109 protein-coding genes and 2 pseudogenes (2 of these 111 only partly in view) are annotated in these 115,343 nt (G+C 69.8%); 55 read left to right on the forward strand and 56 right to left on the reverse strand.

Features of this window, described 5'->3' with window-relative positions; translation table 11 throughout:
- The 4 genes from VFI59_07025 to VFI59_07040 all read left to right on the forward strand — a co-directional run.
- A protein-coding gene (locus tag VFI59_07025; GenBank protein HET6713444.1) for a glycosyltransferase crosses the window boundary here: on the forward strand, positions 1-386 show its 3' portion. 1,135 nt of this gene lie to the left of the window's left edge; 386 of the gene's 1,521 nt are visible here — the last part of the coding sequence; its start codon lies beyond the left edge, outside the window; its stop codon occupies positions 384-386.
- An 87-nt stretch (positions 387-473) separates the two neighbouring features.
- Complete coding sequence (locus VFI59_07030; protein HET6713445.1) at positions 474-2,639, forward strand: SulP family inorganic anion transporter; 2,166 nt, start codon at positions 474-476, stop codon at positions 2,637-2,639.
- Positions 2,640-2,682: 43 nt separating this feature from the next.
- The gene (locus VFI59_07035; GenBank protein ID HET6713446.1) at positions 2,683-4,755 is read left to right on the forward strand and encodes a RecQ family ATP-dependent DNA helicase; all 2,073 of its coding nucleotides are present in this window, start codon (positions 2,683-2,685) and stop codon (positions 4,753-4,755) included.
- A 52-nt stretch (positions 4,756-4,807) separates the two neighbouring features.
- Positions 4,808-7,444: an adenylate/guanylate cyclase domain-containing protein gene (locus tag VFI59_07040; protein ID HET6713447.1), complete on the forward strand. Its 2,637-nt coding sequence runs from the start codon at positions 4,808-4,810 to the stop codon at positions 7,442-7,444.
- 42 nt (positions 7,445-7,486) lie between these two features.
- On the opposite strand, the gene VFI59_07045 is transcribed toward VFI59_07040, so the two are convergent.
- On the reverse strand, positions 7,487-9,583 hold the full coding sequence (locus VFI59_07045) for a S8 family serine peptidase (protein HET6713448.1): 2,097 nt from the start codon (positions 9,581-9,583) through the stop codon (positions 7,487-7,489).
- 141 nt (positions 9,584-9,724) lie between these two features.
- Between VFI59_07045 and VFI59_07050 the strand changes: the two genes are divergently transcribed.
- Together VFI59_07050 and VFI59_07055 are read left to right on the forward strand one after the other, a co-directional pair.
- Entirely contained in the window at positions 9,725-10,717 is a 993-nt protein-coding gene (locus VFI59_07050; protein ID HET6713449.1) for a homocysteine S-methyltransferase family protein, read from the forward strand.
- A 43-nt stretch (positions 10,718-10,760) separates the two neighbouring features.
- On the forward strand, positions 10,761-12,161 hold the full coding sequence (locus VFI59_07055) for an SGNH/GDSL hydrolase family protein (protein ID HET6713450.1): 1,401 nt from the start codon (positions 10,761-10,763) through the stop codon (positions 12,159-12,161).
- Positions 12,162-12,181: 20 nt separating this feature from the next.
- On the opposite strand, the gene VFI59_07060 is transcribed toward VFI59_07055, so the two are convergent.
- Positions 12,182-12,448, reverse strand: coding sequence for a GlsB/YeaQ/YmgE family stress response membrane protein (locus tag VFI59_07060; GenBank protein ID HET6713451.1), 267 nt, complete (start codon positions 12,446-12,448; stop codon positions 12,182-12,184).
- Positions 12,449-12,597: 149 nt separating this feature from the next.
- Between VFI59_07060 and VFI59_07065 the strand changes: the two genes are divergently transcribed.
- Entirely contained in the window at positions 12,598-13,743 is a 1,146-nt protein-coding gene (locus tag VFI59_07065) for a glycine cleavage T C-terminal barrel domain-containing protein (protein HET6713452.1), read from the forward strand.
- Here VFI59_07065 and VFI59_07070 read toward each other — a convergent pair.
- Positions 13,709-16,531: a cation-translocating P-type ATPase gene (locus tag VFI59_07070; GenBank protein ID HET6713453.1), complete on the reverse strand. Its 2,823-nt coding sequence runs from the start codon at positions 16,529-16,531 to the stop codon at positions 13,709-13,711. The two genes, VFI59_07065 and VFI59_07070, sit on opposite strands and share 35 nt — an antisense overlap.
- A gap of 137 nt (positions 16,532-16,668) precedes the next feature.
- Here VFI59_07070 and VFI59_07075 point away from each other — a divergent pair, with 137 nt between their 5' ends.
- On the forward strand, positions 16,669-16,884 hold the full coding sequence (locus VFI59_07075) for a dodecin family protein (GenBank protein ID HET6713454.1): 216 nt from the start codon (positions 16,669-16,671) through the stop codon (positions 16,882-16,884).
- A 55-nt stretch (positions 16,885-16,939) separates the two neighbouring features.
- Here VFI59_07075 and VFI59_07080 read toward each other — a convergent pair whose 3' ends face one another.
- From VFI59_07080 to amrS, 4 genes are all read right to left on the reverse strand, one after another.
- A complete protein-coding gene (locus tag VFI59_07080) occupies positions 16,940-17,074 on the reverse strand; it encodes a hypothetical protein (GenBank protein ID HET6713455.1) in 135 nt (44 codons plus the stop codon).
- An 87-nt stretch (positions 17,075-17,161) separates the two neighbouring features.
- On the reverse strand, positions 17,162-17,830 hold the full coding sequence (locus tag VFI59_07085; GenBank protein HET6713456.1) for a membrane protein: 669 nt from the start codon (positions 17,828-17,830) through the stop codon (positions 17,162-17,164).
- Between the two features lie 57 nt (positions 17,831-17,887).
- Positions 17,888-18,691, reverse strand: coding sequence for an AmmeMemoRadiSam system protein B (amrB, locus tag VFI59_07090; GenBank protein HET6713457.1), 804 nt, complete (start codon positions 18,689-18,691; stop codon positions 17,888-17,890).
- A complete protein-coding gene (gene amrS, locus VFI59_07095) occupies positions 18,688-19,770 on the reverse strand; it encodes an AmmeMemoRadiSam system radical SAM enzyme (GenBank protein HET6713458.1) in 1,083 nt (360 codons plus the stop codon). Before amrS ends, amrB begins: the two co-directional genes overlap by 4 nt.
- Positions 19,771-19,927: 157 nt before the next feature.
- Between amrS and VFI59_07100 the strand changes: the two genes are divergently transcribed.
- Positions 19,928-20,173, forward strand: coding sequence for a hypothetical protein (locus VFI59_07100; protein ID HET6713459.1), 246 nt, complete (start codon positions 19,928-19,930; stop codon positions 20,171-20,173).
- Positions 20,174-20,327: 154 nt separating this feature from the next.
- Complete coding sequence (locus tag VFI59_07105) at positions 20,328-21,038, forward strand: endonuclease V (GenBank protein HET6713460.1); 711 nt, start codon at positions 20,328-20,330, stop codon at positions 21,036-21,038.
- 47 nt (positions 21,039-21,085) lie between these two features.
- Here VFI59_07105 and VFI59_07110 read toward each other — a convergent pair whose 3' ends face one another.
- The 3 genes from VFI59_07110 to VFI59_07120 all read right to left on the reverse strand — a co-directional run bounded on the left by VFI59_07110 (position 21,086) and on the right by VFI59_07120 (position 23,858).
- Complete coding sequence (locus VFI59_07110) at positions 21,086-22,285, reverse strand: hypothetical protein (GenBank protein ID HET6713461.1); 1,200 nt, start codon at positions 22,283-22,285, stop codon at positions 21,086-21,088.
- On the reverse strand, positions 22,275-23,318 hold the full coding sequence (locus VFI59_07115; protein ID HET6713462.1) for a glycosyltransferase family 4 protein: 1,044 nt from the start codon (positions 23,316-23,318) through the stop codon (positions 22,275-22,277). The genes VFI59_07110 and VFI59_07115 overlap by 11 nt, the downstream gene beginning before the upstream one ends.
- A gap of 105 nt (positions 23,319-23,423) precedes the next feature.
- Complete coding sequence (locus VFI59_07120) at positions 23,424-23,858, reverse strand: hypothetical protein (GenBank protein HET6713463.1); 435 nt, start codon at positions 23,856-23,858, stop codon at positions 23,424-23,426.
- A gap of 19 nt (positions 23,859-23,877) precedes the next feature.
- Between VFI59_07120 and maeA the strand changes: the two are divergent.
- The 3 genes and pseudogenes from maeA (at position 23,878) to VFI59_07135 (ending at position 26,664) form a co-directional block, all read left to right on the forward strand.
- Positions 23,878-25,279 (forward strand): annotated as a pseudogene (gene maeA, locus VFI59_07125) (oxaloacetate-decarboxylating malate dehydrogenase).
- 29 nt (positions 25,280-25,308) lie between these two features.
- Complete coding sequence (locus VFI59_07130) at positions 25,309-25,989, forward strand: SagB/ThcOx family dehydrogenase (protein ID HET6713464.1); 681 nt, start codon at positions 25,309-25,311, stop codon at positions 25,987-25,989.
- 9 nt (positions 25,990-25,998) lie between these two features.
- On the forward strand, positions 25,999-26,664 hold the full coding sequence (locus VFI59_07135) for a class I SAM-dependent methyltransferase (GenBank protein HET6713465.1): 666 nt from the start codon (positions 25,999-26,001) through the stop codon (positions 26,662-26,664).
- Here the strand turns inward: VFI59_07135 and VFI59_07140 are convergent.
- Positions 26,610-26,762, reverse strand: a complete 153-nt coding sequence (locus tag VFI59_07140; protein ID HET6713466.1) for a hypothetical protein — start codon at positions 26,760-26,762, stop codon at positions 26,610-26,612. The genes VFI59_07135 and VFI59_07140 overlap by 55 nt on opposite strands.
- A complete protein-coding gene (locus VFI59_07145; protein ID HET6713467.1) occupies positions 26,759-26,944 on the reverse strand; it encodes a hypothetical protein in 186 nt (61 codons plus the stop codon). The genes VFI59_07140 and VFI59_07145 overlap by 4 nt, the downstream gene beginning before the upstream one ends.
- 132 nt (positions 26,945-27,076) lie before the next feature.
- Between VFI59_07145 and VFI59_07150 the strand changes: the two genes are divergently transcribed.
- From VFI59_07150 to VFI59_07170, 5 genes are all read left to right on the forward strand, one after another.
- Complete coding sequence (locus tag VFI59_07150; GenBank protein HET6713468.1) at positions 27,077-27,454, forward strand: SRPBCC family protein; 378 nt, start codon at positions 27,077-27,079, stop codon at positions 27,452-27,454.
- Between the two features lie 187 nt (positions 27,455-27,641).
- On the forward strand, positions 27,642-28,916 hold the full coding sequence (locus VFI59_07155; protein HET6713469.1) for a DEAD/DEAH box helicase: 1,275 nt from the start codon (positions 27,642-27,644) through the stop codon (positions 28,914-28,916).
- Between the two features lie 25 nt (positions 28,917-28,941).
- On the forward strand, positions 28,942-29,109 hold the full coding sequence (locus VFI59_07160) for a hypothetical protein (protein ID HET6713470.1): 168 nt from the start codon (positions 28,942-28,944) through the stop codon (positions 29,107-29,109).
- 118 nt (positions 29,110-29,227) lie between these two features.
- Complete coding sequence (locus tag VFI59_07165) at positions 29,228-29,443, forward strand: hypothetical protein (protein ID HET6713471.1); 216 nt, start codon at positions 29,228-29,230, stop codon at positions 29,441-29,443.
- 89 nt (positions 29,444-29,532) lie between these two features.
- Entirely contained in the window at positions 29,533-30,222 is a 690-nt protein-coding gene (locus VFI59_07170) for a hypothetical protein (protein ID HET6713472.1), read from the forward strand.
- Positions 30,223-30,243: 21 nt separating this feature from the next.
- On the opposite strand, the gene VFI59_07175 is transcribed toward VFI59_07170, so the two are convergent.
- A complete protein-coding gene (locus VFI59_07175; protein HET6713473.1) occupies positions 30,244-30,807 on the reverse strand; it encodes a fasciclin domain-containing protein in 564 nt (187 codons plus the stop codon).
- Positions 30,808-30,974: 167 nt separating this feature from the next.
- Between VFI59_07175 and VFI59_07180 the strand changes: the two genes are divergently transcribed.
- Genes VFI59_07180 through VFI59_07190 form a run of 3 tightly spaced genes read left to right on the forward strand, consistent with a single transcriptional unit; the run spans position 30,975 to position 34,669 of the window.
- On the forward strand, positions 30,975-32,681 hold the full coding sequence (locus VFI59_07180) for a Mur ligase family protein (protein HET6713474.1): 1,707 nt from the start codon (positions 30,975-30,977) through the stop codon (positions 32,679-32,681).
- Positions 32,682-32,726: 45 nt separating this feature from the next.
- Positions 32,727-33,620, forward strand: coding sequence for a non-homologous end-joining DNA ligase (gene ligD, locus VFI59_07185; protein ID HET6713475.1), 894 nt, complete (start codon positions 32,727-32,729; stop codon positions 33,618-33,620).
- Positions 33,621-33,625: 5 nt separating this feature from the next.
- Positions 33,626-34,669: a hypothetical protein gene (locus tag VFI59_07190; protein HET6713476.1), complete on the forward strand. Its 1,044-nt coding sequence runs from the start codon at positions 33,626-33,628 to the stop codon at positions 34,667-34,669.
- Between the two features lie 6 nt (positions 34,670-34,675).
- Here VFI59_07190 and cphA read toward each other — a convergent pair whose 3' ends face one another.
- The 4 genes from cphA to VFI59_07210 all read right to left on the reverse strand — a co-directional run bounded on the left by cphA (position 34,676) and on the right by VFI59_07210 (position 39,339).
- Positions 34,676-37,345, reverse strand: coding sequence for a cyanophycin synthetase (gene cphA / locus VFI59_07195; protein HET6713477.1), 2,670 nt, complete (start codon positions 37,343-37,345; stop codon positions 34,676-34,678).
- Between the two features lie 92 nt (positions 37,346-37,437).
- The gene (locus VFI59_07200) at positions 37,438-38,307 is read right to left on the reverse strand and encodes a cyanophycinase (GenBank protein ID HET6713478.1); all 870 of its coding nucleotides are present in this window, start codon (positions 38,305-38,307) and stop codon (positions 37,438-37,440) included.
- Between the two features lie 140 nt (positions 38,308-38,447).
- Positions 38,448-38,843: a hypothetical protein gene (locus VFI59_07205; protein ID HET6713479.1), complete on the reverse strand. Its 396-nt coding sequence runs from the start codon at positions 38,841-38,843 to the stop codon at positions 38,448-38,450.
- Between the two features lie 43 nt (positions 38,844-38,886).
- Positions 38,887-39,339, reverse strand: a complete 453-nt coding sequence (locus VFI59_07210; protein ID HET6713480.1) for a redoxin domain-containing protein — start codon at positions 39,337-39,339, stop codon at positions 38,887-38,889.
- Positions 39,340-39,430: 91 nt separating this feature from the next.
- Between VFI59_07210 and VFI59_07215 the strand changes: the two genes are divergently transcribed.
- The 13 genes from VFI59_07215 to VFI59_07275 all read left to right on the forward strand — a co-directional run bounded on the left by VFI59_07215 (position 39,431) and on the right by VFI59_07275 (position 50,272).
- A complete protein-coding gene (locus VFI59_07215) occupies positions 39,431-39,955 on the forward strand; it encodes a histidine phosphatase family protein (GenBank protein HET6713481.1) in 525 nt (174 codons plus the stop codon).
- Between the two features lie 75 nt (positions 39,956-40,030).
- Entirely contained in the window at positions 40,031-40,666 is a 636-nt protein-coding gene (locus VFI59_07220; GenBank protein ID HET6713482.1) for a YbhB/YbcL family Raf kinase inhibitor-like protein, read from the forward strand.
- 1 nt (position 40,667) lies between these two features.
- Complete coding sequence (locus VFI59_07225) at positions 40,668-41,108, forward strand: DUF4234 domain-containing protein (GenBank protein HET6713483.1); 441 nt, start codon at positions 40,668-40,670, stop codon at positions 41,106-41,108.
- A 192-nt stretch (positions 41,109-41,300) separates the two neighbouring features.
- Positions 41,301-41,987 (forward strand): hypothetical protein, encoded by a 687-nt coding sequence (locus VFI59_07230; protein ID HET6713484.1) that lies wholly within the window; start codon positions 41,301-41,303, stop codon positions 41,985-41,987.
- A gap of 44 nt (positions 41,988-42,031) precedes the next feature.
- Positions 42,032-42,985 (forward strand): ABC transporter ATP-binding protein, encoded by a 954-nt coding sequence (locus VFI59_07235; protein HET6713485.1) that lies wholly within the window; start codon positions 42,032-42,034, stop codon positions 42,983-42,985.
- 4 nt (positions 42,986-42,989) lie between these two features.
- Positions 42,990-44,147 (forward strand): ABC transporter permease, encoded by a 1,158-nt coding sequence (locus VFI59_07240; GenBank protein HET6713486.1) that lies wholly within the window; start codon positions 42,990-42,992, stop codon positions 44,145-44,147.
- On the forward strand, positions 44,144-45,310 hold the full coding sequence (locus tag VFI59_07245) for an ABC transporter permease (GenBank protein ID HET6713487.1): 1,167 nt from the start codon (positions 44,144-44,146) through the stop codon (positions 45,308-45,310). The genes VFI59_07240 and VFI59_07245 overlap by 4 nt, the downstream gene beginning before the upstream one ends.
- Before the next feature lie 124 nt (positions 45,311-45,434).
- Positions 45,435-46,274: a nitrilase-related carbon-nitrogen hydrolase gene (locus VFI59_07250; protein ID HET6713488.1), complete on the forward strand. Its 840-nt coding sequence runs from the start codon at positions 45,435-45,437 to the stop codon at positions 46,272-46,274.
- A gap of 10 nt (positions 46,275-46,284) precedes the next feature.
- Positions 46,285-47,709: a dihydropyrimidinase gene (gene hydA / locus VFI59_07255; protein ID HET6713489.1), complete on the forward strand. Its 1,425-nt coding sequence runs from the start codon at positions 46,285-46,287 to the stop codon at positions 47,707-47,709.
- 14 nt (positions 47,710-47,723) lie between these two features.
- Positions 47,724-48,740: a TIGR03842 family LLM class F420-dependent oxidoreductase gene (locus tag VFI59_07260; GenBank protein HET6713490.1), complete on the forward strand. Its 1,017-nt coding sequence runs from the start codon at positions 47,724-47,726 to the stop codon at positions 48,738-48,740.
- 53 nt (positions 48,741-48,793) lie between these two features.
- On the forward strand, positions 48,794-49,048 hold the full coding sequence (locus tag VFI59_07265) for a hypothetical protein (protein ID HET6713491.1): 255 nt from the start codon (positions 48,794-48,796) through the stop codon (positions 49,046-49,048).
- 68 nt (positions 49,049-49,116) lie between these two features.
- Complete coding sequence (locus VFI59_07270; GenBank protein ID HET6713492.1) at positions 49,117-49,929, forward strand: prolipoprotein diacylglyceryl transferase family protein; 813 nt, start codon at positions 49,117-49,119, stop codon at positions 49,927-49,929.
- Positions 49,930-50,017: 88 nt separating this feature from the next.
- A complete protein-coding gene (locus VFI59_07275) occupies positions 50,018-50,272 on the forward strand; it encodes a hypothetical protein (GenBank protein HET6713493.1) in 255 nt (84 codons plus the stop codon).
- 3 nt (positions 50,273-50,275) lie between these two features.
- Here the strand turns inward: VFI59_07275 and VFI59_07280 are convergent, their stop codons facing one another.
- From VFI59_07280 to VFI59_07290, 3 genes are all read right to left on the reverse strand, one after another.
- The gene (locus VFI59_07280; GenBank protein ID HET6713494.1) at positions 50,276-51,442 is read right to left on the reverse strand and encodes a Xaa-Pro peptidase family protein; all 1,167 of its coding nucleotides are present in this window, start codon (positions 51,440-51,442) and stop codon (positions 50,276-50,278) included.
- Positions 51,439-52,392: an ornithine cyclodeaminase family protein gene (locus tag VFI59_07285; GenBank protein ID HET6713495.1), complete on the reverse strand. Its 954-nt coding sequence runs from the start codon at positions 52,390-52,392 to the stop codon at positions 51,439-51,441. The genes VFI59_07280 and VFI59_07285 overlap by 4 nt, the downstream gene beginning before the upstream one ends.
- Before the next feature lie 200 nt (positions 52,393-52,592).
- Complete coding sequence (locus tag VFI59_07290) at positions 52,593-54,017, reverse strand: amidase (protein ID HET6713496.1); 1,425 nt, start codon at positions 54,015-54,017, stop codon at positions 52,593-52,595.
- A 142-nt stretch (positions 54,018-54,159) separates the two neighbouring features.
- Here VFI59_07290 and VFI59_07295 point away from each other — a divergent pair, with 142 nt between their 5' ends.
- Positions 54,160-54,645, forward strand: coding sequence for a nitroreductase/quinone reductase family protein (locus VFI59_07295; GenBank protein ID HET6713497.1), 486 nt, complete (start codon positions 54,160-54,162; stop codon positions 54,643-54,645).
- A gap of 77 nt (positions 54,646-54,722) precedes the next feature.
- On the opposite strand, the gene VFI59_07300 is transcribed toward VFI59_07295, so the two are convergent.
- The 4 genes from VFI59_07300 to VFI59_07315 all read right to left on the reverse strand — a co-directional run bounded on the left by VFI59_07300 (position 54,723) and on the right by VFI59_07315 (position 60,357).
- Positions 54,723-55,034, reverse strand: a complete 312-nt coding sequence (locus VFI59_07300; GenBank protein HET6713498.1) for a GlsB/YeaQ/YmgE family stress response membrane protein — start codon at positions 55,032-55,034, stop codon at positions 54,723-54,725.
- Between the two features lie 276 nt (positions 55,035-55,310).
- A complete protein-coding gene (locus VFI59_07305) occupies positions 55,311-56,330 on the reverse strand; it encodes a hypothetical protein (protein HET6713499.1) in 1,020 nt (339 codons plus the stop codon).
- Positions 56,331-56,610: 280 nt separating this feature from the next.
- Positions 56,611-58,737 carry an acetate--CoA ligase family protein gene (locus VFI59_07310; protein HET6713500.1) on the reverse strand — a complete coding sequence of 709 codons (2,127 nt, stop codon included), beginning with the start codon at positions 58,735-58,737 and terminating at the stop codon, positions 56,611-56,613.
- Complete coding sequence (locus VFI59_07315; protein ID HET6713501.1) at positions 58,738-60,357, reverse strand: NAD(P)/FAD-dependent oxidoreductase; 1,620 nt, start codon at positions 60,355-60,357, stop codon at positions 58,738-58,740.
- A gap of 194 nt (positions 60,358-60,551) precedes the next feature.
- On the opposite strand from VFI59_07315, the gene VFI59_07320 reads away from it, so the two are divergent.
- Positions 60,552-61,187 (forward strand): TetR/AcrR family transcriptional regulator, encoded by a 636-nt coding sequence (locus tag VFI59_07320; protein HET6713502.1) that lies wholly within the window; start codon positions 60,552-60,554, stop codon positions 61,185-61,187.
- On the opposite strand, the gene VFI59_07325 is transcribed toward VFI59_07320, so the two are convergent.
- The 3 genes and pseudogenes from VFI59_07325 to VFI59_07335 all read right to left on the reverse strand — a co-directional run bounded on the left by VFI59_07325 (position 61,184) and on the right by VFI59_07335 (position 62,187).
- Positions 61,184-61,798, reverse strand: a complete 615-nt coding sequence (locus tag VFI59_07325; GenBank protein HET6713503.1) for an arginase family protein — start codon at positions 61,796-61,798, stop codon at positions 61,184-61,186. The two genes, VFI59_07320 and VFI59_07325, sit on opposite strands and share 4 nt — an antisense overlap.
- Before the next feature lie 68 nt (positions 61,799-61,866).
- Positions 61,867-61,965 (reverse strand): annotated as a pseudogene (locus VFI59_07330) (hypothetical protein).
- A gap of 63 nt (positions 61,966-62,028) precedes the next feature.
- Entirely contained in the window at positions 62,029-62,187 is a 159-nt protein-coding gene (locus tag VFI59_07335) for a hypothetical protein (protein HET6713504.1), read from the reverse strand.
- A gap of 76 nt (positions 62,188-62,263) precedes the next feature.
- Here VFI59_07335 and VFI59_07340 point away from each other — a divergent pair, with 76 nt between their 5' ends.
- Positions 62,264-63,274 (forward strand): nucleoside hydrolase, encoded by a 1,011-nt coding sequence (locus tag VFI59_07340; protein ID HET6713505.1) that lies wholly within the window; start codon positions 62,264-62,266, stop codon positions 63,272-63,274.
- Positions 63,271-64,224 carry a ribokinase gene (locus VFI59_07345; protein ID HET6713506.1) on the forward strand — a complete coding sequence of 318 codons (954 nt, stop codon included), beginning with the start codon at positions 63,271-63,273 and terminating at the stop codon, positions 64,222-64,224. Before VFI59_07340 ends, VFI59_07345 begins: the two co-directional genes overlap by 4 nt.
- On the opposite strand, the gene VFI59_07350 is transcribed toward VFI59_07345, so the two are convergent.
- Positions 64,221-64,571 (reverse strand): arginase family protein, encoded by a 351-nt coding sequence (locus VFI59_07350; protein ID HET6713507.1) that lies wholly within the window; start codon positions 64,569-64,571, stop codon positions 64,221-64,223. The two genes, VFI59_07345 and VFI59_07350, sit on opposite strands and share 4 nt — an antisense overlap.
- A gap of 69 nt (positions 64,572-64,640) precedes the next feature.
- Positions 64,641-67,109, reverse strand: a complete 2,469-nt coding sequence (locus tag VFI59_07355; protein HET6713508.1) for an FAD-dependent oxidoreductase — start codon at positions 67,107-67,109, stop codon at positions 64,641-64,643.
- Between the two features lie 59 nt (positions 67,110-67,168).
- Between VFI59_07355 and VFI59_07360 the strand changes: the two genes are divergently transcribed.
- Complete coding sequence (locus VFI59_07360; protein HET6713509.1) at positions 67,169-68,068, forward strand: VWA domain-containing protein; 900 nt, start codon at positions 67,169-67,171, stop codon at positions 68,066-68,068.
- 48 nt (positions 68,069-68,116) lie between these two features.
- On the opposite strand, the gene VFI59_07365 is transcribed toward VFI59_07360, so the two are convergent.
- Positions 68,117-69,283 (reverse strand): aromatic ring-hydroxylating dioxygenase subunit alpha, encoded by a 1,167-nt coding sequence (locus VFI59_07365; GenBank protein HET6713510.1) that lies wholly within the window; start codon positions 69,281-69,283, stop codon positions 68,117-68,119.
- A gap of 139 nt (positions 69,284-69,422) precedes the next feature.
- On the opposite strand from VFI59_07365, the gene VFI59_07370 reads away from it, so the two are divergent.
- The 3 genes from VFI59_07370 to VFI59_07380 all read left to right on the forward strand — a co-directional run bounded on the left by VFI59_07370 (position 69,423) and on the right by VFI59_07380 (position 71,041).
- Entirely contained in the window at positions 69,423-69,905 is a 483-nt protein-coding gene (locus VFI59_07370) for an Lrp/AsnC family transcriptional regulator (protein HET6713511.1), read from the forward strand.
- Positions 69,902-70,492 (forward strand): GNAT family N-acetyltransferase, encoded by a 591-nt coding sequence (locus VFI59_07375; GenBank protein ID HET6713512.1) that lies wholly within the window; start codon positions 69,902-69,904, stop codon positions 70,490-70,492. The genes VFI59_07370 and VFI59_07375 overlap by 4 nt, the downstream gene beginning before the upstream one ends.
- Before the next feature lie 138 nt (positions 70,493-70,630).
- Positions 70,631-71,041, forward strand: a complete 411-nt coding sequence (locus tag VFI59_07380) for a GNAT family N-acetyltransferase (GenBank protein ID HET6713513.1) — start codon at positions 70,631-70,633, stop codon at positions 71,039-71,041.
- 10 nt (positions 71,042-71,051) lie between these two features.
- On the opposite strand, the gene VFI59_07385 is transcribed toward VFI59_07380, so the two are convergent.
- Together VFI59_07385 and VFI59_07390 are read right to left on the reverse strand one after the other, a co-directional pair.
- Entirely contained in the window at positions 71,052-71,507 is a 456-nt protein-coding gene (locus VFI59_07385; GenBank protein HET6713514.1) for a hypothetical protein, read from the reverse strand.
- Entirely contained in the window at positions 71,504-72,997 is a 1,494-nt protein-coding gene (locus VFI59_07390) for a CoA-acylating methylmalonate-semialdehyde dehydrogenase (GenBank protein HET6713515.1), read from the reverse strand. Before VFI59_07390 ends, VFI59_07385 begins: the two co-directional genes overlap by 4 nt.
- A 199-nt stretch (positions 72,998-73,196) precedes the next feature.
- Here VFI59_07390 and VFI59_07395 point away from each other — a divergent pair, with 199 nt between their 5' ends.
- From VFI59_07395 to VFI59_07415, 5 genes are all read left to right on the forward strand, one after another.
- The gene (locus VFI59_07395) at positions 73,197-73,676 is read left to right on the forward strand and encodes an Hsp20/alpha crystallin family protein (GenBank protein ID HET6713516.1); all 480 of its coding nucleotides are present in this window, start codon (positions 73,197-73,199) and stop codon (positions 73,674-73,676) included.
- 148 nt (positions 73,677-73,824) lie between these two features.
- Complete coding sequence (locus tag VFI59_07400) at positions 73,825-74,967, forward strand: extracellular solute-binding protein (protein ID HET6713517.1); 1,143 nt, start codon at positions 73,825-73,827, stop codon at positions 74,965-74,967.
- Positions 74,968-74,990: 23 nt separating this feature from the next.
- Entirely contained in the window at positions 74,991-75,899 is a 909-nt protein-coding gene (locus VFI59_07405; GenBank protein HET6713518.1) for an ABC transporter permease, read from the forward strand.
- Positions 75,896-76,744, forward strand: coding sequence for an ABC transporter permease (locus VFI59_07410; protein HET6713519.1), 849 nt, complete (start codon positions 75,896-75,898; stop codon positions 76,742-76,744). The genes VFI59_07405 and VFI59_07410 overlap by 4 nt, the downstream gene beginning before the upstream one ends.
- Positions 76,741-77,841 (forward strand): ABC transporter ATP-binding protein, encoded by a 1,101-nt coding sequence (locus tag VFI59_07415; protein HET6713520.1) that lies wholly within the window; start codon positions 76,741-76,743, stop codon positions 77,839-77,841. Before VFI59_07410 ends, VFI59_07415 begins: the two co-directional genes overlap by 4 nt.
- 3 nt (positions 77,842-77,844) lie before the next feature.
- On the opposite strand, the gene VFI59_07420 is transcribed toward VFI59_07415, so the two are convergent.
- The 3 genes from VFI59_07420 to VFI59_07430 all read right to left on the reverse strand — a co-directional run bounded on the left by VFI59_07420 (position 77,845) and on the right by VFI59_07430 (position 81,638).
- A complete protein-coding gene (locus VFI59_07420; protein ID HET6713521.1) occupies positions 77,845-79,023 on the reverse strand; it encodes an acyl-CoA dehydrogenase family protein in 1,179 nt (392 codons plus the stop codon).
- 90 nt (positions 79,024-79,113) lie between these two features.
- A complete protein-coding gene (locus VFI59_07425) occupies positions 79,114-80,217 on the reverse strand; it encodes a serine hydrolase domain-containing protein (protein ID HET6713522.1) in 1,104 nt (367 codons plus the stop codon).
- Complete coding sequence (locus VFI59_07430) at positions 80,214-81,638, reverse strand: amidase (GenBank protein HET6713523.1); 1,425 nt, start codon at positions 81,636-81,638, stop codon at positions 80,214-80,216. Before VFI59_07430 ends, VFI59_07425 begins: the two co-directional genes overlap by 4 nt.
- An 84-nt stretch (positions 81,639-81,722) precedes the next feature.
- Here VFI59_07430 and VFI59_07435 point away from each other — a divergent pair, with 84 nt between their 5' ends.
- Positions 81,723-82,652 carry a neutral zinc metallopeptidase gene (locus VFI59_07435; protein ID HET6713524.1) on the forward strand — a complete coding sequence of 310 codons (930 nt, stop codon included), beginning with the start codon at positions 81,723-81,725 and terminating at the stop codon, positions 82,650-82,652.
- A gap of 8 nt (positions 82,653-82,660) precedes the next feature.
- Here VFI59_07435 and VFI59_07440 read toward each other — a convergent pair whose 3' ends face one another.
- The 3 genes from VFI59_07440 to VFI59_07450 form a co-directional block, all read right to left on the reverse strand.
- Positions 82,661-83,701 (reverse strand): cysteine synthase family protein, encoded by a 1,041-nt coding sequence (locus VFI59_07440; protein ID HET6713525.1) that lies wholly within the window; start codon positions 83,699-83,701, stop codon positions 82,661-82,663.
- Between the two features lie 36 nt (positions 83,702-83,737).
- Entirely contained in the window at positions 83,738-84,532 is a 795-nt protein-coding gene (locus VFI59_07445; GenBank protein ID HET6713526.1) for an IclR family transcriptional regulator, read from the reverse strand.
- 63 nt (positions 84,533-84,595) lie between these two features.
- The gene (locus tag VFI59_07450; GenBank protein HET6713527.1) at positions 84,596-85,243 is read right to left on the reverse strand and encodes a hypothetical protein; all 648 of its coding nucleotides are present in this window, start codon (positions 85,241-85,243) and stop codon (positions 84,596-84,598) included.
- Positions 85,244-85,457: 214 nt separating this feature from the next.
- Between VFI59_07450 and VFI59_07455 the strand changes: the two genes are divergently transcribed.
- From VFI59_07455 to VFI59_07485, 7 genes are all read left to right on the forward strand, one after another.
- Positions 85,458-86,657, forward strand: a complete 1,200-nt coding sequence (locus VFI59_07455) for a sarcosine oxidase subunit beta family protein (protein HET6713528.1) — start codon at positions 85,458-85,460, stop codon at positions 86,655-86,657.
- Positions 86,658-86,666: 9 nt separating this feature from the next.
- Positions 86,667-87,014, forward strand: a complete 348-nt coding sequence (locus VFI59_07460; GenBank protein HET6713529.1) for an MmcQ/YjbR family DNA-binding protein — start codon at positions 86,667-86,669, stop codon at positions 87,012-87,014.
- A gap of 4 nt (positions 87,015-87,018) precedes the next feature.
- A complete protein-coding gene (locus VFI59_07465; GenBank protein ID HET6713530.1) occupies positions 87,019-87,306 on the forward strand; it encodes a sarcosine oxidase subunit delta in 288 nt (95 codons plus the stop codon).
- Positions 87,307-87,409: 103 nt separating this feature from the next.
- On the forward strand, positions 87,410-90,106 hold the full coding sequence (locus VFI59_07470; GenBank protein HET6713531.1) for a 2Fe-2S iron-sulfur cluster-binding protein: 2,697 nt from the start codon (positions 87,410-87,412) through the stop codon (positions 90,104-90,106).
- Complete coding sequence (locus VFI59_07475) at positions 90,096-90,653, forward strand: sarcosine oxidase subunit gamma family protein (protein HET6713532.1); 558 nt, start codon at positions 90,096-90,098, stop codon at positions 90,651-90,653. The genes VFI59_07470 and VFI59_07475 overlap by 11 nt, the downstream gene beginning before the upstream one ends.
- A 35-nt stretch (positions 90,654-90,688) precedes the next feature.
- Entirely contained in the window at positions 90,689-92,326 is a 1,638-nt protein-coding gene (locus VFI59_07480; GenBank protein ID HET6713533.1) for an MFS transporter, read from the forward strand.
- A 151-nt stretch (positions 92,327-92,477) separates the two neighbouring features.
- Positions 92,478-92,900: a hypothetical protein gene (locus tag VFI59_07485; protein ID HET6713534.1), complete on the forward strand. Its 423-nt coding sequence runs from the start codon at positions 92,478-92,480 to the stop codon at positions 92,898-92,900.
- A 92-nt stretch (positions 92,901-92,992) separates the two neighbouring features.
- Here VFI59_07485 and VFI59_07490 read toward each other — a convergent pair whose 3' ends face one another.
- From VFI59_07490 to VFI59_07575, 18 genes are all read right to left on the reverse strand, one after another.
- Positions 92,993-94,204: an FAD-dependent oxidoreductase gene (locus tag VFI59_07490; protein HET6713535.1), complete on the reverse strand. Its 1,212-nt coding sequence runs from the start codon at positions 94,202-94,204 to the stop codon at positions 92,993-92,995.
- Positions 94,201-94,623, reverse strand: coding sequence for a hypothetical protein (locus tag VFI59_07495; protein ID HET6713536.1), 423 nt, complete (start codon positions 94,621-94,623; stop codon positions 94,201-94,203). Before VFI59_07495 ends, VFI59_07490 begins: the two co-directional genes overlap by 4 nt.
- Entirely contained in the window at positions 94,616-97,213 is a 2,598-nt protein-coding gene (locus VFI59_07500; protein ID HET6713537.1) for a 2Fe-2S iron-sulfur cluster-binding protein, read from the reverse strand. The genes VFI59_07495 and VFI59_07500 overlap by 8 nt, the downstream gene beginning before the upstream one ends.
- 1 nt (position 97,214) lies before the next feature.
- Positions 97,215-97,448 (reverse strand): sarcosine oxidase subunit delta, encoded by a 234-nt coding sequence (locus VFI59_07505; protein HET6713538.1) that lies wholly within the window; start codon positions 97,446-97,448, stop codon positions 97,215-97,217.
- A 9-nt stretch (positions 97,449-97,457) separates the two neighbouring features.
- Complete coding sequence (locus tag VFI59_07510; protein HET6713539.1) at positions 97,458-99,071, reverse strand: NAD(P)/FAD-dependent oxidoreductase; 1,614 nt, start codon at positions 99,069-99,071, stop codon at positions 97,458-97,460.
- Between the two features lie 100 nt (positions 99,072-99,171).
- Complete coding sequence (locus tag VFI59_07515) at positions 99,172-100,200, reverse strand: hypothetical protein (GenBank protein ID HET6713540.1); 1,029 nt, start codon at positions 100,198-100,200, stop codon at positions 99,172-99,174.
- A 165-nt stretch (positions 100,201-100,365) separates the two neighbouring features.
- Positions 100,366-101,241 (reverse strand): methylenetetrahydrofolate reductase, encoded by an 876-nt coding sequence (locus VFI59_07520; GenBank protein ID HET6713541.1) that lies wholly within the window; start codon positions 101,239-101,241, stop codon positions 100,366-100,368.
- Positions 101,242-101,329: 88 nt separating this feature from the next.
- Positions 101,330-102,895, reverse strand: a complete 1,566-nt coding sequence (locus tag VFI59_07525; GenBank protein ID HET6713542.1) for a trimethylamine methyltransferase family protein — start codon at positions 102,893-102,895, stop codon at positions 101,330-101,332.
- Positions 102,892-104,916, reverse strand: a complete 2,025-nt coding sequence (locus VFI59_07530; protein HET6713543.1) for an ASKHA domain-containing protein — start codon at positions 104,914-104,916, stop codon at positions 102,892-102,894. The genes VFI59_07525 and VFI59_07530 overlap by 4 nt, the downstream gene beginning before the upstream one ends.
- A complete protein-coding gene (locus VFI59_07535) occupies positions 104,913-105,857 on the reverse strand; it encodes a dihydropteroate synthase (GenBank protein HET6713544.1) in 945 nt (314 codons plus the stop codon). Before VFI59_07535 ends, VFI59_07530 begins: the two co-directional genes overlap by 4 nt.
- 2 nt (positions 105,858-105,859) lie before the next feature.
- Positions 105,860-106,213 (reverse strand): virulence factor, encoded by a 354-nt coding sequence (locus VFI59_07540; protein HET6713545.1) that lies wholly within the window; start codon positions 106,211-106,213, stop codon positions 105,860-105,862.
- A gap of 42 nt (positions 106,214-106,255) precedes the next feature.
- Positions 106,256-106,957 (reverse strand): B12-binding domain-containing protein, encoded by a 702-nt coding sequence (locus VFI59_07545; protein HET6713546.1) that lies wholly within the window; start codon positions 106,955-106,957, stop codon positions 106,256-106,258.
- Between the two features lie 21 nt (positions 106,958-106,978).
- A complete protein-coding gene (locus VFI59_07550) occupies positions 106,979-109,456 on the reverse strand; it encodes an FAD-dependent oxidoreductase (GenBank protein HET6713547.1) in 2,478 nt (825 codons plus the stop codon).
- Between the two features lie 103 nt (positions 109,457-109,559).
- Positions 109,560-110,558: a pirin family protein gene (locus VFI59_07555; GenBank protein ID HET6713548.1), complete on the reverse strand. Its 999-nt coding sequence runs from the start codon at positions 110,556-110,558 to the stop codon at positions 109,560-109,562.
- A 125-nt stretch (positions 110,559-110,683) separates the two neighbouring features.
- Positions 110,684-111,703, reverse strand: coding sequence for an ABC transporter substrate-binding protein (locus VFI59_07560; protein HET6713549.1), 1,020 nt, complete (start codon positions 111,701-111,703; stop codon positions 110,684-110,686).
- Positions 111,700-113,766: an ABC transporter permease subunit gene (locus VFI59_07565; GenBank protein HET6713550.1), complete on the reverse strand. Its 2,067-nt coding sequence runs from the start codon at positions 113,764-113,766 to the stop codon at positions 111,700-111,702. Before VFI59_07565 ends, VFI59_07560 begins: the two co-directional genes overlap by 4 nt.
- Position 113,767: 1 nt before the next feature.
- Positions 113,768-114,799 (reverse strand): glycine betaine/L-proline ABC transporter ATP-binding protein, encoded by a 1,032-nt coding sequence (locus VFI59_07570; GenBank protein ID HET6713551.1) that lies wholly within the window; start codon positions 114,797-114,799, stop codon positions 113,768-113,770.
- 130 nt (positions 114,800-114,929) lie between these two features.
- Positions 114,930-115,343: the final stretch of an EamA family transporter gene (locus VFI59_07575; GenBank protein HET6713552.1), read on the reverse strand. Its footprint extends 435 nt past the window's final position; only the last 414 of its 849 coding nucleotides appear in the window; its start codon lies off the right edge, out of view; it ends in the stop codon at positions 114,930-114,932.

The raw sequence follows: 115,343 nt of genomic DNA on the forward strand, positions 1-115,343 counted from the left end.
GAGCGGTGACCTTCACCGGGCGGCTCGATCATCGGTACGCCCCCGATGCTCTCGCCGCGATGGACGTGATGGTGGTGCCGTCGATCCTGCACGAGGCGTTCGGCATGGTGGCCGCCGAGGCGGCCGCGGCGGGCGCCCTCCCGATCGTCGCCCGACACTCCGGCCTCGCCGAGGTAGCCGGGGCACTCGAGTCCGCGGTCGGGCGTCCGGGGATGTTCTCGTTCGATCCGGACGAGGACGCGGTCGACATGCTCGCGACGAGCATCGATGGGATCCTGGCGTTGCCTTCCGAGGAACGAGACGAGCTGCGCCGAGACGTGAGCGCGTTCGTCAGGCGCGAGTGGACGTGGCAGCAGACCGCCGACAGGATCCTCGCCGCCTGGTGAGTCCCGCCCTTTGCCCTCTAGCGCAACCGACCCCGGCGGCGTTAGGGTCGTTCCGGCAGGCGTGCGCACGCCGCGGCGGGGGTGCCGGTGGCCGAAGAACGACGAACGGTGGAGATGCTTGCCACGCTCGCCGGCGGTCTCGTGATCGGGGCCGTCGAGGTCGTCCTGGCGATCTCGTTCGCCGCCCTCGTGTACGGCGGGTATCTTTCCTACTACCTGTCCCGAGGCATCGGCCTCTACCTCGTCGCGGCGGCGGTGACGCTCGCGATCCTCGCCTGGCGAGCGGGACAGCGCGGCGTCGTCGGCAGTGTGCAGGACGCGGCAGCGGCGGTGCTCGCGGTCGTCGCCACCACCACGGCCCTCGACGCGTTCGGGAGCCTCGACCGTGCCTTCCTCACCGTTGTCGCCGCCACCCTGGTCGTGACGCTCGCGACGGGCATCACGTTCGCGCTGCTCGGCGTGTTCCGTCTCGGCAACCTCGTGCGGTACGTGCCCTACCCGGTCGTGGGCGGCTTCCTCGCCGGCACCGGCTGGCTGCTCTTCAAGGGCGGCATCGGTGTCGCGGCGAGCGTGCAGCCGTACATGCGCACGATCAAGGACCTCACGCGGCAGGAGGACCTGACCCGGTGGATACCCGCGCTCGTCTTCGGCATCGTGCTCCTCGTCGTGACGAGGGTCGTGAACCGGCCGCTCGTGATCCCGGCGGTGATCGGCCTCGGGCTCGCGTTGTTCGCGGTCGGCGTCGTCGTGACGGGCTCCTCGATCGAGGAGCTGGAGGAGGGGCTCTGGCTCCTCGGACCGTTCCCCGCGGGTGAGCTGTGGGAACCGGGCACCGTGCAGGAAGCCTTGACGGAGGCCGACTGGTCGGCGGTGCTCGGACAGATCGCCGGCATCGCCACCGCGATCTTCGTCGCCGTGATCGCCTGTCTGTTCAACGTGAGCGGCATCGAGCTGATCCGGCACACCGACCTCGACACGAACAGGGAGCTCCGCGACGCCGGCATCGTGAACGTCGCTTCGGGCGCGTTCGGCGGCATCCCGGGGTACCACGCGTTGAGCCTGACGGCGCTCGCGGAGCAGATGGGCGTCAACGCGCGGCTCGCCGGCTTGGTGGCGGCGCTCCTGCCGCTGTCCGCGGTGATCTTCGGGGCGGCGCTGATCGAGCTGATCCCACGCCTGATCGTGGGTGGCGTGCTCGTGTTCGTCGGGCTCGCCTTCATCGTCGAGTGGGTCTGGGACAAGCGACGGTCCCTGCCGATCACCGAGTACCTGGTCGTGCTCATCATCCTCGCGACGATCATCGTCCGGGGCCTGCTGCCCGGGGTCGCAGTCGGCCTCGTGCTCGCGGTCGTGCTGTTCGCGGTGAACTACAGCCGGCTCGAGCAGGTGACGGAGGTGGAGTTCGGCGAGACGTACCGCAGCAACGTGGACCGTCCGCTCGGCGAGCGGGAGGCGCTTCGGTCGCTCAGTGACCGCGTGCAGATCCTGCGGGTCCACGGGTTCGTGTTCTTCGGCACATCGAGCGGCCTGCTCGAACGCATCCGCAAGCGGGTGGAAGCCGGAGGGCTGCGATTCCTGCTGATCGATCTGCGGAGCGTGACCGGCATGGATTCGTCGGCGGTCATGTCGTTCCGCAAGGTCGCGCAGCTCGCCGAGGCGAACGGGTTCGAGCTGGTGCTGACCGGGGGACCGCAGGAGGTGGCGGGTCGGCCGGAGCGCGGTGGGGTCGTCGCCGCCGAGGGGGTCGTCCGCTTCGAGCCGGATCTCGATCGTGGACTCCAGCGATGCGAGGACGTCCTGCTCAGGGAGGCCGAAGGGCAGGCCGGGGGCGCGGCCGAGCGGGCCGAGGCCCTCGCCCGCCTCCCGCAGGGATTGAGCACGTACCTCGAACGCATGCCACTCCCCGAGGGCACCACGTTGATCCGGCAGGCCGACCCACCCGACGACGTGTTCGTGCTGGAGTCGGGACGACTGAGCGTCGAGATGGTGACGCCAGAAGGCACACGCCTGCGTCTGCGCGCAGTCCGTCCGGGCGTCGTGGTCGGGGAGATCGCGATGTACACAGGCGTGCCGCGAACGGCCGACGTGCTCGCCGAGACGCCGAGCGTGGTCCTGCGCCTCAGCAAGACGTCGATCGAGCGACTGGAGGCCGAGGAACCGGAGCTGGCCGCGGCGCTGCACCGGTGGCTCGCGACGACGCTGGCGGAACGCCTGAGCGATACGTTGCGCTCCTTCGACGCCCTGCTCGACTGACGGGTCCGACCTCGATGTCCGCGGGGCTGGGTACCGTTCGTGGATGACCGCGACCTCCACGCCGCTCGATCACCTACACCACATGCTCGGCCCCGACGCGTCGTTCCGGCCGGGTCAGCTCGAGACGATCGACGCGGTCGCGCGCGACCGGGGGCGGGTGCTGCTCGTGCAGCGCACCGGGGGGGGGACGTCGGCCGTCTACTTCATCGCGACGAAGCTGCTACGCGAGCAGGGTGCCGGTCCGACGCTGCTCGTCTCCCCCCTGCTCGCGTTGATGCGCAACCAGATCGAGATGGCCGGACGCATCGGGGTCCGCGCAGAGTCGATCAACTCCACGAACCCCGAGGAGTTCGAGCCGATCGCCGAGCGCCTCGTGAACGACGAGATCGACCTGCTGCTCGTCTCGCCCGAGCGCTTCGCGAACGAGCGGTTCCGCGACCGCATGCTCAGCGTGATCGCGCGCACGGTCGGCCTGCTCGTGGTCGACGAGGCGCACTGCATCAGCGACTGGGGCCACGACTTCCGGCCGGACTACCGGCGCATCGTGCGCGTGCTCGAAGCGCTGCCGCCCGACGTGCCGGTGCTCTGCACCACCGCGACCGCGAACGATCGCGTGATCTCCGACATAACGGATCAGCTCGGCGACCGCCTCCAGACGTTCCGAGGCTCACTCGATCGAGAGAGCCTCGCGCTCGCCGTCGCCGACGTACCGAGCCAGGCCGAGCGCCTCGCGTGGTTGGCGGAGGCGCTTCCCACGCTGGAGGGGTCGGGCATCGTCTACGTGCTGACGATCGCCGACGGTGAGCGGGTGGCCGCGTTCCTGCGCCGGCAGGGCGTCGAGGCAGAGGCCTACAGCGGCGCCACCGAGAACGACGACCGGGTGCGGCTCGAGCAAGCGCTGCTCGCGAACGAGCTGAAGGCGCTCGTCGCCACGAGCGCGCTCGGCATGGGGTTCGACAAGCCCGACCTCGGCTTCGTGATCCACTACCAGAGCCCCGGATCCCCGATCGCCTACTACCAGCAGGTGGGGCGCGCCGGGCGCGCGCTCGATCACGCGCCGGCGGTGCTGCTCTGCGGAATCGAGGACCGCGAGATCCAGGACTACTTCATCGAGACGGCGTTCCCCCCGCGCGATCAGGCCGAGCGCATCGTCGAGCTGCTCGCCGACGCCGTGGAGCCGATGTCGCTCAACGACCTCATGGCGACCGTCAACGTCCGCCGGGGGCGGTTGGAGTCGATGCTGAAGGTGCTCGAGGTGGAGGGAGCCGTGGCGCGCGAGCGCGGCGGGTACGTGCGCACTTCTGAGACCTGGACCTACCCGGGCGAGCGCGTCGAGCACATCACCGAGCTGCGCCGTCACGAGCAGGAGGCGATGCGCCGGTACGCCCACCACGACGGATGCCTGATGGAGTTCTTGCGCCACGAGCTCGACGACCCGGGCGCGGAACCATGCGGAAGGTGCATGTGGTGCACGTCGGCGCCCCTGGTGGTCGATCCCTCGCCCGACGCGCGAGCGGCCGCCCGTGAGCACCTGCGCGGCTTCGACCTGTTCGTGGAACCGCGGAAGCAGTGGCCGTCGGGGCTCATGGCGGTCGGGCTGCCGAAGGGACGGATCGCCGAGGATGATCGGCCCCTCGTCGGCCGGGCGCTCTCGGTCGTGGGCGACGGCGGCTGGGGCCGGCTCGTGGCCGCCGGGCGCGGCGAGGACGAGCGCTTCGCCGACGAGCTGGTGGCCGCGAGCGCGGCGTTGATCGCCGACCGCTGGCGGCCCGAGCCCGCCCCCACCTGGGTGACGTGCGTGCCGTCGATGACCCATCCCGACCTCGTGGCGGACTTCGCGAAGCGGCTGGCCGAGGCGCTCGGGCTCCCGCCGCACCAGGTAGTGCGCAAGGTCGCAGAGAACCAGCCACAGGCGGCGATGCGCAACAGCGCACAGCAGGTGCGCAACGTTTGGGATGCGTTCGAGGTGGACGGCGACGTTCCGCAGGGTCCGGTGCTGCTCGTCGACGATCTCGCCGACTCCAAGTGGACGCTCACGGTGATCGCGCGTGCCCTGCGCCTGGCCGGAAGCGGCCCGGTGCACCCGTTCGTGCTCGCATCGGCGATCGCCGGCTGACCCAACGGCCCTCCGGAGCATCGAGTCTCGGGACTGGCGTACTGTTCCGATGATGCGCGACCTGCCCACCGGCACGGTGACGTTCCTGTTCACCGATATCGAGGGCTCGACCCGACTGCTGCAGGACCTCGGGCGCGACGGCTTCGTACGCGTGCTGGATCAGCATGCCGAGATCGTGCGAACGGCGATCGCCGCGCACGGTGGGGTCGAGATCCGCACCGAGGGCGACTCGTTCTTCGTGACGTTCTCGTCCGTGGAAGCCGCTGTCCGTGCGGCCGTCGCCGCCCAGCGCGGGCTCGCGGCGCATCCGTGGGACGACGGATCCGTCATCCGGGTCCGGATCGGCGTGCACACAGGCGAGGGCACGCTGGGTGGTGACGACTACGTCGGGATCGACGTGCACAAGGCTGCCCGCATCGCCGCCAGCGGGCACGGAGGGCAGATCGTACTGTCGGAGGCCACGCGGACGCTCCTGGCCGACCGGTTGCCCGAAGGGGTCGCGGTCCGCGACCTGGGACCGCATCGGCTGAAGGACTTCGATCGCGAGGAGCCACTGCACGACCTCGTGATCGAGGGTCTCGAGGTCGACTTCCCGCCGCTCACGACGGCACGTGGGCGCCGGACGAACCTGCCCGCCCCCAGGACCTCGTTCGTGGGACGCGGCTCCGCGATCTCGGAGGTCGGCGCGATGCTCGACGAGGCGCGACTCGTGACCTTGACAGGCCCCGGCGGCACCGGGAAGACCCGGCTCGCGCTCGAGGTCGCGGCGACACGCCTCGATCAGCATGAGGAGGTCACGTTCGTCGACCTCAGCGCCGTCGACGACCCTGCACGCGTCGTGCCGGCGATCGCTGCGGCACTCCGCCTGCGGGCGACGCCGGGTGTCGACCCCCTCCAGGCGTTGCACGAACGGCTCGGCCGGGGGAACCCGCTTCTCGTGCTCGACAACCTGGAGCAGCTCGCATCCGAGGGAGCCTCGTTCGTCGGAGACCTCCTCGACGACGTGCTCGCACTCACGGTGCTCGCCACCAGCCGCATCACGCTGCACGTGGTGGGTGAGCAGGAGTATCAGGTGCCGCCGCTCGCGCTCCCCCGCGACTTGGACGACCTCGACGTGTCCGACATCGCATCGTCGGAGGCGGTGCACCTCTTCGTGGAGCGCGCCGGGGCATCCCGGCGGGGATTCCAGGTGACCGACGGGAACGCTGCCGCCGTGGCCGAGATCGTCGCCCGGCTCGACGGCCTGCCGCTCGCCCTCGAGCTGGCGGCGAGCCGCATGCGCGTGCTCGACCCTGCGTCGTTGGCCGGGCGACTCGAGCGAAGGCTGCCGCTGCTCACGGACGGACCGCGCGACGCACCCGAGCGCCAGCGCACCCTCGAGGACACGATCCGATGGAGCGAGGAGGCGCTGCCCGACGATGCCCGCCGCATGTTCGCACGCCTCGCCGTGTTCCCCGGAGGATGCACGGTCGATGCCACGGAAGCCGTCTGCGGCGACGACCTCGACGTGCTGGACGCGCTCGGAACGCTCGTGGATCACAGCCTGATCCGACGCTCTGACGCGTCGGACGGATCGGTCAGGTTCTCGATGCTCGAGACGATCCGTGAGTACGCCCAGACACGGCTCTCGGCGCTCGATGCCGGCGAGCGGTCCTCGATCGAGCGGCGGCAGGCCGAGTATGTGCGGGAGCTCGCCGAGCGCGCCGAGCCCCACCTCACGGGGCAGCAACAGCTTCGGTGGTTCGAGACGCTCGACCTCGAGCTCCAGAACATCCGGGCCGCGCTCGACCGAGCGGAACGCTCCACGGAGCCGGAGGACGTCGCGACCGGACTGCGCACGGCCGCCGCGCTCTGGCGCTACTGGCAGCGGCGGGGCCACTTCGCCGAAGGACGGGCGAGGCTCGAACGGTTGCTCTCGCTGCCGCCCGCGCAGGCGCGAAATGCCCCGCGTGCGCTCGCGCTCGGGGCGATCGGCAGCATCGACTACTGGCTCAAGAACTACGACACGATGCGAGCCGCGTACGAGGAGGCCGCCGACATCGCTCGGGGCCTGGAGGACCGTCGGCTCCTCACCCGAGCCTTGGTCAACCTGACGTTCGTGCCTGTGGTCTCGGGGCACCCCGAGGAAGGGTTGCAGCTGCTGGAGGACTGCTTCGAGGTCGCCGAGCCGGACGACCTGCCGATGCAGGCAGAGCTGTGGGCCGGCGTCGGGTTCGGTCAGCTTTTCGCAGGCAACGCGGCAGGCGCGATCGAACCGATCGAGCGGAGCATCTCGCTCTACCGCGAGGTCGGCGAGCAGTTGTTGCTGTGCGAGGCCTTGATCACGCTCGCAGGGACCTACGTGTTCCTCGACCACATCGACCAGGGCGTTGCGTACCTCGCCGAGGCGACGGCGATCGCGTCCGCTTCGGGGAACCCGATCCTGCTGGTGACCGTCCTCGGGCCTCACGCCCTGCTGGCGAACCTCACGGGACGGCCCGAGCGAGCCGCGACCCTGGCCGGCGCGTCGAGCCGGCTCGAACGCGAATACGACGTGAACTTCCCCGAGGTGGGGCTCGCGTTCTTCGGCGACCCCGCAGAGGTGGCGCGCGCCGCCCTCGGCGAGGAGGGGTTCGAACGCGCATGGTCCGCCGGGCAGACGATGACGCTCACCCAGATGATCGAACTGCTCGAGAACGAGACCGCCTGATTCCCTCGGGACGAGCGCCGGCATCCCGCCGGGCCTCGCGTCCTAGGGACGCAGGACCACGATCGACGTGCCGTTGGAGTCCCCGTCGGCATCGTGGTTCGCCGACCCGTCGTACGGAAGCTGCCCCACCAGCCCGAGCACGGTGGCCGTGACCTTCGCCTTGCTCGTCTGGTAACGCTTCGAGACCGAGCACCGACCGAGGTCGTTCGTGGTGCACGTGAGTGACGCGTTCGCGCCGAAACGCACCGCCACCTGCACCCCGGCGTTCGGCACCTCGAGGTCGTCGTGCACCACGACGACGACGCGTGCCCGCCACTTGCTCGACGACAGTCGCTCACCGGCCCCGTCGAGGTCCCCGACGTGCACCGTGGTCGGCGTCGGCGTCGGAGAAGGGCTCGGCGACGGTCCGGTCGACGTGCCGTGTGACAGGTCGACCGAGAACGACCCTCCCGCTGCGCCGTACGGGAACACCTCGAGCTGGTAAGTGCCCGCCACGGTCGGCATCGCATGCAGCGTCTCCTGACGCCCTTGGCCGCAACCGTCACCCAGGGCGCACGTGCTCTCGTCGAGCACCGAACCGTCGGGTGCACGGAGGCGTGCGTCGAGATCCGGCGACCACTCGAGCGGCAGGCATCCGAAGCCCGGCAGGGACAGGCATTCTCCGCCGATCACGATCGTGGCTGCGATCGGCACGTCCAGTCCATCCGGTCCGACCTCGAACGTCCGCGTCCAGGTGCCGCCCGACGAGACCGAGCCGTCGTACTGCTCGTCGGCCGGGAACGTGGTGGCAGCGGTGCCCCCCGCCGCCTGCGCGACGAGCGCTCGCACGTCGAGCAGTCCGGCACCCCAGTCGGGGTCCGCGCCGGTGGGCCCACGATCCTGCGCCGTCCGCCGCATCGCCTGCTTCACGTCGGTCGGGCTCATGCCGGCGTCGATCGCCAGCGCGGCCGCTCCGGCGGCGTAGGGCGTCGCCATCGATGTGCCGGAGTACGTTGCGTAGCCACCGGTCGTGTCGTACTCGGCGGCCGTGATCGTCGTCCCCGGCCCGACCACGTCGGGCTTGATCCGTCCGTCGAGGGTCGGGCCACGGCTCGAGAAGTACGCGAGGGAGACCCCATCGTCGTGGTTGGGCGCACCCGTCGGTGCCGACCAGTCGGATCCGGCTCCCACGGTGATCGCCTTCGCCGACGCTCCGGGCGCGCCGACCGACATCGGCAGATCCCCGCTGTTGCCGGCTGCGACCGTCACGACCTTGCCGGCGTCGACGGCGGCATCGACGGCGAGGCTGAGCGCGTCCTGTCCGTCCGAGCCGACCGACGTGCCGAGGCTCATCGTGATGACGTCGACGCTCGGCAGGCCGGCGCACCACTCGATGCCGCCGACGATCTGCTGCGTCGTGCCCGAGCCGTTCGCCGCCAGCACCTTCCCGACGACCAGCGCGGCACCCGGCGCCACACCGACGTTCGCGGCGGCGTCGGGTCCGCCCGTCCCGTCGCCGGCGGCGATCGACGCGACATGGGTGCCGTGCCCGTGGTCGTCGTAGGGGGTCGTGCCGGTGCCGATGAAGTCCTCGAACGCCACGATCCTGTTGGCGAGCTGCTCGTGGTCGGGGTCGGCGCCGGTGTCGAGCACACAGATCCGCGTGCCGGAACCGTCGACCCCGAAGGACCCCCTCGCGCCCGTCGCCCCGTAGTCGGGACCCGACGAGGCGTCGGTCACGTGAGCGACGGCGTCGCTCTGCACCCGCTCCACGCCCGGCACCTGCGCGAGGGTCCGCACCTGGCCTGCGGTCAGTCTCGCGGCGAAGCCATCGATGATCTCGAAGCGTTCCGTCGAACGGATGCGGCCGACGGCCCGAGCGGCGTCCGCCGCAGACACGGTGCCGTCGTGGAGCACGATCACATCGGTCCGTCCGCCGCGGTCGACACGTTCCAGGCGAGCATCCAGCTCGTCCGAGACGCCGTCGGCGTCACGGTCGGCGAGCGCGCGCACGGCGGACACCGGCCCGCTCGTGCGGGGCCCGGAGATCTCTCGCCTCGACGTCGCGGTCGGGCCGCTCACGCCCCGCGCCCCGATCGCAGGCACGGCGATCCACGCCGCGACGACCACCGATGTGAACACCAGTTTCCAGCGACGCACGACCTCTTGAACCCCCTCCGCGGCCCGTTCTCAGTAGGGTCGGCGCCGGCGAGATGGCGGGGCAATCGGCCGGAAGCCGGTCGTCACTAGGTCCTCCGACGTGGGCCCTGTGGAGCATCCCCGAACCCGTACACTCGGCGCATGACCAACGGCATCCTGGAGCGCCTGGCCGAGGGGCCCGTGCTGGGCGACGGCGGCTACCTGCTCGAGCTCGAGAAGCGCGGATACGTGCAGGCGGGGCCGTTCACGCCCGAGGTCGTGATCGAGCATCCGGAGGCGCTCGAGCAGCTGCATCGCGAGTTCCTGCGTGCGGGCGCCGAGGTGCTGCAGACGATGACCTTCTACGCGAGCGACGACAAGCTCGCGACGGTCGGCCTCGGGGGGGCGGTCGACGAGATCAACCGCAACGCCGTGCGCATCGCGCGCGAAGTCGCGACCGAGGGCGACGCGCTCGTCGCCGGCAACCTCTCGCTCACATGGGCCTACGAACCCAATGATCCCGCCAGTCCCGACCACGTGCGGGCGCTGCTCGACCGCCAGCTCCAGGACCAGGTCGACGCCGGGCCGCCCGACTTCTTCATCGGGGAGACGTTCTCGTTCCTCGGCGAGGCGCTGCTGTTCGTGGAGCGCGCGAAGCGGACCGGCCTGCCGGTGATGGCGACGATGTCGTTCGAGACGATGCCGCCTCGGGCGTACGAGGGCGACACGCCCGGCGAGTGCGCGAAGCGGCTCGCCGAGGCGGGCGCAGACATCGTGGGCGTGAACTGTCTCAACTCGCCGGCGCAACAGCTGCCGATCGCGACGCAGATGGTGGCGGCGGTCGCGGGAGCGGTGCCGGTCGCGGCCCAACCGGTCGCGTACGCGACGACGGAGGAACAGGCCGACTTCACTTCGACCGACGAGTTCCCGCTCGCGTTGACGGCGATCACGCTCCCCCGCGGCGACCTCGCCCGGTTCGCGGCCGAGGCCCGCGAGGGCGGCGTCCGCTACATCGGATCGTGCTGCGGGTCGGTCGCCGAGCACGTGCGCGAGATGGCGAAGGTGCTGGGCAAGCTCCCCGGCCGGGAACGCGAGTGGCGCTCGCCCACCGGCAAGGCGATGTCGGCGTACGAGTACTACGAGGAGAAGCGCTAGCTTCTCGGGTCGGCCTCGACGACGAACCTGCATGCTGGGTGGCATGGCCGACCGCACCGACCGCGAGCGCGACGGGATCGGGCGCCCCGTGCTTCGGGGCATGGTCGCCGTCGCCGCGCTGCTCGTGGTCTCGGTCGCGTCGATCGCGTTCGCGCTCCGGGTCACGCCCGAGCAGTCGGTCTCGGCGCTCGGACAGACCGTCGCGGTGGGCACCGCGTCGCCGTCGTGGAGCGCGTCGGGGCCGGGTGAGGTCGTGCTCTTCGGACGGTCGTTGCCGACCCAGGTGGAGTTCGTGGGACCCGTGCGGCCTCGCCTTGCCCTCACCGACATCAGCATCGACGCGCAGGTGGAGGGAGCGTTCTCGCCACCTGGGCGCGCCGCTGCGGCCGCCGTGCTCGGCGACGCGCTGGCCGCCGGGTGGCGGCGCTACTTCGCATGGGAGATCGCCTTCGTGACGGTCGGGGCGGTGCTGTTGTTGGGGGCGATCGCCGGTTGGCGTGGCTTCGGCTGGAAGCGGACCGCGGTGTCGGTGCTGGGGGGACTGATGTTCGTGCAGGCCGTGAACCTGAGCGCCATCATGGTCACCGCGTTTACCGCGCCGGACATCCTGCGCAACGTCGGCAGCGTGAACGAGCTGGTGGGCAGAGACGAGCTGCGCCCCGTCTCCGCGGCGACCGGCCCTGCGCGATCCGACGTGCAGGCGGTGGTGCTCGGGGACTCCACAGCGGCCGGTCTCGGCGGCCTGATCCCACCCGACGCGGAGCCCGACGACATCGCCTGCGAGCGGAGCTCCATCGCGTTCGCCGAGATCCTTGCTCGCGTGAACCAGTGGAACGTGGACAACCTGGCGTGCAGCGGGGCGACGGTCGACGAGGGGATCCTCGGCGTGCAGCTGACGGGCGACCGCCGCATCGCGCCGCAGGTCGCGGTCGCCAAGCGCGCCACCGACGCCGAGGTCGTGATCGTCAACGTCGGCGCGAACGACCTGGGGTGGAGCACCCTGGTCTTCCTGTGCGCCGCATCTTCATCGTGCGACAACCGCGGCCTCACGGCGTTGTTCCAGCGTTCGCTCGACGACTTCACGCAGGACTACTACGAGCTGCTGCGCCAGCTGTCGGCGCTGCCTGGCGATCCGCTCGTGTTGGTCAATCGGTACTACTCCCCGTTCGATCCCTCCCTCGATTGCCTCGAGTCGCTGGGATTGACAGGAGACAAGCTCGAGGTCCTGCTCGACCGACTCGATGCCCTGAACGAGGTCCTCGCGGCCGGCGCTGAGGCGTTCGGGCACCGGACGGTCCAGCCCGACTTCACCGGACACGAACTGTGCACGGATCAGAGCTACGTGCAAGGGCCGGACGATCCGGCGCCGCTGCATCCCAACGCGCGGGGTCACCTCGTGATCGCGCTCGCCGACGAGCGCGCGCTGCTCGACGAGCCGGCGTGATCTCAGTCCGTCCCCGGCGTTCAGGCCTGTCGTTTCGCGACCACGCGCTCGTAGATCACGAGCAGGATGATCGCCGCGATGATCGACCCGATCCACGCGATGCCCTCGTTGCCCGAGAAGATCGCGTTCCAGATCAGCCCGCCGACGATCGCACCGAGGACGCCCAGGACCATCGTGGCGATCCATCCCATCGACTGTTTGCCCGGCAGGAGCAGCCGTGCGAGGGCGCCGATGATCAGTCCCGCGACGATGTACCAGACGATGTCGAAGAACCCGATGTCGTCCATGGTGTTCCGACGCTCCTTCCCTGATGCCCGCTCGTCGGCGAGCCCTGCGTCGCATCGTAGGTCGCAGGTTCCGGGCAGCGCAACGTCGTGCCGATGGACGCATAGACTCGCCGGCGACCGCCTTCGAACGACCGACGAGGGGGACATCGATGACGCTTCCGGAGCACACCAGGTTGAACTGGGGGCCGTGGTACCGACGATCGCCGTTCTTCGAGGCGACGCTGCGGGCCGGCTGCTCCGCCTACGACGTCTATCAGCACATGTACCACCCCAACACGTATGGGGACCCCCTCGAGGAGTACTGGGCGCTCGTCAACGACGTGACGCTCTGGGACGTGAGCGTCGAGCGCATCGTGGAGATCACCGGTCCCGACGCCACCGCGTTCACGAACCTGCTGACCTGCCGGGATCTCACGAGGTGCGCCGTCAAGCAGGGCAAGTACATGCTCGTCACCGCCGAGGACGGCGGCATCGTGAACGACCCGGTGCTGCTGCACATCGAGGGGAATCGCTGGTGGCTCGCGCTGGCCGATTCCGACGCCGGGCTCTACGCCATGGGGGTCGCGGTCAACTCGGGGATGGACGTGAAGGTGACGCACCCCGAGGTCTACCCCGTGCAGGTGCAGGGGCCGAAGGCCAAGGACACGATGCGCGATCTGTTCGGCGACTGGATCCTCGACATGAAGTACTACTGGTGCGACGAGACCGACCTCGACGGCATCCCGGTCGTGATCAGCCGCACCGGCTGGACGGCGGTGGTCGGCTACGAGATCTACCTGCGCGACCCGAGCCGGGGCGACGATCTGTGGGAGCGCATCCTCGATGCCGGGAAGCCGTACGGCATCCGCGTGACGCCCTCGTCGGACATCCGACGCATCGAGGCCGGCATCTTCGACTGGGGCTCCGACATCGGCCTCACCGACAACCCGTTCGAGGTCACCGGCCTGGAACGGCTCGTCGAGGAGCAGGAGGCCGACTACATCGGCAAGGAAGCGCTCGAGCGCATCCGGCGCGAGGGCGTCTCGCGCAAGCTCGTCGGCATCGAGCTCGAGGGCGAACCGGTCGAGCAGCCAGCCCAGCACTGGCCGGCTGCGCACGGCGGCGAGACGGTCGGGCACGTCACCGACGCCTGCTGGTCGCCGCGGGTGGAGAGGAACATCGGATACGTGTGGGTGCCGCTCGGGCTGGCAACGCCCGGCACGAGGCTGGAGGTGGACACCGACGACGGCACCCGCGTCGGCACGACCGCAGCGATCCCGTTCATCGATCCCCAGAAGAAGGTGCCCGCCGCATAGGAGGCGTGTACCGGCGGTGCGCGACGAGCTTGCGAGCCTCCGACACCCACAGCACGACGCTGGCGGCCACGATCGTGACCCCCCACTGCGCCGCGGTGAGTGGCTCCGTGCCGAACGCCGTGTTGAGGAACGGCAGGTAGGCGACCGCCACCTGCAACAGGGCGGAGAGGGCGACCGCGCCCCACAGCCAAGCGTTCGAGAACAGACCGAGGAACGCGCTCCGGCGATCGGAGCGGGCGTTGAAGACGTTGAAGAGCTGCGCGAGCACGAGCGTCGTGAATGCCATCGTGCGCGCGACGCGCTCGCTCGACGTGCCTTCGACCAGCCCGCCGGGGAGTTCGAGATCGAGCACGAACAGCGTGGCCACCGCCATCGCGGTGCCGTTCAGCGCGATGCTCACCCACATCGGTCCGTCGACCACCCGCGCCGTGCGCGAGCGGGGTGGTCGGCGCATGCGGCGGGCATCGGGCGGATCCATGCCGACGGCGAGGGCCGGCGCCGCATCGGTGAGCAGGTTGATCCACAGGATCTGCGTCGCGAGCAGCGGTGTCACGATGCCGTCGCTGCCGCTCGTCAGCCCCAGCACGCTCGCGAACACGATGCCGAGGAACATCGTCATGACCTCGCCCGTGTTCGACGACAACAGGTAGCGGATGAACTTCCGGATGTTCGCGAAGATCGACCGCCCCTCCTCGATCGCGGCCACGATCGTCGCGAAGTCGTCGTCGGTGAGGACCATGTCGGAGGCTTCCTTGGAGACGTCGGTGCCGGCGATGCCCATCGCGACGCCGATATCGGCCGTCTTCAACGCGGGCGCGTCGTTCACGCCGTCGCCGGTCATCGCCACCACGTCGCCGGCGCCTTGCAGGGAACGCACGATCCGCAGCTTGTGCTCGGGGCTCACCCGCGCGTAGACGTTCACCCGGCCGACCGTCTCGTCGAGGGTCCGGTCGTCCATGCGCTCGAGCTCGGTGCCGGTGGCGACCGGCGCGTCCGCCGCGGCGATGCCCACCTCGCCGGCGATCGCGCGCGCGGTGACCGGGTGGTCGCCGGTGATCATCATCACCCGGACGCCGGCGCCCTGGGCCGCGGCGACCGCCGCGGCGGCCTCCTCACGCGGAGGATCGATGATGCCCAGCGTGCCGAGGAAGATGAGGTCGCGCTCCAGGTCCTCCCCCGGTCCGTCGTAGTCGTCATCGTCGATGTGCCGCTCGCCCACGGCCAGGGTGCGCATCGCACGTGCGGCCAGGTCCTCTACCTCGGCCAGGATCTGCTGGCGCCGCTGCTGCGTGAGCGGAACCACCTCGCCGCCACGACGCTCGTGCGTGCATCGCATCAGCAGCACGTCGGGCGCGCCCTTCGTCACGACACGAAGATCGCGCCTCACCTCGTCGAGGTGCACGGTGCTCATCAGCTTTCGCTCCGACGAGAACGGCACCTCGTCGATGCGAGGTGACCGCGAGCCGTCGTCGTCGGGCACCTCGCCGACCTTCCCCGCGGCGGCGACCAACGCCCCTTCGGTGGGATCTCCTCGGACGACCCACGCGCCATCGTGCTCCTCGATCGTCGCGTTGGAAGCGAGGGCCGCCGCGAACAGCACTCGACGGATGTCGCCGGCGTTCGGCATCTCCTGCAACGGAAACCCATCGACGTCGGTGACCTCACCGAACGGGTGGTAGCCGGTGCCACCCAGCACCGCCGCCCCCGACGGTGTCACCGCCTCACGCACGGTCATCTCGTTGCGTGTGAGCGTCCCGGTCTTGTCGGTACAGATCGTGGTCGCGGCGCCGAGCGTCTCGACGGCGGAGAGTCGGCGGATGATCGCGTGCCGCGCGGCCATGCGCTGCACGCCGAGCGCGAGCACCACGGTGAGGATCGTCGCCAATCCCTCGGGCACCGCGGCGACCGCGAGCGAGACCCCGATCAGCATCACGTCGATCAGCGCGGCCGTGCCCTCGACCTCGGAGACGGAGAGGATCGAGGCGATCACGACGACCGCGATCGCGACGACCGCGACGCCCAGTACCCGGCCGATGCGAGCGATCTCGCGCTGCAACGGCGTCTCGTGACGCTCGACCGTCTCGAGCAGCCCGGCGATCCGGCCGAGCTCGGTCCCCATGCCCGTGGCGGTCACGACCGCGGCCCCGCGGCCGTAGGTCACGACGGTGCCCGAGAAGACCATGTCGGTGCGATCGCCGAGTGCCGCGTCGGTCGCGACGGCGTCGATCTTCTTCGCGACCGGCTCACTCTCCCCGGTCAGGGCTCCCTCCCCGGTGCTGAGGGCGACGCTGCGCACGACGCGGGCATCGGCGGCGATCGCGTCACCTTCCTCCAACGCGAGCAGGTCGCCCGGCACGAGCTCGCGGGCGGGTACCGTGCCGACCCGCCCGTCACGGACGACGGTCGCCGTGACCTCGGTCAAGGCCCGCAGCGCGGCGATCGCCCGCTCGGCTCTCGCCTCCTGCACGTACCCGAGCGTCGCGTTCAACAGCACGATGGCCAGGATCACGATCGAGTCGATCGGCAACCCGAGCACGCCCTCGAGCAGCCACACGCCGGCCGCGATCGCCGCGGCGGCGAGCAGCAGGATCACGAGGGGGTCGGCGAACTGGCGCGCGAACCGACGCCACCGCGGCTCGGGCGGTTCCTCGCGCAGCACGTTCGGACCGACGCTCGCGAGCCGCTCGGCCGCCCGGTCGGTCGTGAGGCCGCCTTCCAGGTCGGTGTCGAGTTCGTGTGCGACCGAGGCGGCGTCGAGCGCGTGGGGAGCCTGATCGACCGCGGTCATGCAGGCATGATGCCGTGTCGGACGCGAGGTGACCGAGCACCGTCGCCGCGGGCCCGGACCGCACGGGACCTGTGGACCGGGTCGCGCGCACGTCGACGAACGACGATGATGGTGGATACGACCCTGGGGGGATGACGATGAGCGAGAGTATCTACCGAGTCACCGAGGTGATCGGCACGAGCACGGTGTCGTGGGAGGACGCAGCCAAGAACGCGGTCGAGACCGCGGCGGAGTCGCTGCGGGACCTGCGGGTCGGCGAGATCGTGAAGCTCGACCTCACGATCGAGGACGGCAAGGTCGCGCACTACCGGGCGCGGGTCAACATCTCGTTCAAGTACGAGCACCACGAGTGAACATGGGAGCGTCCACCCGGCGGACGTGACGTGCCCTGACCCGCGATGGGCTCAGTTACTTGTTCAGGTTCCAGTCCGACGAGCTCGAGCCGCCCTTGCCCTTGGCCTTCTTGGCGGCCCGCTTCTCCTTGAGGGTCTTGCTCGCCGCAGTCTTCGAGCTCTTGGCGCCGCCCTTGTCCTTGCTGGCCATGACTCCCCCTTCCGTGGCGAGGTGTTGGCCACACGATGTCACACCTGGGCCGGAAGAGGCGACAGCACCTCGAGCCTTGACCGTGGCTCAGGCGACGTCGAGGGGGCCGAACTCCGGAGCGTGAAGCCGCGGATCGGCCATGCCGAGTCGCAGCAGCAGCCAGAACGACAACTCGACCGAGGGTCCGACCAGCACCGCCAGTGCCAACGTGCCGATGCCCGCGACGCCACCGAGCAGCAGTCCGATCGCGAGCACCGTCACCTCGATCGCGCCGCGCACGATGCCGATGCGCCAGCCGGTCCGCCGTGTGACCGCGAGCATGAATGAGTCACGCGGGCCGGCGCCCATGCCCGCTCCGATGTAGAGGGCCGAGCCGACGCCGAAGAGCCAGATGCCGAGCGCCACGAGCCCGACGCGCACGCCGATTGAGGCGTTCGACAGCTGCTCGACCCACCCGATCGCGCTGAACACGTCGATCGCGAGTCCGATCACCACGGCGTTCGCGATCGTCCCGAAGCCCGGCGGCGCGCCGCCGATCCAGGCGATCGCCACGATGACGAGTCCCACGACGACGGCCGCCGTCCCGAGCGTCAACGGCGTGTGCTCCGCGATGCCCATGTGCAGCACGTCCCACGGCGGCACACCGAGCCCGGACTCGAGCATGGCGACGATCGCCACGGCGATCAACAGCAATCCGACGAACAGCGCGGCGAGTCGCAGCGGCAGTGAACCCCGGAGCAGGGGTGCATCCTTCACCCATGCACGGTAGCGACGTGCCCACCACCCCGACCGTCGACCGACGCCGGCGGTTGATCAGCGTTCGATCGCGAAGGCTCCGTAGCCGACCACGCGGCCGGGGTCTCCGGTGGTATCGCCCGAGGTGCGCAGATCGAGGAGTCGGATCGACAGGCTCGCCTGACGTGCGAACGCCACGGCGCCCCGCAGCGCGAAGACGCCACACGCGTCGGAGGGACCGATGGCGTCGGGGTCGAGCGCTTGGATCGCTTCGGCGGTGCGCCGGTCGAGCAGTCGAGCCGTTTCGAGATCGTGGTAGTGGCTGAGGTCGGTGCTCACCACCACGAGGTCGGCGTGCGGTGCGAGGCTCGAGAGCACCGTCGCCACATCGTCGGACGGGACCTGTCCGACCGCGACCGGCAAGAACCGGAATCGCTCCCCCAGCGCCCGCTGCAGGAACGGCAGCTGCACCTCGAGCGCGTGCTCGTGCGCGTGGGGCTCGTCGTCGACGGCGCACCCTGCCCGGATCGCGACCTCGCGCATCTCCGCATCGATCGCCGCCTCGCCGAGCGGCGTGCGCCAGGTCCCTGGGGAGGGAATCGCGCACCCCACCAGAGGAACGAAGTGATCCGGACCGATGATCACGATGCGATCGAGCACCTCGCGAGCCGCCAGGACCACGGCGTAGGCGCTCGCCGCCACCGGACCCGAGTAGCGATATCCAGCATGGGGCACGACGATGCCCCATGGCATCGCTCCGGACCACGGACGCGTCGCAGCCAGCAGCCGATCCACGGTGCCAATGAGCGACTCCCGATCCTCGGGATAGAACGTGCCCGCCGCCGCCGGCATCCGCATCGCGCCGACCGTCACCGACCTCACACCCCCAGACGAACAGGCATCCTGCGCTCGCCCCAGGTACCAGGTTCGGCCTCGAACTCCCCGGCACACGCCCGGCCGCAGGAATCGCAGCGTCCTGCGGCATCGAGGTGCCAGCCCGTGATCTCGTAGCCCCGACGCACGATCAGGTCGGCGCCACACCCCGCGCACCGCGTGGTCTGCCCGACCGGATCGATCACATTGCCCGTGTACGCGTACCGCACGCCGTTGTCGATCGCGATGCGCCGCGCGCGCCGAAGCGTCTCGACCGGCGTCGGCGGCCGGTCGAGCATCTTCCAATCGGGATGGAACGCGGTGAAGTGCATCGGCACGTCGGGTCCGAGGCGCTCGACGACCCAACGCGTCATCGCGTCGAAATCTGCGTCCGAGTCGTTCAATCCGGGGATCAACAGGGTCGTGAGCTCGAACCACACATCGGTCTCGTGCGCGAGGTGCTCGAGCGTGGCGAGCACAGGCCCGAGATGACCGGCACAGGTCCGATGGTAGAAGTCCTCGGTGAACCCCTTCAGATCGACGTTGGCCGCATCCATGTGCGAGAAGAACTCCCGCCCGGGCTCGGGGTTCGCGTAACCGGCCGTCACCGCGACCGCGCGCACGCCGCGCTCGCGACAGGCGTCGGCCACGTCGATCGCGTACTCGAGGAAGATCACGGGGTCGTTGTAGGTGAACGCGACCGAGCGGCACCCGAGGCGGACGGCCGCCTCGGCGAGCGCCTCGGGCGAAGCCTCGTCGGCGAGGGTGTCGACGTCACGGGACTTCGAGATGTCCCAGTTCTGGCAGAACCGGCAGGCGAGGTTGCACCCGGCGGTGCCGAACGAGAGCACCGGGGTCCCCGGCAGGAAGTGGTTCAGCGGTTTCTTCTCGATCGGGTCGACGCAGAAGCCCGACGACCGCCCGTACGTGGTCAACACGATCGAGTTGCCCTCGCGCTTGCGCACGAAGCAGAGTCCCCGCTGCCCGTCGTTCATGGCGCACGCGCGAGGACAGACGTCGCATCGGATCCGCCCGTCGTCGAGACGGTGCCACCACCTCGTCGGATGCGCGGTCTCCTCGACCGGCACGATCACACACCTCCGATACCACCTTAGGACGCCGTGTCCGTCGACGATCGACGGACGGCTCCTCCTCGACGGGGCTTTCACGTATCGGGCCGGCGGACCCCCACCGCCGGGCGATGCAGCGCAGGCGGTCCGTGGGAAGGTGACCCTGGGGCCGGCAGTGGCTACGCTCGATGAGCGGACCAACGCGACGAAGGGGGCCGACATGCCGGATCACGACGAGACCGCGGAACCGATCCCTGAGGCCGATGCGCTCGAGCAGGCCGAGCCGGTCGGTGACACGGACGAAGACGTCACCCCGCTCGACGAGGTGTTCGACGAGGTGCCCGACGAGGCTCCTGAGGCCGATGCGCTCGAGCAGGCGACACCGGTGCCGGGGCAGGACGAGGAGGACGCACCCCGTTGAGGCGGCCCCGGCCGACCCGAGCCGACGCCGACGGGAGCCTCAGTCCTCGACGATCCCGGCATCACAACCATCTCCCGATCCCATCGGGCATCCACACGCGAACGCCGGGCAGCACCGAATGACCCGACGGTGACGGGACCGAGATGATGGCACCGTGGAGCTTTGGCCCACGTCGGAAGCTGCCCTCGAGGCGAGACAGGCCGAGCTGGCATCTCTCGCTCCCCCGCCGTGGGCACCGCCGACGATCCCGACGATCGGCGGGGTGTGGTTCGCCGCTCCCACCGGGAGCACCGGCGAGGCTCCAGGAGAGCCCGCGTGGGCAGCGGCCGTCAGCCTCCGCGAAGGCGCGATCGTCGGGGAGTTCGTCGTCCGCGGTCGCACGGGGGCCGGCTACCACGCCGGGCACATGGCGCTGCGCGAAGGACCGCTGCTCCAGCTGGCGGTCGAGGCCCTCCCGAGCGCTCCGGACGTGCTGCTGGTGAACGCGACGGGACGCGACCATCCTCGGAGGGCGGGATTGGCGCTGCATCTGGGGGCAGTCCTCGATCTGCCGACGATCGGCGTCACCGACCGGCCGCTGCTCGCGACCGGCCCCGAGCCGTCTGCCGAGCGGTGGGCGAGCACAGAGCTCGAGCTCGATGGCGCGGTCGTCGCGGCGCGCGTGCGGACCCGGCTCGGTGCCCGAGCGGTCGTCGTGCATCCGGGGTGGCGCACTGATCTGCCGGTCGCGATCGACCTCGTCCGACGGGTTGACGGGCCCGCCCGCACTCCCGAGCCCCTCCGGACAGCCCGGCGAGCTGCGCGCCTCGCTCGCGCCCACGATGAAGAAGCACGGCCTTCGGGTTCACCCATGTGGACCTCATGAGTTCGACGGCCGGATCGGGATCCTGCCACGCAGCACGGGTGCATCTCTCACCCGCGCAGGGCAGTCGCGCGCTCGCGGTATCGGCCGTACAGGTGCACCAGCGCGCCCGTCGGATCCTGCCAGTAGGCCTCCTCCCCGACATCGATCCAGTCGTCGACGGGAGCCCCGAGCCGTGACCGACCCGCGAACGCCGAGATCTCCGCCAGGGCCGGCTTCGCCGAACCGTCCGATCGCCACAGTCCGAAGGAACGCTCGTGGGTCGCCTCGTCCAGCGGCGGCTGATCCCAGATCGAGGGCGCGTAGTCCGAGTGGCACCACACCAAGGCAGCCGCGCATCCCTCGTGACGCAGCCCGTCGAGCACGCGAGCGGTGTACCGGGCTGCTTCGTCTTCCGCGACCAGCATCGGCGTGCGCGCCTCACCACGGAACGTCGAGAGCCCGAACTCGGAGAACAGCACCTCCGCACCACCGCCGAGCCAGCGCGTCATGGCTGCCAGGAACGGCACGAGGTGTTCGTCGGTCTGACCGTCCGCCCATGACGCGTAGATCGGATATCCGTGCATCGTGAGGAAGTCGCACACCTCCGCAGCCTCGCGCGGTCCCAGGTTCCGGTGCTGCTCCAGGTCCTCCATGTGCAGGCCGATCGTGATCGGGACGGTGTCATCCGCGACTCGGATCGCCGAAGCGATCCGCTCGAGCCACCGAAGGCCACGTTCGCGATCGGGCGGCATCACGCAGTTCGATGGCTCGTTGCCCAGGTCCCAGGCCCAGAGCGCGTCGTGTCCCGCCAACGACGTCGCCGCCTCCTCGGCCAGCGAAGCCTGGGCCCGCGCCACATCGGGATCGGCGTACCAGTTGCGGGGTCCGCCGGTCATGATCCGAGCCCCGCTCACCACCCGGAACCGTGCGTCGCGCTCGTCCCCGCCCAACGCCCATCCGGGCATCCAGTTCACGCCGCTCATATGCCCCGTGAACAGCGTGGGCATCAGCGCAAGACCGGCGTCGCCAGCCACGTCGGCGACCGTGACCAGTCGCCGGAGCATGTCCCGGTCCACTCGGTCGGGTTCGGGCTGGAAGTCCTCCCACAGCAGGAAGAGCCGCAGCGAATCCATACCGCTTGCAGCGATACGCTCGAAGTCGCCGACCACCTCACCGACGTCGAACCTCGACCACCATGCCATCGCGGTGCGAGCCGGCCAGTAGTTGACGCCGAGACGAAACGTCTGGCCGAGGGGTTCAGCTGGCACGGCGGAGAGGGCTCAACGTCCGGTTCGGATCGACGATGCGACGGTAGAGCGCGAGGTACTCGTCGACCATGCGGGACACGTCGAACCGGTATGCGACCGAGGCACGTACCGCAGCCCGGTCGAGCCCCCGAACGTCGTCGATCGCGCCGACAGCCTCGTCGAGCGTATCGACGAGCGCCCCATTCTCCCCGTGACGCACGATCTCGGGCATCGAACCTCGACGACGGGCGATCACGGGCGTGCCGCAGGCCATCGATTCGACGACGCTGAAGCCGAACGGTTCCTCGAAGTTGATCAGGTGCAGCATCGCGGTCGCGCCGCCGAGCAGCTCCCCGCGCTCCGATGGGCCGACGGGTCCGACGTAGGTGACGCGCTCTCCGTCGATGTGGGGCCGCACGCGCTCCTCGAAGTAGGTGGCATCTTGCACGATGCCGGCGATCGTGAGCGGCATGCCGGCGCGCGCGGCGACCTCGATCGCTTCCTCGACACCCTTGTCGGCATGGATCCGGCCGAAGAACAGCAGCGAGTCTGTGGGCGTCTCGCCGAGCGGGAATCGCCCTGTGTCGATGCCGTGATGGATCGTCGCGGCGTACTCGAGGCTGGGGTGCCGGTCGGCGTCGCTGATCGCGACGTAGTGGTTGCCCTGGGCGTATCGCTCGAACACCGGCACGATGCGTTGGGACGAGAACCCATGGATCGTGGTCACGACCGGCGTCTCGACGAGCGCGCTGTACGTGAGCGGCAGGAAGTCGAAGTTGTTGTGGATCAGGTCGAACTCATCGGCCCGCTCGAACACCGAGGCGATGTGCAGCCCTTCCCAGACCTTGGCGTCGAGCCGGGAGTCCTCGGAGTAGCCAGTCGGTGCGGTGCCGACGAGGCGCGCAGAGGTCAGGGAGTCAGCCGTCGCGAACAGGGTGACGTCGACCCCTCTGGCTACGAGGCCCTCCGTCAGCAACGAGACGAACTGCTCCCACGGCCCGTAGTGGCGAGGCGGCACGCGCCAGGAGATCGGCGCAAGCATCGCGACGCGGATCGAGGGCCACGAACGGCCGACCACGGGCATCATGCCCCGAAGGGTATCCACTCCCGAACGCTGTGAAACCGGCGTCCTGCGTGGCCGGGGTGTGGAGGTTCCGCGCTACTGCTCCTTCGGCCCGAGGACCTCCGGCCCGCGTGCCGGGGCCGGCAGGCCGTGGGGGTCGGTCCGCACACCGAGCATCCTGAAGATGAGAGCGCCGGATGCCCCGATGCCGGCCGCGGTCGGAAGGCAAGCGCGATGCTCACGAAGACGATCGAACCGACGGAAACGGAACCGGCGGGCGAGCCGGTCCCGATCGGCGTGGAGCTGCTCGAACACCCCTTGTTGAACAAGGACACCGCGTTCACCGAGGAAGAGCGAGATCGCTTCGGGCTTCGCGGACTGCTTCCCGTCCGCGTCACGACGATCGAGGAGCAGATCGCGCTCGAGATGGAGCACCTGCGGCGCAAGGCCGACGACCTCGAGCGCTTCATCGGCCTGGCCTCGCTGCAGGACCGGAACGAGACCCTGTACTACCGGGTGCTCGTCGATCACCGATCACCTCGAAGAGCTGATGCCGGTCGTCTACACGCCCGTCGTCGGCCGAGCCTGCCAGGAGTTCAGCCACATCATGCGGCGCCCACGCGGTCTGTGGATCACCCCCGACGACATCGACCGAATCCCGGCGATGCTCCGCAACGCGCGCCACGACGACGTGCGGCTGATCGTCGCGACGGACAACGAGCGCATCCTCGGGCTCGGCGACCTCGGCGCCGGCGGCATGGGCATCCCGGTCGGCAAGCTCGCACTGTACACGGCGGGGGCCGGCATCCATCCCTCGTTGACGCTGCCGGTCTCGCTCGACGTCGGCACGGACAACGACAGGCTGCTCGGCGACCCGCTCTACCTGGGCTGGCGACGATCACGGCTGCGCGGAGCCGTACGACCGATTCATCGAGGCGTTCGTCGAGGCCGTTCTCGAGGTCTTCCCGCACGCGCTGCTCCAATGGGAGGACTTCAAGCAACACAACGCGATCCGGTTGCTCGACCGCTATCGCCACCGCATCACGAGCTTCAACGACGACATCCAGGGAACCTCGAGCGTCGTGGTCGCGGGCATCCTGAGTGCCCTGCGCCTGCTCGATGAGCGGATGGTCGATCAGCGCTTCGTGTTCGTCGGGGCCGGGGCAGCGGGCATGGGCATCGCCCGCCTCGTGGGCATGGCGATGCGTCGGGAGGGCGCCGACGACGACACGGTCCGCCCCGCGATCGCGATGCTCGACTCGAAGGGATTGACCTTCGATGCGCGTGACCCCCTCGACGACGACAAGCGGGAGTTCGCGCTCGGCGCCGACTCGCTCTCGTTCTACGGGTTGGACGACGGTGGTCCTGCCGCGCGCTACGGGCTCGAAACCGTCGTACGCCACGTTCGACCGACGGTGTTGATCGGCACCAGCGGGACCCCGGGGACGTTCACGGAGCCCGCGATCCGCGCGATGGCCGAGCACGCTCGCATCCCCGTGATCCTGCCACTGTCGAATCCCACGTCGAAGACCGAGGTCGAGCCGGCGAAGGCGATCGAGTGGACCGACGGACGCGCGCTGGTGGCGACCGGCAGCCCCTTCGACGCCGTCGAGCACGACGGCCGGACGAGGATGATCGGCCAGGCGAACAACGCGTTCGTCTTCCCCGGCGTGGGGCTCGGCGCGATCGTGAGCGAGACCCGTGAGGTGGCCGACGAGATGTTCCTCGCCGCGGCCGACGAGCTGGCGAGGTGCGTCGACCACGATCGGCTCGCACGCGGTTCGCTCTACCCGTCGCCGTCGTCGTTGCGGACGGTCTCCCGCTGCATCGCGATCCGCGTGGCCCGGGAGGCGCGCGACCTCGGCCTCGGCCGGAGCCTCGACGACGACGAGATCGAGCGCGCGGTCGACGCCGCGATCTGGGAACCCGTGTATCCACTCACGGATCGCTGAGGACGTGTTCGCGGAGAGAGAGGGCGTGGATGCAGAGGCGCACCTTCATCACCGGTGCCGCCCTCTTCGTGCTCGGCGCATGTACGAACGGAGGCCGGGTCGCGGGCTCGTCGAGCACGGCGCCGTCAAGGCCGTTCCCACCTCCCCGGCGATCGCCGGGCATCGGGCTCGACGGAGCACTCGATCGGCGCCGCTCGATCCGCTCCTTCACCGACGAGTCGCTCGGCGAGGAGGCGATCGCTCACCTGCTCTGGGCCGCGCAGGGCGTCACCGCCTCATGGGGCGGCCGGACCGCGCCGTCGGCCGGTGCCCGATATCCGATCGAGGTCTCCGTGGCGACCGGCGAGGGCCTCCATCGGTACGTGCCCGATGAAGGCCGGACGGTGGTGCTCACCTCGGAGGATCGGCGCCCCCTCATCGCGAACGCCACAGGCGGGCTGGATGCTGCGCTCCAGGCACCCGCCCTCTTCGTGATCAGCGGGATCGTCGCTCGAACCGCCGAGAAGTACGGGGACCGGGCTGAACGATACGTCCAGATGGAAGCCGGACACATCTGTCAGAACATGCTGCTCGAGGCGACCGGGCTGGGCCTCGCCGCGGTGCCGGTCGGGGCCTTCTCCGACGACGATCTCCGGACCGCCCTCGGGGTCGGCGACGAGGAGCTGCCGCTCTACGTCGTGCCCGTCGGGCACCCCGCCGCGGAAGGATAGGGTCAGGTCGTGGATGCCGCTGGGTGGGACGACCGGTACGCGGAACGTGAGCTCGTGTGGTCGCTCGAACCCAACGTCTGGGTCGAGCAGCTCACCGCTGACCTGCCGCCGGGCCGGGCACTCGATCTCGCCGCTGGGGAGGGCCGGAACGCTCTGTGGCTCGCCGAGCGCGGTTGGGACGTCACGGCGGTCGACTTCTCGAGCGTCGCCCTCGATCGCGCGCGGCGACTGGGCAGGGACCGCCTCGGTTCCGACGCGGGCAGCCTCACCATCGTCCGGGCGGACCTGCTCGAGTACGAACCTCCGGCAGCCGCCTACGAGCTGGTCCTGCTCGTGTACCTGCACCTTCGCGATCCCGAGCGTCGCCGCGTCGTCCGCGCGGCAGCCAGCGCCGTCGCGCCGTCCGGACGGCTCCTCGTGATCGGCCACGACCTCGGGAACATCGCCCACGGAACAGGGGGTCCACAGGATCCAGCGGTGCTCTACTCACCGGCTGACATCGAGGCGAACCTTCGGGGGACGGGGGTCGTGGTCGAGCGGGCTGAAACGATGACACGACCCGTGGAAACCGACGAGGGCACGGCCTGGGCGCTCGACACCGTGGTGCTCGCACGGACCGCTCAGCCCTCCCCGCTTCGCCGGTCGTCCTCGCCCAGTTCTTCGAACCGGGCGTAGGCAAGCCCCAGCGCGGCGGTGAACACCGCGATGAAGATCACACTGCCGATCGCGAAGAGCGTTCCGTCGGTGAGCGCCAACAACGGGATCACCCTCACGCCTTCCTCGGACTGAGCAGCGCGCCGAGCGCGAGGATCGACGGCACCCACAGACCCACGAACATCCCCAGCTCGCGGTCCGGGTCGCCGAACACGCCGAACCACAGCGCGACCGAGAGCAAGAACGATACGAACGCCGCCGCGAGGATGATCAAGATCGATGCTTTCGTGGTGAGTCTCATCTCTCTCCTTCGTCTTCCAACGACCGTGCTTCGGAACCCATGCTCTGCTGGACCGATCCCCCGCCGGTCGTGCATGGGTTCACGTCGGCCCGGGGTTCTCCCGACGACGGATCAGCGCGTAGGCTCGGCGGCATGCACCTGCGCGTGGAAGTACGGGGACCGGCGAGCGCCGAGGTCATGTGGTCGGCCTACGCCGACACCTCCCGGTGGTCCGGATGGGCTCCCCAGATCCGTCGGATCGACCCCGAGGGGCCGCTCGTCGAAGGCATGGAGGGCCAGGTTCACGGGCCCTGGGGGACGAACGCGCATTTCGAAGTGTCGCTGGTCGACCGAGCCGCAGGACGGTGGGCGTGGCGGGTGCATGCGGGCCCAGCCCACCTCGGGATCCATCACGAGGTGGCCGACGGCGTGACCGCCGTCGAGATCCAGGGCCCGGCACCGTTCGTGCTGGCATACGCCCCGGTGGCGAGACTCGCCCTCGAGCGACTCGCGCGCTCGACGCGGGACTGAAGGCGAGCGGTCGAACACGTGGGTCAATCACGTACTATCGGGGAACACCGCGCCGATCTCGAACGAGACCGCGCGCGCGACGAAGTCTCGCGATCCTTCGCACGCACCGCCCTCCTGGGCGTTCCCTGCGCAGAGGCGCCTGCCCTCGACGCGCACCGAACGACGACCAGGAGAGGAACACCGAACCGTGCCCACCACCACCGCAACAGCGAGATCCATCGACCCCGCGTCCGACCAGCCCACGTTCCGAGCGCTCGGCGTCTCGGAGCCCGTCTCGCAGGCGCTGCGCATGCGCGGCGTGGAACGTCCATTCGCGATCCAGTCGCTCGTGCTGCCCGACGCGCTCGCAGGACGTGACGTGCTGGCTCGCTCGCGCACCGGCTCGGGCAAGACGCTCGCTTTCGCCGTGCCGCTCGTCGAGCGTCTGCACCCGAGCGGGAAGAGCCCGACCGGCCTGATCCTGGCGCCCACCCGCGAGCTCGCGAGCCAGGTGACCGAGGAGTTCCGTGCGATCGCCGACGTGCGCCACCTGCAGGTGGCGTCGGTCTACGGGGGGGTCGGGATCGGACCGCAGGCCAAGCGGGCGCGCCACGCCGACATCGTGATCGCGACCCCGGGGCGTCTGCTCGATCTCGTGGCACGGAAGCTGCTGCGCCTCGACCGGGTGCGCGCCTGCGTACTCGACGAGGCCGACCGCATGCTGGACATGGGCTTCCTGCCGGACGTGACCCGCATCCTCGAGATGCTGCGTGCCGATCGCCAGACGATGCTGTTCTCCGCGACGCTCGATGGTGACGTCGGTCGCCTGGCGAAGCGCTTCACGCGCGACGCCGTGTTGCACGAGAACGGCGAGCCCGGTCCGAACATCAACCACGCCACGCATCGCTTCATCGCCGTCGAGCATCCGCAGAAGACCAGGGCGCTCGTTCGCGAGCTCGCCGCCGACCGGGGGCTCACGTTGATCTTCGTGCGCACCCAGCGCGGCGCCGATCGCCTCGCACGGAACCTCCGCAAGGAAGGCTTCAGCGCAGGGGAGCTGCACGGCGGCATGTCCCAGCCCCAGCGCGAGCGAGCGCTCGGGCGGTTCGCGAGCGGGGCCAACGACGTGCTCGTGGCGACCGACGTCGCCGCCCGAGGACTGGACCTCGAGGACATCACGCACGTGATCAACTTCGATGCGCCGGCGGACGACAAGGCGTACGTTCATCGGGTGGGCCGCACGGCGAGGGCCGGTCGCGGAGGCGAGGGCGTCACGTTCGTCACCCCCGATCAGCGGCTCGAGGTAGGTCGCATCGCGAAGCGGCTTGACCTGCACGCCGAGTTCGTGCAGGCGGGCCTCTCGAAGCCGACGCCCCACCGGGGCGGCAACGGACAGGGCCGTTCGCCGAAGGGAGGGAACACCCATCGACGTCGACAGGATCGAAGAGGCGCTCCGGCTGGTCGAGGCCGATCAGCTCGGTGAGGCCGCGAAGCAGCTCGGCCCGCTCGTGAAGGGCAAGCGGTTCACGCGACCGAGCCGCATGAACGCGGAAGCGGTCGAGGTCGACGAGGTCAAGGCGTGGCTTCGCGAAGCGATCGCCGACCCGTCGTCTCCCGATTCTCGCTTCATGGTGGAACGCGCTTACTACAAGCTGCGCACCCAGGCGCAGGCCTGACACCGGCTCGCGACCTCGGCGCGAGCCCTCCCCCCGGCGCCGTTTCGAGACCTTCGTTCGATGAACGGACGCCGAACAGCCGATGCGCCCCATCGGTCGGTCGGGCCACACTGCTGCCATGACCGACACGATCCCCACGTGCCAACATGTCGACCTGGCCCTCTTGATGCAGCAGATGATCCGTGAACGCGAGACGTCCGACGGCGCCGCGCCCGCCACGGTCGCGATCGGTGACCCGTGCGGGAAGCCTGCCATCGGAGCCATCGAGGCCGACGGTGTCAGACGCCATTTCTGCGCCGATCACGTGCTCAAGGAAAAGGTTCTGCGGGACTGACGGTCCACGCGAACCGTGCCGAAAGCCCGAAGCAGCGACGTCGGCGTTCGGCCACGCTGTCTTCGACGTCCGTCGAAGGGAGCCTGGCGATGTCCAAGATCGGCTGGTCGGTGGCTGTGGGCGCCGTCGGCGCGTTCGCAGCTGCCACCTATCTCGGCGCGACCTGGGGCAGCACGCCCGAGGAACGGCGACGGCGGCTCCCCAGCGACGATCTGGTGCCCGAACCCTCGTTCGCGACGAACCACGCGATCACGATGCGCGGTCGTGCCGACGCTGTGTGGCCATGGCTCGTGCAGGCAGGGTGGCACCGCGCCGGTTGGTACACGTACCGGTGGGTCGATCAGCTGCTGTTCCCGGCGAACGCCCCGAGCGCGACCGAGATCCTGCCCGAGTTCCAGGGTCTGGCGGTGGGCGACCACGTGCCGGACGGGCCCCCCGAGAGCGGGTGTTACTTCGTGGTCGAGCGGATGGAGGCTCCTCACCTGCTGGTGCTGCGATCGCACACGCATCTGCCACCGTGGCCGCGCGACGCTTGGCTCGACTGGGTATGGACCTGGTCGATCACCGACCTCGAAGATGATCGGGTGCGGGCACACCTGCGCACGCGAGGGGTGATGGGGCCTCCGTGGCTGGCCCTCGCCTACCGGGCAGCGCTCTGGACCGACTTCGTGATGGCCCGCAGCCACCTCCGGGGGCTCAGAGAACGCCTCGAGTCACGGGTTCCGGTCATGATGAACGAACGCCGCCGGGGCGCAGGAGCAACCCCGGCGGCGCCGTGATGGACGTCGGATCGTTCGCGATCACTCCTGTGGCGGCAGCACCACCCCGTCGATCACGTGGATCACGCCGTTCGACGTGAGGATATCGGTCGTGACGACGTCGACCTCGTTGCCCTGACCGTCGGTGATGCTGACGCCCGTGTCCGAGGCCTCGACCGTGAAGGTCGCTCCGTTGACCGTGGTGACCTCGCCCGACTCCACGTCGGCCGCCATGACCTCGGCGGGCACCACGTGGTAGGTGAGGATCGAGCTGAGGAGCTCCTCGTTCTTCGGCTTGAGTAGCGTTTCGAGCGTGCCCTCGGGCAGCGCCGCGAACGCCTCATCGGTCGGCGCGAAGACCGTGAACGGCCCTTCACCCGCGAGCGTCTCCCCCAGGCCGGCCGCCTCGACGGCGGCGAGCAGGGTCGAGAAGTCCTCGTTGCCGGCGACGACGTCGGTGATCGTCTCGGTCGTCTCGGCGGGTGCCGCGGACTCCGACGCATCCATCGCGTCCGTCGAGGACGTGTCGTCGCTGCTGCACGCTGCTCCAACGACGGAGAGGGATGCGACGACGGCGAGTGCCGTGATCAGCTTCCTGCTGCGCATCGGGTGACTCCTTCCTCGTATCGATCGATTCAGGCTCGCGGTCCTCCGCCGCCTGCTGTCGGGAGGCCTTCGGAACCCATGCGCGGGCGGACCACTTGCGGCGACCCCTGCATAGGTTCTTACCCGAGCGCTGCGCGCCGACGCACCCGCGACTACGCTGGCCCGGCATGGCGGACCTGGTGGAGATCGTCGAACTCCGGGTGCTGGACGGCCCGAACCTGTACTTCCCGCGGCCCGCCGTGAAGCTCACGCTCGCGGTGCCCGGATGGCTCCGGGCGACCGAGCCGCGGTTGGCACGCCTCGCCACCGAGATCGATCTCCCCGGCGCGGCCCGGCCGGGTGCCCGAGACAGCGAGCAACGTCGACGGTTCACGGCGCGCGCGGGGGCGCACGTCGTACGATCGCTCGCCAAGGCGTCGTCGGTGCGCCTCGCCGTGCGTGGCCGCGCGGGCCCGGGCGAAGACCGCATCGTCATCGCGTTCCCGTGGCGGCGACGTGACGTGGCCGAGGCGCTCGCCCGCCAGGTCGCCGCCGTGATGGGCGATCTGCTCGGCACCCGTCGATCGTTCGAACGCCTGGTCGCCGACGCCGCCGAAACCATCGCCGACGTCGAACCGGGGCCCGCTCCGACGGTGGCCGATCCCACGGTCCCGGTGATCGCGGTGACCGGCACGAACGGGAAGACGACCACCGTGCGCCTGCTCGCCCACATCGTGCGAACCGCCGGGTGCAGCGTGGCGTACTCCTCGACCGACGGCGTCTTCCACGACGGCGAGCTCGTCGAGGCAGGCGACTACTCGGGGTTCGGAGGCGCGCAGATGGCGCTGGGACAACCGGGCATCGACATGGCGATCCTCGAGACGGCCCGAGGAGGCATCCTGCTGCGCGGCATCGGCGTATTGCACAACGACGTCTCGGTCGTGACGAACATCTCCGCCGACCACCTCGGTCTGCACGGCGTCGACACGCTCGACCAGCTCGCCGAGGTCAAGGGCACGATCACGACGATCACGCGTCCCGAGGGGTGGCATGTGCTGAACGCCGACGATCCGCGCGTGCTCGCGATGCGTCGGCGGGCCGGGGGCCGCCCGTTCATGTGCTCGCTCCATCCGCGGCACCCGGCGTTGCGGGAGGCCCTCGCCGACGGGGGTCGAGCGCTCACGGTGCTCGATCGCAGCATCGCCGAGCTAGGGCGAGGCGGTTCGAGGAAGCTGGTCGAGCTCGAGCAGGTGCCGATGACGCTGGCGGGCATCGCGTCGCAGCACGCGCACAACGCGTTGTCTGCCTCGGCCGCCGCGCTCGCGATCGGGCTCCCGCGGAAGTCCGTGGTCGAGGGCCTGCGGACGTTCCTTCCCGACCCGGAGACCAACCCCGCCCGCGCCAACGTGTACACGCTGGGTGAGCGCATCGTCGTGATCGACTACGCCCACAACGAGGCGGGCATCGAGGGCCTCGCCGAGATCGCGCGGGGACTCTGCCCCGAGGGCGCCGAGACGTGGATCGCGTTCGGCACCGCCGGCGATCGCGATGACGCGATCCTGCACGGGCTCGGCTACCGAGCGGCCCGGGGCGTCGATCACGTCGTGATCGCGGAGCTCCAGCGCTACCTGCGGGGGCGCGAGGCGGGCGACCTCGTTCGCCGTCTGCGGGCGGGGGCGGTCGACGGCGGCGCGGCCGAGGTCCCCGCGATGCCCGACGAGATCTCGGCCCTCAGCTACATGCTCGATCGATCGGGAACCCGCGACGTGCTCGCGATCACCGTGCTCGCCCAGCGACCCGAGATGTTCTCGCTGCTCGACGGTGAGATGGGCGCCCGCCGTGCCGACCCGGAGACGGTCCGTCAGCTCGTCCGGCGGGCCCGACGGTCGGCGTGAGGAGCCGAGGCATGGAACCCGGCTCGAGCGGGGAAGCCTGAACCCATGCCGTCACGAGCCCCCTCCGCGGTCGAGGTCACGCGGCCCGACAAGCTGCTGTGGCCCGACCTGGGCATCACGAAGCAGCGCTACGTCGACTACCTCGGCGCCGTCGCGGCGCACGTGCTCCCATGGCTCCGGGATCGTCCCCTCACGCTCGTGCGTGGGCCCGACGGCGTGCGCGGACCCTCGTACTACCAGAAGCAGATCTCCGGCTACGCGCCGCCGTGGATCCGCCGGGTTCGTGTCCCGGCGCCGAGCGCTGGTCGGGATGTCGACCACGTCGTCTGCAACGACGCCGCCACGCTCGCCTGGCTGGGCAACCAGGCATCGCTCGAGCTGCACATGGCCCCCCTTCGCGCCGATATCCTCGACCGGCTCGACTTGCTCGTCGTCGACATCGACCCACCCGACGGCGCCTTCCATGCCGCGGTGGAAGTGGCACTGCTCGTGCTCGAAGCGCTCGATGAGCACGGTCTGGGCAGTGGGATCAAGACCACGGGGGGCAAGGGTTTGCACGTCGTCGTGCCGTTCGAACGACGCGTCGAGACGGTCGACCTGCGGCGGGCGGCCGCGACGCTGACGGCCGCGGTCACCAGCCGGCGGCCCGACCTTGCGACCGACGCGTTCCGCAAGTCCGACCGGGCGGGACGGGTCATGCTCGATCCCTCGCGCAACGGTCCGGGCGCGACGATCGTGGCGCCGTTCTCGCCCCGCGCCCGGCCAGAGGGCACCGTCTCCTTCCCGGTCGTCGCCGAGGACCTTCCCGACGTACACCCAGACATGTTCACGCTCACCACCGTGCCGGAACAGCTCGATGCCGCAGGACCTCGGCACTGGGGCTCCCTGCTCGAGCGTCGGCAGCGCCTGCCCGCCGCGTTGTTCGACCCCGGTCCCTGATCGCCGTGCTCACGAACGGAGAGATCGGCGAGCTGTTGTGGCGCGCCGGACAAGAGGAGTCGGGGCACCGACGCCGAGCATTGGAGCGAGCGTCACGTTCAGCGAGGTTCTGGCCCGAGGAGGCGGCCGATCTCGCCGGATCGGATCGATCCCTCACGGAGCTCCGAGCCGTCGGGCCCTGGGTCGCGCACATGATCCACACGTGGCTCGACGACCCGCCCGAGACGATCGAGCCCGAGCCACAACGGCGCGGGTTCCTCACGTATGCGGAGGTGCGCCGCGCGCTCGATGCCTCCCCCGATTGGGAAGGCCTCCCTCACGGCGACCTGCAGGTCCACAGCACCGACAGCGACGGCGCGCTTCCCCTGTCCGAGATGGGCGAGGCCGCGAGAGCACTCGGGCGCACGTTCATCGCGAGCACCGACCACTCGAAGAGCCTGCGGATCGCCCACGGCATGGACGAGACCCAGCTCGCCGCCCACAACGAGCTCGTCGACGCCTGCAACGCCGCCGCGGAAGACGCTGGCGATCCATTCCGCATCCTGCGGTCGATCGAGATGGACGTGCTCGTTGACGGATCGGGCGACATGGATCCGGCGGCCCTCGAAACGCTCGACGTCGTGCTCGGAGCCTTCCATACGAAGTTGCGGGAGACGACCGACATGACCGAGCGCTACCTCGCTGCCCTGCGCAATCCGACCGTCCATGTGCTCGCGCATCCCGTGGCCCGCATGTACGGCCGACGCGTCGGTTTGCGTGCGGACTGGCCCCACGTCTTCGAGGAAGCCGCCCGACTCGGAAAGGCGGTCGAGATCGACGCGACACCGGCTCGACAGGACCTGTGTGTGGAGCTCGCGCGCACGGCGGTCTCCTCGGGGGTCCGGTGGTTCTCGATCGGCAGCGACGCCCACACTGCGGGCGAGCTCGAGTTCCTGCCGTTCGGACTCGCGATCGCAGAGCTGGCCGGCGTTCCTCGCGACCGGGTGCTGAACTACCGCACCCCCGACGAGGTCGTCGCGTGGGGACGGGAGTTGCGTTCGACTCGCTGACCGGCGCTACCGCGCGGCCGACCGACGGTGCTCGATCTCGTCCCAGACTTCGGCGGCGCGGTCGACGCAGAGCACGACCAGGTCGCCCGGACGGCTGCGGTCGAGCGCGGAACGGCACGCGTCCAGCTCGTCGGTGATCAGCTCGGCCGAGCCGACGCGGGCGCCATGCGCGCGAGCCTCGTCGATGCCCTGCATCACGAGGGAGCCGGTCTCACCTCGGTCGCGGCCACGCGGGTGCACGTCCTCGCGGACGATCACCTCGTCGAAGTAGCGGGCCGCGACCCGGCCGAGCTCGCGCATATCCTCGTCGCGGCGGTCCCCGGCAGTGGCCACGACCGCGACACGCAGGTTGGCCGACCATGAGGGCTCACCCGGGTGGCTGGGCGGGGGCTCCGAGGTCATGCGCTCGACGAAGTCACCCACCATCTGCAGCCCGGCGGCGTTGTGCGCGTAGTCGAGCAGCACCGTGACGCCCCCGAGGTCCACGAGGTTCAAACGTCCCGGCGCCTGGAAGAAGTCGGTCGTGAACGTGCGCAGCCCGTGGCGGACGTCGTGCAGGTGCGCCCCCGAGACGTGACACGCCGCGACGGCGGCAAGCAGGTTCTGCACGTTCATGCGTGCACGCCCGTCGAACGTGGCCGGGAACTGGTGCGTGTAGCCGACCGGCATCGTCCTCCGGCCGTCGCGCAATACGATCAGCTCCCCCTTGTCGTCGTGCTGGAGGACCACGGCCTTACGGCCGCGACGCACCCACCGCTCGATCAGCTCGTGGTCCTCGTGCAACGTGAACAGGATCACGTTCCCCGAGCAGTGCTTGCGCATCTCGAGCACGAGCTCGTCGTCGGCGTTCAACACCGCGAAGCCGTCACGCGGCACGGCTTCGACGATCACCCGCTTGACGGCGGCGAGCTGCTCGATCGTGTCGATCTCGCGCAGCCCGAGGTGATCGCCCGTCACGTTCAGCACGACCGCGACGTCGTTCCTGCCGTAGCCGAGGCCCTCGCGCAGGATGCCGCCCCGCGCCACCTCGAAGACCGCGAAGTCCACCCGCGGGTTCTGCAGCACGGTCTGGGCCGACCGAGGGCCGCTCGCGTCGACGCGCTTCGTGAGCCGGCCGTCGATGTAGATACCGTCGGTCGAGGTCAGTCCGACCTTGTGGCCCATGTTCTTCATCACGTGCGCGATCATGCGCACGGTCGTCGTCTTGCCGTTGGACCCGGTCACGGCCACGATCGGGATGCGAGAAGGCGAGCCCGCCGGGAACAGCAGGTCGATCACGGGACGCGCGACGTACTGCGGCTCGCCCTCGGTCGGGTGGGTGTGCATCCGGAAGCCGGGCGCCGCATTGACCTCGACGATCGCGCCGCCCGCCTCGCGGACCGGCACCGTGATGTCGGGCGCGATGAAGTCGATGCCGGCGACGTCGAGGCCGACGACGCGAGCGGCCTCCTCGGCGATCTCCACGTTGTCCTCGTGGGCTTCCCATGTGCGGTCGATCGCGCTCCCACCCGTCGACATGTTGCCGGTCGCCGCGAGCAGCACCATCACGTCGGTGTCGGGAATCCCGTCGAGCTCCTGGCCCTGCGAACGCACCAGTGCCTCGGCGACCTCGTCGATCTTGATGCGTGTGAGCACCTTCTCGTGGCCGATGCCACGACGCGGATCGGTGTTCGCGGCGGCCACCAGTTCGCGCACCGTGTGCTTCCCGTCGCCGACGACGTGCGCCGGGACGCGTTCGGCGACCGCGACCATGTGCCCGCCGATCACGAGCAGCCGGTAGTCGCGTCCGCTCACCATGCCCTCGACGACGACCCAGCCACGGCGGCTCTCCTTCAGGGCTCGCGTGAACGCGCCCCGCACGGCTCGCACCGACGTGAGGTCGAGACCGACCCCGCGGCCGTGGTTGCCGTCGAGCGGCTTCACCACGACCGGGAATCCGATGCGCTTGGCTGCCTCGACGGCCTCGTCGGCGGTGCGCACGATCTTCCCCGGCGGCACGGGCAGCCCCGCCGACTCGAGCAGCTGCCGGGTGAGCTGCTTGTCCCCCGCGATGTCGACCGCGAGGGCCGAGGTCTTGGAGGTCATCGTGGCGCGGATGCGCTGTTGGTATTTCCCCTGGCCGAGCTGCACGAGCGACTGGTCGTTGAGCCGGATGTACGGCACGTCGCGGCTCGCGGCCTCGTCGAGGATCGCCTGGGTCGAGGGACCGAACGCACGGCGCTCGGCGAGCAGGATCAGCCGCTCGAGCTCCTGCTCGAACTCGAAGCCCTTCTCGGGCTTCACCAGGTGGTTGACGAGACGGACCGCGAAGCGGCCGGCGGCCAGGCCGACCTGCTCCTCCCAGTATCCGAACGTCACGTTGTACTGACCTGGCGTGCCCGTGCCGCGGGTCTTGCCCCGGTAGACCTGCGCGCCGGACTCCCGCTGCAGCTCGATCGCGATGTGCTCGGCGACGTGTCCGGCCCACGTCCCTTCCTCGAGCCGCTCGCGGAACCCACCGGCGTGCCCGCGCGAGCACGAATGCTCGCCGACGCCCGGCAGCAGCTCGAGCAGCGTCTCGTTGAAGCCGGGGATCGTGTTCGAGGGCCAGTGCTCGAGGGAACCGAGATCGACGACGAGCCTGATCGCGGGGTCGTATGAGAAGTAGTTCGGGCCGCGGAAGACCTGCGCCTGCACGATCTGCAGGTCGGGCTTCGCAGGAGGCGTGGCCGCCGACGGGGGCTTCGCAGCCTTCTTCCTGGCGGACTTCGCCGGCTCCTCGGTCGTCGTCACTCCGAGGCCTCACGCTCGCTCGGCGCCTCGGCCTCGTCGTGGAACAGCGAACGCGCGCGCAGGTCGAACCAGAAGCCGGAGGGGATCGAGTGCAGTTGGGCGCCCGAGACCATCATCGGGCGACGCCCTCGCAGTCGGTACGCGTCGGTCTCCATGTGGGAACCGTCGACGACGGTGACGGCACCGCGACCGATCACCTCCATCGCCTGGTTCGAGTGCACGATCGCGCAGGTGTCCTCGTCGAGGCCGAGGCCGATCAGCGACGGTGATTGGGCGATCGCGGAGAGCAGCCTCCCGAGCCGCGTGCGCTGCTCGAAGTGCTGGTCGACGATCGTGCCCTCGACGAGGCCGAGGCCGGCGGCCGTCTGCACGTGCCCATGGCGAGGCGTCGCGCCCGGCTGCCCGAACGCCATCATGTGTGACGCGAGGGCGCTGGCGCCCGCCGAGGTCCCCGCGATCACGGCCCCCCGGTCGTGTGCCAGGTGCAGGCCCTGGTGCAGCCGGGTTCCCGCCACGATCGAGGTGAGGCGCAGTTGGTTCCCGCCCGTGAGGAACACGCCCGTCGCGTCGGCGAGCTGAGCGGCGGCTTGGGGTTGGTCGGCCTGCGAACGCTCCTGGGGACGGAGTCCGGTGACGTTCGCGACACCGAGCTCGAGGAACAGCCCCTCGTACAGCTGGAGTGCCTGCTCGCTGATCTCGGAGGCGGTCGCGACGATCGCGATGCTGGCCTCGGGCCCCCCGGCGAGCTTCACGAATCGCTTGAGGATCTGTCTGCCTCGGAGCTTGTCCTCGGCGCCACCGATCAACATGATCGGGCCCGCCCCCCCGAAGGCCGGCGCGAGGTTCGGACGACGACTCTCTGACATCGGCCAAGTCTAGACCCGGGAGGCGAGCATCAGAGCAGGCCGAGGATGCCATCGTTCGGATCAGATGGGAAGGTTGCGCTCGTCGCGACTCGACAAGGACCTCCGTGTTCCATCGCAGGTCCCACTACGGAGGTCCCTGCCTAGTCGCCGTGACCGACTCGGCCAGGCATGGCGCTGGTCGACCACAGCGCCCACGCGATCAGCAGCGGCTGGAACACGAGCCGACCCCACCGTTCCGAGTCGGTGTCCAGTCCGAACGCATCGACACCCGAGACCGCCTGGGAGATGTTCCCGACGAACACGGCCAGCAGGAAGACGGCCAGGAGCCACCCGACCTTCCGACGCGGACCTCCCTCGGGGGCGAGCGCGAGCGCCACGCCGAGAGCGATCTCCATCACCCCCGTGACCCAGACGATCGCGGTCGGCCACGGAACCCACGACGGCACGAGTAGGAGGAACGAGTCGAGCGCCGCGAAGTGTGTGACGCCCGCGATCACCATCAACACCGCCAGCATCCACCGTGCGACCGCCCTCACCGCCGACCTCGAGCGCTCAGACCGAGTGCGCGTTGCGCGAGCTTCACCCGGGCTTGAAGTCCGGGCGTCCGTCGTCGGGGGTCGAGACGACCACGGGTTTCGCGCCGGTGAGCTCCGCGAGCCCCGAGGCCACCCGGTTGAAGCCGTCCCGGTCCCAGGCGCCCACCGCCTCCACCACCCGTCCGTCCTCACCGACGAGGTAGAGCGTCGGCACCGACTCCACCCCGTAGGCGTCGGAGACGGGGTACGGCGGCGCGTCCTCGACCGAGGCGATGCCCATCTCGTACTCCTGGGTGAACCGAACGAGGTCGGGCTCGGGATCCTGCCCGATGCCGACGACACGTCCGGGAAACGTTCGCTCGAAGTGCCGCATCGTCGGCGCTGCCAACTGGCAGGTCGGACACGTGACCTTGTAGAAGAAGAGCCCCACCGGGCCGTCGTCGAACTCGACCCCCGGAACCTCGGGCGCCACGTCACCGACCTGCAACGGACTCATCACATCAGCCTACGGCGCAGGCACGTTGTCGGACACGATGGCTCGGCGGACGGATATCCTCTCGACATCCGAGGAAGGCGGCGATCGACCGGTGCGACAGGTCTGGCTCTTGCGTCATGCCAAGTCGAGCTGGGACGATCCGAGCCTCCCCGACGAGGACCGGCCGCTGGCCCCCCGAGGGAAACGCGACGCCTCGACGGTAGCCTCCTACCTCGCATCGGTCGATCCTCCACGGCTCGTGTTGTGCTCGTCCGGCCTCCGGGCACGTCAAACGCTCGCCGCAGTGCTCCCCGCCCTCGGCTTCCCACTCCAGGTCGCCATCGAGCCCCGGCTCTACACCTTCGAATCGAGCGCGCTGATCGAGCGACTCCGTCGTCTGGACGACGCCAGTTCCTCGGTGATGCTCGTCGGTCACAACCCGGCGCTCGAGGAGTTGGCCCGATGGCTCAGCTCGGAGAATGAGCTGCGTGCACGGCTCGACACCAAGTTTCCGACGGCAGCCGTGGTCACGATCGCCCTTCCCGATGGACCGTGGACGTCGCTGAGTGAAGGCGTCGGCACGCTCACGCGCTTCGTCGTACCGAAGGACCTCGCGCCCGGAGACCGGCGCGACTGAGCGCGGAGGCCTTCCGCTTGTCGGGAGCGACGCTCGATGCAAGCCTGAGGACCAGACGCATCAGAGGGGACCGAGATGAGCATGACGCTCGAGAGCACCAGTGTCGCCGACGGAGCACCGATCGACGAGGTCTACGCGGTCGCCACGCCGACGACCGACGGGAGGGCCGAGATCGCGGGCGCCGACCGCAGCCCGCATCTTCGCTGGTCCGGCGAGCCCGAGGGCACTCGGTCGTTCGCGGTCTCCGTGGTCGACCCCGACGTGCCGGCCGACCGCACTCGCATGGGGGTCGAGGGCCTCGCGCTCGGTGACGACGAGCCTCGCGTCGAGTTCGCGCACTGGCTGGTGATCGACCTGCCGCCTGACGTCCACGAGTTGCCGGAGGGTGCGGGCGGCGACCACTTCGTCGCCCACGGCCGCGCGCCAGGACCCACCGCCGTCGGCGGCGTGCAGGGCGAGAACGGCTACCGAGGGCTCTTCGAGGGCGACGCCGATCTCGAGGGAACCTACGGCGGGTGGGACGGACCGTTCCCGCCCTGGAACGACGAGCACGTGCATCACTACGTCACGACGGTATACGCCCTCGACGTACAGAGCCTGGCACTCGATGCCGGGTACGACCTCGAGGCGTTCCGCCGTGCGATCGAGGGCCACGTGCTGTCGTCAGCCGAGATCGTGCCGACCTACACCCTCAACCCGGAGCTCCCCTGACATGGCCGAGACCGTCACGATCGAGGGCCAGCCCTACCTGAAGCGCAACCCGATCGGAGTGCTCGGCCTGTCGCTGATCACGCTCGGGATCTACTTCTTCTACTGGTACTACAAGGTGAACGACGAGCTCCGCCGCTTCGAACACGACGAGTCGATCAGCCCGACGCGATCGCTCATGGCGATGCTCTTCGGGTGGATCATCATCGTGCCGCCGTTCATCGCGATCTGGAACACGGCGAACCACATCCAGGCCGCGGAACGACGTGCCGGCGTGCTGCAGCAGATCGAACCCGTGCTCGTGCTCGTCTTCCAGATCGTCTTCGCGCTCGTGAACCCGCCCTACATGCAGGACCACATGAACCGGATCTGGGATGGGGCCTCGAGCGGTCCGGGGCTCCCCGCCGGGCCTCCCGGCGCTCTGCCACCACCGCCCACCGGCTGATCCACCCTCAGAGGGTCGCCGGGTCGGCGTCCGGGATGCGGTAGATGCCGCTGCGTCCGTTCTGACAGGAGAGGCGTTCGATGTACATCGTCGTCGACCCGCCGGACTCGTCGAGGGCGGAACGGGCAGGAACCGCCTGGCAGTGTCGCGCTGCCCAGCCACCGTTCGCTCATTCCGTAGGAACATCGAGGCATGGCTGCCGAACATCGCCCGGACCCCGTGATCGGCTGGCGCGTCTGGAACGTCTCCGACGACGGCGGCGGTCCGGTGCTCTTGCCCGCCGGCTCCGGCACCGACGAGTGGCCGACACGCCGTCCATTGGAGGCACGGTGCACCGTGCCACGCGTGCTCACCGGACGACGCCGTCGTCACCAGGCGCCCGACCTCGATTGTCGATGCGGTATCCACGCGAGCGATTCGCTCGACATCGTCGCTCGGGTGTGGCCGGCGTGGCCGCCGGCGCCGGTCGTCGGGAGGGTCGCCCTCTGGGGGTCGATCGTCGCCCACGAGCGGGGGTGGCGCGCCAGGTTCGCCTATCCCGACCGGCTCCGGCTCGTGTGCATCTGGTGCGCGTGGATCGAGCCGGGCCCGGGCGTGCCCTCCGTCGTCCACTCGTTCCGTGGGCGTCTCTACACGCTCTGCGAGGAACACGGGAGTGGCTTCGGCAAACCGGACGGGCGAGCGAGCACGCCGACCGGCGAGGATGCGAGTGCGTTGCAGGGACGGTTGCTCGAGGCCTACGCGGTCGATCTCCTGCCGGCTGAACCGCTCATGGGCCTGTACCAGAGACCCCCCGCTCCCGAGCCGCCGGGCTACTTCCCGGCGGTTCGGCTGATGCCGGCGGCGCGGGGCGACGACGACCGGGGACAGCGCTCGTAGGCGCGCCACCTGCACCGGCCTGGGCGTGGCGGTAGCGTGAGTCCATGGAAGGCCCGAGCGAGGTGCTCAGCTGCGATGGACTCCGTAAGACGTTCGGCGATCGTGTCGCCGTCGACGACGTCGGGTTCTCGATCGCGGCCGGAGAGACCTACGGGTTGCTCGGACCGAACGGCGCGGGGAAGACGACGACGATCTCGATGATCTGCGGTCTGCTCAACCGCGACGCCGGGCACGTGACCTTGCAGGGCAGAGCGCTCGACACCGACACGATCGACGTCAAGGCCGCGATCGGGTTCGTGCCGCAGGAGGTCGCGATCTACCCCGACCTCACGGCGCGAGAGAACCTGCGGTTCTTCGGCAAGCTCTACGATCTCTCGGGCCGCGAGCTCGACGCGCGGATCGATCGCATCCTCGACACGATCGGGCTCGCGGACCGGGGCGACGAGCGAACCGACGCGTTCTCCGGCGGCATGAAGCGACGGTTGAACATCGGTCTCGGCATGCTGAACGACCCGATCCTGCTCGTGCTCGACGAGCCGACCGTCGGCGTCGACCCGCAGAGCCGCAACGCGATCCTCGACTCCGTGGAGACCCTCGCGAGCGAAGGCATGGCGGTGCTGTACACCACCCACTACATGGAGGAAGCCGAACGCCTCTGCGATCGCGTGGGCATCCTCGACGAAGGGACGGTGAGGGCCGAGGGCACGCGGCGTGAGCTGATCTCGCTGGTCGGGGAGCACGACCGGATCCGGATCGAGGCACACGGCGATCTCCTCGCAGCCGCCGCGGCGGCGACCGCCGTCGCCGGGGTCGAGGAGGCCGTGTCTCGGGACGGCGGGCTCGACCTCCTCGTCCGCGACGCGCGGGCATCGCTCGCCGACATCGTGCGCGCCGTCGACGAGACCGGCGCCGGCATCACGTCGATGGAGGTGCGCGAACCCAACCTCGAGGCGGTCTTCCTGCACCTCACCGGCAAGGCCCTGCGCGACGAGGGCTGAGGCGATGGGCGTCGCATGGACGATCGCGGCCAAGGACCTGCGCAGGCGCCTGCGCGATCGGACGGCCGTGCTCGTCGCCCTCGTGCTGCCGTTCGGGCTCGCGTACATCTTCAGCCTCACCCTCGGCGACGTAGAGAGCCAGGGCTTCGAGGCGACGTACGCGGTCGTGGACCGTGACACCGGTGGCCACCTGCCCTCGGAGTTCGAGGGTCTGCTCGAACGCCTCGACTTCGTGACGATGCGCGAGGCCGCGACCGAGGAAGCCGCCGAGACGCTCGCCGACGACGGCACGATCGACGCGGCCGTCGTGTTCCCATCGGGCTTCACCCGACAGGTGCAGGCGGGTCAGGGAGGGTCGATCACGGTGATCTCGGCTCCCGATGCCCAGATCGCCTCGCTCGTGGCCGAGTCGCTCGCGACCTCGTTCGCCTCGAACCTCGACGCCGTCGGGCTCTCGGTTGCCGTGGTTGCCGAGCCCGGTTCCCCACCGGACGATGCGCTCGTGGAGCGGGCCCAGACCGTCGCGCCCGCCGCCGAGATCCGCACCGCCGACGCGGACGACCGATCGGCGTCGCAGTCGTCGTTCTTCGCGATCGGCATGGCGGTGTTCTTCCTCTTCTTCGCAGTGGAGTTCGGGGTGCGTGGCCTGCTCGAGGAGCGCGAGGGAGGCACGCTCTCGCGTCTGCTGGTGGCTCCCATCTCCCCCAGCTCGGTGATCGGCGGGAAGGCTCTCGCGAGCTTCGCCGTCGGCCTCGTGAGCACGACCCTCCTGGTGGCCGCGACCACGTGGTTGCTCGACGCCAGGTGGGGCGATCCGCTCGGGGTCGCCATGCTCGTGCTCGGCGGCGTGCTCGCCGCGGTCGGCGTGACCGCGCTGGTCGCCACCCTCGCCACGACCACGGCTCAGGCTGGCGCCTACGTCTCGATCGTCGCCGTGGTCGGCGGCCTGCTCGGAGGTACCTTCTTCCCGATCTCGCAGGCAGGCGTCCTCGGCACGATCCGCTTCCTGTCACCGCAGGGGTGGTTGATGGAAGGCTTCCAGGAGCTCGCGTACGGCGGCACCGTGGCCGACATCACCCGGCCGCTGCTCGGCGTGTTCGCGATCGCTGCGGCGACGGGATCGATCGCGTGGGTGCGCTCCCAGCGGATGGTGGCGAGATGAACCTGCGGAAGGCGCTGGCGATCGCCGGGGTGAACCTCCGTCGGCTCACCCGCGACAAGACCGGCGCGTTCTTCGTGTTCGTGTTCCCGTTCCTGATCATCCTGGCGATCGGGGCCGCGTTCGGGTCCGGGTTCACCCCGAAGGTGGGCACCGTCTCCGCGGGGTCGGGGGCGCTCGGCCACGACCTGCGAGCCAGGCTCGAGGCGACCGAGGGCATCGACGTGCAGGCATACGGCGATGTCGACTCGCTGCGGACGGCCGTGGAACGGGGCCTGATCGAGGGCGGCATCGTGATCCCCCCCGGGTACGACGACCGAATCCGCCAGGGCGAGACGGTGCCGATCGAGGCGATCACCCGGCCGACGGGTTCCGGGCAGGAGCTCGAGACGACCGTGAGCGGCGTCATCGACGAACAGAGCGTGCGGATCAGGGCCGCCCGGTTCGCGGTCGCCGAGGGCGCAGCGGCGAGCTTCGACGAGGGCCTGGCGCGCGCCGACGCCGCCGCCGAGGGGCTCCCGGGCATCGCGGTGACCACTCGGACCGCCGGTGCGACCACGGCCGGCACCTTCGATACGGGTGCGGCGCAGGAACTGATCCTGTTCATGTTCCTGACGTCGCTGTCCGCCTCGGCGATGTTGATCGAGACACGTCGGTTCGGGGTGAGTACCCGCATGCTCGCCTCCCCCACCTCGGTGCGCACGATCCTGGTCGGGGAGGCGCTGGGTCGCTACGCGATCGCCTTGGTCCAGGGACTGCTGATCGTGATCGGCACGGTGCTGCTGTTCCGCGTCGACTGGGGGAACCCAGTGACGACGATGCTCGTCGTGCTGTTGTTCGGTCTCGCGGCCACCGGCGCGGCGATGGTGATGGGATCGGTGCTGCAGAACGCGTCGCAGGCCGGAGCGATGGGCGTGTTCCTCGGGCTCGTGCTCGCGGCGCTCGGCGGCTGCATGGTGCCGCTCGAGATCTTCCCGCCGCTGATGTATCGCATCGCCCACCTCTTCCCACACGCCTGGGCGATCGAGGCCCTCAACGACTCGATCGCCGTCGGTGCCGCACCGTCGCAGGTCGCGACCGACCTATGGGTGCTGGCCGCCTACGCGATCGCGCTGCTGGCGGTCGCGACGGTGCTGCTGCGTCGCACGCTGACCGTGCGCGGCTAGGAAGCACGCTGCGCGGCGAGGACGCACGCTGACCGTGCGCGGCGAGGAAGCCGCTGACCGTGCGCGGCTCCGGAGGCAGCACTACGATGCGATCACGACCGATGAGCGAGGGAGCCGAACGCCGATGACGACCGTGAAGGCCGCGTTGCTGCAGACCGATTGGACGGGCGACCAGGCGACGATGACCGACAAGCACGAGGACGCGGCCCGCGAGGCGGCGAGCCAGGGTGCCCAGGTGATGTGCTTCCAGGAGCTGTTCTACGGGCCTTACTTCTGTCAGGTGCAGGACGCCGAGTACTACAGCTACACCGAACCGATCCCCGACGGACCGACCACGAAGCGGTTCCAGAGCGTCGCGAAGGAGCTCGGCATGGTGCTCGTGCTGCCGATGTACGAGGTCGTGCAACCCGGGCTGTACCACAACACCGCGGCCGTGATCGACGCCGACGGCACCTACCTCGGCAAGTACCGCAAGCAGCACATCCCCCAGGTGCAGGGCTTCTGGGAGAAGTTCTACTTCGCGCCCGGCAGCGGTGGGTACCCGGTCTTCGAGACGGCCGTCGGCAAGGTCGGCGTCTACATCTGCTACGACCGTCACTTCCCCGAAGGCTGGCGCGTGCTGGGCCTGAACGGGGCCGAGATCGTCTTCAACCCGAGCGCCACGCACCGCGGGCTGAGCGAGTACATCTGGCGGCTCGAACAACCCGCCGCCGCCGTGGCGAACATGTACTTCGTCGGCGCGATCAACCGCGTCGGTATCGAGCCCCTGGGCGACAACGACTTCTACGGCCAGAGCTACTTCGTCGATCCCGAAGGCAAGTTCGTCGGCGAGGTCGGCGATGCGTACAAGCCGGAGCTGATCGTGCGGGACCTCGACCTCGGCAAGATCCGCGAGGTGCGAGACCGGTGGGCGTTCTACCGTGACCGGCGCCCCGACGCCTACGACGAGATCGTCGCCCGGTGAGGGGAGACCGATGGCACACACGCTGATCCTGAACGGGGAGGTGGTCTCCCCGACCGGCACCGTCGCCGCCGACGTGTTGATCGACGGGGAGACGATCGCCGCCGTCGGCGCGCCAGGGTTCTTCACCGAGGCCGCGCCGACCGCCGAGAAGGTGATCGATGCCGGCGGGAAGTACGTGATCCCCGGCGGAATCGACGTGCACACCCATATGGAGCTGCCGTTCGGCGGCACGTTCGCCTCCGACACGTTCGAGACCGGCACCGTGGCCGCCGCGTGGGGCGGCACGACCACGATCATCGACTTCGCGGTGCAGCGCGCCGGCGAGAGCGTGCAGGAGGGCCTCGCCGAATGGCAGCGCAAGGCCGAGGGCCGGTGCGCGATCGACTACGGGTTCCACCAGATCATCGGCGGGGTCGACGACGAGTCGCTGAAGGCGATGCGGTACCTCACCGAGCACGAGGGGGTCTCGAGCTTCAAGCTGTTCATGGCCTACCCGGGTGTCTTCTACAGCGACGACGGCCAGATCCTGCGCGCCATGCAGACCGCGAGCGAGTGCGGCGCGACGATCATGATGCACGCCGAGAACGGCATCGCGATCGACGTGTTGATCGCCCAGGCGCTCGCGCGCGGCGAGACCGACCCTCGTTACCACGCCGAGACGCGACCGTCCGACCTCGAGGCCGAGGCCACGCACCGCGCCATCGTGTTCGCGAAGGTGGCCGGCAACACGCCGCTCTACGTCGTGCACATGACGGCCGGCGACGCGCTGGAGGAGATCGCGGACGCCCGGCACGCGGGCCGCAACGTCTTCGCCGAGACCTGCCCGCAGTACCTGTGGCTCACCCTCGAGGAGACCCTGCAACGGCCCGGGTTCGAAGGCGCGAAGTGGGTCTGCTCGCCGCCGGTGCGGTCGCCGAACGACGAGCACCATCACCAGACGAGTCTCTGGCGCGGGCTCCGCATGAACGAGCTCGCGATCGTCTCGACCGACCACTGTCCGTTCTGCTTCAAGGACCAGAAAGAGCTCGGGCTCGGCGACTTCACGAAGATCCCGAACGGCGTGGGGAGCGTCGAGCACCGCATGGAACTCCTCTACCAGGGGGTCGTGACCGGCGAGCTCAGCGTGGAACGCTGGGTCGAGACGTGTTGCACGACACCGGCGCGCATGTTCGGCATGTACCCGCGCAAGGGCGTCGTCGCCCCGGGCGCCGACGCCGACGTGGTCGTGTGGGATCCGAACGGCCGCACCACGATCGGCATCGACGACAAGCACCACATGAACGTGGACTACTCCGCGTACGAGGGATTCGTGGTCGACGGCAAGGTCGACACCGTGCTCTCGCGCGGCTCGATCGTGATCGAGGACGACGCCTACGTCGGCCGAAGGGGACACGGCCGCTTCATCGAGCGAGAGCTGTCGCAGTACCTCGTGTGACGGAAGGGGCGAGCATGGACATCGGCGTGGTGTTGCAGACGACACCGCCGAGCGCGCGGATCGTCGACCTGGCGACGAGGGCCGAGACGTTCGGGTTCAGCCACGTGTGGACGTTCGACAGCCACATCCTCTGGCAGGAGCCGTTCCCGATCTACACGCAGATCCTGGCGAACACGCGCAACGTCACGGTGGGACCGATGGTCACGAACCCCCTCACGCGGGACTGGACCGTCACCGCCAGCCTGTTCGCGACCCTGAACGAGATGTTCGGCAACCGCACGGTGATCGGCATGGGCCGCGGCGACTCGGCCGTACGTGTGATCAACGGGAAGCCCTCGACGCTGGTGGCGCTCGCCCAGGCGGTACACGTGATCCGCGAGCTCGCGAACGGACGCGAGGTCGAGTACCGGGGCTCGACGCTCCGTTTCCCGTGGGCATCGAAGAGCCGCGCCGAGGTCTGGGTCGCCGGTTACGGGCCGAAGGCGCTGAAGCTCGTCGGAGAGGTCGGCGACGGGTTCATCCTGCAGCTCGCCGACCCCGACATCGCGGCGTGGACGATCGGCGCCGTGCGGCGGGCGGCCGAGGACGCTGGCCGCGACCCCGACGCCATCACGATCTGCGCCGCGGCCCCAGCCTACGTGGGTGACGACGTGCCCTACGCGCGCGACCAGTGCCGCTGGTTCGGTGGCATGGTCGGCAACCACGTGGCGGACATCGTGACCCGCTACGGCGAGTCATCCGATGTACCGAAGGCGCTCACCGACTACATCGCGGGGCGCGAGGGCTACGACTACAACCAGCACGGGAAGGCGGGCAACACGCACACGGCCTTCGTGAGCGACGAGATCGTCGATCGCTTCTGCGTGCTCGGACCGGTCGAGGACCACGTGGATCGGCTGCAGCAGCTGCGGGAGCTCGGCGTGGACCAGTTCGCGGTGTACCTGCAGCACGACGCGAAGGACGAGACCCTGCAGGCCTACGGCGAGAAGGTGATCCCGGCGATCGCCGAACAGGTGGTCGCGAAGTCCTGAGCACCCTCTATGCTCCGCGAACGACGACCCGCAGGACCCGAGAGGAGCGCGCCGTGGAAGACGAACTGCTGAACGCCGCAGAGGACGCGATCGACGACGCCGTCGAGGAGGCCACTGCCGCCGAGGTGCTGCACGCCGACGCGGTCGACAAGGCGGAGGCGGCCGCCGAGCTACGGGCCGCGGCGGAGGAGCTCGAGGCCGAGGCGATCGTCGAAGAGGCCGCCGCCGAGACGCTGGCCGAGGCGGCGGTCGAGGACATGGTCACGGCCGAGGCGATCGCGGAGGCGGCCGACGAGGAAGACGCCTGAAAGGCGAACGCTCCGCGGCTCCGACCGACGAGGTTCGTCGGTGCACCTGCCGATAGGCTGGTCGGAGCATGATCGCCGCGATCCCGTTCCGTACGTTCCCCCAGGTCTCCATCGGACCGTTGACGATCCGCACGTTCGGCGTGTTCGTCGCGCTCGGCATCCTCGTCGGCGTCGGCGTCTTCCTGCGGTACGCGCGCGAGCGCGATCTCGACGCCGACCTGCTCTCGCGGCTGGCGTGGTGGGTGATCGTGCTCGGCATCATCGGCTCGCGCCTGCTGTTCGTGGTCACGCACTGGAGCGAGTTCTCCGAGGATCCACTGTCGGCGTTCGCCGTCTGGCAGGGCGGCCTGCAGTTCTCCGGCGCGTTCCTGATCTCGATCGTCGTGATCGTCTGGTTCACGCGTCGACATCCGGAGATGCCGGGGCTCACCGTGAGCGACGGCATCGTCTACGGGCTCGCCCCTGGCCTCGCGATCGGCCGCCTCGGGTGCATGGCGGTCGGCGAACATCTCGGCACGGCGACGAGCTTCCCGCTCGCATGGAAGTACCTCGGCGGCGAGACCCGTGAGCCGATCGACGGTGGGGTCGGCGCGGTGATCCACAACACCGCGATGTACGAGTTGCTCCTGATGCTGCCGCTCATCGGCCTGCTGTGGTGGATGCAGCGCCGCGGCGTCGCGCCCGGATGGCTCACCGTGACGTTCCTGGTCTGGTACGGCACGCAGCGGTTCCTCACCGACTTCCTGCGAGCCTACGACGAGACCGTCGCCGGGCTCACCGGCGCGCAGTACCTCTGCATCGGCATGGTCGCGGGAGGTCTGCTGCTCGCGGGACGGCTGCGGAAGCGAGCGCACGAGCCCGAGCCGGTCCCTTCGGCCTGACGCACACGGTGCTCGACCTGATGCGTCGATCCCGGGGTCGCTCTATGCTGCGCGGGTCGACACGCACCGATCGCGGAGGGGGATCGTCATGGAAGACGAGATGCTGAACGCAGCCGACGACGCGCTGGAGGATTCGATCGGCGAAGCGGCCGCAGCCGAGAAGCTCCACGCTGACGCGCTCGACAAGGCGGAGGCAGCGGTCGAGCTGGAGGCGGCCGCCGAGGAGCTCGCAGCCGAGGCCGTCGTCGAAGAAGTGGCCGCCGAGGAACTGGCCGAGACGGCCGTCGTCGATGCCACCGCTGCCGGGATGCTCGTCGAAGAAGCGGACGACCAGGACGCCTGACGTTCAGGCCAACAATCGGTCGCTGGAGGGATACGGCGCGAACACGCGGCATCCTTCGGAGGTGACGAGCATCTCGTCGCCGAGCTTCACACCGTCGCGGCCACCGACCTCCCCCGCGTAGAGCTCGACCACGAGCGCGGTGCCGTCCTCGAGCGCGGTCTCGGGGTTGGGTTGCTCGTCGGCCGGGTGGCACAGGCTCGGGTTCTCCTCCTCGAGTCCGATCCCGTGGAAGTAACACTCGTACCGCTGCGCCGTGAACCGCTCGGGGAACGGCGGTGCCTCGGCGGCGAGCTCCCCGCACGTGACGCCCGGTCGCACGAGTGCCTTCATGGCCTCGAGCCATCCGTGCGACTCCCGGTAGATCGCGCGTTGCTCGGCGCTCGGGGCGTCGCCGACCGGGAACGTGCGGGAGACGCAGAAGAAGCACCCCTCGATGCCCACGGCGTCGGTGTCGACGAAGACGAGGTCGCCCGGCTCGAGCCGACGATCGGTGGCCTCCGCTCGCCAGGGATTCGTGTTGGGACCCGAGCAGACCGTCGTCGTGGCGAGGTACTCCCCGCCTCCGCGGATCATCACGTCCGAGAGCACGGCGAGGAGCTCACGCTCGGAGACCCCGGGCGCGATCGCGGCCTCGAACGCGGCGAGCATCTCCATCACGAGTCCGGCGTTGAGGTCGAACAGCTCGATCTCCTCGGGCGTCTTGACGCGACGCGCCTGCTGGGTGACCGGGGCGGAATCGACGGGTCGGACCCCACGATCGAGCAGCGCCAGGAACGCCGGAGTGCCGAGGCGGTCGACGGCGACGCGGTCACCGCTCGCACCGAGCTCGCGCACCGCGGCGAGCGTCTCGTCGGCCCAGGTCGCCGCCTGGGGCGCCGGGTCGTCGTAGAACTCCCAAGCGTGCATCGCCCGCACGTCGGGGGCGCGCAGCCTCGAGCGGTGGACCGAGTTCCCGTGCTCGAACAGGATCGGGGTGCCCTCCTGCGGCACGACCGCGCAGCGCACGAACGTGCTCATCGCGTAAACGGGCATCGCGGTGACTCCGGTCGCGTACCGAACGTTGGGCTCGTTCGCGAGGATCAGGGCGTCGACGTCGTGGTCGCGCATCGCGCGTTGCAGCCGGGCGAGACGCCCGAGGCGGAGCCGTTCCGGGTCGACGTCGTGCGTCACGGGAACCCGATCGTGCGCCCGATACCTCGCTCCACCGCCCGGTCGTAGCACAGGGCGCCGAGCGCCACGTCGTCCATGGCGATGCCCATGTCGAGGAAGACCCGCCGTCCGCTCGTCGGCACCGCGAGCGTCCCCGCGACCACGTCGGCGAGCTCGCCGTCGGGATCGCGGAACCCGTCCCAGTGCCGGTCCGAGACCGACGCGTACTGCCCGGGCTCGTCGACGACGTAGAGCGACGACGCGTTCGCGGCCTCCGCCCCGAGCGCGTCGTCGTAGTCGACGGGGAGCAGCACGGCGTCGGGGTGGGTGTTCGCGGCGTCGAGCCGCGGTTCGAGCGGCACCGTCACGACGGTCACGACGAGGTCGGAGCCATCGAGCGCGTCGCGGGCGTCGGTCGCGACGATGCCCTCACGGTCACCGGCAAGCGCGAGTAACGCTCGCGAGGCGTCGGGCACGGCGTCGAAGACCCTCACCTGCTCGATGCCGGGACGCTGCTCGAGCAACAGCTGCAGATGACGGCGTCCTTGCACCCCGGCCCCGACGATCGCGAGCACGCGAGCCTCGTCCGGCACGTGACGCATCACGACGCCGGAGACACCCGCGGTGCGCATCTCGGTGATCCAGCCGCCGTCGATCAGCGCGAGCGGTCGTCCGGTCTCGGCATCGGTGAGCACGAAGACCCCGTAGATGTACGGCAGCCCCTTGGCACGGTTCTGCTCGAACCCGGAGACCCACTTGATGCCGACGCGATCGCTGCCGCCGAGGTAGGCGGGCATCGCGTTGATGAACGCGTCCTCGCGCGGGCGCACCGCCGGCTTCGGCGGGTTCTGCACGAGCCCGGCGGCCTTCTGCCGGAACGCGTCCTCGAGCACGTCGACGATGTCGGTCCAGGTGAGCGCGAGCGACTCGAGCTCCCCCCTGCCGAGCACCAACATCCGGTCGGCCGCCATGCCCGGGAGTCTACGAGCGAGCCATGGCGGGACGCTTGACCCCGACGCCGCGCGACACGAGCGGGATGCGCGACAGCGCCCACGCGAGGCCGGTCGAAATCGCGGGCGAGGTCGATGAAGACGCCGAGCAATGCGATCGCCCTGAGCCAGTCGAGGTACGTGAGGCGTACGCGGTCGCCGGAGGCGAGGGGCACGGGCCGTCAACTCCCCACGGTGGGCCGCCGCTCACCGACCCGGGTCGCCCGTTCGAAGATGTGCGCGAGGCGCAGCACCCCGAGGTCGTCGCCGCGACGACCGACGATCTGCAGGCCGACCGGCAGGCCGTCGTCGGTGAACCCACAGGGCACCGAGATCGCCGGCGATCCCGTGACCGTGATGCACCAGCACGACTCCATCCAGTCGAGGTAGGTCGGCATCGCGACGCCTTCGATCTCGGCGGGGTACTCGACCACGACGTCGAACGGGGGCACCTGCGAGACCGGCATCACCAGCAGGTCGAATCGTTCGAAGAACCGAGCGACCCGACCGACCAGGTCGGTGCGCAGACGCTCGGCCCGGGCGATGTCTGCCTGGGTCAGGCGCAGACCTTCCTCGACGTTCCAGACGACCGTGGCCTTCATCTCGTCGCGATGGGTCTCGAGCAGATCGCCGAGATCCGCCGCGTACATGTGCGCCCTCATCGTGAGGAACACCTCTCGTGCACCGGCGAGATCCGGGAACGCTTCCTCGGTCCGGCATCCGAGGGTCTCGAACGCGGTCCGCGCGGCGTCGACGACCGCCGGGATGCGCGGATCGAACGGCATCGAGCCACCAGCCGTGGGCGCCCACGCGACCCTCTGCTCGCTGAGGTCGTCGCCGAGGGGAGGCGCGAACGTCGCCGGGGGCTCGGGCAGCGAGATGGGCACCCGCGGGTCGGGACCCGCCAGCGCTGTGAGCAGCAGGGCGGCGTCCTCGACCGTGCGTCCCATCGGCCCGTCCACCGACAGGTCCTGCCACGCGTTCGACGACGGCCACGACGGCACACGCCCCGGCGACGGCCGGAAGCCGACCACGTTGCAGAAGCCGGCGGGGTTGCGCAGCGAGCCACCGAGATCGCTGCCGTCGGCGACGGGCACCATGCCGCACGCGAGGGCGACGGCAGCGCCTCCGGAGGAACCGCCGCACGTCTTCGTGCGGTCGTAGGGGTTCAGGGTCGGTCCGAAGACCGGGTTGAACGTCTGCGATCCGGCACCAAACTCCGGGGTGTTCGTCTTGCCGACCACGATCGCGCCGGCGGCCCGTGCGCGCTCGACGAGCAGGTCGTCGGTGTCGGGCACCGCCCCGGCGAAGATCGGAGAGCCTGCCGTCGTGCGGATCCCGGCCGTGGCCACGAGGTCCTTGTGCGCGATCGGCAGGCCGTGCAGCGGACCGACCGGCTCGCCTCGAGCGAAGGTGTCGTCGGCGAGCCGAGCCGCATCCGCGGCACGATCGCCCACGAGCGTGACGATCGCGTTCACCGCGGGGTTCACCGCGTCGATCCGCTCGAGGTGGGCGGCGACCACCTCACGAGCCGAGAGCTCTCCTGCCCGCAGCCGCCGCGCGAGATCCGTCGCCGGAAGGAAGCACAGCTCGCTCGCGGAAGTCACGGGTGCCAGGCTATCCCGCCACCGGTCCCATCGAGGACGGGTCGCCTTACCGGTGCGGGAACGAGCGGGTCGAGCCGATGATGACGTCGAGAACTGAGGATGCCGATATCGAACGGCGTCCTCCTGGAAGGAGGGATCCCTCATGGCGGCGACCGAGGTACCGATCGTTCGGTCGTTCGAGCCGGCCTCCCGGTTCCGCACGCTGATGCGCGTCGGGAACGCGGTGATGGTGCCACTCTTGCGCTCTCGCCTCGGTGCGAGGATGCACGAGTTGGCCCTGCTGTCGTTCGTGGGGCGCAAGTCGGGACGCACCTTCGAGGTGCCCGTCGGCTACCAGATGTTCGAGGGCGACGCGGTCGTGCTCACGGCGAGCAGCTGGCGGATCAACATGCGCGGGGGCGCCGACGTCGAGATCGTGCACGAGGGTCGTCGACGTCCGATGCACGCGGAGCTGGTCGACGACCCCGACGAGGTCGCGAGGATCTACGGAGCGATGCTCCGACGGGTGGGACTCTCGAAGGCGAGCCACGTCGGCCTGAAGGTCGGCGGCGACCGCATGCCGAGCCACGACGAGCTCGTGCATGCGATCGGCGGGAAGCGGTTCGTCGTGCGGCTCACCCCTCGGTAGGCCCGGCGACTGCTCTCCGAGCACGCGGAACGGGCCGGACACAGCCCGGCCCGTTCCGACGACCTTCGCGGCTCCCGTTAGCTGCGCACGCGGTTCCCGGCGACGGCGCGCCAGACGAGCACCAGCAACACGGCGGCGACGATCGATGCGATCCAGTCCACGCCGGCCGTGTCCTCGAAGATGGCGCCGGCCGCCCACCCACCGATCAGCGCACCGACGATACCCAGCACGATCGTGCCGATGATGCCCATGGGGTCGTCCCCGGGCACCAAGAAGCGCGCGACCACGCCGACGACCGCGCCGATCAGGATGTAGCCGAGGATCGACGTGATATCGAGGTCGGCCCCCTCGTTCCCCGCTTGTGCGAGCAACCCAACGATGGCAAGCATGTGATCCCTCCTCGGGAACGCGCTCCCTGCGCGTCCTCCGACGGTCGACTTCCCCCGATGCCTGCGCTCGCAAACGCTCGATCGGCCGGCATCGGTCTCGCTCACGATGGCGTGGGCCGCGGACCTCCGCGCCGCGACCCAGCCGAAGGTTCCGAGTCGAGCGCGATCATGGTCGGCACGGTCGCCGATGTGGCGAACCGAACGCGCTGGATCGCGCCGGGAACCCTGCCTGAGCCCGTTCGGGGCCCACCCGATCGACGAGCTGATCGCCTGACGTCAGAGCCGGATGCGCGCTAGGTTCCGCTGCTCGACGCCGCCGATCCTCACGAAGCCTCCGCCCACCCAGAGTCGGTTCCCGACCGCCGACATCGTCCACGGCCCGTTGAAGTTCGACCCGAACGGCTCCAGCCTCGGGATCCAGTCGCAGAACACCCTCCCGGTGCTCGGACGGACCGAGATCAGCCCGCGCAGCGGGCGCCCGCACGTGCGCTGCTGCAGCGCTCGGCGAGCCCGAAGTGACCACCGACGAACAGGCGCCTGCCGTTCGGTGACAGCTCGACGCTCTGCACGTTGCCGACGAGGGGGAGCCGCCAGTCCACGCGTGCCGACGGCACCGCCGGGCTTGAACGACGCCGCGAAGTTGGGGCCTCGTCCGAAGCCGCCGTGCAATCGGGACGCGGTGGCTTCGAGCGACCACGCGACCTGCGGCTTGCCCACCTTGCCCTCGGGGATCGCCCACGTCCGCAACGCCCCGGACCGTGCGTCGACCTTCGAGACGCTCTCCCCGGGATAGGTCGAGCCGCTCTGTGCCATCTCGCTGAAAGCCCCGCCGAGGAAGATCGAGTCGCCGCTCGCGTCGAAGGCCATGTCGCGCACGGAGCCGCCGACCGCGCGCGGGCGCCACTCGCTCGTCAGATCGCGCGACGGCAGGTCCCACGCGGCGAGCTTCAGTCTGCCGGCACCATCGACCCTGCCGAACGCTCCGCCTGCGTAGAGACGATCCGGCGATGCCAGCAGCGTGTAGACCTTCCCGCTGATGTCCGGGGCGAACCCGGCGACGGCGCTGCCGTCGGAGAGTCGGACGGCGCCCAAGCTCCGGACGTCCGCACCGGCGAGGGTCTCGAACGACCCACCGACGTAGACCGTGCCGCCCGATACCGCCAGGGCGCGGACCGCCGCATCCGCCCCCAGGACGCGGGGTCGCCACGACCTGACGGGCGAGCCTATCGAGATGTCGATCGCGGCGAGGTTCCTGACCGTGATGGGGCTCTTCGTGCTGCCTCGCGGCGGGAGCACTCGGTGAAGGCGCCGCCGACCAGGATCTTGTCACCGGCGCGAACCATCGCGTAAACCTTCCCGTTCGTCTCCATGTGCGATCTGGACGCTTCCTCGGCGTGGCGGACACCGAACCGATGGGCCCCGCCAGTGTCGCGAGGAGCGATGACGCGAGGGTGATGACGGCGATACGGGCAACGCGGGGGGACCGTGCAGGCATGCGGGCAACACCTCCGGCCCGGAACCATGCCGAGGGGCGGAACGCGTTGCACCCCCGCGCATCGGAAGCGCCGACCCTGGGTCAGGAGGCGGGAACCACCAGGGCGTCGACGGCGACGCACCCCCCGGGCGAGACGATCACCGGGTTGACGTCGAGGGCATCGAGCAGATCGCCGAGGTCGGCCGCCAGCACGGACAGGCGCGACGCCGCGGCCGCCAACGAGTCGACGTCGCCGGGCTCGGCGCCACGCACGCCGTCGAGCAGTCGACGCGCCTGCAGCCGGTCGATCAGCCGTCGGGCCCCCGGCTCGTCGAGCGGCGGCAACGCCAACACCCGGTCGTGGAGCAGTTCCACGAGGATCCCTCCGGCCGCGACCAACACGAGCGGGCCGAACGTCGGGTCGCGCACGACACCGAGCGCTACCTCGACGCCGGTGGGCGCCATCGCCCCGACGGTGACCTGCGGCCCCAGCCGGCCGGCCACGTCGTCGTACGCGGCGCGCACCCCGGCGGCTTCGACCAGACCGAGCCGCACGCCCCCCACGTCGGACTTGTGCGGCAGGCCCGGTGCGGCGGTTTTCAGCACGACGGGGAACCCGATCGCCTCGGCTGCGGCGACCGCCTCGTCGGCGGTCGAGGCCGGGCGAGCCTCGATCACGCGCACCCCGTAGTCCGCGAGCAGGGCCAAACCCTCGAGCTCGCCGAACTCCTCGCCGGTGGCCAGTCGCTCTCGCCAGCGTGCACGGACCTCGTCGGGCACGGGAGCGGGAGTCGTCGCAACCGCACGGGCCCGCACATCGCGGTGGGCGAGCAGGGCCCGCAGCGCGACGAGCCCCGATGACGTGCCCTCCAGCACGGGGATGCCGAGGTCGCGCAGGTACGCGGCTTCCTCGAGCGCGACGGCGCTGGCGAGGTTGGAGAGCACACAGAAAGGCTTGGTGGTCGCCTCCCACACCTCACGGGCCACCTGGAGGTAGCCCTCGTCGTAGGGCTCACCCTGCCGGGTGAGATCCACCACGAACGCCATCGCTGCGGTGTCGGGGTCGTCGTGCAGCACGAGGAACGACTCGCGGAAGATCCGATCCGCGTCGATGCCAGTGCCCCATGCGTCGAGCGGGTTGGCGGCCTCCAGGCCCGGATCCAGCGCGTCGTCGATCGCCGCGACCGTCCGCTGCGAGATCGCCGCGAACCTCACGCCGAGATCGTGCGCCCGATCGACGAACAGCGCGCGCTCCCCACCTGAGTCGTGCACACTGGCGATGCCGCGGCCACCGCCACTCACGCGCCTCGGGGACGAGAACAGCTCCATCGCGTCCGCCATCTCCTCGAGCGTGAGCACCTCGTGCGCGCCGTAGGCGTCGAAGAGCGCCTCGTAGGCGCCGTGTTCGCCCGCGAGCGCGCCGGAGTGCGCGGTGACCATCGCCTTCGAGCCCTCCGTGCGCCCCACCTTGAGAGCGATCACGGGCACGTCGAGCGATGACGCACGCTCGAGTTCCGCGCGGAAGGCATCGGGATCGCGCACCGTCTCGAGCAGCAGCGCCAGGACGCGCGTCTCATCACGCGTGAGGGCGTACCGCATGTAGTCGGCCATCGTCGAGCCGAGCTCCTGACCGCTCGAGACGAGCAGGTTGAACCCGATGCCGCGATCGTTGAACGCCAGGGCCGCGAACGCCGATCCGCTGTGCGAGATGAACGTCACCGGCCCGTGGCGAAGGTCGTCGGGGGTCGGGAACCCGGTCGCACGGAGCCTCACGGTCTCATGCAGGAACCCCATGCCGTTGCCTCCGCACATCGGGATGCCTGCCTCACTCGCGATCGCCGCGAGACGGTCCTGCAGCGGGAGCAGACCCGGCTCGGGTGGCTCCTCCTCGTACAGCGAGGAGAAGGTCACGAGCGACCGGGCGCCGGCCGCCACGGCGTCACGGGCGGCGTGCTCGATGCGCTGGTTCGCGACCCCGAGGATCGCAAGGTCGGGTGCGTGCGGCACCGCGCCGATCGACGGGTAGCAGGGAAGCCCGAGCACCTCGTCGTAGCCGGGGTTCACGGGGAAGATCTCGCCCTCGTACCCGCCCCGGCGGAGCTCCACCACCATCTGGTGGCCGAGCGAGCCCTCCTTCACCGAAGCGCCCACGACCGCGACGGAGCGAGCCTCGAGCATCGGCTCGAGGCTCGGCCTCGTGCGGGTCACGTCGTCGGCGACCGTCGCCACCTACTTCTTCGCGATGGCCTTGTCCTTCACGGCCGCCTTGTATGCCTGCCAGCCGGGGATGCCGTTCACGCCGCCGCCCCCATGGGTCGCGCACGAACCGTGGTACAGACCTTTGATCGGCGTGCGGAAGTCGGCGTACCCCGGCGCCGGACGCATGTGGAACAGCTGGTCCACGCTCAGCTCCCCGTGGAAGATGTTCCCGCCGATCAGGCCGAGGTCCTGCTCCATGTCGTAGGGCCCGATCACCTGGTAGTCGATGATCGAGTCGCGGAAGTTCGGCGCGAGCTCGTTGTAGCCGTCGAAGATGCGGTTCGCGTAGGCGTCGAGCTCCTCGCGGTGCGGCTCGTTCACCCAGTCGTCGGGCACCCACTGCGTGAACATCGAGAACACGTGCACGCCGTCGGGCGCGAGCTTCTTGTCGAGCGTGGTCGGGATCGTGCCGTCGACGAAGGGCGCAACCGCGGGCTTGCGGTCGATGTGCGCGTCCTGGAACGCGCGCTCCGCGTACTGGGGGGAGAGGCAGAGCTCGACCGAGCCCGTGTGGTGGTCCTGCTGTTCCTTGCCGGGCATCGAGGTGAAGTCGGGAAGCTCGCTGATCGCGACGTTGATCTTCACCGTGCCCGAGCGGGTCTTCCATCGCTCGATGTCCCAGACGAAGTCGGCCGGCAGCTCGTTGCGGTCGAGCAGGTCCAAGAACCCGATCTTCGGGTGGATGCAGGAGACGACGACCGGGGCCCGCAGCTCCTCGTCGCTCTCGAGCGCGACGCCCACCGCGCGTCCGCCGCGCGTCAGGATCTTCTTCACCTTCGCCTCGGTGCGGATCTCGCAGCCGAAGGACTCGGCGCTGCGGCGGATCGAGTCGCTCACCGCGCCCATGCCGCCCTGCTGGAAGCCCCAGCTGCCCAGGTGGCCGTCGCCCACGTCGCCGATCGAGTGGTGCAGCATCACGTAGGCGGTGCCCGGCTCGTCGGGGCCGGCCCACGTGCCGATCACGCCGTTCACCGTGAGCATCGCCTTGATCGCATCGGACTCGAACCAGTCGTCGAGCAGGTCGGTCACGCTCATCGTGAACAGCCGGGTCACGTCGGCGACGCCGCGCTGGCCGAGCTTGCGCATGTTCCACGCCGTCTGCAGCTGCGGCAACAGGTCGCCGAGCTTCATCGAACCGACGTGGGGCGGCACGGAGAGCAGCAGCGGCCCGAGCACGTCGCTCACGCCCTTCATCCAGGCTTCCCATTTGGGAAGCGTGTCCGCGTCCTTCTTCGAGAACTGCGCGATCGAGTCGTAGCTCTTCCTCGCGTCGTCTGCGTAGACCGTGATCGCGCGACCGTCGGGGAACGCCTGGAAGTAGGGACCGAAGGGCGTCACGTCGTAGCCGTGGCGCTTCAGGTTCAGCTCGCGGATGATCGTCGGCGGCATCAGCGACATCACGTAGCTGTAGGTCGTGACGTTGATGTCGGGGTGGTCGGCGAACGGGGCGCTCGTGTCGGCCGCGCCGCCGGTCTTGTTGCGGCTCTCCAGCACGACCGTGCGGGCGCCGTGACGTGCGAAGTACGCGCCGCTCGTGAGTCCGTTGTGTCCGCCGCCGATGACGATCGCGTCGTAAGTGTTCGAAGCCATGACGAGCAGTCCTTCCCTGGAGACCTGTCCGGAACCCGGGCAGTATGGCTTGACTTTGAATCACCAGTCAACTCGGCCCCTGGTGACCTCGGGTTTTGACTTCGCAGGTCATGCCGGTACAGTTGCTTGAACGCTCATACAAGGAACGGGCGCCGACGGCCTCAAGCTGTGCGGCGTTCAGGACGGAGGCACCGTTGGCTCGCGCACGTCAGAAGAACGGGAAGGACCGCCACCAGGAGATCCTGGAAGCGGCCGCGCGCGTGATCACCGACCGCGGGCTCGCCGAGACGCGCATCCAGGACATCGCCGAGCGGTGCGGCGTCTCCCCCGGCCTAATCCTCTACTACTTCGAGTCGAAGGACCGCCTGCTCGTCGAGGCGCTCACCTATGCGAACGACAAGTACTACCTGGCGCAGGCGCGCGACCTTCGCCGCCTCGACTCGGCGCGCGATCAGCTCTGGCGCCTGATCGACCTGTCGGTGCCGGGGTTGCTTCCCGACTTCGAGCGGCTCGAGGAGTGGGCGCTGTGGATCGAGATCTGGGTGCGCGCCCTGCGCGACCCAGCGCTCGCGAAGGAGCGCGAGGTGCTCGACCGTCGCTGGCGTCAGTCGATCGCCGACATCGTGCGGCAGGGACGCACCACCGGCGAGTTCGACGACGGGGAGGATGCCGACGAGATCGGCATGAAGCTCGGCGCGCTGATCGACGGGCTCGCGATCCAGGTCCTGATGAACGATACGCAGGTCAACCCCGAGCACATGCAGCGCATGTGCCGGGAGGTCGCGGCGAGCCTGATCGGGTTCGAGCTGGAAACCGCGACGAGCGCCTAGGTCTCCGACGCGAGCCCGGCTCGGTCGGCGAGCAGGCAGATCAGCTCGAACGCGATGCGCGTGGCGTTCTGCGCCGTCATGGCGTTCGGGGAATCGAGCGAGGGCATCAGCTCCACGACGTCGGCGCCGATCAGGTTCATGCCGCGCATGCCCTGCAGCACCCGGATCGCCTCCTTCATCGTGAGACCCTCCTCGCCGGGCTCGGGGTTCGAGACCGCGGGGGCGATCGTCGTGTCGAGCGCGTCGAGGTCGAACGAGACGTACACGGGCAGGTCGCCCACGCGCTCTCGGATCAGCCCGACCGTGCCGTCGATGCCCAGGTCGTCGTCGAACTCGTCCTTCGTGACGATGCGATAGCCGAGCTCGCGGCTCGTCTTGCCGGGATCCATCCAGACGTCGTGGCCGCGGATGCCGATCTGCACGCTGCGCGTCGCGTCGACGTGGCGCTCGTGCACCGACTTCGACGCCCAATGACCCGCGCTGTCGAACGCCCCGTACCAGTTCGGGAAGTCGTCGTACGTGTCGTAGTGCGCGTCGAAGTGCACGATCGCGGCGGGCTGCCCGTGCCGCGACTCCGGCCCCGCGGTCGCGCGCAGGATCGCCAGCGAGATCGAGTGGTACCGCCGATCGAGACCGGACGCGCGCCGGCGCGGTCGATCGCCCCGTAGAAGGTCTCGATCTCACGCACCGCTCGGAGGTTCACGAGCGACTCGTGGATCGGCACGTCGCCGAGGTCGTGGATACGGCATGCGCTCCACGGATCGAGCTGCCACTTCAGATGGAAGCGACGATACGCCGTCGAGACGTCGCGAACCGCGCGGGGTCCGAGATGCTGGTCGCGTCACGTCGTGCCGTTCCCCGAGCTGTGCGGCACGCCGACGAGCGCGATGTCGCACTCGGTCGGGTCGGGAACGTGCGGACACCGAAAGAGCGTCGGCACGCCCCACCAGTGCAGGAAGTCGAGATCCCGCCGGCTGAACTCGTACTCGGACGGCTCCATCGGACATCCCTCCTCCCGTGCCGCGGAGTGTAGGGGCTGACCCTCGGCTCGGGCGGTCGGTACGCTTCGGCGCGGTATGCGACCCCGCCAACTGATCCTCGACGTCGACACCGGCGTCGACGATGCGCTCGCGATCCTGTACGCCGTCGCCTCGCCCGAGGTCGACCTTCGCGCCGTCACGTGCACGAACGGCAACGTGCCGCTCGACCTCGTCGTGCGCAACACGTTGGCCGTGCTCGAAGCAGCAGGACGAGGCGACGTGGAGGTGGCGGCCGGGGCCACCGCTCCACTCGTGGAGCCGCGGAAGCACGGGTACGAGATTCACGGACCAGAGGGGCTCGGCGATGCGTCGGTGCCGCCGCCGATCGCCGAAGTCTCGACGCGACCCGCGGTGCAGCTGCTGATCGAAGAGGTCATGGCGCACCCGGGCGAGATCCTGCTGGTCTCCACCGGGCCTCTCACGAACATCGCGCTGGCGCTCCGCGAGGAACCGAGCCTTCTCGACCTCGTCGAGGGCTACACGTTGATGGCCGGTGCGTTCCGGGGCCGAGGGAACACCCTGCCTCGCAGCGAGGCGAACGTCTGGTTCGATCCGGAGGCCGCGGCCGAGCTCCTGGCAGCCATCGAGCGCCGACCGATCGATCCGCTTCCGCTCGCCATCGGCCTCGACGTGACCGAGGAGGTCGTGCTGCGACCTGCCGACGTCGACGTGATCTGTACGCCCGCACCCGAGTCCCGGCTCGCGCGACTGATCCACGACGCCACCACGTTCTACATCGCGTTCGAGACGTCGACCCGCCCGCGGATCGGTGGCTGCTTCCTGCACGACCCGCTCGCGGTCGCCGCCGCGATCGATGCGTCGCTGGTCTCCACCGCGACCTGCCACGTCGAGATCGAGCTCGAAGGACGGCACACGCGCGGGGAGACGGTCGCCGACTTCCTCGAGATGTGGCGCCATCCACTGAACGCCGGGTACGGGCTCGCCGACGCGTCCGACAACCTCCGCGCGGCGTTCCAGGTGGACGAGGCCGCGTTCGGATCCCGCTTCGTCGAGCGATTACGGTCCCTCGTGGAAGCGTGCGCGTGAACGTTGCTGGAGGCATCGGCGAGGGCGGGACCCGAGGTGACACGCTCGCCGTGGTCGGGGCGATCAACGTCGACCTCGTCGTGCGCGGGACACGGCTCCCGGCCGTCGGGGAGACCGTCGTGGGCGGCGCATTCTCTCAGCACCAAGGCGGCAAAGGGGGGAACCAGGCCGTTGCGGCCGCACGGGCACTCGGCACGCACGGGCGGGTCGCGATGATCGGCGCCGTCGGTCCCGACGCGTTCGGTGAACCGGCCCGCGAGTTGCTCACGATCGAGGGCGTGGACGTTACGCACGTCGTGATCGACCGGTCGGCGACGACCGGGGTCGCGCTGATCTCGGTCGACGCGAGGGGCGAGAACCAGATCACGGTCGCGCCCGGCGCGAACGCGGGCCTGAACGCGTCGTCGGTAGTGGCGGCCCTCGACGCGATCGGGACCGCGACGGGCGCGGTGCTCGCCAGTCTCGAGGTGCCGCTCGATGCCGTCGAGGCGGCCGCCCGATGGAGCCACGACCGAGGGGTGCCGTTCGTGCTGAACCCGGCGCCGGCGCGGGCCGAGGCGCACGAGTTGCTGCCGTTCGCGCGGGTGGTCACGCCCAACGTCGGCGAGCTGGCGATCCTCGCGGCGCAGGCCGAAGAACCACGCGGGGGCGCGAAGCGGCTCGCCTCCGGCTACGACGGGCTGTCGGTGGTCGTGACGTTGGGAGACCAGGGCGCGATCGCCTATGGGCCCGAGGGGGAGACGAAGGTCGCGGCGCCGAAGATCCGGGCGATCGACACGACCGGCGCCGGCGACACGCTCAACGGCGTGCTCGCGGCCGGGATGCTCGAGGGCATGACGCTCGCCGACGCGCTGCGCCGAGCCGTCGTCGCGGCGGCGCTCTCGGTGGGGACCACGGGCGCGCGCGAAGGCATGCCGACCCGCGAGCAGATCGACGCGGCGGTCAGCTAGGCGCGGACGACCTCGGCGAGCATCTCGACGACCTTCGTTGCGCCGCTGCCGTCGGCGTCGAGGTCGGGGTTGTAGCAGGCCAGCGTGATGCCGAGGCAGCGAAGGTCGCGCACCAACGGCGCGAGCAACGCGGTCAGCTCACCCCACGTGAGCCCGTCGGGCTGCGGCGCGTCCACGCTGAGCTCGCCGGGGTCGAGCACGTCGACGTCGGTGAACACCCAATAGCGGCGGGCGCCCTGCGGACGCGCGGCTGCCGGGGTCGCGCTCGGCCGGGCCGAGGACCACGTCGAGGTCGCCGAGATCGCGCGCGCCGAGCGCCTCGACGACGCCCACGCCGCGGAGCACACTCGGCGCGCGCACCGTACCCACGGGCTCGCCGACGCAGTCGATCGGCACACCGAAGAGCGTGACGCCGCTCACGACCGCAGACGTTCGCCACGCGGATCGTAGAAGGGGTCGGCCTGCAGGGTCACCGGCACGACCTCGCCGCGGATCTCCACCCCCCATCCGTCGCCGTCGGGGTCGCCGTGGAGCCACGCGAGCCCAACCGACCCTCCAAGGGTCGGCGCGATGGCTGCGCTCGTCACGTGTCCCCGGCGCCCGTCACCCCGCACGACCGACTCCCCGTGCCAGAGCACGGCGTCGGGTGCGTGCACCGAGACCAGCCGACGATCGCGGCGGGCGTCGCGGAGGGTCTCGAGCGCCTCGCGGCCGACGAAGTCCGCGCCCTTGGTGCACGAGACCGCGAACCCGAGGCCGGCGCCGAACGGCTCGGTGACAGGGCCGACGTCATGTCCCCACGAGCGGAACCCGCGCTCGATGCGCGCGGCGTCGAACGCGAACGCCCCAGCATGCCGCAGGCCCAGCGACGCGCCGGCCTCAGCCACATGCTCGTACAGGTCGGCGACGAATCCGGTCGGCACGCTGAGCTCCCAGCCGAGCTCCCCGGTGAAGGACACGCGGAACGCCCATGCACGAGCGCGTGCGACGTCGATCTCCCGCGCGGCGAGGAACGGCCAGGCGTCGTTCGACAGGTCCTCGTCGGTGAGCCGAGCGAGGAGCTCCCGTGACGACGGCCCGGCGAGGTGCAGCGTCGCCCATCCGCTCGTGACGTCCGTGACCGTGGCGTCGGCCGGGAGCCCCGATCGCAGCAGCATCTCCGTGTGGCGTTGCGCGAGCGTCGGCGCGAGCACGAGGAGGCGGTCGTCCCCCAGGCGGGTCACGGTCGGGTCCATCTCGATACCGCCCCGGTCGTTGCAGAACAGCGTGTAGACGATGCGGCCGACCGGCACGTCGAGATCCGATGTCGCGAGCCGCTGCAACCCCTGCAGGGCGCCGGGACCCTGCACCAGGAACTTGGAGTACGTCGACAGGTCGAACAGCGCGACACCCTCTCGCGTCGCGAGCACCTCGTCGCGCACAGACGAGAACCACGACGGAGACTCGAACGAGTAGCCCACCTCGGGGTCGACGACGCCGGGCTCGAACCAGTTGGCGCGCTCCCACCCGGCCGCCTGTCCGAACGCGGCGCCCGCCTCTCGGAACGCCCCGTACAAGGGCACCCGACGAACGCCGCGGCCCGTCCTCGGCTGCTTCTGAGGCCAGTGCATGTCGTACAGGCCGCCGAGCGATTCCGCCGTCCGCTCGTGCAGCCACGCGCGTTGGTTCGCCCATCGGCCGGTCCGAGCGACGTCGACCTCGACGAGGTCCATCGTGGGGTGGCCGGCCACGATCCACTCGGCCGCCGCCTTCCCGGCGCCCGGGCCGAAGATGATCCCCTGCGAGTTGAATCCCGCGGCGACGAAGAGCCCCGGCACCTCGGGCACGTACCCGAGCTGGAAGTTCGAGTCTGGTGTGAAGCTCTCGGGCGCGCGCAGATAGTGCGAGAAGCCGATCGTCTCGATCTCGGGCACTCGCTCGCGCGCACCCTGGAGCACCGGGGCGAAGTGGTCCCAGTCGGGCCCGAACTCCGCGAAGCCGGCCGTCGAGACCGCTCCGGGGCGCATCGGCTTCCCGTTGGGCTCGAACGCGCCGATCACGTAGCGTCCGCGGTAGTGCCGGATGTACAGGTAGGCGTCGAGGTCCCGCAGGAAGGGCGCGTCCTCGCGGGCACCCTGCGCTTCCTCGGTCATCACCCACACGTGCTCGGCCGGGTAGAGCGCGACGCTGGCGCCTGCCGTGCGCGCCAGCTCGCTCGTCCACAGACCGCACGCGAGCACGACCGTCTCCGCGTCGATCGGGCCCCGAGAGGTGGCGAGTCCCACCACCCGTCCGCGCTCCCCGAAGCGGAACCCGAGGACGTCGGTCTCCGGCACGTACCGCGCCCCGCGGTCGACGGCGCCCTTCGCGAAGGCCATCGTGGCGTCGCCCGGGTTCACCGTTCCGTCGGTGGGAAACAGGACGGCACCGACCAGATCGTCGACGACCGCGGAAGGCCATAGGTCCTTGACCGCCGCCCCCTCGAGCACCTCGACGTCGACCCCGGCGTCCTTCGCCATCGCGACGCCGTACAGGATCTCCTGCATACGCCCCTCGGTGCGGGCGACCGTGAGCGCTCCGACGCGCCGCAGGCCGGTCTCGATCCCGGTCTCGGTCGGGAGCCGTTCGTACGTCTCGGCGTTGATGCGAGAGAGCGCCGTGAGCGCGTGCGTCCCCCGCACCTGCGAAACGAGCCCCGCCGCGTGCCAGGTCGTGCCGTTCGAGAGCCTCCCGCGCTCGAGCAGCACGACGTCGGTCTCTCCGTCACGCGTGAGGTGGTAGGCGATCGAGCTGCCGATGATCCCGCCGCCCACGATCACGACCCGGGCGCCATCGGGCAGGCCGGATGCCTCGACGACGGCGGAAGGGTCGATGTCTCGGTTGGCGAGATGCTCCGGGATCGGCATGCGCCGAAGCTTACGCCGCGAGGCTTGAGGAGCGCCTCCGAGCGACCGATGCACCAGGCATGCGAACGGAGCTGCTCCTCGCGGCATGGATGGCCCTGTGGGCCCTGATCGTCGTCGTCGCCCTCGTGCGCCTCGTCGCCCGGTACCAGCGCCATCGCCGCCGCTACGGCAGCGACGCCGTCCGCGCCGACGTGGGCGGAGCGCTGCGCAAGGCCGCGCCGTACGCCCTGCTGTTCGGCGCCTCCACCTGCCTCCTGCTGCTGTTCGCCCAGATCCGACTGGATCGCAACGAGACGACCGCCACGGTCGTGCTCGCGATCGACGTCAGCGACTCCATGCTCGCGACCGACGTGAAGCCCGATCGGTTCACCGCCGCCAAGGCCGCCGCGTCGTCGTTCCTGCACGAGGTGCCGCCGGACTTCCGGGTCGGCGTGGTCACGTTCGCCGGCGAGGCCGCCACCGCCGCGGAACCGGGACAGGAGCGTGCGGCGATCGCCGACGCGATCGCGCTGCTGGAGTCGAGCCGCGGCACGGTGATCGGCGACGGCCTCACCGAGGCGCTCGACGTGATCGAAGCCGAGCGGACCGAGAACGCGGAGCTCCCGGCTGCGGTGGTCCTGCTCTCCGACGGCGCCGACACCGGCAGCGTGGTGTCGCCGCCGCAGGCCACCGCGCGTGCTCGCGACATGGTCGTGCCCGTGTTCACGGTCGCGATCGTCGGCGACGAGGACCAGGAGGGCGGCGACACCGAGCTCCTCCAGACGATCGCACGCACCTCGGGAGGGACGCTCTCGACCGCCGCGAGCGCCGGCGAGCTCGACGAGGTCTATGAGCGGCTCGGCGCGCAGCTGACATCGGACCTCGCGGTCGGGAACTCGGCGATGCCGCTGCTGGTCGCCTCGGTCGTGTTGACGGCCCTCGCGGTCGCGTCGTTCCTCGGCCTCGGCCGCCGCAGCTGAATGAGCTGAGGGCCGCCCGACACCCGTGTGAAGACCGACACGACGCCGTCAGCCCAGCGTGGGACGGCCCATCGCTCGACGCCACTCCTCGTTGAACCAGTAGAGGAAGCGGTCCTGCCGCGGGTACACGCCGCGCGTGAAGGCTCGCGAGCTCACCCCCGTCTGCGCGCGCTCGCACACGTCCCAGTCCTGCTTGGAGATCATGTCCCAGAACTCGACCGTGGCCTCCGGCTTGAAGAGCTCGGGGTCGGCGATCGTCTCGGGGCGGAACATGAACTCGCTGACGACGGTCGTGCGGTTCGGTCCCTTCGGATAGCCGATGTAGTACATCGCGCTGTCGGGGTGCAGATTCAGCATCAGGTTGGGGAACTGGTAGGTGCCGTAGTACATCTCGTAGTCCTCGGGCTCGAGCCCCGGGAACTTCGGCAGCTGTGACTGCCCCGTCGGCGTGAACGACGTGGCCCCCTCCATCATCCGGTTGCCGTCGTCGGGGATCTCCTCGTCCCAGACCTCGCCGAACCGGAAGAGCGGGATCACCTGCACGAGTTCGGGGTGCACCTGCGGGCAGTGCAGGCACTCGTTGTAGTTCTCGACGACGATCTTCCAGTTCGCCTTCACCTCGTACACCAGGCGCACGCCGATCCGCAGCTCGTCCATCTTGAACCGCTCGAACGCGGTGATCGTCTCGGCGCCGTCGGTGAGCGACTCGAGGAGCGACTCCTTCGGCCCGCCCGTCGTCATGTTCACGAACATGAACCCGGCGTAGTGATCGATCGCGATGTCGTACAAGGGGTGGTCGGAGCGGTCGAAGTGCTCGTCCTCCTTCACGTTGGGCGAGCCGACGAGCTGGCCGTTCAGGTCGAACGTCCACGCGTGGTACGGGCAGACGAAGGCCTTCCGGACGTGCTGGGTACCCTCGATCTCGTCGAGGAATTTCGTGCCACGGTGGCTGCAGACGTTGTAGAAGGCGCGCAGCTCGCCCGCGTCGTTGCGGGTGATGAAGATCGACTCACCGGCGACGTCACGAACGACGTAGTCGCCGGTGACGGCGACCTCCTCGGTGCGCCCCACGCAGATCCACTCGCCCCACCAGATCTTCTCCCGCTCCTCCTCCCAGACGTCGAGGCTGGCGTAATCGGCGCTCCCGAGGGTCGGGCGGGGCTCCCACTCGACCTCGTCGTTGCGGATCTTGATCTCGTGCTCGGTCTTGGCCATGGCGGAGCGATCCTCTCGTGGACGGTTCGCGGATACCGACAAGGGTATCCCGTCCACGGCTCGCGTCGGTACTCGGACCCGCACGGTCTGCCGCGGATATCGCACATCGAGGGCATGGCTTCTGCGAGAATCGCAGCCCATGGCCACCCCGCGCTTCGACGACCTCGACCTGCGCATCATCGATGCCCTCGCCGAGGACGGACGCCGGCCCTTCACGTCGGTCGCCGACGAGCTCGGTGTCGCAGAGGCGACGATCCGATCGCGGGTGGCCCGTCTGCAACGGATCGACGCGATCCGGTTCGTGACCGACGTGAAGCCGCACGAGCTCGGTTTGCTCTTCGCATACCTCGGGGTTCGGCTGGGCGGCCGCGACGTAGGGTCGGCGATCGACGGGCTCTGCGCCATCCCCGAGGCCGTGTACGTGATCGAGTGCACCGGCCACTACGACGTGCTGGTCGAGATCGTCGCCCAGGACGGAGACGATCTCCTGCGTGTGATGCACGAGCAGGTGCGAGCGGTCCCGGGCGTCATCGAGGTCGACTCGTTCGTCGGGCTCCGCATCGCCAAAGGAACGTTCCGCTACACGGATCTGGGCCGCGCCGGCGAGCCGCCGCATCGATGACGCTGCAGATCTCCCGCGCCGGTCGTGAGCGGATGCCCGCGCTCGCTCGCGTGCTGGCGCGCGCCTTCGTCGACGATCCGGTCATCCGGTGGCCGCTCCCGGCCGACGTCGACGACATCGGACCGGGTCCGTTCGATGTTCACGTGGGCCTACGTCGACCTCGCCGATCTCGGCATGGTGTGGGAGGCGGCCGGTGGCACGGCGTCGCGGTGTGGGTCCCACCGGGCAGGGCCGAGCAGCTGATCGCATCCGACCGGCGGGTGCGCGAGCAGCTCCTGCCCCTCACGGACGACGGCGGACGTCGCTACGGCGTGCTCTGGGACTGGATCGAGGACCAGCTGCCCGACGAGCCGCATTGGTTCCTCGACGCGCTCGGCGTCGAACCGTCGCGGCAGTCCGGGGGGATCGGCACGGCGCTTCTCCGATGGGGGCTCGAGCGCGCGGCGGCCGACGACGTGCCCGTGACGCTCGAGACCGGCCGCCTCGACACGATCCGCTACTACGAGCGGTTCGGGTTCCGGGTGGTACACGAGGGCGAGCCCGAACCGGCGGGGCCACACGTCTGGTTCATGCGGCTTGACCCGTGAGTCGATCGACCGCACCCTGAGTGTGCCGACGCTCACGACCGCGACGATCCATCGGGTGCCGGCACTGGCGCCGACGTCGAGGAACGCGCCGTACCGCTGTTCGCCGCGCTGCTGCGTGAGTACGCGGCGCTCGGCATCGTGATCGAGGCCGGTGACAGCGCCGGCGTCGCAGCCTGGATACCTCCCGGGAGCGACGTGGGCCTGGAGCAGGTCAACGTCGCGACGTGGTCCGAGGTCGTCGGCCTCACCGACGACGGAGGCGATCGGTACCACCGCTTCTGGAGCTGGCTCGAGTCCGACGTGCCGTACGAGCCGCATTGGATGCTCGACATGCTGGGCGTCGACCCGGCTCGCCAGGGGGAAGGCATCGGCAGCGCCTTGGTTCGCTACGGGGTCGAGCGGGCCGAGGCCGATGGCGTACCGGCGTTCCTCGAGACCAGCAAGGCTCGGAACGTGCCCTACGACGAGCGGTTCGGCTTCCGGACGGCGGCCGAGGAGGACGCCCCGGACGGCGGGCCGCACATCTGGTTCATGCGACTCGACCCGTGAACCGCCGGGCTCACGAGGAGCCGTCAGCGAACCGCGCGATCTCTTCCGTGTGCTCGGGGTAGTGGTCGAACGTCTCGTCGACGAACCACGAGCTCGCCGTGTCGTCGACCTCGTCGAGCGCCTCGAGGGCGGTCCTCGCCTTCATGCGCCCGGCCTCGGCGCCGGCCACCGCCTGTTCCCACGTGAGCGACTTCGACTCCTCTGCCCAGGCGGCGTTCATCGCCTGCCAGACGTCCTCGGGCTGCTCCTCGGCGGCGAACGTGCCGGCTGCCATCTCCTCGAGATGCGAGCCGGCGAGAGCCGCCCACTTCCCGCTGTGGAACACGAGGTCGGTGACCGACCACCCCGGCACGACGCCGGCGACGGTCCGCAGTTCCACGGGTACGCGCTCGGCGGCCTCGAGCAGCGCCGCCCACGCCTCGGCCTCCCGCCGCAGCAACTCCTCGCGATCGTGCGCTTCCGTCATCGCGTCCTCGGGAATCCGAGGTCGATGCTCGACGTGCCCGGGTCGGGCCAGCGCTCGGTGACGACCTTGCCGCGCGTGTAGAAGTTGATGCCTTCGGGTCCGTACATGTGGTTGTCGCCGAAGAGCGAGTTCTTCCAGCCGCCGAACGAGTAATAGCCGACGGGCACCGGGATCGGGACGTTCACCCCGACCATGCCGGCCTGACAGTCGAACTGGAACGCCCGCGCCGCCCCACCGTCGCGGGTGAAGATCGCGGTGCCGTTCCCGTACGGGTTCTCGTTGACGAGCCGCAGCGCCTCGTCGTAGGTGTCGACCCGCATCACCTCGAGCACCGGCCCGAAGATCTCGTCCTTGTAGGCGTCCATCTCGGTCGTGACATGGTCGATCAGCGACACGCCGAGGAAGAACCCGTCGCTCTCGCGGTACAAGCCGTGCTCGCGCCCGTCCTCGACGATCGTGGCACCCTGCGCCTTCGCGGAGTCGAGGTAGCCGGCGACCTTGTCGCGGTGGTCGCGGGTGACGAGTGGCCCCATCTCGGACTCCGGCTCGAGGCCGTTGCCGATCTTCACGAGCGGAAGGCGTTCCTTGATCGCTTCGACCAGGCGGTCGCCGGCGTCGCCGACGGCGACGGCCACGCTGATCGCCATACAGCGCTCGCCGGCCGAGCCGTAGGCGGCGGAGACGGCGGCGTCGGCCGCCATGTCGATGTCGGCGTCGGGCAGCACCACCATGTGGTTCTTCGCGCCGCCGAGGGCCTGCACCCGCTTCCCGTTCGCGGTGCCGGTGGCGTAGATGTACTTCGCGATCGGCGTGGAGCCGACGAACGACACCGCCTCGATGTCAGGGTGCTCGAGGATGCGGTCCACGACGACCTTGTCGCCCTGCACGACGTTGAACACGCCGTCGGGCAGGCCCGCCTCCTTCAAGAGCTCGGCGACGTCGAGCGACGCCCCCGGATCCTTCTCGCTTGGCTTGAGCACGAACGTGTTCCCGCAGGCGATGGCGTTCGCGAACATCCACATGGGCACCATCGCCGGGAAGTTGAACGGCGTGATGCCGGCGACCACGCCCAGCGGCTGGCGGATCGAGAACACGTCGACGCCCGTCGAGGCCTGCTCGGTGAACCCGCCCTTCAGCAGGTGCGGCACGCCGGTCGCGAACTCGATGTTCTCCAGCCCGCGAGCGACCTCGCCCATCGCGTCGGACAGCACCTTGCCGTGCTGCTCGGTGATGATGCGTCCGAGGTCGGCGCGGTGCTCATGGATCGCCTCGCGGATGCGGAACATGACGTCTGCGCGCTTGGACAGCGACGTCCGCCGCCACGAGAGGAACGCCTCGCGCGCGGTCTCGACCGCTTGGTCGACCTCATGGACGCTCGCGAAGTCGACCTCGTGGGTCTGTTCGCCGGTCGCCGGGTTGAACACGGGCCCGGTGCGCCCGCTCTCTCCCGGAACGAGCTTCCCGCCGATCCAGTGGCTGAGGCGTTCCATCGATATCAGCTCCCATCGCAGGCAGGGGTTCGGTCCTGCGGGTCGACTCGTGATCCCCCCAGCGGCTCCGGTCAGCCGGCCCGAGCCACCACGTGCACGCGACGATGGTATCGAAGCAAGGTCCCAACGCTCACGGGACCGTCGACCGACGGATCGCACGAAGCCGGACGTACGGTGGCGGTGAGAGGAGGTGAGTTCCATGCTGGACGTCTGGGACGAGTTCATGGTGCTGCAGCGCCGCATGGACGACCTGTTCAGGACCTACCTCGGACCGCGCGCGCGGGCGACGTTCCCCGCGCTGCCCGAGGGATTCCGCCGGCCGTTCATGCCGGTCTGCGACGTCTTCGGCCGTGAGGGAGACCTCATCGTGCACCTGGAGGTTCCCGGCATCGACCCGGAGAAGGACGTCACGATCCAGGTCGAGGACGACGTGCTCGTGATCCGCGGTGAGCGCTCGACCAAGGAAGAGGTCGAGGACAAGGACTACTACCGCATGGAGTCGTCGTTCGGCTCCTTCGAGCGCCGTCTGCCGATCCCCGAAGGCGTGAAGGAAGACGACATCGTCGCCACCTACGCCGACGGCGTGCTCGAGATCGTGCTCCCCGGGGCCGCTCCGAAGATCGAGGAGCCGGTCGAGGAGAAGCACGAGGTCAAGACGATCCCGATCAAGGCCGCCTGAGCGGTCGGTCGGGTCGGCCACGGCACCGCCCGAGCCCTGCGGGGTCCGGACGGTGCCGTTGCGCCCGTGTTCAACGCGGTTGCGCCTCCCGTGTCAAAGGCCCATCATCCGCACGTCGGAGAGTCCGAGTGGCGAGGGAGGACGTGCGATGGGGCAGTTCGACTCGGTGATGCGGAACGAGCAGACACGTCGCAGGTTCCTGCGGTCGATGGCCGTCGTCGGCGGCATGGGCGTGCTCGCGGCGTGCCGCAAGGACGTGCAGTCGAGCGGGTCCGGGTCGAGCGCGGCGGCGAGCGCGATCCCACCGATCACCGAGGAGACCGGTGAGCTCAAGATCCACGAGTGGGCCGGCTACGACGCGAAGTGGCTCTGGCGCGACTACGCGAAGGCCGGGTACCCCGATCCAACGTTCAGCTTCCTCACGAACACCGAGGGCGTGATCGCGAAGACGGCCGGCGGATTCTATTGGGACATCACCCACCCTGAGATCGGCTACATCCAGGATTACCTCGACCTCGGTGCGATCCAACCCTGGGACACGTCGCTGATCTCGAACTTCGCGAAGCTCGAACCGACGCTCCAGGAGACGGGTCAGCTAAACGGCGAGCAGTACGAGATCGTGCTCGACTGGGGTTACTCGGGCGTGATCATCCGCACCGATCAGGTCGACCCGTCGATCAACTCCTATAGCTACCTGTTCGACGACGCCCTCGCCGGGCACATCTCGTGGTTCGACACGCCGTGGATCCTCTCGATGGCGCACGTCACCCTCGGGCTCGAGTCCGATCCACTCGACGCGACGCCCGAGGATCTGCAAGCTGCCAAGGAGCACTGCATCGAGGCCACCAAGAACCTGCACTCGATCTGGGTCGACTACGCGCAGATGTGGGACGACGTGGCGAAGGGCAACGTGTGGGCGGCCTACTCGTGGCCCGATACCTACGTGGTCCTGAAGGAGGATCAGCCGGTGGAGTACATCAAGCCGAAGGAAGGCGTCTTCACCTGGGCCGAGGGCCTGATCCTGCGCTCGGAGACCGAGAACTACCATCACGCGCACGAGTTCGCCGACGCATGGGCGAGCGTCGAGGTCGGACAGCGGCTCGTGAGCACATGGGGGTACGGCCATGCGAACACCGACGTCGACCTCTCCAAGATCGACCCCGACGTCGTGGAGGTCTTCGGACTCGACGACCTCGAGGCCGCGCTCTCGAGCGGCATCTTCGACGCCTACCAGCCCCAACGGGCCGAGTACAACCGCGCCTGGGACGAGGTCAAGGCGGCAGCGGGCTAGCCAGCTCCTTCGCCCTCCAGCCGATGGCGACCGAAACCGCGCCTGCCGAGGACGTCGCGTCCACGCCTCGGCGCCGCCGCGGCACCGGCAGGTGGCGGGCGACGAGCGGTCTGCTCGCGACCCCCACGATCTGGTTGATCGTCTTCTTCGTCGTGCCCGTGGTGATGGTGGGTCTCTATAGCGTGGGCCTCCTCACGCTCTTGCGCAACGACGACTGGCTCTCGCTCGAGCACTGGCGATTCTTCCTCACGAGCGACACGTACCTGAGCCTGTTCTGGAAGTCGGTCCGCATGTCGCTCGGCGTCTCGATCACGGCGGTGCTGCTCGCCTACCCGGTCGCCTACCTGCTGGCCCTGATCGCGGGCACACGCAAGTACACGCTGCTGTTGGTGATCATCGTGCCGTTCCTCACGAGCTACTTGCTCCGAGTGCTCGCCTGGCGCGTGATCCTCGGGGAGTCGGGCGTGGCGAACTCGTTCCTGCAGACCGCCGGGCTCGTGGAGGAGCCCGTGCGGTGGCTGTTCAACAGTCAGTTCGCGATCTACCTCGTGCTCTCCTACGTGTGGGTGCCGTTCGTGGCACTGCCGATCTTCGTCTCCCTCGAGAATCTCGACCACCATCTGCTCGAAGCCTCGAGCGATCTCGGGGCGAGCAGACTGCGTACGTTCTGGACGGTCACGTTGCCGCTCTCGCTCCCCGGCGTCGTGGCGGGGTTCATCTTCGTGTTCATCCCGACGATCGGCGAGTACGTGACGCCCCAACTCGTCGGGGGACCCGGCGGGTTCATGTTCGGCAGCGCGATCCAGAGCGCGTTCACTACCGGCCTCGACTGGCAGTTCGGCTCGGCCATGGCGATGTTCCTGATCTTCGCGGTCGCCCTGCTCCTGGTGGTCTTCGGCCGCTTCCTCGACGTCCGGAGCGTGGCGGAATGAACGTCGCGGTCTCGAACGCCGGTCGTCGCTGGCTGTGGCTGACCTTCTGGATCCTCGTGGTCTTCCTGTATGCGCCACTCGTGATCCTCGTGATCTTCTCGTTCAACGACCGAGATCTCGTCTCCTTCCCATGGGAAGGCTTCACGGTGCGGTGGTACCAAACCTTCGTCGACAACATCGAGATCATCGACGCCCTGCGCCAGAGCATGTGGGTCGCGGCGCTGACCGCGGTCGTCACCACGGTGCTCGCCATCCCCGCGTCGATCGCACTGGTGCGGCGCCGGTTCTTCGCCAAAGCACTGGTATCGGGCGTCATGCTCGCGCCACTCGTGATCCCGCTCGTCGTGCTCGGCACCGCCTTGCTGATCCTCTTCAACACGATCGGCATGCCGTTTTCCGGACTCACGATCGCGATCGGACACATCGTGATCGCGTTGCCCTTCGCGATCCTCACGCTCGTGCCACGGCTCGAGCGCATCCCCGCCTCGCTCGAGGAAGCATCCCGCGACCTCGGCGCCGGTTGGTTCACCACGTTCCGCCAGATCACGTGGCCTTTGATGCTGCCGGCGATCTTCTCTGCGTTCCTGCTGAGCTTCGTGATCTCGTTCGACGAGGTCGTGGTCGCGTCGTTCGTCTCGGGCGATCAGGTGACCTTCCCGGTCTACCTCTACTCGCAGCTCCGGCTCCCGCGACAATTGCCCGCGATGATCGCCGTCGCCGTCGTGATCCTCGTGATCTCGGCGATCGTCGTGATCGCGTCGGAGGTGCTGCGCAAGATCACCGACCGCCGGCTCGAGGCCGATACGACTGTCGTCGACGACGAGGAGGAGGTGTCGGTGGCATGAGCGAGACCGGCGCCGCGATCAGCATCCGGGGCGTTCGCAAGTCGTTCGGCGACGTGCACGCCGTCGACGGCATCTCGCTCGACGTCGCCGAGGGCGAGTTCATCACGCTGCTCGGCCCGTCGGGGTGCGGCAAGACGACGACGATGCGCATGATCGCCGGATTCGAGGAACCCGACGAGGGCACGATCCTTCTGCGCGGGGTCGACGTCGTCGGGGTGCCGCCCAACAAGCGCGAGGTGAACATGTGCTTCCAGCACTACGCGCTGTTCCCGCACATGAACGTCGAGCGCAACGTCGAGTACGGGCTGAAACTGAAGAAGGTGCCGAAGGGCGACCGGGCGGCGATCGTCGCGGAGATGCTCGAGATCGTCGGGCTCGGGGGACTGCAGCAGCGCAGGCCCGGTCAGCTCTCGGGAGGGCAGCAGCAGCGTGTCGCGCTCGCTCGTGCGCTCGTGAACCAACCGGCGGCGTTGCTGCTCGACGAGCCGCTCGGGGCCCTCGACGTGAAGCTGCGGAAGCAGATGCAGCTCGAGCTCAAGCGCATCCAGCTCGAGCTGAAGACCACGTTCGTCTACGTCACGCACGACCAGGACGAGGCGCTGTCGATGAGCGACCGCATCGCGGTGATGAATCAGGGTGTGATCGAGCAACTCGGCAAGCCCCGCGAGGTCTACGAGCAACCGGCGACGCCGTTCGTCGCGGACTTCGTCGGCGTGCTGAACGCGATGGACGTGCGCGTCGACGAGGTGGCGGGCGAGGACCTCGTGATGCGGGTGAACGAGCGGGACCGCATCGTCGTGCCGGTCGGCCCCACGGGGACCGACGCGGGGATCGGATCGTCCCTGCTCGTGGCCGTTCGCCCCGAGCGCGTCGAGCTCTCGGCCGGCGACGTCTCGGCGAACGGCGGATCGCGACTGTCCGGCAGGGTCGCCCAGGTCGTCTACCTGGGCACGTTGACCCAGTTCCACATCGACACGCCGATCGGCAAGCGGTTGATCGTGCACCGCCTGAGCGACGACCGTTCTTCGAGCGTTCAGCAGGGCGATGAGGTCGTCCTGACGTGGACGCGCGACGACGCGGCCGTGCTCGGTGGCTAGCGGTCAGCCCACGAGCGCCTGGCTGCCTCGCTTCTGCAGCTGATCGGCGACGATGTTGCGCTGGATCTCGCTCGTCCCCTCCCAGATGCGATCGACGCGAAGCTCGCGCCAGAACCGCTCGGCGACGTTTTCGCGCATGTAGCCGCGGCCGCCGAAGATCTGCACGGCACGATCGGCGACGCGTCCGGCCATCTCGCTCGCGTAGAGCTTCGCCATCGAGCATTGCCCGTGCTGGATCTTCACGTCGATGCCGGCGTCGACGTTCTCCGCGAGTCGATACGTCATCAGCCGTGCCGCCCACAACTCGGTGAGGGAGTCTGCGAGCATGTGCGAGATCGCCTGGTGCTCGACGATCGCTCGGCCGAACTGCACCCGCTGCTGCGCGAACCCGGTCGCCTCGTCGATCAGGCGCTCGGCGGCGCCGCAACAGCGGGCGGCGATCATCAGGCGCTCGTAGCGGAACCACTCGTACGTGAACGCCATGCCGTCACCCTCCTCACCGACAAGGTTGGCGGCGGGAACCCGCACGTCCTCGAAAGCGACGACCGCGTGAGTGTCGGGGTACGTGTGCGTATAGGCCGGTTCGCGCACCAGTCGAACGCCGGGCGTGTCCTTGTCGACGAAGAACATCGCATGGGCGCCCTCGTTGGGCCCGCCGACGATCTTCGCCTGGAAGAAGCAGTAGGTGGCGCCGTTGAACGAGGTGACGTGCATCTTCTCCCCGTCGAGCACGTACTCGCGGCCGTCGCGGCGGGCGGTGGCCTCGATCGCGTCGACGTCGCTGCCGGCCCCGGCCTCGGTGATCGCGTAGCACTCGTGTTGCTCGCCGCGGATCGTGGGCAGGATCCACGTCTGCATCTGGTGGTCGCTGACGACCGCCGGCGCCCAGGCCGGAGGCGTGTGCACGCACCAGCCGAGTGCGTTCGTGACGCGCCCGATCTGCTCGGAGACCAGCACCTGCTGCAGGGTGGTCATGCCGGTGCCGCCGAGGTCCTTCGGCATGTTCATCGCGTAGAAACCGAGCTCGACCGCCCGATCGTGGTGCTTGGCGCGCTCGTCGGAGGGGATGCGGCCGCCGTGGGCCTCGGCGTGCTCCTCCCACGGGATCAGATCTTCGTCGACGAAGCGTCGGGCGCGCTGCTGGATGTCACGGTCCTCGGTGGAGAGCGGGTAGGTGGTCATGCGGCGGAGTCTAGGCCAGCGTCCGAGACGTTCGTGAACCGGAGGAGGTCACTCTCAGTCACCGGATCGACGCGACCAGCTCGGGGGTCCTCACGTGAGGTCGCTCACCAACTCGAACGCTTCCCCGATCATCGTCATGCGGCTGAACCCGTCGGGCATGCCCGAGCACTGATGCCCCGCCACGATCGTCACGTCGCGGGCCGGACACGTGTACGCCGTTGTGCCCCAGAAGCCGTCGTGGCCCCACCAGACCTCGCCACCGACCTCCGCACGGAACAGGAACATCGCGGCCGACGACGGATCGTCCTCGTCGCTCACACCGTCGGCGAGCGGCACGTCGATCAGCGTCGTGGTCATCGACGCGAGGGTCGACGGCTCACGGAAGACCTCGCCGGCGAGCAGCCCTCGGAAGAACCGGGCGAGGTCACGACAGGTCGACATCAGCCCGCCGCCCCCGTACAGGTCGATCGACGCGTCCATGTCCGCGACGTCGTACCCGCCCTCGTACTGATGCGACAGCGCCGGCAGCGAGGCCGGCTCGGGTTCGATCGACTCCTGCCAGGTGTGCTCGAGGCCGAGCCGCTCGCAGCCGACGAGCTCACGGATGGCCGCACCCATCGTCAGATCCGTCGTCCGCTCGAGCACCTCTCCGACCAGGCAGGCACCGGTATCCGAGTACCCGAACCGTTCGCCCGGCGGGCCGTACGGCGTCCCGTGGGACACGGCGAACTCGATCTGTTCGAGCCGCGTCCAGCGGCGCCCGAGGTCCCGGTACACCTGCGACGTGAAGCCGTCGCGGATCGACGGGTCGTAGGCGTCGGCCGCGAAGTCGTAGATGCCACTCGTGTGGGTGAGCAGGTGTCGCAGCGTGATCGCGTCGGTGTCGTACCCACCCCTTCGAAGGAGCTCGTCGTACTCCCCCGCGAGGAGCGTCGCGATGGTCTCGTCGAGCGAGAGACGCCCGTCCTCGACCAACCGGAGCGTGGCCGCAGCCACGAACGGCTTCGTGACGCTCGCGATGCGGAACCGCGAGCCCGCCACGAGCGCCTCTCCCGTCGTGCGGTCGGCCACCCCGGCCGCGACCTCGGCGTCGACGCCGGGTGCGAGCACATGCAGCAATCGACCGGGCATCTGCGGCCACACCTCGACGTCGCGATCGACGAGCGCCTGGAGCGAGGCGTCCAGATCGCTCACGGGTGCGTGGGCACCTCGCGCTGCACGCTCTTCCACGGTCGCACCCGCTCGAGCGCTGCGCCGATGCGGAAGGCGCTCACATCGTCGAAGGTGCGTCCGACGATCTGCACGCCGGTAGGCACGCCGTTCGACGCCACCCCGCTCGGCACCGCGAGCACGGGACACGGCGCGAGCACGTTGAACGGCGTCGTCATGTAGCAGAGGAACTGCCGGTCGTTCGGGCCGCCGTCGTCGAAGACCTTCCCGAGGATGCTGTCGCCCGCCGGGATGCCGGTGACCGCCCACGTCGGGCACACGAGGGCCCGGTAGCGCCGGAGGAGCTTCCCGAGCGGTTCCCACATCTCCTGCTCCCCCTCGAGACCGGTCAGGTAGGAACGAGGCTCGGTCATGTACATCTGGGCCTCCTCGGCCCAGGCGAGCGCGTAGTCGTTGAGCAGATCGCCGAACGCCGCGGCTGCCCCGCCGATCTCGGCGCCGAAGATCGCCGCGTAGTGGCGGCGCGCGGTCGCCATGATGTGCTGCAGGTTCCACGGGATCGCGACCTCGTCGACGATGGCACCGGCGTCCTCGAGGGCCGCACCGACGGCCCGGGTGTCCGCCGCCACCTCGGGATCGACCGCCCAGGCCCCTAGGTCGACCGAGAGCGCGATGCGCCACCCATCGATGCCCTTGAGCCGGGCCGGGACGCGCACCTTCGGACGCAGCGACGTCACGTCGAGCACGTGGGGACCTGCCAGGGCGTTCTCGAACAGCGCGCAGTCGGCCACCGTGCGCGCGAGCGGTCCGTCGTGGCAGAACCGGTCGAGGTTGAAGGGCGGCCCGGTCGGCACGCGTCCGTGCGGTGGCTTGAATCCCACCACCCCGTTGATCGACGCTGGGATGCGGATCGACCCACCGATGTCGGAGCCGGTCGCGAGCAGCGACGTCCCGCTCGCGAGCGATGCGCCCGTGCCGCCGCTCGAGCCGCCGACCGCGACGGACGGGTTCCAGGGGTTGCGCGTCACGCCCCACAGCTTCGAGTGCGTGTACCCGGCGCAGCTGAACTCCGGGGTCGTCGTACGCGCATGGACGACCGCGCCGGCCATGAAGATACGCTCGCCGATCGGCGCCGTCTCGCTCGCGATCTCGTCGATCGCGAGTGACCCGTACCGCATGCGCCAGCCCTTCACCGGCACCTCTTCCTTCAGCGCGACCGGCAGGCCCTCGAGCGGCCTGATCCGCTCGCCGCGCGCGTACCGCCGGGCGCTCGCCTCGGCGGCCTCGCGAGCCTCCTCGGGGCGCCGCTCGCAGAGCGCGTTCACGACGGGCTCGACCTCGTCGGCGCGTCGCTCGACGCTCTCGAGCAGCTCGACGGGCGAGAGGTCCAGCGCCCGCATCGCGGCGAGCGCGTCGGTGGCGGTCATCTCCCAGGGCTCGGTCATGGCGCGCAGGCTACCCCGCCCTGCGGATCGAACGCACCGGTTCGGGGTTCGACAGGCCACCGAGTGGGAAGGCAGGATGCAGACATGAAGCTCCGACGCAGACGTAGCTCGAACGTGGAGGACCGGCGGGGACAGAGCCCGATCGGCGGCGGCGGCATGAGCTTCCCCGGCCTCGGCGGCGGGTCAGGCGGCGGGGGCCTGCCGATCGGCAAGGGCGGCGGCATCGGACTGGTGATCCTCGTGATCGTGCTCGCCGTCTGCGTGGCCCCGCGGCTGGGCGACGGCGGCGGCGATCTCGGGGACATCCTCGGCGGCGATCCGTTCTCGGGATTCGGTGAGGCGCAGCCGGGCGACACCACGACGCCGCTCGACCCCGACGACAAGCTCTTCGGGTTCGTGAACGCCGTCGTCGACGACGTGAACCTCACCTGGACCGACATCTTCGCGGAGTCCGGACAGCGCTATGAGGAGGCGACACTCGTCGTGTTCGAGGGTCAGACCCAGACCGCCTGCGGACGAGGCTCGGCCGCCACCGGCCCGTTCTACTGTCCGGCCGACAGCCAGATCTACCTGGACCTCGGGTTCTTCAAGGAGCTGCGCGACCGGTTCGGAGCGCCGGGCGACTTCGCGCAGGCGTACGTGATCGCCCACGAGTACGGACATCACGTGCAGAACCTGCTCGGCATCAACGCCGAGGTGCAACGCCTCGTACGGGACGACCCCGGCCGGGCCAACGACCTCTCGGTCCGTATGGAGCTGCAGGCCGACTGCCTGGCGGGCGTGTGGGGGCACACCGCCCTGCAGCAGGGGGAGCTCAGCGAGGGCGACCTCGAGGAGGCACTCGCCGCCGCGGAGTCGATCGGCGACGATCGCATCCAGGAGACGACCACGGGCCGGATCGACCCGGAGAGCTGGACCCACGGCTCGTCGGCGCAGCGAGCGAAGTGGTTCCGCGTCGGCTTCGACTCGGGTGACCCCGCGCGCTGCGATACGTTCCAGGCCGATCCGCTGTAGCACGACCCTCAGGCGATGAACTCCAGCCGGTCGCGGTGCGACTCGATCGCTGCGACCGTTCCGGGATCGAGCGTGTGGTCGCGCTCGGGCTCCTCGACCTCGGGCGTCTCTCCGTAGAGCTCGCCCGACAGGTAGCGCTGACCCGTGTCGCAGATCACGGTGACCACGCGCTCCAACTCAGGATGGTGCTCGATCACCTTGTGGACCGCGGCGACGTTGATGCCGCTCGACGGGCCGCAGAGCAGCCCTTCCTCGCGTGCGAGTCGGCGCGCCGTCACGAGGGCCTCTCCGGTCGAGACGGTGACGATGCCGTCCATCGCGGCGAGGTCGAGGTTCGGAGGCACGATGCCGTCGCCGATGCCCGGCACCCCATGCGTGCCCCACCTGTGCTCGCTGATCAACGGGCACTCCGCGGGCTCGACCGCGAAGGCGAGCACTGACGGGTTGCGGGCCTTGAGCGCGTGGGCGACCCCGCTGATCCACCCGCCGGTGCCCTGCGCCCCCACGACCGCGTCGACCCGGCCGCCCGACTGCTCCCAGATCTCCTCGCCGCTTGCGAGCTGCGCCTCTGGGTTGTCGGGGTTCTCGAACTCCCCCGGGAAGAAATACCGGTCGGGGTCGGCGGCGACGATTTCGCGCATCCGCTCGAGCGCCAGGTCGATGTCGGTGCCCGCGCCGGGGGTCAGGACGAGATCGGCACCGTAGGCCTTGATCATCGTCTTCCGTTCGTTGCTCATGCCCTCGGGCATCACGATCGTGCAGCGGTATCCCTTGATCGCGGCGACCGCCGAACAGGCGATGCCGGCGTTCCCGGTCGTGCACTCGATGATCGTCATACCGGGCTTCAGGGCGCCTCGCTCTTCGGCCTTCGCGAGCATCGCCGCGTAGATCCGGTCCTTCACCGACCCGGTCGGGCCGTACCATTCGACCTTCGCGAGCACCTCGACCCCGGGGGGTGCCACCCGCTGCAGCCGGACCAGGGGGGTCCGACCGATCGCGTCGAGCAGTGTCGCGACCTCGTCCCGGTAGGCATCCCACGTGATCGACACCGGCTCAGTTCCTTTCCGTGTTCGGGTCCATACGGTTCAGACCGCCCGGGCGCCGCGGTCCACGTACCCCAGACGCCTCGAGATGGCCAGGCCTGCATCGGCCGTGAGCTTGCCGATGCGAGGAAGGTCCACGGCGCGCATCCGGAACGCGGGCCCCGAGACGCTGAGCGCGGCGACGAGGTCGCCGCCCATGCCGCGCACGGGCGCCGCGACGGCGTTCAGGCCCTCCTCGAGCTCCTCCATCGTCTGGGCGTAGCCGCGGGCACGGATCTCGGAGAGTTGCGCGCGCAACTTCCGCACATCGGTGATCGTGCGCGGCGTGAGCCGGGTGAGCGGGGCGCCGAGCAGACGGTCGCGCTCGGCGTCGGTCGCGTAGGCGAGCAGCACCTTCCCGTTCGACGTGCAGTGCAACGGGGTGCGTTGTCCGACCCAGCTCACGCTCACGATCGACCGCGTGCCCGTGACCTGGTCCACGTACACGACCGACCCGCCCGAGAGCACGCCGAGGTTCACCGTCTCGCGGGTCGTCTCGGCGAGCTCGTCGAGGATCGGGCGGGCGGCCCGCACGAGGTCGTTGCCTCCCACGGCTGCGCCGGCGAGCGAGATCAGCCCGAAGCCGAGGCGGAACTTCTCGGTGATCGGATCCCGTTCGACGAAACCCCGCTCGGACAGCGTCGCGATCAATCGGGAGGCCGTCGCCTTGTGCACCCCGAGCTTGCGTCCGAGCTCGGTGACGCCGAGCTCACCGTGCTCGCTGATCAGCTCGAGGGCTCGCAGGGCACGTCGGACCGACTGCAGGTTCCCACCGCCACCCTCGCGTTCGTCTCGCATGTCGCAACGCCCCGGTCTCGTGCGCAACCGCGCCGCGGACGGTACGCCGGGCCGCCGAACGTGTCAACGGGCGCGGTTTCTCGATGTCAGCCATCGCGGATAGGACATCGAATCCTCGAGCTCGAAGCTGAGTCCGGGAGGCCTGGGGCCCCGGAACAGCACCGCGACGGTCGCGCGGAGGACCGGCTCCAGGCTTTCCGATTCCCCCCCGGCCTCGAGGGCGATCGTCCACCATGCTTCGCTGCCGACGGTGAATCCCGAGACCTCGACCGAGCATCCGGGAAGCCCGGCCTCGGTCACGGGCCGCTCGACGAGCCCTTCCCCGGACATCCGGAAAGAACGGCGGTGACGGGTCTTCCAGAGGGCGACCCAGCTCGCGCCGTCGGCCGGCGGCAGGGCAACCGCGCTGAGCGGGAACAGCCATTTCTCCCAACGCTGGAGCCGGCCTCGGCCACCACCCGGCACCTCCAACACCCCGAGGTCTCCCCGGTACGCCTTCAGATCGAGCTCGGTGCCCCCCTTGATCTTCACCCCGAGCTCGGGGGCGGCCGGGTCCACGAGGTAGCGGTCCTCTCGCTGCTCGATCCATGCGTCGAACGGGCCCACCCACGCCAGCACCGCGTGCGGGATCTGGCCGCGGTAGATCCACCGGACCTCGAGCGAGATCGCCCCACCCTCGAAGGCTGGCGCGATGGGTTCGATCCTGTTCATCGCACGCCTTCCCTTCGACCCTTCCGGATGAGGGACGTTCCCCGCCCGCTCGACCAGCCGACGTCAGTCTGACGCCGCCTCGCGGGAACGGCATCCCCCGAAGCGGGTGAGGAAGCGAAGGGTAGGCCGCCCGGCCCTCCGTTCACTCCTTGGGTTGCGGTGGGCGCACCCCCGGCCGGGACGGTCCGCCCCGAGCCGCCTACCCTGTGCGGCGATGGGCGAGCGCTTCTGGCGTGCAGCGGAACCAAGGCCGGCCTACGAGGTCGTGATCGTGGGTGCCGGCGGGCACGGACTCGCCACCGCGTACTACCTCGCCGCGAACCACGGCATCACCGACGTCTGCGTGGTCGAGAAGGGCTGGCTCGGAGGCGGCAACATGGCCCGCAACACCACGATCATCCGATCGAACTACCTCTGGGACGAGTCGGCGGCGATCTACGAGCACTCGCTGAGGCTCTGGGAGAGGCTCGAAGAGACGTTGTCGTTCGACATGCAGTTCTCGCAGCGCGGCGTATTGAACCTCGCCCACGACCTCGGCGACGTGCGCGCGAGCGTGCGGCGCGTGGAGGCCAACAGGCTGAACGGTGTCGACGCCGAGTGGCTCGATGCCGACGGCGTGAAGGCGTTCGCGCCGATCGTCAACACCTCGCCCCACGTTCGTTACCCGGTGCTGGGGGGCACGCTACAGCGCCGCGGCGGTGTCGCACGCCACGACAAGGTTGCGTGGGGCTATGCGCGCGGTGCCGATCGCCACGGCGTCGACATCGTCGAGCACGCCGAGGTCACCGGGTTCCTGCGGGGCGATGGCGGCACGGTGGAAGGGGTCGAGACCTCCCGGGGCACGATCCGGGCGGGGAAGATCGCCCTCGCGGCCGCCGGCCACACGAGCGTGCTGGCCTCGATGGTCGGTCTTCGGCTGCCGGTGCAGTCCCATCCCCTGCAGGCCCTCGTGAGCGCGCTGTACGAACCCGTGCTCGACTGCGTCGTGATGTCGAACGCCGTGCACGTCTACGTCTCGCAGGCCGACAAGGGCGAACTCGTGATGGGAGCCGGCATCGACGCGTACATCGGGTACGGGCAGCGCGGGTCGTTCCACGTGATCGAGCACCAGATGGCTGCGGCGATCGAGCTGTTCCCGATGTTCGCCCACGCCTCGATGCTGCGGACGTGGGGCGGCATCGTCGACGTCTGCCCCGACGCCTCGCCGATCATCGACCGTACGCCGATCGACGGGCTCTTCGTCAACTGCGGCTGGGGTACGGGCGGGTTCAAGGGCACGCCGGGATCGGGATGGGTCTACGCCGAGACGATCGCGAACGGCGAGCCCGGGCCGCTGGCCCGACCGTTCTCGCTCGACCGGTTCACGACCGGCGCCCTGATCGACGAGCACGGCGCGGCGGCGGTCGCGCACTGATGGTGGCGCATGGGCATCCGGGCATCGACCGTGCGAGCGTTCACCCTCTCGCTCCCCGAGACCGAGGAGCGCGAGACGTGGGAGACCGCCACGTTCCGCGTCCGGAGCAAGATCTTCCTGATGTTCAGCGAGCAGGAACGCCATGCGTGGATCAAGTCGATCCACGACGAACAGCGCGCGCTGATCGCGATGGACGCGGACGCGTGGTTCGCCCCACCCTACGTCGGTCCGAGCGGTTGGGTCGGCGCCGTGCTCTCGAAGACCGACGGCGACGAGGTGCGCGAGCTGATCGTCGAGGCATGGCGCATGACGGCACCCAAGCGTCTCGTCGCGTCCTTCGACGAGGGGAAGGCATGACGCCGTGCTGCTGATCCCCTGCCCGTGGTGCGGCCCCCGCGAGGAGATCGAGTTCCGCTACGGCGGGCAGGCGCACGTGAGCTACCCGGCCGATCCCGAGACCCTCACCGACGAGGAGTGGGCCGACTACCTCTTCATGCGCGACAACCCTCGGGGCTGGTGGTCGGAGCGCTGGATGCATACAGCCGGATGCCGCCGCTGGTTCAACCTCACGCGGAACACGGCCACGAACGAGATCGGGGCCGCGTACCGCGTCGGCGAGGCGCCCCCCGGCGAGGCAGCGGACCGGTGACGGCCGTCAGGGCATCGCGAGGGTGCGCCGGCCCGCTGAGCGTGGGTCGCCATCTCGGGCTCCCTTCACTGGCACGGAGCCGCGCCGGCCTGAGGAGAGCCGCATGACCGGGCGGCGACTCGTGCCGCCCGCCGGGCACGGTGTCGATCACGCGAGGTCGCTCGTGTTCTCGTTCGACGGCGAGGGGTACGAAGGCCTCGCCGGCGACACGCTCGCGAGCGCGCTGCTCGCGAACGGTGTCGAGGTCGTCGCCCGCTCGCCGTTGCAAGGGCGACCGCGCGGGGTGTTCTCCGCCGGCGTCGAGGAGCCGAACGCGTTCGTCGAGGTCTCGGCGCCGGTGTTCCGCCCGATCGTGCCGGCGACCTCGGTGCCGCTCGTCGAAGGGCTCGTCGCATCGCCACGACCCGGGGTGGGAAGGCTCCCTCTCGGCGACACCGGCGCGCCCGTCGCGCACCATCGCCACGTGCACGTCGAGACGCTCGTGGTCGGCGCCGGCGTCGCCGGGCTGCGAGCCGCGCTCGAAGCCGCGGAGGCCGGTGACCGGGTGATGCTCGTGGACGAGCGACCGTGGCTCGGCGGCACCGCGACGTCCGGTGACGATGTCGACGGCGAGCCAGCGCTGGCGTGGATCGCGACCACCGGTGGAGCGCTCGCGAGCGCGTCGGAGGTGACCGTGGTCAGTGACGCCACGGCGCTCGGCGTCTACGACGACGGCTACGTCGTGGTGTACGAACGGTCGTCACCGGTCGAACGCGTGCACCACGTGCGAGCTCGTCGCGTCGTGCTGGCGACCGGCGCCCACGAGCGTCCGATCGGGTTCCGGCGCAACGACCTGCCCGGCGTGATGCTCGCCTCCGCCGCGAGGCTCTACGCGGACCGCTTCGGCGTGCTGCCCGGGGAGCGGGCCGTCGTGTTCAGCACGAACCACGCGGGGCACGACGACGCGGTCGCACTCACTCGAAACGGGCTCGACGTCGCCGCGATCGTCGACCCCGGCGAGGGTGGCCGCGCCACAGACGCGGCTCGCCAGGCCGGCGTCGAGGTGCGCACCGGCTGGTCGGTGCTGGCCGCGGACGGCGACCCACGCGTCCGATCGGTGACGCTCCTCGGGCCCGGCGGTGCGGTCGACACGATCGCCGCCGATCTCGTGCTCGTCTCCGGCGGCTGGAACCCGGCGTCGCAGCTCTGGCGCGGGATCGGGGGCGGCCTGCGCTGGGACGACGACCGGACGTGCTTCGTGCCCGACGGCTCGGGACCGCCCTGGCTCTCGGTCGTCGGCGCCGCGGCCGGCGACGTGCCTTCGAGCGTCCCGTACTGGTACACGCCCGCCGACGACCTCTCCGAGCACTTCGTCGAGCTGCAGCGTGACTCGACGGTGGCCGACGTGCTCGACGCCGTCGGTCACGAGCTCCGCTCGACGGAGCATGTCAAGCGCGCCACGTACATCGGCACCGCGATCGACCAGGGGCGCACGAGCGGGGCGCTCACCGCGGCGATCGTGAACGAGGCATGGGGCGAGGGTCCCGGAGCGCAGGGGCCGACGAACAGCCGCCCGCCCTACACGCCGGTCCCCTACTCGGTGCTCGCGGGACCCGATCGTGGACCCAGGCTGCTCGACCCGGTCCGCACCACCCCGATGCACGAGCGGCACGTCGAGCGTGGTGCCACCTTCGAGAACGTCGGCCAATGGAAGCGGCCGTGGTACTTCCCGCTTCCCGGCGAGTCGATGCACGCGGCCGTGCAGCGAGAGTGCCTGGCGGTTCGGCGTGCCGCCGGCGTGATGGACGCATCGACCCTCGGCAAGATCGAGCTCGTCGGGCCGGACACGGCGGTCTTCCTCGACCGTCTCTACACCAACCGCATGTCGACGCTCCGCGTGGGCTCGATCCGGTACGGGATGATGCTCGGGCTCGACGGCATGGTGTTCGACGACGGGGTCGCGATGCGGCTGGCCGACGACCGGTACCTGATCACGACCACGACCGGCGGCGCCGCGAAGGTCATGGACCACGTCGAGGAGTGGCTCCAGACGGAGTGGCCGTACCTGCAGGTGTACGCGACGAGCGTGACCGAGCAGTGGGCGACGATCGCGCTGAACGGGCCGGCCTGTCGCGACGTGCTCGCGGCGGCGGGCACCGACGTCGACGTCGACGCGACGGCCTTCCCGTTCATGACGTGGCGGGAGGGAGACGTCGCGGGCATGCCGGCCCGGGTCGCTCGCGTGAGCTTCAGCGGCGAGCTCGCCTACGAGATCAACGTCGCGGGGCACCTCGGCCTCGCGATGTGGGACGCCGTGCTGGAGGCCGGTCAGCCGCTCGGCCTCACCCCTTACGGCACGGAGTCGATGCACGTGCTGCGGGCCGAGAAGGGCTTCGTGATCGTGGGCCAGGACACCGACGGCACGGTGACCCCGCACGACCTCGGTATGTCGTGGATCGTTCGGAAGGACGACTCCGACTTCGTCGGTCGGCGTTCGCTCCGCCGGGCGGACACGGTGCGGCCCGACCGCAAACAGCTCGTCGGGTTGCTGCCGACCGACCCTGGCGTCTGGTTGCCCGAGGGCGCGCAGCTCGTCTCGCCCGAGCATGCGTCGGCCGAAGCGCCCGTGCCGATGATCGGCCACGTCACGTCGAGCTACCGCAGTGCCGTGCTCGAGCGCACCTTCGCGCTGGCGATGGTGGCCGGCGGACGCGAGCGGATCGGCGGGCACGTGGTGTCGCCAACCCCCCGGGGTCCAGTGGAGTGCGCCGTCGTGCCGCCGGTGTTCTACGACGCCGAGGGGGGGCGCCGTGACGGCTGAGGCGTTCGAGCGGGACCCGTTGGCATCGCGCGTCGGCGATCTCGCAGCGGTCGCGGAGCGAACAGGCGGGCGCGTGACGCTCGAGCACGCCCCCTTCCTCGCGCAGGTCTCACTGCGGCTCGATCCCTCGCTCACCGGACGCGCGCCGTACCCGATCCCGCTCGAGCCGAACACCGTGTGGGAAGACGGCTCGCGTGCGGTGCTCTGGCTCGGCCCCGACGAATGGCTCGTGCTCGGACCGCCGCACGCGAGCGCCGAGATCGCCGGTGAGCTCCGGACGGCACTCGATGGATCACATCGCTCGGTGATCGACGTGAGCTCGAATCGCGTCGCGATCGAGCTCGGCGGTCCGGGTCGGTTCGACCTGCTCGCGAGCGGGTGCTCGATCGACCTGCACCCACGAACGTGGCACCGAGGGATGTGCGCGCAGACGCTCTTCGCCAAGACCCAGGTGATCCTGCACGAGCGAGCCGATACGACCCGCGTGCTCGTGCGACCGTCGTTCGCCGACTACCTGCTGGACCGGTCGATCGCTGGCCTCGCCTAGCGCGTCGGGCCACGGCCACGCGCTAGAGTCCGCGCATGTCGGCCGAGGCGAGCACGGCACAGGCATCCGGCGCCGCCGGTATGGTGCTCCTCACGCTGTGTGCCGGACAGTTCCTGATGGCGCTCGACAGCTCCGTGATGAACGTGTCGATCGCCACCGTCGCCGACGACCTCGACACCACCGTGACGGGGATCCAGACCGCGATCGTCCTCTACACGCTCGTGATGGCGATGCTGATGGTCACGGGCGGCAAGATCGGCTCGATCATCGGACGCAGACGCGCGTTCACGATCGGGCTCGTGATCTACTGCTCGGGGTCGCTGACGACGGCTTTTTCGCCGAACCTCGGCGTGCTGCTCCTCGGATGGTCGCTCCTGGAGGGGATCGGCGCGGCCCTGATCATGCCGGCGATCGTCGCCCTCGTCGCCGGTAACTTCCCCGCGGATGGGCGTCCTCGTGCCTACGGATTGATCGGGGCGGCCGGGGCCATCGCGATCGCCGTTGGGCCGCTGATCGGCGGACTCGCGACGACCTACGCGTCCTGGCGGTGGGTCTTCGTCGGCGAGGTGGTCGTCGGCGCGGGCATCTTCCTGTTCAGCCGCCGGATCGCCGCCGAGCCGGTCGAGAACCCCCCGCACCTCGACCTGTTGGGCTCCTTCCTCTGGGCCCTCGGGATGGGCCTCACGATCTTCGGCGTCCTGTTCTCGGGCGACTGGGGATGGGTTGTTGCGAACGACGGCGCCCCGACGGTGTTCGGCGGGCTGTCGCCCGTGATCTGGTTGATCCTCGGGGGCCTGGCGACGATCGGGCTGTTCATGCGGCACGTGCGTCGGCTCGACGCCGTAGGAAAGGAACCGCTGGTGACACCGTCGCTCTTCCGGAACGAGCAGATGACCGGCGGACTCGTGATGTTCTTCTTCCAGTTCGTGGTGATGATGGGGCTGTTCTTCGTGATCCCGCTCTACCTGTCGGTCGCCCTCGGGCTCTCGGCGATCGACACCGGGATCAAGATCACGCCGCTCTCGCTCACCATGCTGCTCGCCGCGGCGGGCGTCCCGAAGTTCTTCCCGAACGTCTCGCCTCGGCGGGTGGTCGAGCTCTCCCTCGTCGCCGCGGTCTTCGGCATCGTGCTGCTCTTCAGCACGATGGACGTGAACGCGAGCGCGGCGATCGTGACGGGTCCGCTCATGCTGATCGGGCTTGCGATGGGGGGCCTCGCCTCGCAGCTGGGGAGCGTCACCGTCTCGGCGGTCCCCGACGACGAGAGCCCCGAGGTCGGCGGCCTCCAGAACACCGCCACGCAGTTCGGCGCGTCGCTCGGCACGGCGCTCGCAGGCTCGGTGCTGATCGCCTCGCTGTCGGCATCGTTCCTGACCGGGATCGAAGAGAACCCGGACGTGCCACAGCAGGTCGTCTCACAGTCGACCGTTCAGCTGACGAGCGGTGTGCCCTTCATCTCCGACGCGGACCTCGAGACGGCGCTGGACGACGCAGGGGTCGACCCTACGACCAGCCAGGCGATCGTCGACGTGAACGAGCAGGCTCGCGTGGACGGCCTGCGTTCCGCGCTCGCCCTGCTTGCGATCATCGGAATGATCGCGCTCTTCTTCACGAAGCGGATCCCGACGACGCAGCCCGGCACGGTCGCAGCGGCGATCGACGCCCCTGCCTAGCCACCAAGGGCCAGAAGTCCCGCTCGACGCGGGCCTGGGGGAGTCGGCCCCCTGCCGTCGAGAGCTAACCTGTCAATAGGTCGGTTTCCGGCCTCCCGAGCGCTCTCTCCCGAGGCCGGACATCCGAGGGATGGAGGGAAGGAGGTCGACGATGGCAACCTCAACGAAGCCGTACGTCGTACCGGAAGGGATGGTCGAGCCCGAACCCGTGGTGCGTTCGGGTTGGATGACGTTCGCCGCCATCGTGTTCCTGTTCAGCGCTTTCGCCAACCTGATCTGGGGGCTCGGTGCGCTCGCCGACAAGGCGTACCTGGATGAAGGCGGTTTGCTGTACAGCACCCTCGAGACCTGGGGGTGGGTCGCCGTGATCTGGAGCGGCGCCGTCCTCATCGCTGCGCTGCTCTTGTTCGCCCGTGTCCCCGCGGCACCGGTCGTCGGCATCGTGTTGGCGTCGGTGAGCTGCCTGTTCTGGCTGTTCGCCCTGCCGGTGCTTCCGCTGTTCGCGATGACCGCGATCCTGATCGACGTCCTCGTGATCTACGGACTGACCGCACACGGGCTGGATGCCGCGTAGCGGACGGTACAGAGCGCCCGCCACGATCGGCCTGGGCCGTGCCGACGGCACGACCCGGGCTCGTGGCGTCGTCGTGGCCGCCGGGTTCGTGATCAGCGGTGGGTGCCGGCACTCGCGGCATCGGGCACCATGCGGTCCTCGCGGAACCGATCCGGTGAGAACGGCGCGATCAGCGGATCGAGCCGCCCGGTGGCCAGCATCTCGGCCATCGTCTTGCCGAAGACCGGGGCGCCTTTGAACCCCCATGTGCCCATGCCCGACATCAGGAAGAAGCGCCGCACGTCGCTTTCGCCGAGCAGCGGCGAGGAGTCGGGCGTCATGTCGCATAGACCGGTCCACTGCCGCATCAGCCGTGCCTTCGCCATGAACGGCAGCAGCTGGATCGTGCGCTTCGCGGCTTCCGCGGCGAAGTCGAACGTCGAGCGCGTCGAGTACGTGTTGTAGGGAAGTGTTTCCGCCCCGACGACGAGCTCGCCGCGCGCCGTCTGCTGCGTGTAGATGTAGAGGTCCATCGACGAGACGAGACCCCACAGCACCGGCCGGTACGCCTCGGTCACGAACGCCTGCAGGGCCATCGTCTCGATCGGCAGGCGCACTCCCGCCATCCGGGCGAGCACCCCCGACCATCCTGCAACGGCACTGACGACGCGGCCGGCGGCGACCGACCCTCGGTTCGTCCGCACCCCGCGGCACTCGCCGTCGACGACGTCGACGGCCGTGACCTCGACGCCCTGGTGGATCTCGACACCGCGGCGGTTCGCCGCACTCGCGTACCCCCAGACCACGGAGTCATGGCGCGCGAACGCCCCCGGGGGGTGATAGCTCGCGCCGATCACCGGCAGCTCCCCGCCGGCGGTGAGGTCGACGAGCGGACACACCTCGAGCACTTGGTCGGGGGTGAGGATCTCCGTGTCGACGCCGTAGTGTCGATGCAGCAGCACCTTCTCCCGTTCCACCTGCAGGGTGTCTGGGGAATGGCACAGATCGAGGTTGCCCTGCGTGCTGAACAGCACGTTGAAGTCGAGCTCCTGGGAGAGCGTGCGGTACATGCCGAGGCTCGTCGCGTACAGGGGCACGGTCTCGGTCGTGTTGTACGTGGCACGCAGGACCTGCGTGTTGCGGCCGCTTCCGCCGCTGCCGATGTACGACCGTTCGAGCACGGCGACGTCGCGGATGCCGTGGTACTCGGCGAGGTGGAAGGCGAGTGAGAGCCCGTTCACGCCGCCGCCGACGATCACGACGTCGTATCGCGGCTTCAGGTCGCGCCGCGTGAGGAACTCCCGATGCTTGAGCAGGCCGCTCACGAACCGAGCACCTCCGCCGCGTCGAGGCGGATGCGCTCCTCGGCGTGGGCCGCGAGCATCGCCGGCACGAAGATCGTGACCTGGTCGCCCACGATCAGCACTTTCGCCGGGGCCCTCGCCACCTCGCCCTGGATCCAGCCCTCCGTGGGCAGCTCGAGCTCGCAGACCCGGGCGAATGCGGCGGGTGCGTCGGCACCATCGAGCACCAGTGCCACCCAGGCGTCGGAGACGTCCTCGACCCAGGCGCGCGGACCGGTGGACGCTGGCACGCCCGAGAGATCGTCGGGGCCGACGAGTATCACCTCCCGGGGTGCGACGCGCAGGAGGGTGACGCCGTCCGGGGCCTCGATCGCGTCGCACGCCTCGCTCGAGTCCAGCACGCAGACGACCGAGGGCAGTTCGACCCGCAGCTCAGCCACGCACTCGCCCACCTTCGGGGTCGTAGAACGGGGTGGCCACGACCGACGCCGTCGCTCCCGACCCCGTCTCGAGCCGCTCGGGGAACCCACCGTCGACGGCGCGCAGCCATCCCAGGCCGATCGCGCGGTCGAGCGCGATCGAGCGCTCGGCCGAGGTGATGCGGCCGACCACGGCGCCGCCCACGATGAGGGGTTCCCCGCGCAGGTCGGCCGTGTCGGCCGGTCCGCCGCCGAACTCGAGCCCGACCTGGCGCCGAGAGGGCGGCAGGGAACCCATGCGCTCGAGGGCCTGCTTCCCCACGAACCATGGCTTCGACATCTCGACGGCCCACGGCATGCCCAGCTTCGCCGGCGTGTCGTCGGGCATCGTGTCCTGTCCCAGATAGACGTGCCCCTTCTCGAGCCGCAGCAGCTCGAGCGCGTCGAGGCCGTGCGGGCGCAGATCCCAGTCGCGCCCCGTCTCGACGAGCGCGCGCCACAGCTCCGGGCCACGCCGGCGAGGGTGGTGAAGCTCGAACGCGAGCTCGCCGACGAAGCCCGTGCGGACCGCACGACAGGGCACGCCCGCGACCGTCACGTCGGCGAATGCTGGATAGGGCACGGTCCGCGCATCGACCGCGTCGTCGGTGAGGCGCTCGAGCAGGTCGCGCGCGTGCGGCCCCGCAAGGTTGATCGCCCCCCACTGCGCCGTGCGGTCCAGCACGTGCACGTCGAGCTCGAACCGGTCGGCGAAGTTCCGAAGGTGGGCGTCGGTGCGTCCCGCTCCGCCCGAGGTCGAGTTCAGGTACCACTCCCCGTCACCGACGCGTGCGAGCAGCCCGTCACCCATCACGTAGCCGGCCTCGTCGAGCGTGAGCACGTAGCGGGTGCGGCCGGGTTCCAGGTCGTCGGTGCGACACGGGAACAACCGATCAACCAGCGTGTCGGCGTCAGGACCGGCGATCGTGAACTTGCCGAGGGTGCCGACGTCCATCAGGCTGACCCGCTCACGCACCGCCCGGTACTCCTCGCGCCAGTCCCCGTAGGAGAACGGGCGGAGCCATCCCCCGGATCGGTCGAGCCGGGCACCGGCACCGACGTGCACCTCGTGCAGCGACGTGCGCTTGTCCACGGTCTCGTGCACGCCCGCAGCGAGCGTCTCGAGCGTGACCGGGCGGGCCGGGGGACGCGCGGTCGTGCGAGGCACGTCGGCGACGGGTTCGGTCGGCGTCGCCGGGCCGTCGACGCGCGAGGCCGCGAAGCATGACAGCGCCCGCCCGCACATCGCCCCCTGGCAGGGTCCCATCGTCGTCGTCGTGTAGCGCTTCAGGATCTCGGCGTTGCGGAAGCCCTCGTCCCACGCCTGCTCGAGGTCGTGCATCGAGACGTCTTCGCACAGGCAGACGGTACCGTCGTGCCCGCATGCGCCATCGCGCAGCGGCGCTCGCGCAGCATCGCCCACGAGCGTCACGGCCTCGTCGGGCAGCGACATGCGAGCGAGCCCGTCGCGTGGCGTCAGCCCGAGCGAGAGCACGAGCAGGTCGCACGCGAAGCGCTTCCCCAGTGCCTCACGACGCAGCACCACCGATCGGAGCGACGAACCTCCGCGGGCCTCGTGCACCTCGCCGTCGAGGACCACCTCGCCGACGCCGTGGGACGGCAGCCGGCCGGCGAGTGCGGCCGACACGGCGACGGCGGCGATCCCGACCCCGGCGCCGATCACGGCCCGCAAGTGGTCGATCCCTTCCTCGGTGCGGACGACCGCGACGGCCCGCTCGCCCGGACGCACCCCGTGGACCCCGGCCAGCGCGGCGGCGGCTCGGCCGAGCATCACGCCCGGCAGGTCGTTGCCGGGGAAGACGCCGTGCTGCTCGACCGCGCCGGTCGCCACGACCACGCGCGACGGGTGCGCGTGCACGAGCTCGCCGTCGCCGGCGAGCGGCACGTGCAGGCCCTCGTACACCCCGAGCGCGGTGAACCCCTCCATCACGGTGACGGTGCCGATGGACCGCACTCCGGCCTCGAGCTCGGCGAGACGATCCGAGGTGGGTCCCGGCGCGATCGCGTGCCCGACGGAACCCTCGTCGCACACGAGCACCGACCCGTCGGTGCCCGCTTCCAGTGCGGCTTCGAGCCCCGCGATCCCGGCGCCGATCACGAGGGTGTCCACATGCTCGTGGCGGACGACCTGGCGTGCCGCGGCCGTCGTCGGTGGCAGCGCCCCGAGCCCGGTCGCCCGCCGGATCACCCGCTCGGCCACGGGCCATGCGAACCGCGGACGGACGAACGTCTTGTAGTAGAAGCCGACGGGCGTCAGCCGGTGCAGGAAGTCGGTCACGTGCAGCAGGTCGCGCTCCGCGTCGGGGAAGCCACCCGGCCGATCGATCCGCATCCGTTCGGCGCACGGCGCGGTGCACGTGTGCACGGCGGGCTTCCCGTCGACCGTCATCAGGCAGTTGGGACAGTCCCCGGTGCCGCAGTACAGGCCGCGACGCCGGTGATACTTCAGCGACCGTGAGAACGTGCGGACGCCCGCCCGGTACAGGGCCGACGCGATGGTGTCACCGGCCTCGAACGGCACCGGCCGCCCCTCGAACTCGAACGTGCCCACCTCAGGGACCCTCGATCGCGTTCGTCCGGGTGTCGCGGGTCACGCTCGTCCACGTGCGGCAGCCCATCGCGTGGAACCATCGCTCGCGCTGCGAGCCCTCGGGGTTCTCGGGCAGGTAGACGCGGGCGAAGTCGGCCTCCGTGTCGGGGGCATCGAGCTCGCGCCACTCGCCGCCGAACGAGAACTCCGTGAACGGCCGGGGGCCGCAGTGGGCGCAGGGGATCTCGATCGCCACGACCGATCCCTAGCCCACGCGCTTCTTCAGGTCTCGCAGCACCCGGTGGGACGCCACGTACCCCGGAGCGCCGGTCACGCCTCCCCCCGGATGCACGCCGGCGCCGCAGAGGTAGAGCCCCTCGACCGGTGTCGAGTAGCTCGACCACCCGGGCAGGGGTCGCATGAAGAACAACTGCTCGATGTTCAGGTCGCCGTGGAAGATGTTCCCCTCGGTGAGTCCGTACGTCCGCTCGAGGTCCAGGGGCGTCACCGTGTAGCTCGCCTCGACCGCCCCCGGCACGTTCGGCGCGTACCGCCCGATGCGCTCGATCACCCGGCCGGTGAGCTCCTGCTTGCGGTCGTCCCACGTCCCCTCACCCAGCTCGAACGGCAGGTACTGCACGAAGCAGGTCATCACGTGCCGACCCGGCGCGACCGCTTGGTCGACCAGGGTGTCGTCGACGTTCGACGCCGTGACGCAGTCGACCCAGAGCTCGTCGGGCAGCTCGCCCCACTGATGCTGGTCGTAGCTGCGCTGCGCCTGTTCCAGGGTGGGCACGAGCGTCGCGAGCGACCGCTGGTTCGGGCTCGCACCCTCGGGCATGCCCGTCCAGACGGGCTCCTCGCGGAGCGCGAGGTTCACCTTCGCGCACGGGCCGGCCATCTTGATCGCGGCGACGTCGTCGCGGAAGTCCCCCGGCAGGTCCCCCTCCTCGAGCATGCCGAGGAACGTGCGCTTCGGGTCAGCGTTCGAGACCACGACGCGGGCGACGATCTCCGTGCCGTCGTCGAGCACGACGCCGACGGCTCGCCCGTCGCGCGCCGAGATCCGCGCGACCGGAGCATCCGTCCGGATCTCTGCGCCGGCCTCGGTCGCCGCCGCCGCCATCGCTCGCGTGATCGAGCCCATGCCGCCGATCACGTGGCCGTTGAAACCCTGCACGTCGTGCTCACCGCCCGAGAGCATGTGGAACATCAACCCGATCGCCGTGCCCGGCCGATAGGGCGGCGCATGCATGCCGTAGACGTTGTTCGCGAGGTAGAGGCGCTTGACCTCCTCGGACTCGAACCATCGGTCGACGAACTCGCCGAGTGAACCCGTCGTGAACCGCACGAGATCGGTGAGCTCGTCACCGCCGAGACCCTTCAGGCGCGTGTAGGCGCGCTTGCCCTCCTTCACCTTGCCCCAGCCGGTCGCGTAGAGGTCCGGCGGCTCCTCGAGGAAGAACCCCTGCAGGTGACCGGCGAGGCGGTGCAACCGGTGCGTCACCTCGACGAAGGTCTTCGCGTCGGCCTTCGAGTAGCGGGCGATCTCGTCGGCGGTGCGCTCGTCCTGCTCCCACCACGCGAGCGTGCGGCCACCCTCCAGCACGACCTGAAGCGCCGGCTCGCAGGGCACCATGCGCAGCCCGTGGCGGGCAAGGCCCATGTCCTTGATGATCTCCGGACGCAGCATCGAGGCGATGTACGACGTCGTGGAGGCCCTGACGCCGGGCAGGATCTCCTCGGTGACGCACGCACCGCCCACCACGTCGCGTCGCTCGAGCACGAGGGACTTCAGGCCGGCGCGGGCGAAGTAGAAGGCAGCCGTGAGACCGTTGTGTCCCCCGCCGACCACGACGACGTCGTAGCGCTGCTCCAAACGATGACCCCCGTTCACGTTCCGAGGAAGCGCAGTCTGCCACGGGGGGCGGGCCTGCACACGCGAGGAACGTGACCCTGGGTTGGTTGCGGTCGGCGGATCAGCCGGGCTTCGTCAGCCAACCGCTGTCGGACGTGTTCCAGGCCCCGGCCAGGTAGCTCCCGGGAGGCGGATCGACCTCGTAGTAATCGCCGCCCTCGCAGTCGAACGGGTACTGGCCGTCGGACATCGGGTCGCAGACCAGCTGCATCGCTCCGCCCCCGGAGAACCAGGGTCCACCGTCCGCGTAGCACATCACGTCATAGGACGTGTAGCAGTGGCCGGCGCCCGACGAATGCGGAGCCGAGTGCTGCACCGCACCCAGCGTGTGCCCGACCTCGTGCAGGAAGACGTAGGCCCCCTGCCACGCCGAGCCACTGACCTCGACCATCGCGAACCTCGGGCCGAACGCGGCCTGGTTGTTCAGGTTCACTGCCGGATCGGGGCGGTCGTCGTAGTAGATCGTGCCCTGGCCCGACGGGCCGTAGCAGCAGGTGACGTTGTCGATGAAGACGACGTAGGTGAACCGGGGGGCGTCGAAGTTCGTGTCACCGAGGCCGTGGGCGACGCGGTTCACGAGCGATCCGATCACGTCGTTGAACGTGAAGGCGGCGTCTGCGCCGATCGGCAGCATCGAGATCGCGGAAACGGTGACCTTCCGTCCGTTCTTGCAGAACATGCGCAGATGCTGCCCGTCGGTCCCGGGTGTCTGCGCATCCAGGTTCGCGTCGGCCATCGCGACCGAATCCCGGACCCACGAGCGGAACACCGCCGCCCGCGACGTCGTGTCGTTCGGGTATGCGTAGAACACGCGGACGCGCCGGCCGTTCAGTCCGTTTCCGGCGCACAGGTCCGACGGCTCCGAGCGGGCCGGCACCGTCGCCTCCCTGGCGGCGGCGCGCTCGGCCGTGGGAGGCACACGGTCCCCGCCGTGGGTGCACAGTCCATCCGCGACGGGGACGAGTCCCGGTCCGCACTCGCGCGCCGCTCCCGGCCGGGGCGATGCGACACCTGACGCGACCGAGCTCGGCGGGGCGAACGCCCCCGCCACGAGCATGCCCACCAGGAACGGAAGGGTCGCTCGTCGCATGGTGGAGGTGTCGGCCCGCGGACCACGTCGACTTGAGGTGGCTCAGCCCGACGGACGGGCGATCACGGTCGAAGCTCACATCCGGGGTCGGCGGGTTGCAGGCGTCGTAGACCGACGCGAGCCGTAGATCGGCAAGAAACCGCGTCGACCGGCATCGAGGGCTCGTCAGGCTTCGAGGAGGGCGAGCATCCGCTCTTGCCACTCGACGGTCGCGGCGACCTGGTTGAACGTGAAGAGGTGCAGGGTTTCGATGTGTGCGCTCGGGTCGGCGAACGCAGGGGCCATCCCCTCGAGCAGCGCGTCGGGCCCGAACTTCCCCGGGGTGATCAAGTGGCCCACCATACGCTTGTTCTTCTTCAGGTAGCGCGCGCTGTCGGCGATGCCGATGCGGGCGCTGATCGTCATGAGCTTGGCCATGTCGGCCACGCCCGGGGTGCCGAGGTGCACGGCGAGAGCTACCCCCTGGCGACGCATCTCGGCGATCCACCGCACGATCGCATCGGGGTTAAAGCACATCTGCGTCGCCATGTACGACACGTACCGCTGCTTCTCGAGCAGCACCTCGAGCAGGCGTTGATCGCTGATGTCGCCGTGGCCCTCGGGGTAGCTCGGCGATCCGATCGCCTCGAACGGGTGGCCCAGCTCGTCCATCGCACGGAGCAGGGCCAGTCCATCGTGGAACTCGCCCGGGTCCTTGGCATCACCCCCCACCACGAACGCCTCGCGGACCCCGGCCTCGCGGCACCGGTCGAGGAGCGCACCGAGGTGCGCACGGTCTCGGATCATGTGGGCCGACAGGTGCGGCACCACGTCGTGCCCGACGGCCGCCAGCTGCTCGGCGAGCTCGATCGTGGACTCGATGCCGTGGCTCGGCGACGCGGTGACCGTGACCGTGGCGCCGTCGGGCAGGGCCTCGGCCGCGTCGAGCGCGTTCTTCAACGGGATCAGCTCGAACTTCGGCGCCGCCACGAGCGAACGCAGCGCGGCGCGCTGCTCCTCGGGGAGCACGCCACCACGTCGTCTGCCGAGCCTCACCGCCACCTCGTTCCACCTTCCACGTGACCGCCGGACATGATGACGTATCGGCCGGCCGCGCCGTGAACCCGAGCCGGACCCCCGGTCATCCCGGTCACACGTTCGAGTCCGGGAAGCTCGCCTTCTTCCGCTCGATCCACTCGCGAAGCTCCTCGTCCTTCGCCTCGTCGATCGGCGGCGCCTCGTACTCGGCCAGCATGCGCTTCCAGACGGTGTTCGCACGCATCGCAGCGTCCAGCGATCCCTCGAGTTCCCATTGCTCGAACGAGTTGTTGTCGGCGATCTCGGACCGGTAGAACGCGGTCTCGAAGTTCGCCAGCGTGTGCGCGGTGCCGAGAAAGTGCTGCCCGGGGCCGTTCTCGACGATCGCGTCGACCGCCTGGCCGTTCGGCGAGAGGTCCATGCCCTTGGCGAGGGCGTGCATCTGCCCGCACTGGTCCAGATCGAGCACGAACTTCTCGTAGCCCATCGCGAGCCCGCCCTCGAGCCAGCCCGCGGCGTGCAGCACGAAGTTCACGCCGGCGAGGATCGTGGGCTGCAGCGTGTTCGCCGACTCGTACGCGGCCTGCGCGTCGGCGACCTTCGAGGCGGTGAGCGAGCCGCCGCTGCGGAACGGGACCTCGAGCCTGCGGGCGCAGGCGGCGAGCGCGTACAGCACGAGCGCAGGCTCCGGCGTTCCGAACGTCGGCGCCCCCGACTGCATCGACATCGACGACGCGAACGAACCGAAGACCACCGGCGCACCAGGGCGCACCAGCTGCACGTAGGCCATGCCCGCGAGGGCCTCGGCGAGCGTCTGGGTCGCGGCACCGGCGGCGGTCGCCGGGCTCATCGCCCCCGCGAGGATGAACGGCGTCATGATCACGGCTTGGTTCGCCTCCGCGTAGGCCTTCGCGGCGCCCAGCATGATCGTGTCCCACACGAGCGGCGAGTTCGCGTTGATCAGGCTCAGCACGTGCGGCTGCGCTTCGAGCGCGTCGGCGCCGAACAGGATGCGGGCCATCTCGACCGTATCCTGGGCCCGTTGGGGGTGGGTCACCGAGCCCATGAACGGCTTGTCCGAGTAGCGCATGTGCGCGTACACCATGTCGTAGTGCCGCTTGTTCACGGGCAGGTCGACCGGTTCGCACACGGTGCCGCCGGAGTGGTGCAGGTAGGGGGTGGCAGAGGCGAGCTTCACGAAGTTCCGGAAGTCCTCGATCGTGCCGTAGCGGCGTCCGCCGTCGAGGTCACGCACGAACGGCGAGCCGTATGCCGGGGCCAGGACGGTCGCGGCGCCGCCGATGTGCACGGTGTTGGCCGGGTTCCGGGCGACCTGGTCGAACTCACGCGGAGCGGCGGCCTGCACGAGCTGGCGAGCGAGCCCACGAGGGAACCGCACGCGCTCGCCGTCGACGTCACATCCCGCACCCTTCAGCAGCTCGAGCGCGTCAGGCGCCTCGCGGAACTCGATACCGACCTGTTCGAGGATCGTGTCGGCGTTGTGCTCGATCGTCGCGAGGCCTTCCTCGCTCACCATCTCGACCGGCGTGAGTTCCCGGGTGATGAAGGGCACCCGTTCGGCGACCGCGGCGAGGCGTGCGGCCGCGCGTCCCTCCCGTCCGCCGGTGCGACGCCGGCGCGGTGTCGCCTCGGACGTGGCTCCGGTGTCGTCGCTCATGTGCTGCTCCTCTCGGGTTCGCTGGTGCGTCCGCGGCGACGGGGACGGTCGCCCGGCGAGACGATGCGCCGTGGCGGGAGATCGACGACGGCGCCCAACCGCGGGAACGGATCGGTGGCGTGCGGGATGCCCATCGCCCCGACGAAGTGCTCCTGGAACCGCGGTTCCACCGCGGTCTCCAGCTTCTCCACGCGCCGCACGACGGCCTCGATCTCCTCGCGGGAGGCGCGGTTCAGCAGCGCGATGCGGGCGCCGGTGCCGGCGGCGTTCCCGGCGCTCGTGACGTGCTCGGGGTCGCAGTCGGGCACGAGCCCGAGCACCATCGCGTGGACCGGGTCGATGTGGGCGCCGAACGCGCCGGCCAGCCGGATCCGGTCGACGGTCTCGATGCCGAACGCGTCCATCAAGAGGCGGCACCCGGCGTACAGGGCTCCCTTCGCGAGCTGGATCTGCCGCACGTCGTTCTGCGTGATCACGAGACGCGGGGCTCCCGGCACATCGTGCAGCACGTAGGAGAACGTCCGCCCGTCGGCCTCGATGCGTTCGCTCCGATCGGCGAGGGAACCGTCGATCGCGCCGTCGGTGGTGACCACGCCCGCGAGGAAGAGCTCCGCGATCGCCTCGATGATGCCGCTGCCGGCGACCCCGGTCACGGTGGTCGCGTCGAACCCCGCCTCGTCGCTCCACCGATCGTCGCCGATCACCCGGAACCGCGGCTCCAGGGTCTCGCGATCGATGCGGACGCGCTCGATCGCCCCCGGCGCCGCGCGCTGCCCGCAGGAGATCTGCGCGCCCTCGAACGCCGGACCGGTCGGGCTCGACGCGGCGAGCAGCCGGTCGCGGTCGCCGAGCACGATCTCCGCGTTCGTGCCGACGTCGACGATGAGGTTCACCACGGCCTGGTCGTGCGGCGCCTCGGAGAGGATCACGCCGGCGGTATCGGCGCCCACGTGTCCGGCGATGCACGGCAGCACGTACACGCGCGCTCCGGCGTTCGTCGTCGTGAGATCGAGCTCGAGTGCACCACGATGCACGGCCTCGTCGGTGACGAGGGCGAACGGCGCGCCCCCCAACTCGGTCGGATCCAGACCGAGGAACAGGTGGTGCATGATCGGGTTGCCGACGACCGTGAGCTCGAGCACGTCGATCACGTCGGCCCCTGCCTGCGCGCACAGGTCGGCGATCATGCCGTCGACGCAGGCTCGGATCGCGGCGGTCAGCTCAGACTCGGACCCCGGATGCATCATCACGTAGCTCACGCGGCTCATCAGGTCCTCGCCGAACCGGATCTGCGGATTCATCGACCCGGCGCTCGCGAGCACCTGCCCCGTGTGCAGGTCGCACAGGTGCCCGGCCACCGTGGTCGAGCCCACGTCGAACGCCACCCCGAGTGCCACGTCGTGAAACCCCGGCCACATCGCGGTGATCGTCGTCCCGTCGTGAACGGCCACCGTGACCTTCCAATCGCCGGACCGCAGGAGGCGTTGCAGCGATGTGAGCACATGCGGGTCGCAGGCGAGGTCCGCGAGCCCCCAGTCGCGCTCGAGCGCGCCCATCAGGCGTTGCAGGTCGCCGCTCGGGTCCGCGAGATCGGGCTCACGCACCTCGACGTAGTGCAGCCGAACGACCGGATCGACCTCGATCGGGTGCGCATCGGCCTCCTTGCGCACGACCTGACGATGCAGCTGGCTCTCGGGCGGCACATCGACGACGAGATCGTCGCTCACGCGCGCATGGCACCCGAGGCGCCGGTCGGCGGCGAGGCCGGATCGTTCCCGATAGCGCGCCTCGGGTTCACTGAACGGGGTCAGGTGGTCGGCGCGCGACGTGATGCCGTGCTTGGCGAACTCGCCCTCGGCGACGACGACCTGGCATCGCCCGCAGATACCACGGCCACCGCAGACGGAGTCGAGGTCGACCCCGAGCGAGCGGGCGGCATCGAGCAGGTTCGTCCCGTCGGCGATGCGGCCCCGCTTCCCCGAGGGCGTGAAGACGACGAGCGAGCCCTCGGCCTCGGTCACGACGGCGGAGACACCTCCGGCGGCTCTCCCTGGGGTACGGTCCGGCGCCCGGCACGGCCCCCCCGGCGTCGTCCGCCGGCCGAGCCCGCCTCGCTGCGGCCTTCACCGTAGCGTCTGATCCAGGCCGCGGCGTGCGCGTCGGCGCCCATCAGCACGTCGGCCGCCATCACAGCCTGGCGCACCTCTTCGTGCAGCGGCGACGTGATCGCGCTCGTCATGCCGTTCGCGATCGCCATCGCGAGGAACGCGCCGTTCAGCCCGTTGCGGTTCGGCAGGCCGAAGGAGACGTTCGAGGCGCCGCACGTCGTGTTCACGCCGAGCTCGTCGTGCAGCCGCCGCACGAGCGCGAACACCTGCCGCCCGGCGGTGCCCATCGCCCCCACCGGCATCACGAGCGGATCGACCACGATGTCGTGGGCGGGGATGCCGTGATCGGCGGCCGCGCGCACGATCTTCTCGGCGACGGCGAACCGCACGTCGGGGTCCTCGCTGATGCCGGTCTCGTCGTTCGTGATCGCGACGACCGCCGCGCCGTGCCTGGCGACGAGCGGCAGCACCGAGTCGATACGGTCGTCCTCCCCGGTGACCGAGTTCACCAGCGGCTTGCCCTCGTAGGCCGCCAGGCCGGCCTCGAGCGCGCCCACGATCGACGAGTCGATCGAGAGCGGCACGTCGGTGAGCGACTGCACGAGCCTCACGGTCTCCGCGAGGATCGCCGGCTCGTCGGCGAGCGGGATGCCCGCGTTGACGTCGAGCATGTGGGCCCCGGCGGCCACCTGCGCCTGGGCGTCGGCGATCACGGTCGTGAAGTCCCCCGCCGTCATCTCCTCGGCGAGCTTCTTCCGGCCTGTCGGGTTGATGCGCTCCCCGATGATCACGAACGGCCGGCCGATGCCGATCACGACCTCGCGGGACGCGGAGCTGACGACGGTCTCGGCCACCGCTATCCGTCCTCGCCCGACGGACGCACGACATCGCCGGCGCCGCTCACGTCGGCCCCGCCCTGCACACCGCCGGCCCGGATCGTGGCCCTCAGCGCGTCCTCATCCCACTCGGAGAGGATCTTCACGGTCTCGGTGTCGACCTCGTGCTGGAGATCGTCGCCGCACTCCCGCGTGTCCATGCGCATCTGCTCCGTGTAGTCGTCGGAACCGATCAGTCCTGCCACCATCGCCGCGGCGTCGACGGCTTCCTGGAAGCGGTCGGGCAGCAGCGCCCGGGCGCTCTCGCCGCCCTCGCCGCGAGCGAGGACCTGCATCGGAATATCGCGCCACCGGATCACCGTCAGCTCTGCCACGCATGCCCCTTCCTGATCATGTCGGGCCTCGTGGACCTCGGGCTAGGACGCCGTCGCGGCCGCGCGCTTGGCCATCACGAGCGCCTGCGCGGTCTCGGCCGCCACCGCCGCGTCGCGGCAGTAGGCATCGGCGCCCACGGCCTTGCCGAACTCCTCGTTCAGCGGCGCGCCGCCGACGAGCACGATGTACTTCTCCCGCAGGCCCTTCGCCTCGAGCTCGTCGATCACGACCTTCATGTAGGGCATCGTGGTGGTGAGCAGCGCGCTCATGCCCAGGATGTCGGGCTCGTGTTCCTCGAGCGCCGCGAGGTAGCCCTCGACCGGGTTGTTGATGCCGAGGTCGATCACGTCGAACCCGGCGCCCTCGAGCATCATCGCGACGAGGTTCTTGCCGATGTCATGGATGTCGCCCTTCACGGTGCCGATCACCACGGTGCCCATGCGCTCGGCGCCGGTCTCGGCCAGCAGCGGCCGCAGCACCTCCATTCCGGCCTTCATCGCGTTGGCGGCCAGCAGGACCTCGGGCACGAACAGGATGCCGTCGCGGAAGTCGATGCCCACGATGCGCATGCCTTCAACCAGCGCGTCGTTCAGGACCTTGTCGGCCGGCCATCCACGTTGCAGCAGGATGTTCGTGCCCTCGAAGATCTCCTCCGCCAACCCGTCGTAGAGGTCGTCGTGCATCTGCTTGACGAGCTCGTCGTCGGGAAGTCTCGAGAGATCGAGCTCCTCCTCGTCGGTCATGTCGCCTCCCTCACCGCGCTCTCACACCTTCTGCCGTTCGCCTTTGGGATCCCAGAGCGGCTCGTTCGTCACCGTCGCCGCGAGCCGATCGCCGAAGTACTCCACCTCCATCGGTGTGCCCTCGACCGCCAGCTCCGCCGGCAGGTAGCCGTAGACGATGCCGCGCCCGATCGAGTACCCGTAGTTCGCGCTGGTCACGTACGACACGACGCGGCCGTCGTGCCACAGCGGCTCCTTGCCCATCACCACCGCGCGATCGTCGTCGAGCGTCAGGCAGCTGAGTCGCTGCGCAGGGCCGCCGGCGTCGCGGATCGCCTCGAGCGCCGCCTTCCCCGTGAAGTCCTTGTCCCATCGCACCGCGAAACCGAGCCCTGCCGCCAGCGGGTCGTGCTCGGCGTCGATGTCCTGCGCCCAGAGCCGGTAGCCCTTCTCCAGCCGGAGCGAGTCGAAAGCGCCGGCGCCGGCCGCGACCAGCCCGTGCTCGCGCCCCGCCTCCCAGAGCACGTCCCAAGCCCGCTGCCCCATCGCGATCTGGCCGTAGAGCTCCCAGCCGAGCTCGCCCGCGTAGCTGATGCGCTGGGCCCACACGGGCGTGACCTCGCCGATGCTCAGGTAGCGCGCCGTCAGGTACGGGAACGCTCCGTTCGACACGTCGACGTCCGTCACCGCCTGCAGCACGTCGCGGGCCCTCGGCCCCCACAGGCCGAGCGCGAACAACGACCCGGTACGGACCGTGATGTGCACGCGTTCCTCCTCGCGGATCTGCGATCGCAGGAAGGCCTCGTCGTGATGACCCGACCCGCCGCCCGTCACGACGCGGAACCGGCCCGCTCCCTTGCGGGTGACGGTCAGGTCGAGCCTGATGCCGCCCCGCTCGGTGAGGGCCGCGGTGTAGACGACCGATCCCACCGGCTGGTCGATGCGGTTCGCGAACACCCGCTCGAGGTAGTCGAGCGCATCCGGACCGGTCACGTCGAATTTCGCGAAGGGCGTGATATCGAACAGGGCCACCCCGTGCCGGGTGGCGAGGTGCTCGGCGCCGACCTCGGCAGACCATCCGCGCGCCGCCCAGCCCGTGCGTCGCGCCCACTCGTGCGTGGCGCCACCCACCAGCTCTCGGTTCGCCGCGAACCACTGGGGCCGTTCCCACCCCGCACCCTGGAAGAACTCGGCGCCGAGCGTCCGCTGACGCTCGAAGAACGGGCTCAGCTTGAGTCCGCGCGGCTTCGACGGCTGCTGCAGCGGATGGATGATGTCGTAGACCTCGCGGTACTGTTGCTTCCCGCGTTCGACCACGTACGGCGCCGACGTCTGGAACGGGTAGAACCGGTTCGCGTCGGCCTCCGCCAGGTCGTAGCTGGGCGAGCCCTCGACCATCCACTCGACCGCTTGGCGGGCCATGCCGCCGGCGTGCGTCACCCACACCGCTTCGCAGACCCAGAAGCCTCGCACCTCGGCGCTCTCGCCCACGATCGAGCCGGCGTCGGGCGTGAACGAGAACATGCCGTTCAGCGTGCGAGCCGGGTCGCTCGGACGCATGTACCCGGCGAGCGCGGGGAACATCCTCGCGGCCTCCGTCTCGCACAAGTCGAAGTCGTCGGGGGTGAACGGCATCAGCGACGGCGGCATCGAGAGACCGGGTCGACGGATGTCGCGTTGCGGCGTGACGATCGGCTCGTGGCGGTAGTTCCCGACGCCGTAGTGATCATCGCGCTGGCGGAAGTACAGCGACATGTCTTGGTGGCGGACCACCGGCTGCCGCGCCCAGGTGTCGCCGTCCATGCCGGCCAGCTCGGGGATCGGATCGGTCCACACGAGCTGGTGCTGCACCGCCACGAGCGGGATCGGCACGCCCGCGAGCGCGCCGACCGACGGTCCCCAGATGCCGGCGCAGAGCAGCACACGCTCGCACTCCACCGTGCCGCGATCGGTCTGCACCCCGCACACCCGACCCTCGCGGATGTCGAACCCGGTGACGGTGACCTCGCCCTCGAACCCGACACCGGCGGCCTGTGCCTTCCGCGCGAGCGCCTCGACGATCTTCACGCCCCTGCCCGCGCCGTCGCTCGGCACCCAGTACGCGCCGAGGATCGACGACGGGTCGAGGAGCGGCGAACGCTCGGCGGCTTCGGCGGGGCTCAGCAGCTCGGTCCCTTCGAGACCGAAGGAACGCGCGAACCCCTGACGACGCTTCAGCTCCTGCATGCGCTCGACGGTCGTGGCGACCTCGAGGCCCCCCACGCCGTACCAGACGCGTTCGCCGTCGAGGTCGAGGGAGTCGTACAGGGCGACCGAGTCCCGCGCGATCCTGCACATCGCGCGGGACCCGTTCGTCTGGAAGATGATGCCCGGCGCGTGGCTCGTCGACCCGCCCGTCTCGAACAAGGGTCCTTGCTCGAGCACGAGCACGTCGTTGACACCGAGTTCGGTCAGGTGATAGGCGGCGGAGACGCCGACGATGCCGGCGCCGATGATGACGGTCTGCGCGCGATCCCGCATGCCTCGCAACTCCCGCTCCGGGCGACCGCGCCATGGTCCCACGGCCGAGTGCGTGGGCAACACCAGGGTCGCGCGATGCGCAACCGCCCCGGACTGGCCCGGATCACCGCTCCGAGGTGGGCGAGGCTTCCTCGATGTGATCGGGCGTGTGGTGCACGGCGGGAACCGATCCGAGCCGGCCCGCCTGGAAGTCCTCGAACGCGGTGAGGAGTTCGTCACGAGTGTTCATCACGAAGGGTCCGTACCATGCGACGGGTTCACGGATCGGACGACCGCCGAGCACGAGCACCTCGAGCTCTGGCGCTCGAGAAGCCTGCTTCGCCGAGGCCGCGACGCGCAGGCCGTCGCCGGCGCCGAACACCGCGAGCTGCCCCATCTCGATCGGCCTCGCCTCGGCACCGACCGACCCCGACCCCGCCAGCACGTAGGCGAGTGCGTTGTACGACGGATCCCACGGCAGATCGAGCGTCGCGCCCGGCGAGAGCGTCGCGTGCAACAACGTGATCGGCGTGTAGGTGTCGCCGGGACCCGGATGCCCGGCGAGCGATCCCGCGATCACGCGCACGAGTGCCCCGCCGTCCGTCGACGCGAGCAGGCCGACCTCGGCCGCCCGAAGGTCCTGGTAACGCGGGGGCGCCCACTTCTCGGCTTTCGGCAGGTTCACCCACAGCTGGATGCCGTGGAACAGGCCTCCGCTCACGACCAGCCGTTCCGGCGGCTTCTCGATGTGCAGGATGCCGGCCCCGGCCGTCATCCACTGTGTGTCGCCGTTCGTGATCGTGCCGCCGCCGCCGTTCGAGTCCTCGTGCTCGAAGGTGCCGTCGATGATGTAGGTCACGGTCTCGAACCCGCGGTGCGGGTGCCAGGGCGTGCCCTTCGGCTCGCCGGGTGCGTACTCGACCTCCCCCATCTGATCCATGTGGATGAACGGGTCGAGGTCCGCGAGGTCGACACCCGCGAAGGCACGACGCACCGGGAATCCCTCGCCCTCGAACCCTGCTGGGGCGACGGTGACCGCCTTCACGGGTCGCTGCACGAGGGTGACGTCGAACGTCGGAACCCTGGCGAGGGTGGTGATGTCATCGACGGTGACTGCGGGCATGGACCCCTCCTCCGAAACGTCCTCACGACCGGAGAACGATACTTGCGTCCGCAACTATTCCCCGACGCGTCGAAGACGGAAGAGGACGGCCCCGTCGGGCCGCCCTCTTCATCGTTTGCCGGCCGTCAGGACGCGGCTGGCAGCCACCCCTGCACGGTGTCCTGGTTCGCGTCGATCCACGTCTGCGCGGCTTCGGCGGGATCCGTCCCCTCCTGGATCGCGAGGGCGACCTCGTTCTGATCCTCCTCGGTCCACTGGAAGTTCGAGAAGAACTCGAACGCCGCCGCGTCCTTGCTCTCGAGCTCGGCGCTGAACGCCTTGTAGAGCACGTCCTCCGCGTAGTCGCAGTCGTAGCCGACCGCGGCATCGGGATCCTCGGCCGCGATCGTCTCGCACTCCTCGTCGTACGCCGGGAGTTCGACCTCGACGAGGTCGTACTTCGCGTTCGCCCATTGCGGCGTCCACCAGTACATCAGGATGGGCTCCTGCGCGTTGTAGGCCTTGTCGAGCGCCGCGAGCGAGGCGGCCTCGGACCCGCTGTAGACCACCTCGAGATCCAGGCCGAGGCTGGAGATGATCGCCTCGTCGAAGATCGAGTAGGTCGTGTCCGCCCCGAGGAACCGGCCCTTGTCGCCGGTCTCTGCGGTCGCGAACGCGTCGGCGTTCTCCTTGAACCCTTCCCAGGTGCCGAAGTCCGGGTTCTCCTCGACGACGTAGGACGGCGTGAACCACCCGATGTTGCCGACGATGCCGAGCTCGCCGCCGTCGACGACCGTCCCTGCACCGTCGATGTAGTCCTTGCGGTCCTTCAGGTGCCCGGACGGCCACACCTCGAGGGTCGCGTCGACGTCGCCGTCGGCCATCGCCGGGAACTGACCCGACTCGTTGATCTCCTGCAGCTCGACCGTGCAGCCCATCTCGCTCTCCATGACGGTCTGCGCCACGGCGGCGTTCGCCTCGGCGCCAACCCACGGGTTGACCGCGATCGTGATCGTGTCGCTGCCGCACTGCGCAACCGATGCCGAATCGGTGCCGCCGCCTCCGCCGGTGTCGCCGCCGCCCTCTTCCACGTCGCTGCATGCGGCGAGGACGAGCGTGGCGACCGCGACCGCCGACACCCCCCACGCGAACCTGTGCTTCCTCATCCGTTCTCCTCTCCCTGGTCTCCCTGGTCGTCTTCGACCGTCTTCGTGATCGCCCGCACCCGGAACCACCAGCCGAGCCCCATCCCCACGGGACCCCGCATCGATTTCGGTGCCGACCCCATCGCTTGAGTTATACGGTCGAGAACGATGGCGAGGAGCAGGATGCAGACGCCTGCGACCACACCTCGCCCGATCTGCTGCTTCCCGAGCGCGAACACGACCTCCTGTCCCAGCCCCGCCGCGCCGATCAACCCGGCGATGATCACGACCGACAAGGCCATCATGATCGTCTGGTTCACGCCGAGCAGGATCGTGGGCCTGGCGAGGGGTAGCTGCACCTTGCGCAGCAACTGATTCTGCGTGCAGCCGAACGACCGCCCGGCCTCCACGATCTCGTTCGGCACCTGGCGGATGCCGAGGTTCGTCAGCCGGATGCCCACGGGCAACGCATAGATGACCGATGCGATGATCGCCGGCACCCGACCGGGCTCGACGAGGAACAGGACGGGCACGAGATAGACGAAGGCGGGCATGGTCTGCATCGCATCGAGGATCGGCTTCGAGATCTGCTCGAACCGATCGTTGCGGGCCGCGAGGATGCCGAGCGGGATCGCGAACAACAAGGTGATGGCCACCGCGACCAACACCTGCGCGAGGGTGCCCATCGACAGATCCCACATGCCGAGGAACCCGAGGGCGGCGATGCACGCGAACGATCCGATCGCCAGTCGCCACCCCGAAACGCGCCAGCCGATCAACGCGAAGGCGCCGGCCATCATCCACCACGGCACCCCCACGAACAGCGACTGGATCGGGTCGAGCAGGTACACGAGGATGAAGTCGGCGATGGCACTCGTGATGTCGCCGAGGTTGGTCTGCGACCACTCCACAATCGCGTTCGCCGGCGTGGCCACCGAGAACTCCCACTCCTCGAGGAACGACTGCTGTCGCAGCACTTCTCGGCCGATCACGACGGCGACGACGGTGATCAGGAGCGCAGCCACCGCGAGTTGCCCTCGCGTGAGGGTTCGACCGCCGATGCGGACCGGCTTCGTGTGTTGACGCTCGCGCTTGCTCCACGCGGTCGTGACCCGATCCAGCACGATCGCCATGACCACGATCGCGATGCCGCCGTTGAGGGCCTCACCCACGTTGAGCTGCTGGAGACCGTCGAGCACCGTCTGACCCAACCCTCCGGCGCCGACGAAGGCGGCGATGACCACGATGCCGAGAGCCATCATGATCGTCTGGTTCACCCCGAGCATGATCGAGGGCTTGGCGAGCGGCACCTGCACGAGCCGAAGGCGTTGGCGCTCGGTCGACCCGAACGACGTGGCCACCTCCAGCGAGGTCTCGGGCACCCCTCGGATGCCGAGCGCCGTGAGACGGATCGCGGGCGGGAGCGCGAACGCGAGCGTGGCCATCAACGCCGGGGGGTTCCCGATCCCGAACAGGAGCACGGCAGGAAGCAGATAGGCGTAGGCGGGGATCGTCTGCATCGCGTCGAGGATCGGCCGCAGCACGCGCTCGACCCTCGGGCGGCGGCCCGCCCAGATACCCACAGGCACGCCGATCGCGATCGCCACGGAGACCGAGACCAGGACCAGCGCGAGCGTCTCGATCGCGGCGTCCCATACGCCGAGCAGTCCGAACGACAGCACGCCCGCAGCGGTCAGCACGGCCATCTTCCAGCCGGCCAGCACACCGGCCAGGGCGGCGGCCCCCACCACGAGTCCGAACCACGTGAGTCGCTCCAGCGCGGTGACCGTCGCGTCGACGAGCGTGTCCACCGTGTTCTCGATCGGGGTCAGGAAGTAGGTGAACAAGGGGCTGGTCGTGCGGTTCTGGATCGCCCAGTCGCGGAACGCGTCGAACCACGCCGTGACGTCGACGACCCAGCTTTCCGGGAACCCGGGCCGCAGCCAGACGTAGCCGATCGCCACCACGACGACGCCGACCGCTCCCCAGGCGAGCCGGCGGGGCCACGGGTTGACCGGTCGCTCAGGCGCGAGGGGCAGGGTCGGCCGGTCCGCGACACGCGAGCGAGGAGGCGCGACCGCCATGTCAGCGTTCCTCGACCAGCGCGGCCATCACCGCGTTTCGATCCACGAGACCGACGAGATCTTCGCCCTCGACCACCCGGATCGTACGTTCGGCGTCGGCGACCATCGGGATGAGGTCCTGCACCACCGTCGTCGGGGCGACCGTCGGTCCCTCGATCGCTCCGTGCCCGTTCACTGGCTTCATGATCGCCCGAGCGGTCAGCACGTGGGCTCGCGGAACATCCTTCGTGAAGTCGGAGACGTAATCGTCGGCCGGGTGTGCGACGACCTCCTCCGGCGTGCCGACCTGCACGAACGCGCCGTCCTTCATGATCGCGATGCGGTCACCGAGCTTGAGGGCCTCGGCCAGGTCGTGGGTGATGAAGATCATCGTCTTCTTCATCTCGTTCTGCAGGCGGCGTACCTCGTTCTGCATGTCCCGTCTGATGAGTGGGTCGAGCGCGCTGAACGGCTCATCGAACAGCATGATCTCCGGGTCGGTGGCAAGGGCGCGCGCGAGGCCGACGCGCTGCTGCATCCCGCCCGAGAGCTCGTCGGGGAACCGATCGCCCCATCCTCCGAGCCCGACCACGTCGAGCACCTCCGTGGCCTTGGCGAGCCGAGCGTCCTTTTCCGTTCCCTGGATCTCGAGGCCGAACGCGACGTTGTCGACGATGCGACGGTGCGGCAGCAACCCGAAGTGCTGGAAGACCATGCTGATCTTGGTTCGTCGCACGGTGCGGAGCTCGTCATCGTTCATCTGCATGACGTCGCGTCCGTCGACGAGGATCTCTCCCGCGGACGGATCGTGGATGCGGTTCAGCATGCGGACGAGCGTGGACTTCCCCGAGCCGGACAGGCCCATGACCACGAAGACCTCGCCCTGTCCCACATCGAACGAGATGTCCCTGACCGCGGCCACGCACCCGGTCTTCGCCAGCAGTTCGGCCCGCGGCAGGTCGGCATCGGGCGTGCCCACGATGCGGTCTGCCTTGGGTCCGTAGACCTTCCACACGTTGCGACACGAGACCGTGGCGTTCGGCGTCTCGGCCAAGGCGCGGCACCCCCTCCCGGGTCGGGCCCTGACGGACCCACCGTACGGACCGACCGATAGTGGTTCCACCCGCCCGCCCGCGCAAGTCAGGGGTTGCGGAGCCGACAACGCAGGGTGCGTCGCCGCGATATCAGGCGAGGCCGAGCACGAGCAGGCCGGTCACGACCAGCGCGATGCCCACGTACTGGTTGGCGACCGGACGTTCGTGCAGGAACCCGATCGAGAGCGCGACGGCGATCAACGGGAACACGGCCGACGCGATCAACACGATCGACAGCAACCCCTTCGACGCGCCGATCGAGTAGGTCACGACCCCGAGGAGGTCGGCGGCGCCCGATGCAAGCGCGAGCACCAACCCGATGTTCCAGCCGAGGCGGTCGAACTCTCGCCGCCGGATGATCGACAGCGCCGTGAACATCGCGAGTTGTGCGCAGCGCGACGCCCACAGCCCCGGCACCCATCCGACCTCCTGGGCGAAGTACCCGAGGAAGAATCCCCCCACCCCGAACAACACCGCCGAGACGATCGCCCACGGCAGCCCGGG

Source organism: Actinomycetota bacterium (genome assembly GCA_035697485.1).
Lineage (GTDB): Bacteria > Actinomycetota > UBA4738 > UBA4738 > HRBIN12 > JAOUEA01.

Coding starts and splice junctions, on each gene's coding strand:
- VFI59_07200 (HET6713478.1), bottom strand. CDS start 38,307: ATGTCAGAGAGTCGTCGTCCGAACCTCGCGCCGGCCTTCGGGGGGGCG.
- VFI59_07235 (HET6713485.1), top strand. CDS start 42,032: ATGGAAGGCCCGAGCGAGGTGCTCAGCTGCGATGGACTCCGTAAGACG.
- VFI59_07245 (HET6713487.1), top strand. CDS start 44,144: ATGAACCTGCGGAAGGCGCTGGCGATCGCCGGGGTGAACCTCCGTCGG.
- VFI59_07410 (HET6713519.1), top strand. CDS start 75,896: ATGAACGTCGCGGTCTCGAACGCCGGTCGTCGCTGGCTGTGGCTGACC.
- VFI59_07390 (HET6713515.1), bottom strand. CDS start 72,997: ATGGAACGCCTCAGCCACTGGATCGGCGGGAAGCTCGTTCCGGGAGAG.
- VFI59_07450 (HET6713527.1), bottom strand. CDS start 85,243: ATGAACAGGATCGAACCCATCGCGCCAGCCTTCGAGGGTGGGGCGATC.
- VFI59_07455 (HET6713528.1), top strand. CDS start 85,458: ATGGGCGAGCGCTTCTGGCGTGCAGCGGAACCAAGGCCGGCCTACGAG.
- VFI59_07050 (HET6713449.1), top strand. CDS start 9,725: ATGACCAACGGCATCCTGGAGCGCCTGGCCGAGGGGCCCGTGCTGGGC.
- VFI59_07065 (HET6713452.1), top strand. CDS start 12,598: ATGACGCTTCCGGAGCACACCAGGTTGAACTGGGGGCCGTGGTACCGA.
- VFI59_07515 (HET6713540.1), bottom strand. CDS start 100,200: ATGCGACGAGCGACCCTTCCGTTCCTGGTGGGCATGCTCGTGGCGGGG.
- VFI59_07220 (HET6713482.1), top strand. CDS start 40,031: ATGAGCATGACGCTCGAGAGCACCAGTGTCGCCGACGGAGCACCGATC.
- VFI59_07295 (HET6713497.1), top strand. CDS start 54,160: ATGGCGGCGACCGAGGTACCGATCGTTCGGTCGTTCGAGCCGGCCTCC.
- VFI59_07275 (HET6713493.1), top strand. CDS start 50,018: ATGGAAGACGAGATGCTGAACGCAGCCGACGACGCGCTGGAGGATTCG.
- VFI59_07550 (HET6713547.1), bottom strand. CDS start 109,456: ATGCGGGATCGCGCGCAGACCGTCATCATCGGCGCCGGCATCGTCGGC.
- VFI59_07210 (HET6713480.1), bottom strand. CDS start 39,339: ATGAGTCCGTTGCAGGTCGGTGACGTGGCGCCCGAGGTTCCGGGGGTC.
- VFI59_07470 (HET6713531.1), top strand. CDS start 87,410: ATGACCGGGCGGCGACTCGTGCCGCCCGCCGGGCACGGTGTCGATCAC.
- VFI59_07080 (HET6713455.1), bottom strand. CDS start 17,074: ATGGCCAGCAAGGACAAGGGCGGCGCCAAGAGCTCGAAGACTGCGGCG.
- VFI59_07175 (HET6713473.1), bottom strand. CDS start 30,807: ATGCGCAGCAGGAAGCTGATCACGGCACTCGCCGTCGTCGCATCCCTC.
- VFI59_07555 (HET6713548.1), bottom strand. CDS start 110,558: ATGCCCGCAGTCACCGTCGATGACATCACCACCCTCGCCAGGGTTCCG.
- VFI59_07230 (HET6713484.1), top strand. CDS start 41,301: ATGGCTGCCGAACATCGCCCGGACCCCGTGATCGGCTGGCGCGTCTGG.
- VFI59_07485 (HET6713534.1), top strand. CDS start 92,478: ATGGCAACCTCAACGAAGCCGTACGTCGTACCGGAAGGGATGGTCGAG.
- VFI59_07250 (HET6713488.1), top strand. CDS start 45,435: ATGACGACCGTGAAGGCCGCGTTGCTGCAGACCGATTGGACGGGCGAC.
- VFI59_07565 (HET6713550.1), bottom strand. CDS start 113,766: ATGGCGGTCGCGCCTCCTCGCTCGCGTGTCGCGGACCGGCCGACCCTG.
- VFI59_07415 (HET6713520.1), top strand. CDS start 76,741: ATGAGCGAGACCGGCGCCGCGATCAGCATCCGGGGCGTTCGCAAGTCG.
- VFI59_07355 (HET6713508.1), bottom strand. CDS start 67,109: ATGCCGATCCCGGAGCATCTCGCCAACCGAGACATCGACCCTTCCGCC.
- VFI59_07150 (HET6713468.1), top strand. CDS start 27,077: ATGCACCTGCGCGTGGAAGTACGGGGACCGGCGAGCGCCGAGGTCATG.
- VFI59_07560 (HET6713549.1), bottom strand. CDS start 111,703: ATGAGGAAGCACAGGTTCGCGTGGGGGGTGTCGGCGGTCGCGGTCGCC.
- VFI59_07360 (HET6713509.1), top strand. CDS start 67,169: ATGCGAACGGAGCTGCTCCTCGCGGCATGGATGGCCCTGTGGGCCCTG.
- VFI59_07545 (HET6713546.1), bottom strand. CDS start 106,957: ATGACCGACGAGGAGGAGCTCGATCTCTCGAGACTTCCCGACGACGAG.
- VFI59_07170 (HET6713472.1), top strand. CDS start 29,533: ATGTCCAAGATCGGCTGGTCGGTGGCTGTGGGCGCCGTCGGCGCGTTC.
- VFI59_07070 (HET6713453.1), bottom strand. CDS start 16,531: ATGACCGCGGTCGATCAGGCTCCCCACGCGCTCGACGCCGCCTCGGTC.
- VFI59_07240 (HET6713486.1), top strand. CDS start 42,990: ATGGGCGTCGCATGGACGATCGCGGCCAAGGACCTGCGCAGGCGCCTG.
- VFI59_07435 (HET6713524.1), top strand. CDS start 81,723: ATGAAGCTCCGACGCAGACGTAGCTCGAACGTGGAGGACCGGCGGGGA.
- hydA (HET6713489.1), top strand. CDS start 46,285: ATGGCACACACGCTGATCCTGAACGGGGAGGTGGTCTCCCCGACCGGC.
- ligD (HET6713475.1), top strand. CDS start 32,727: ATGCCGTCACGAGCCCCCTCCGCGGTCGAGGTCACGCGGCCCGACAAG.
- VFI59_07480 (HET6713533.1), top strand. CDS start 90,689: ATGTCGGCCGAGGCGAGCACGGCACAGGCATCCGGCGCCGCCGGTATG.
- VFI59_07130 (HET6713464.1), top strand. CDS start 25,309: ATGCAGAGGCGCACCTTCATCACCGGTGCCGCCCTCTTCGTGCTCGGC.
- VFI59_07260 (HET6713490.1), top strand. CDS start 47,724: ATGGACATCGGCGTGGTGTTGCAGACGACACCGCCGAGCGCGCGGATC.
- VFI59_07180 (HET6713474.1), top strand. CDS start 30,975: ATGGCGGACCTGGTGGAGATCGTCGAACTCCGGGTGCTGGACGGCCCG.
- VFI59_07035 (HET6713446.1), top strand. CDS start 2,683: ATGACCGCGACCTCCACGCCGCTCGATCACCTACACCACATGCTCGGC.
- VFI59_07335 (HET6713504.1), bottom strand. CDS start 62,187: ATGGAGCCGTCCGAGTACGAGTTCAGCCGGCGGGATCTCGACTTCCTG.
- VFI59_07525 (HET6713542.1), bottom strand. CDS start 102,895: ATGAGCGACGACACCGGAGCCACGTCCGAGGCGACACCGCGCCGGCGT.
- VFI59_07040 (HET6713447.1), top strand. CDS start 4,808: ATGCGCGACCTGCCCACCGGCACGGTGACGTTCCTGTTCACCGATATC.
- VFI59_07430 (HET6713523.1), bottom strand. CDS start 81,638: ATGACCGAGCCCTGGGAGATGACCGCCACCGACGCGCTCGCCGCGATG.
- VFI59_07270 (HET6713492.1), top strand. CDS start 49,117: ATGATCGCCGCGATCCCGTTCCGTACGTTCCCCCAGGTCTCCATCGGA.
- VFI59_07225 (HET6713483.1), top strand. CDS start 40,668: ATGGCCGAGACCGTCACGATCGAGGGCCAGCCCTACCTGAAGCGCAAC.
- VFI59_07460 (HET6713529.1), top strand. CDS start 86,667: ATGGGCATCCGGGCATCGACCGTGCGAGCGTTCACCCTCTCGCTCCCC.
- VFI59_07445 (HET6713526.1), bottom strand. CDS start 84,532: ATGCGAGACGAACGCGAGGGTGGCGGTGGGAACCTGCAGTCGGTCCGA.
- VFI59_07075 (HET6713454.1), top strand. CDS start 16,669: ATGAGCGAGAGTATCTACCGAGTCACCGAGGTGATCGGCACGAGCACG.
- VFI59_07300 (HET6713498.1), bottom strand. CDS start 55,034: ATGCTTGCCATCGTTGGGTTGCTCGCACAAGCGGGGAACGAGGGGGCC.
- VFI59_07405 (HET6713518.1), top strand. CDS start 74,991: ATGGCGACCGAAACCGCGCCTGCCGAGGACGTCGCGTCCACGCCTCGG.
- VFI59_07420 (HET6713521.1), bottom strand. CDS start 79,023: ATGACCACCTACCCGCTCTCCACCGAGGACCGTGACATCCAGCAGCGC.
- VFI59_07395 (HET6713516.1), top strand. CDS start 73,197: ATGCTGGACGTCTGGGACGAGTTCATGGTGCTGCAGCGCCGCATGGAC.
- VFI59_07165 (HET6713471.1), top strand. CDS start 29,228: ATGACCGACACGATCCCCACGTGCCAACATGTCGACCTGGCCCTCTTG.
- VFI59_07055 (HET6713450.1), top strand. CDS start 10,761: ATGGCCGACCGCACCGACCGCGAGCGCGACGGGATCGGGCGCCCCGTG.
- VFI59_07145 (HET6713467.1), bottom strand. CDS start 26,944: ATGAGACTCACCACGAAAGCATCGATCTTGATCATCCTCGCGGCGGCG.
- VFI59_07365 (HET6713510.1), bottom strand. CDS start 69,283: ATGGCCAAGACCGAGCACGAGATCAAGATCCGCAACGACGAGGTCGAG.
- VFI59_07400 (HET6713517.1), top strand. CDS start 73,825: ATGGGGCAGTTCGACTCGGTGATGCGGAACGAGCAGACACGTCGCAGG.
- VFI59_07060 (HET6713451.1), bottom strand. CDS start 12,448: ATGGACGACATCGGGTTCTTCGACATCGTCTGGTACATCGTCGCGGGA.
- VFI59_07370 (HET6713511.1), top strand. CDS start 69,423: ATGGCCACCCCGCGCTTCGACGACCTCGACCTGCGCATCATCGATGCC.
- VFI59_07315 (HET6713501.1), bottom strand. CDS start 60,357: ATGGCTTCGAACACTTACGACGCGATCGTCATCGGCGGCGGACACAAC.
- VFI59_07340 (HET6713505.1), top strand. CDS start 62,264: ATGCGACCCCGCCAACTGATCCTCGACGTCGACACCGGCGTCGACGAT.
- VFI59_07375 (HET6713512.1), top strand. CDS start 69,902: ATGACGCTGCAGATCTCCCGCGCCGGTCGTGAGCGGATGCCCGCGCTC.
- VFI59_07385 (HET6713514.1), bottom strand. CDS start 71,507: ATGACGGAAGCGCACGATCGCGAGGAGTTGCTGCGGCGGGAGGCCGAG.
- VFI59_07285 (HET6713495.1), bottom strand. CDS start 52,392: ATGGCGGCCGACCGGATGTTGGTGCTCGGCAGGGGGGAGCTCGAGTCG.